The sequence below is a fragment of the Mucilaginibacter phenanthrenivorans genome (assembly GCF_024721155.1).
In the GTDB taxonomy this organism is placed as follows: Bacteria; Bacteroidota; Bacteroidia; order Sphingobacteriales; family Sphingobacteriaceae; genus Mucilaginibacter; species Mucilaginibacter phenanthrenivorans.
This window is the reverse complement of record NZ_JAHVAP010000006.1, coordinates 171,333-286,675: the sequence shown is the minus strand read 5'-3', so window position 1 is coordinate 286,675 and position 115,343 is coordinate 171,333. Positions and strand designations below refer to the sequence as shown.

General features: G+C 42.9%; 111 protein-coding genes and 1 pseudogene (1 of these 112 only partly in view). 49 read left to right on the top strand and 63 right to left on the bottom strand.

Translation table 11 applies throughout. The features are described from left to right. Positions 1 to 91: the end of a hypothetical protein gene (locus tag KXD93_RS16755; RefSeq protein WP_258138433.1), read on the top strand. Its footprint begins 638 nt before the window's first position; the window shows 91 of its 729 coding nt (coding positions 639–729); its start codon lies off the left edge, out of view; it ends in the stop codon at positions 89 to 91. Between the two features lie 238 nt (positions 92 to 329). Here KXD93_RS16755 and KXD93_RS16750 read toward each other — a convergent pair whose 3' ends face one another. From KXD93_RS16750 to KXD93_RS16740, 3 genes are all read right to left on the bottom strand, one after another. Next, positions 330 to 1,193, bottom strand: a complete 864-nt coding sequence (locus KXD93_RS16750; protein WP_258138432.1) for a coiled-coil domain-containing protein — start codon at positions 1,191 to 1,193, stop codon at positions 330 to 332. Positions 1,194 to 1,954: 761 nt separating this feature from the next. Beyond that, entirely contained in the window at positions 1,955 to 2,254 is a 300-nt protein-coding gene (locus tag KXD93_RS16745; protein WP_258138431.1) for a hypothetical protein, read from the bottom strand. A gap of 73 nt (positions 2,255 to 2,327) precedes the next feature. Next, positions 2,328 to 2,759, bottom strand: a complete 432-nt coding sequence (locus KXD93_RS16740) for a hypothetical protein (RefSeq protein WP_258138429.1) — start codon at positions 2,757 to 2,759, stop codon at positions 2,328 to 2,330. A gap of 86 nt (positions 2,760 to 2,845) precedes the next feature. Between KXD93_RS16740 and KXD93_RS16735 the strand changes: the two genes are divergently transcribed. After that, entirely contained in the window at positions 2,846 to 4,204 is a 1,359-nt protein-coding gene (locus KXD93_RS16735) for a hypothetical protein (protein WP_258138428.1), read from the top strand. Between the two features lie 166 nt (positions 4,205 to 4,370). Here KXD93_RS16735 and KXD93_RS16730 read toward each other — a convergent pair whose 3' ends face one another. The 4 genes from KXD93_RS16730 to KXD93_RS16715 all read right to left on the bottom strand — a co-directional run bounded on the left by KXD93_RS16730 (position 4,371) and on the right by KXD93_RS16715 (position 7,761). Then, positions 4,371 to 4,943: a helix-turn-helix domain-containing protein gene (locus KXD93_RS16730; RefSeq protein ID WP_258138426.1), complete on the bottom strand. Its 573-nt coding sequence runs from the start codon at positions 4,941 to 4,943 to the stop codon at positions 4,371 to 4,373. Beyond that, positions 4,918 to 5,100 (bottom strand): tweety family protein, encoded by a 183-nt coding sequence (locus KXD93_RS16725; protein ID WP_258138424.1) that lies wholly within the window; start codon positions 5,098 to 5,100, stop codon positions 4,918 to 4,920. Before KXD93_RS16725 ends, KXD93_RS16730 begins: the two co-directional genes overlap by 26 nt. Before the next feature lie 476 nt (positions 5,101 to 5,576). Further along, positions 5,577 to 6,125 (bottom strand): helix-turn-helix domain-containing protein, encoded by a 549-nt coding sequence (locus tag KXD93_RS16720; RefSeq protein ID WP_258138423.1) that lies wholly within the window; start codon positions 6,123 to 6,125, stop codon positions 5,577 to 5,579. Further along, complete coding sequence (locus KXD93_RS16715) at positions 6,100 to 7,761, bottom strand: recombinase family protein (RefSeq protein WP_258138422.1); 1,662 nt, start codon at positions 7,759 to 7,761, stop codon at positions 6,100 to 6,102. Before KXD93_RS16715 ends, KXD93_RS16720 begins: the two co-directional genes overlap by 26 nt. Positions 7,762 to 8,073: 312 nt before the next feature. Here KXD93_RS16715 and KXD93_RS16710 point away from each other — a divergent pair, with 312 nt between their 5' ends. Next, entirely contained in the window at positions 8,074 to 9,261 is a 1,188-nt protein-coding gene (locus KXD93_RS16710; RefSeq protein ID WP_258138421.1) for a type IV secretory system conjugative DNA transfer family protein, read from the top strand. Positions 9,262 to 9,686: 425 nt separating this feature from the next. After that, positions 9,687 to 9,818, top strand: coding sequence for a hypothetical protein (locus tag KXD93_RS16705; RefSeq protein ID WP_258138420.1), 132 nt, complete (start codon positions 9,687 to 9,689; stop codon positions 9,816 to 9,818). Here the strand turns inward: KXD93_RS16705 and KXD93_RS16700 are convergent. From KXD93_RS16700 to KXD93_RS16660, 10 genes are all read right to left on the bottom strand, one after another. Further along, complete coding sequence (locus KXD93_RS16700; RefSeq protein WP_258138419.1) at positions 9,784 to 10,341, bottom strand: hypothetical protein; 558 nt, start codon at positions 10,339 to 10,341, stop codon at positions 9,784 to 9,786. The genes KXD93_RS16705 and KXD93_RS16700 overlap by 35 nt on opposite strands. A gap of 2 nt (positions 10,342 to 10,343) precedes the next feature. Then, positions 10,344 to 11,390 (bottom strand): hypothetical protein, encoded by a 1,047-nt coding sequence (locus KXD93_RS16695; RefSeq protein WP_258138418.1) that lies wholly within the window; start codon positions 11,388 to 11,390, stop codon positions 10,344 to 10,346. A 4-nt stretch (positions 11,391 to 11,394) separates the two neighbouring features. Beyond that, positions 11,395 to 11,613 (bottom strand): hypothetical protein, encoded by a 219-nt coding sequence (locus KXD93_RS16690; RefSeq protein ID WP_258138416.1) that lies wholly within the window; start codon positions 11,611 to 11,613, stop codon positions 11,395 to 11,397. 293 nt (positions 11,614 to 11,906) lie between these two features. Then, complete coding sequence (locus KXD93_RS16685; RefSeq protein ID WP_258138415.1) at positions 11,907 to 13,799, bottom strand: hypothetical protein; 1,893 nt, start codon at positions 13,797 to 13,799, stop codon at positions 11,907 to 11,909. After that, on the bottom strand, positions 13,769 to 14,437 hold the full coding sequence (locus KXD93_RS16680) for a hypothetical protein (RefSeq protein ID WP_258138414.1): 669 nt from the start codon (positions 14,435 to 14,437) through the stop codon (positions 13,769 to 13,771). The genes KXD93_RS16685 and KXD93_RS16680 overlap by 31 nt, the downstream gene beginning before the upstream one ends. 531 nt (positions 14,438 to 14,968) lie before the next feature. Beyond that, positions 14,969 to 15,214 carry a hypothetical protein gene (locus KXD93_RS16675; protein WP_258138413.1) on the bottom strand — a complete coding sequence of 82 codons (246 nt, stop codon included), beginning with the start codon at positions 15,212 to 15,214 and terminating at the stop codon, positions 14,969 to 14,971. Positions 15,215 to 15,331: 117 nt separating this feature from the next. Continuing rightward, on the bottom strand, positions 15,332 to 15,979 hold the full coding sequence (locus KXD93_RS16670) for a DNA/RNA non-specific endonuclease (protein WP_258138412.1): 648 nt from the start codon (positions 15,977 to 15,979) through the stop codon (positions 15,332 to 15,334). Positions 15,980 to 16,053: 74 nt separating this feature from the next. Then, on the bottom strand, positions 16,054 to 16,602 hold the full coding sequence (locus KXD93_RS16665; protein ID WP_258138410.1) for a hypothetical protein: 549 nt from the start codon (positions 16,600 to 16,602) through the stop codon (positions 16,054 to 16,056). Positions 16,603 to 16,944: 342 nt separating this feature from the next. Continuing rightward, positions 16,945 to 17,220 carry a DUF3892 domain-containing protein gene (locus tag KXD93_RS30635; protein WP_373417362.1) on the bottom strand — a complete coding sequence of 92 codons (276 nt, stop codon included), beginning with the start codon at positions 17,218 to 17,220 and terminating at the stop codon, positions 16,945 to 16,947. A gap of 255 nt (positions 17,221 to 17,475) precedes the next feature. Then, complete coding sequence (locus KXD93_RS16660; protein ID WP_258138409.1) at positions 17,476 to 17,865, bottom strand: hypothetical protein; 390 nt, start codon at positions 17,863 to 17,865, stop codon at positions 17,476 to 17,478. A gap of 537 nt (positions 17,866 to 18,402) precedes the next feature. On the opposite strand from KXD93_RS16660, the gene KXD93_RS16655 reads away from it, so the two are divergent. Both KXD93_RS16655 and KXD93_RS16650 read left to right on the top strand, forming a co-directional pair. Continuing rightward, positions 18,403 to 18,846, top strand: coding sequence for a hypothetical protein (locus KXD93_RS16655; protein WP_258138408.1), 444 nt, complete (start codon positions 18,403 to 18,405; stop codon positions 18,844 to 18,846). Next, entirely contained in the window at positions 18,846 to 21,770 is a 2,925-nt protein-coding gene (locus KXD93_RS16650; protein WP_258138407.1) for a type IV secretory system conjugative DNA transfer family protein, read from the top strand. The genes KXD93_RS16655 and KXD93_RS16650 overlap by 1 nt, the downstream gene beginning before the upstream one ends. Before the next feature lie 261 nt (positions 21,771 to 22,031). Here KXD93_RS16650 and KXD93_RS16645 read toward each other — a convergent pair whose 3' ends face one another. Further along, complete coding sequence (locus tag KXD93_RS16645; RefSeq protein WP_258138406.1) at positions 22,032 to 23,018, bottom strand: SDH family Clp fold serine proteinase; 987 nt, start codon at positions 23,016 to 23,018, stop codon at positions 22,032 to 22,034. Then, positions 22,984 to 23,196, bottom strand: a complete 213-nt coding sequence (locus tag KXD93_RS16640) for a hypothetical protein (protein ID WP_258138405.1) — start codon at positions 23,194 to 23,196, stop codon at positions 22,984 to 22,986. Before KXD93_RS16640 ends, KXD93_RS16645 begins: the two co-directional genes overlap by 35 nt. 326 nt (positions 23,197 to 23,522) lie before the next feature. On the opposite strand from KXD93_RS16640, the gene KXD93_RS16635 reads away from it, so the two are divergent. Continuing rightward, positions 23,523 to 23,747 (top strand): helix-turn-helix domain-containing protein, encoded by a 225-nt coding sequence (locus KXD93_RS16635; RefSeq protein ID WP_258138403.1) that lies wholly within the window; start codon positions 23,523 to 23,525, stop codon positions 23,745 to 23,747. 231 nt (positions 23,748 to 23,978) lie between these two features. Next, positions 23,979 to 24,719 carry an N-6 DNA methylase gene (locus KXD93_RS16630; protein WP_258138402.1) on the top strand — a complete coding sequence of 247 codons (741 nt, stop codon included), beginning with the start codon at positions 23,979 to 23,981 and terminating at the stop codon, positions 24,717 to 24,719. A 48-nt stretch (positions 24,720 to 24,767) separates the two neighbouring features. Here KXD93_RS16630 and KXD93_RS16625 read toward each other — a convergent pair whose 3' ends face one another. Continuing rightward, positions 24,768 to 25,007, bottom strand: coding sequence for a helix-turn-helix domain-containing protein (locus KXD93_RS16625; RefSeq protein WP_258138401.1), 240 nt, complete (start codon positions 25,005 to 25,007; stop codon positions 24,768 to 24,770). Positions 25,008 to 25,122: 115 nt separating this feature from the next. Here KXD93_RS16625 and KXD93_RS16620 point away from each other — a divergent pair, with 115 nt between their 5' ends. Together KXD93_RS16620 and KXD93_RS16615 are read left to right on the top strand one after the other, a co-directional pair. Further along, on the top strand, positions 25,123 to 25,611 hold the full coding sequence (locus tag KXD93_RS16620; RefSeq protein WP_258138400.1) for a lipocalin family protein: 489 nt from the start codon (positions 25,123 to 25,125) through the stop codon (positions 25,609 to 25,611). 41 nt (positions 25,612 to 25,652) lie between these two features. After that, positions 25,653 to 26,048 carry a fibronectin type III domain-containing protein gene (locus KXD93_RS16615; RefSeq protein ID WP_258138399.1) on the top strand — a complete coding sequence of 132 codons (396 nt, stop codon included), beginning with the start codon at positions 25,653 to 25,655 and terminating at the stop codon, positions 26,046 to 26,048. Between the two features lie 105 nt (positions 26,049 to 26,153). Here the strand turns inward: KXD93_RS16615 and KXD93_RS16610 are convergent, their stop codons facing one another. The 3 genes from KXD93_RS16610 to KXD93_RS16600 form a co-directional block, all read right to left on the bottom strand. Continuing rightward, positions 26,154 to 27,701, bottom strand: a complete 1,548-nt coding sequence (locus KXD93_RS16610; protein ID WP_258138398.1) for an IS630 family transposase — start codon at positions 27,699 to 27,701, stop codon at positions 26,154 to 26,156. 186 nt (positions 27,702 to 27,887) lie between these two features. Continuing rightward, complete coding sequence (locus KXD93_RS16605) at positions 27,888 to 28,391, bottom strand: hypothetical protein (RefSeq protein ID WP_258138397.1); 504 nt, start codon at positions 28,389 to 28,391, stop codon at positions 27,888 to 27,890. After that, positions 28,369 to 28,854: a helix-turn-helix domain-containing protein gene (locus KXD93_RS16600; RefSeq protein WP_373417364.1), complete on the bottom strand. Its 486-nt coding sequence runs from the start codon at positions 28,852 to 28,854 to the stop codon at positions 28,369 to 28,371. Before KXD93_RS16600 ends, KXD93_RS16605 begins: the two co-directional genes overlap by 23 nt. Between KXD93_RS16600 and KXD93_RS16595 the strand changes: the two are divergent. From KXD93_RS16595 to KXD93_RS16575, 5 genes and pseudogenes are all read left to right on the top strand, one after another. Further along, positions 28,854 to 29,342: pseudogene (locus KXD93_RS16595) on the top strand (magnesium chelatase subunit ChlI family protein); the annotation flags it as partial. The gene KXD93_RS16600 and the pseudogene KXD93_RS16595 sit on opposite strands and share 1 nt — an antisense overlap. A 17-nt stretch (positions 29,343 to 29,359) precedes the next feature. After that, entirely contained in the window at positions 29,360 to 30,565 is a 1,206-nt protein-coding gene (locus KXD93_RS16590; RefSeq protein ID WP_258138394.1) for a glycosyltransferase family 87 protein, read from the top strand. A 256-nt stretch (positions 30,566 to 30,821) separates the two neighbouring features. Beyond that, positions 30,822 to 31,235 (top strand): response regulator, encoded by a 414-nt coding sequence (locus KXD93_RS16585; protein ID WP_258138393.1) that lies wholly within the window; start codon positions 30,822 to 30,824, stop codon positions 31,233 to 31,235. A gap of 99 nt (positions 31,236 to 31,334) precedes the next feature. Next, entirely contained in the window at positions 31,335 to 31,742 is a 408-nt protein-coding gene (locus KXD93_RS16580) for a protease inhibitor I42 family protein (RefSeq protein WP_258138392.1), read from the top strand. A 241-nt stretch (positions 31,743 to 31,983) separates the two neighbouring features. Beyond that, on the top strand, positions 31,984 to 32,361 hold the full coding sequence (locus KXD93_RS16575; protein WP_258138391.1) for a response regulator: 378 nt from the start codon (positions 31,984 to 31,986) through the stop codon (positions 32,359 to 32,361). Positions 32,362 to 32,431: 70 nt separating this feature from the next. On the opposite strand, the gene KXD93_RS16570 is transcribed toward KXD93_RS16575, so the two are convergent. Together KXD93_RS16570 and KXD93_RS16565 are read right to left on the bottom strand one after the other, a co-directional pair. Then, entirely contained in the window at positions 32,432 to 35,377 is a 2,946-nt protein-coding gene (locus KXD93_RS16570; protein ID WP_258138389.1) for an outer membrane beta-barrel protein, read from the bottom strand. 176 nt (positions 35,378 to 35,553) lie between these two features. Beyond that, on the bottom strand, positions 35,554 to 36,504 hold the full coding sequence (locus KXD93_RS16565) for a hypothetical protein (RefSeq protein ID WP_258138388.1): 951 nt from the start codon (positions 36,502 to 36,504) through the stop codon (positions 35,554 to 35,556). A 215-nt stretch (positions 36,505 to 36,719) separates the two neighbouring features. Between KXD93_RS16565 and KXD93_RS16560 the strand changes: the two genes are divergently transcribed. Next, positions 36,720 to 36,986, top strand: a complete 267-nt coding sequence (locus tag KXD93_RS16560; protein WP_258138387.1) for a hypothetical protein — start codon at positions 36,720 to 36,722, stop codon at positions 36,984 to 36,986. A 183-nt stretch (positions 36,987 to 37,169) separates the two neighbouring features. Here the strand turns inward: KXD93_RS16560 and KXD93_RS16555 are convergent, their stop codons facing one another. Together KXD93_RS16555 and KXD93_RS16550 are read right to left on the bottom strand one after the other, a co-directional pair. Beyond that, positions 37,170 to 39,776 (bottom strand): zinc-dependent metalloprotease, encoded by a 2,607-nt coding sequence (locus tag KXD93_RS16555; protein WP_258138386.1) that lies wholly within the window; start codon positions 39,774 to 39,776, stop codon positions 37,170 to 37,172. 166 nt (positions 39,777 to 39,942) lie between these two features. Then, entirely contained in the window at positions 39,943 to 41,133 is a 1,191-nt protein-coding gene (locus tag KXD93_RS16550; RefSeq protein ID WP_258138384.1) for an aspartyl protease family protein, read from the bottom strand. A gap of 124 nt (positions 41,134 to 41,257) precedes the next feature. On the opposite strand from KXD93_RS16550, the gene KXD93_RS16545 reads away from it, so the two are divergent. After that, complete coding sequence (locus KXD93_RS16545; RefSeq protein WP_258138382.1) at positions 41,258 to 42,583, top strand: D-alanyl-D-alanine carboxypeptidase; 1,326 nt, start codon at positions 41,258 to 41,260, stop codon at positions 42,581 to 42,583. Between the two features lie 105 nt (positions 42,584 to 42,688). On the opposite strand, the gene KXD93_RS16540 is transcribed toward KXD93_RS16545, so the two are convergent. The 7 genes from KXD93_RS16540 to porX form a co-directional block, all read right to left on the bottom strand. Next, positions 42,689 to 43,693 (bottom strand): YihY/virulence factor BrkB family protein, encoded by a 1,005-nt coding sequence (locus tag KXD93_RS16540; protein WP_258138380.1) that lies wholly within the window; start codon positions 43,691 to 43,693, stop codon positions 42,689 to 42,691. Positions 43,694 to 43,786: 93 nt separating this feature from the next. Then, positions 43,787 to 44,473, bottom strand: a complete 687-nt coding sequence (locus KXD93_RS16535) for a M15 family metallopeptidase (RefSeq protein ID WP_258138377.1) — start codon at positions 44,471 to 44,473, stop codon at positions 43,787 to 43,789. Beyond that, positions 44,470 to 48,225 carry a transglutaminase domain-containing protein gene (locus tag KXD93_RS16530; protein WP_258138376.1) on the bottom strand — a complete coding sequence of 1,252 codons (3,756 nt, stop codon included), beginning with the start codon at positions 48,223 to 48,225 and terminating at the stop codon, positions 44,470 to 44,472. The genes KXD93_RS16535 and KXD93_RS16530 overlap by 4 nt, the downstream gene beginning before the upstream one ends. Positions 48,226 to 48,233: 8 nt before the next feature. Further along, positions 48,234 to 49,460 (bottom strand): alanine dehydrogenase, encoded by a 1,227-nt coding sequence (locus KXD93_RS16525; protein ID WP_258138375.1) that lies wholly within the window; start codon positions 49,458 to 49,460, stop codon positions 48,234 to 48,236. A 53-nt stretch (positions 49,461 to 49,513) separates the two neighbouring features. Next, a complete protein-coding gene (gene tsaE, locus KXD93_RS16520; RefSeq protein WP_258138373.1) occupies positions 49,514 to 49,930 on the bottom strand; it encodes a tRNA (adenosine(37)-N6)-threonylcarbamoyltransferase complex ATPase subunit type 1 TsaE in 417 nt (138 codons plus the stop codon). A gap of 50 nt (positions 49,931 to 49,980) precedes the next feature. Beyond that, positions 49,981 to 50,208: a hypothetical protein gene (locus tag KXD93_RS16515; RefSeq protein WP_258138371.1), complete on the bottom strand. Its 228-nt coding sequence runs from the start codon at positions 50,206 to 50,208 to the stop codon at positions 49,981 to 49,983. A gap of 148 nt (positions 50,209 to 50,356) precedes the next feature. Next, positions 50,357 to 51,910, bottom strand: coding sequence for a T9SS response regulator signal transducer PorX (gene porX, locus KXD93_RS16510; protein WP_258138369.1), 1,554 nt, complete (start codon positions 51,908 to 51,910; stop codon positions 50,357 to 50,359). A 208-nt stretch (positions 51,911 to 52,118) separates the two neighbouring features. Here porX and KXD93_RS16505 point away from each other — a divergent pair, with 208 nt between their 5' ends. The 5 genes from KXD93_RS16505 (at position 52,119) to KXD93_RS16485 (ending at position 57,593) form a co-directional block, all read left to right on the top strand. Beyond that, positions 52,119 to 53,348: an HD domain-containing protein gene (locus KXD93_RS16505; protein WP_258138367.1), complete on the top strand. Its 1,230-nt coding sequence runs from the start codon at positions 52,119 to 52,121 to the stop codon at positions 53,346 to 53,348. Positions 53,349 to 53,454: 106 nt separating this feature from the next. Beyond that, a complete protein-coding gene (gene lpxD, locus KXD93_RS16500; protein WP_258138366.1) occupies positions 53,455 to 54,498 on the top strand; it encodes a UDP-3-O-(3-hydroxymyristoyl)glucosamine N-acyltransferase in 1,044 nt (347 codons plus the stop codon). Positions 54,499 to 54,657: 159 nt separating this feature from the next. After that, positions 54,658 to 56,067, top strand: a complete 1,410-nt coding sequence (locus tag KXD93_RS16495) for a bifunctional UDP-3-O-[3-hydroxymyristoyl] N-acetylglucosamine deacetylase/3-hydroxyacyl-ACP dehydratase (RefSeq protein ID WP_258138364.1) — start codon at positions 54,658 to 54,660, stop codon at positions 56,065 to 56,067. Further along, complete coding sequence (gene lpxA / locus KXD93_RS16490; RefSeq protein ID WP_258138363.1) at positions 56,064 to 56,849, top strand: acyl-ACP--UDP-N-acetylglucosamine O-acyltransferase; 786 nt, start codon at positions 56,064 to 56,066, stop codon at positions 56,847 to 56,849. The genes KXD93_RS16495 and lpxA overlap by 4 nt, the downstream gene beginning before the upstream one ends. Before the next feature lie 111 nt (positions 56,850 to 56,960). Then, the gene (locus KXD93_RS16485) at positions 56,961 to 57,593 is read left to right on the top strand and encodes an ABC transporter ATP-binding protein (protein WP_258138362.1); all 633 of its coding nucleotides are present in this window, start codon (positions 56,961 to 56,963) and stop codon (positions 57,591 to 57,593) included. 74 nt (positions 57,594 to 57,667) lie between these two features. Here the strand turns inward: KXD93_RS16485 and KXD93_RS16480 are convergent, their stop codons facing one another. The 3 genes from KXD93_RS16480 to KXD93_RS16470 form a co-directional block, all read right to left on the bottom strand. Further along, entirely contained in the window at positions 57,668 to 58,402 is a 735-nt protein-coding gene (locus KXD93_RS16480) for an acyl-CoA desaturase (RefSeq protein WP_258138361.1), read from the bottom strand. Between the two features lie 434 nt (positions 58,403 to 58,836). Beyond that, the gene (locus KXD93_RS16475) at positions 58,837 to 59,295 is read right to left on the bottom strand and encodes a PA2169 family four-helix-bundle protein (RefSeq protein WP_258138359.1); all 459 of its coding nucleotides are present in this window, start codon (positions 59,293 to 59,295) and stop codon (positions 58,837 to 58,839) included. A gap of 124 nt (positions 59,296 to 59,419) precedes the next feature. After that, on the bottom strand, positions 59,420 to 60,436 hold the full coding sequence (locus tag KXD93_RS16470) for an LLM class flavin-dependent oxidoreductase (protein WP_258138357.1): 1,017 nt from the start codon (positions 60,434 to 60,436) through the stop codon (positions 59,420 to 59,422). A gap of 116 nt (positions 60,437 to 60,552) precedes the next feature. On the opposite strand from KXD93_RS16470, the gene KXD93_RS16465 reads away from it, so the two are divergent. After that, on the top strand, positions 60,553 to 60,813 hold the full coding sequence (locus KXD93_RS16465) for a hypothetical protein (protein WP_258138355.1): 261 nt from the start codon (positions 60,553 to 60,555) through the stop codon (positions 60,811 to 60,813). Then, positions 60,810 to 61,100 (top strand): type II toxin-antitoxin system RelE/ParE family toxin, encoded by a 291-nt coding sequence (locus tag KXD93_RS16460; RefSeq protein WP_258138354.1) that lies wholly within the window; start codon positions 60,810 to 60,812, stop codon positions 61,098 to 61,100. The genes KXD93_RS16465 and KXD93_RS16460 overlap by 4 nt, the downstream gene beginning before the upstream one ends. 24 nt (positions 61,101 to 61,124) lie before the next feature. Here the strand turns inward: KXD93_RS16460 and KXD93_RS16455 are convergent, their stop codons facing one another. The 6 genes from KXD93_RS16455 to KXD93_RS16430 form a co-directional block, all read right to left on the bottom strand. Then, positions 61,125 to 63,002 carry a M1 family metallopeptidase gene (locus KXD93_RS16455; protein ID WP_258138351.1) on the bottom strand — a complete coding sequence of 626 codons (1,878 nt, stop codon included), beginning with the start codon at positions 63,000 to 63,002 and terminating at the stop codon, positions 61,125 to 61,127. A 163-nt stretch (positions 63,003 to 63,165) separates the two neighbouring features. Next, positions 63,166 to 63,627 (bottom strand): MaoC family dehydratase, encoded by a 462-nt coding sequence (locus KXD93_RS16450; RefSeq protein ID WP_258138348.1) that lies wholly within the window; start codon positions 63,625 to 63,627, stop codon positions 63,166 to 63,168. Positions 63,628 to 63,726: 99 nt separating this feature from the next. After that, complete coding sequence (locus KXD93_RS16445; protein WP_258138347.1) at positions 63,727 to 64,233, bottom strand: hypothetical protein; 507 nt, start codon at positions 64,231 to 64,233, stop codon at positions 63,727 to 63,729. Positions 64,234 to 64,282: 49 nt separating this feature from the next. Then, positions 64,283 to 65,356, bottom strand: coding sequence for an acyltransferase (locus KXD93_RS16440; protein ID WP_258138345.1), 1,074 nt, complete (start codon positions 65,354 to 65,356; stop codon positions 64,283 to 64,285). Positions 65,357 to 65,461: 105 nt separating this feature from the next. Continuing rightward, a complete protein-coding gene (locus KXD93_RS16435; RefSeq protein ID WP_258138344.1) occupies positions 65,462 to 66,043 on the bottom strand; it encodes a TetR/AcrR family transcriptional regulator in 582 nt (193 codons plus the stop codon). Between the two features lie 149 nt (positions 66,044 to 66,192). Further along, the gene (locus tag KXD93_RS16430; protein ID WP_258138342.1) at positions 66,193 to 66,942 is read right to left on the bottom strand and encodes an SDR family NAD(P)-dependent oxidoreductase; all 750 of its coding nucleotides are present in this window, start codon (positions 66,940 to 66,942) and stop codon (positions 66,193 to 66,195) included. 163 nt (positions 66,943 to 67,105) lie between these two features. Between KXD93_RS16430 and KXD93_RS16425 the strand changes: the two genes are divergently transcribed. Then, a complete protein-coding gene (locus tag KXD93_RS16425) occupies positions 67,106 to 67,549 on the top strand; it encodes a hypothetical protein (RefSeq protein WP_258138340.1) in 444 nt (147 codons plus the stop codon). Between the two features lie 5 nt (positions 67,550 to 67,554). Here the strand turns inward: KXD93_RS16425 and KXD93_RS16420 are convergent, their stop codons facing one another. The 4 genes from KXD93_RS16420 to KXD93_RS16405 form a co-directional block, all read right to left on the bottom strand. Further along, positions 67,555 to 68,739, bottom strand: a complete 1,185-nt coding sequence (locus KXD93_RS16420) for a TlpA family protein disulfide reductase (protein ID WP_258138338.1) — start codon at positions 68,737 to 68,739, stop codon at positions 67,555 to 67,557. 194 nt (positions 68,740 to 68,933) lie between these two features. After that, positions 68,934 to 69,386: a protein-disulfide reductase DsbD N-terminal domain-containing protein gene (locus KXD93_RS16415; protein ID WP_258138337.1), complete on the bottom strand. Its 453-nt coding sequence runs from the start codon at positions 69,384 to 69,386 to the stop codon at positions 68,934 to 68,936. 18 nt (positions 69,387 to 69,404) lie between these two features. Beyond that, the gene (locus KXD93_RS16410) at positions 69,405 to 70,931 is read right to left on the bottom strand and encodes a redoxin domain-containing protein (RefSeq protein WP_258138336.1); all 1,527 of its coding nucleotides are present in this window, start codon (positions 70,929 to 70,931) and stop codon (positions 69,405 to 69,407) included. 527 nt (positions 70,932 to 71,458) lie between these two features. Next, entirely contained in the window at positions 71,459 to 72,481 is a 1,023-nt protein-coding gene (locus KXD93_RS16405) for an LLM class flavin-dependent oxidoreductase (RefSeq protein WP_308726291.1), read from the bottom strand. Between the two features lie 180 nt (positions 72,482 to 72,661). Between KXD93_RS16405 and KXD93_RS16400 the strand changes: the two genes are divergently transcribed. Continuing rightward, on the top strand, positions 72,662 to 75,031 hold the full coding sequence (locus KXD93_RS16400; RefSeq protein WP_258138334.1) for an outer membrane beta-barrel family protein: 2,370 nt from the start codon (positions 72,662 to 72,664) through the stop codon (positions 75,029 to 75,031). 553 nt (positions 75,032 to 75,584) lie between these two features. After that, the gene (locus KXD93_RS16395; RefSeq protein ID WP_258138332.1) at positions 75,585 to 76,487 is read left to right on the top strand and encodes a DUF2971 domain-containing protein; all 903 of its coding nucleotides are present in this window, start codon (positions 75,585 to 75,587) and stop codon (positions 76,485 to 76,487) included. A gap of 214 nt (positions 76,488 to 76,701) precedes the next feature. Here the strand turns inward: KXD93_RS16395 and KXD93_RS16390 are convergent, their stop codons facing one another. Further along, positions 76,702 to 77,844 carry an SIR2 family protein gene (locus tag KXD93_RS16390; protein ID WP_258138330.1) on the bottom strand — a complete coding sequence of 381 codons (1,143 nt, stop codon included), beginning with the start codon at positions 77,842 to 77,844 and terminating at the stop codon, positions 76,702 to 76,704. Positions 77,845 to 78,053: 209 nt separating this feature from the next. On the opposite strand from KXD93_RS16390, the gene KXD93_RS16385 reads away from it, so the two are divergent. Then, positions 78,054 to 78,590 carry a hypothetical protein gene (locus tag KXD93_RS16385; RefSeq protein ID WP_258138329.1) on the top strand — a complete coding sequence of 179 codons (537 nt, stop codon included), beginning with the start codon at positions 78,054 to 78,056 and terminating at the stop codon, positions 78,588 to 78,590. Between the two features lie 86 nt (positions 78,591 to 78,676). Beyond that, the gene (locus tag KXD93_RS16380; RefSeq protein WP_258138328.1) at positions 78,677 to 79,222 is read left to right on the top strand and encodes a hypothetical protein; all 546 of its coding nucleotides are present in this window, start codon (positions 78,677 to 78,679) and stop codon (positions 79,220 to 79,222) included. Between the two features lie 126 nt (positions 79,223 to 79,348). Here KXD93_RS16380 and KXD93_RS16375 read toward each other — a convergent pair whose 3' ends face one another. Continuing rightward, on the bottom strand, positions 79,349 to 79,978 hold the full coding sequence (locus tag KXD93_RS16375) for a porin family protein (protein ID WP_258138326.1): 630 nt from the start codon (positions 79,976 to 79,978) through the stop codon (positions 79,349 to 79,351). A gap of 632 nt (positions 79,979 to 80,610) precedes the next feature. Between KXD93_RS16375 and KXD93_RS16370 the strand changes: the two genes are divergently transcribed. The 11 genes from KXD93_RS16370 (at position 80,611) to pyrH (ending at position 91,524) form a co-directional block, all read left to right on the top strand. Next, positions 80,611 to 83,013, top strand: coding sequence for an ABC transporter permease (locus tag KXD93_RS16370; protein WP_258138325.1), 2,403 nt, complete (start codon positions 80,611 to 80,613; stop codon positions 83,011 to 83,013). A gap of 549 nt (positions 83,014 to 83,562) precedes the next feature. Next, positions 83,563 to 84,417, top strand: a complete 855-nt coding sequence (locus KXD93_RS16365; protein WP_258138324.1) for a helix-turn-helix transcriptional regulator — start codon at positions 83,563 to 83,565, stop codon at positions 84,415 to 84,417. Between the two features lie 191 nt (positions 84,418 to 84,608). Continuing rightward, positions 84,609 to 85,199, top strand: a complete 591-nt coding sequence (locus KXD93_RS16360; protein WP_258138323.1) for a cysteine hydrolase family protein — start codon at positions 84,609 to 84,611, stop codon at positions 85,197 to 85,199. Positions 85,200 to 85,387: 188 nt separating this feature from the next. Next, the gene (locus KXD93_RS16355; protein WP_258138321.1) at positions 85,388 to 85,918 is read left to right on the top strand and encodes a hypothetical protein; all 531 of its coding nucleotides are present in this window, start codon (positions 85,388 to 85,390) and stop codon (positions 85,916 to 85,918) included. 4 nt (positions 85,919 to 85,922) lie between these two features. Continuing rightward, on the top strand, positions 85,923 to 86,108 hold the full coding sequence (locus KXD93_RS16350) for a hypothetical protein (protein ID WP_258138320.1): 186 nt from the start codon (positions 85,923 to 85,925) through the stop codon (positions 86,106 to 86,108). A 548-nt stretch (positions 86,109 to 86,656) separates the two neighbouring features. Next, entirely contained in the window at positions 86,657 to 87,094 is a 438-nt protein-coding gene (gene rplM / locus KXD93_RS16345) for a 50S ribosomal protein L13 (RefSeq protein ID WP_073406959.1), read from the top strand. Between the two features lie 25 nt (positions 87,095 to 87,119). Next, positions 87,120 to 87,509, top strand: coding sequence for a 30S ribosomal protein S9 (gene rpsI / locus KXD93_RS16340; RefSeq protein ID WP_073406958.1), 390 nt, complete (start codon positions 87,120 to 87,122; stop codon positions 87,507 to 87,509). Between the two features lie 18 nt (positions 87,510 to 87,527). After that, a complete protein-coding gene (gene rpsB / locus KXD93_RS16335) occupies positions 87,528 to 88,397 on the top strand; it encodes a 30S ribosomal protein S2 (RefSeq protein WP_258138318.1) in 870 nt (289 codons plus the stop codon). Positions 88,398 to 88,497: 100 nt separating this feature from the next. Then, positions 88,498 to 89,349 carry a translation elongation factor Ts gene (gene tsf, locus KXD93_RS16330; protein ID WP_258138316.1) on the top strand — a complete coding sequence of 284 codons (852 nt, stop codon included), beginning with the start codon at positions 88,498 to 88,500 and terminating at the stop codon, positions 89,347 to 89,349. A gap of 200 nt (positions 89,350 to 89,549) precedes the next feature. Then, on the top strand, positions 89,550 to 90,686 hold the full coding sequence (gene nagA, locus KXD93_RS16325) for an N-acetylglucosamine-6-phosphate deacetylase (RefSeq protein WP_258138315.1): 1,137 nt from the start codon (positions 89,550 to 89,552) through the stop codon (positions 90,684 to 90,686). A 133-nt stretch (positions 90,687 to 90,819) separates the two neighbouring features. Next, positions 90,820 to 91,524 carry a UMP kinase gene (gene pyrH, locus KXD93_RS16320; RefSeq protein WP_258138313.1) on the top strand — a complete coding sequence of 235 codons (705 nt, stop codon included), beginning with the start codon at positions 90,820 to 90,822 and terminating at the stop codon, positions 91,522 to 91,524. Between the two features lie 408 nt (positions 91,525 to 91,932). Here pyrH and KXD93_RS16315 read toward each other — a convergent pair whose 3' ends face one another. From KXD93_RS16315 to KXD93_RS16295, 5 genes are all read right to left on the bottom strand, one after another. Continuing rightward, entirely contained in the window at positions 91,933 to 92,832 is a 900-nt protein-coding gene (locus tag KXD93_RS16315) for a hypothetical protein (protein WP_258138311.1), read from the bottom strand. Positions 92,833 to 92,936: 104 nt separating this feature from the next. Continuing rightward, positions 92,937 to 94,163 carry a family 16 glycosylhydrolase gene (locus tag KXD93_RS16310; RefSeq protein ID WP_258138309.1) on the bottom strand — a complete coding sequence of 409 codons (1,227 nt, stop codon included), beginning with the start codon at positions 94,161 to 94,163 and terminating at the stop codon, positions 92,937 to 92,939. A 132-nt stretch (positions 94,164 to 94,295) separates the two neighbouring features. Continuing rightward, positions 94,296 to 96,188 carry a glycoside hydrolase family 30 beta sandwich domain-containing protein gene (locus tag KXD93_RS16305; protein ID WP_258138307.1) on the bottom strand — a complete coding sequence of 631 codons (1,893 nt, stop codon included), beginning with the start codon at positions 96,186 to 96,188 and terminating at the stop codon, positions 94,296 to 94,298. Between the two features lie 457 nt (positions 96,189 to 96,645). Next, entirely contained in the window at positions 96,646 to 98,550 is a 1,905-nt protein-coding gene (locus KXD93_RS16300; RefSeq protein ID WP_258138305.1) for a 7TM diverse intracellular signaling domain-containing protein, read from the bottom strand. A 224-nt stretch (positions 98,551 to 98,774) separates the two neighbouring features. Further along, positions 98,775 to 100,007 carry a glycoside hydrolase family 5 protein gene (locus tag KXD93_RS16295; protein ID WP_258138304.1) on the bottom strand — a complete coding sequence of 411 codons (1,233 nt, stop codon included), beginning with the start codon at positions 100,005 to 100,007 and terminating at the stop codon, positions 98,775 to 98,777. Between the two features lie 209 nt (positions 100,008 to 100,216). Here KXD93_RS16295 and modA point away from each other — a divergent pair, with 209 nt between their 5' ends. From modA to KXD93_RS16280, 3 genes are all read left to right on the top strand, one after another. Further along, a complete protein-coding gene (gene modA / locus KXD93_RS16290) occupies positions 100,217 to 100,963 on the top strand; it encodes a molybdate ABC transporter substrate-binding protein (protein WP_258138303.1) in 747 nt (248 codons plus the stop codon). A 176-nt stretch (positions 100,964 to 101,139) separates the two neighbouring features. Beyond that, positions 101,140 to 101,811, top strand: a complete 672-nt coding sequence (modB, locus tag KXD93_RS16285; RefSeq protein WP_258138301.1) for a molybdate ABC transporter permease subunit — start codon at positions 101,140 to 101,142, stop codon at positions 101,809 to 101,811. Next, complete coding sequence (locus KXD93_RS16280; RefSeq protein ID WP_258138300.1) at positions 101,808 to 102,425, top strand: ATP-binding cassette domain-containing protein; 618 nt, start codon at positions 101,808 to 101,810, stop codon at positions 102,423 to 102,425. Before modB ends, KXD93_RS16280 begins: the two co-directional genes overlap by 4 nt. Positions 102,426 to 102,542: 117 nt before the next feature. Here the strand turns inward: KXD93_RS16280 and KXD93_RS16275 are convergent, their stop codons facing one another. From KXD93_RS16275 to KXD93_RS16260, 4 genes are all read right to left on the bottom strand, one after another. Then, on the bottom strand, positions 102,543 to 103,121 hold the full coding sequence (locus tag KXD93_RS16275; protein ID WP_258138298.1) for a peroxiredoxin-like family protein: 579 nt from the start codon (positions 103,119 to 103,121) through the stop codon (positions 102,543 to 102,545). A gap of 77 nt (positions 103,122 to 103,198) precedes the next feature. Continuing rightward, positions 103,199 to 103,456 carry a hypothetical protein gene (locus tag KXD93_RS16270; protein ID WP_258138297.1) on the bottom strand — a complete coding sequence of 86 codons (258 nt, stop codon included), beginning with the start codon at positions 103,454 to 103,456 and terminating at the stop codon, positions 103,199 to 103,201. 97 nt (positions 103,457 to 103,553) lie between these two features. Next, positions 103,554 to 103,829 carry a hypothetical protein gene (locus KXD93_RS16265; protein ID WP_258138296.1) on the bottom strand — a complete coding sequence of 92 codons (276 nt, stop codon included), beginning with the start codon at positions 103,827 to 103,829 and terminating at the stop codon, positions 103,554 to 103,556. An 11-nt stretch (positions 103,830 to 103,840) separates the two neighbouring features. Further along, positions 103,841 to 104,401: a sigma-70 family RNA polymerase sigma factor gene (locus KXD93_RS16260; RefSeq protein WP_258138295.1), complete on the bottom strand. Its 561-nt coding sequence runs from the start codon at positions 104,399 to 104,401 to the stop codon at positions 103,841 to 103,843. A 373-nt stretch (positions 104,402 to 104,774) separates the two neighbouring features. On the opposite strand from KXD93_RS16260, the gene KXD93_RS16255 reads away from it, so the two are divergent. From KXD93_RS16255 to KXD93_RS16240, 4 genes are all read left to right on the top strand, one after another. Beyond that, complete coding sequence (locus KXD93_RS16255; RefSeq protein ID WP_258138294.1) at positions 104,775 to 105,578, top strand: DUF1223 domain-containing protein; 804 nt, start codon at positions 104,775 to 104,777, stop codon at positions 105,576 to 105,578. Between the two features lie 44 nt (positions 105,579 to 105,622). Beyond that, the gene (locus tag KXD93_RS16250; protein WP_258138292.1) at positions 105,623 to 106,297 is read left to right on the top strand and encodes a cytochrome b/b6 domain-containing protein; all 675 of its coding nucleotides are present in this window, start codon (positions 105,623 to 105,625) and stop codon (positions 106,295 to 106,297) included. Then, entirely contained in the window at positions 106,294 to 107,085 is a 792-nt protein-coding gene (locus KXD93_RS16245) for a molybdopterin-dependent oxidoreductase (protein WP_258138291.1), read from the top strand. The genes KXD93_RS16250 and KXD93_RS16245 overlap by 4 nt, the downstream gene beginning before the upstream one ends. 163 nt (positions 107,086 to 107,248) lie before the next feature. Further along, positions 107,249 to 108,616, top strand: coding sequence for an MFS transporter (locus tag KXD93_RS16240; protein ID WP_258138289.1), 1,368 nt, complete (start codon positions 107,249 to 107,251; stop codon positions 108,614 to 108,616). 59 nt (positions 108,617 to 108,675) lie between these two features. On the opposite strand, the gene KXD93_RS16235 is transcribed toward KXD93_RS16240, so the two are convergent. Together KXD93_RS16235 and KXD93_RS16230 are read right to left on the bottom strand one after the other, a co-directional pair. Beyond that, positions 108,676 to 109,914, bottom strand: coding sequence for an SAM-dependent methyltransferase (locus tag KXD93_RS16235; protein WP_258138288.1), 1,239 nt, complete (start codon positions 109,912 to 109,914; stop codon positions 108,676 to 108,678). 85 nt (positions 109,915 to 109,999) lie between these two features. Beyond that, positions 110,000 to 110,794, bottom strand: coding sequence for a DUF1365 domain-containing protein (locus KXD93_RS16230; protein ID WP_258138286.1), 795 nt, complete (start codon positions 110,792 to 110,794; stop codon positions 110,000 to 110,002). Positions 110,795 to 110,900: 106 nt separating this feature from the next. Between KXD93_RS16230 and KXD93_RS16225 the strand changes: the two genes are divergently transcribed. Then, the gene (locus KXD93_RS16225) at positions 110,901 to 111,260 is read left to right on the top strand and encodes a type II toxin-antitoxin system RelE/ParE family toxin (protein ID WP_258138285.1); all 360 of its coding nucleotides are present in this window, start codon (positions 110,901 to 110,903) and stop codon (positions 111,258 to 111,260) included. Next, on the top strand, positions 111,257 to 111,565 hold the full coding sequence (locus tag KXD93_RS16220; RefSeq protein WP_258138284.1) for a helix-turn-helix domain-containing protein: 309 nt from the start codon (positions 111,257 to 111,259) through the stop codon (positions 111,563 to 111,565). Before KXD93_RS16225 ends, KXD93_RS16220 begins: the two co-directional genes overlap by 4 nt. A 14-nt stretch (positions 111,566 to 111,579) precedes the next feature. Here the strand turns inward: KXD93_RS16220 and KXD93_RS16215 are convergent, their stop codons facing one another. From KXD93_RS16215 to KXD93_RS16205, 3 genes are read right to left on the bottom strand one after another with little or no spacing between them, the layout of a single operon-like run. Beyond that, positions 111,580 to 112,881, bottom strand: coding sequence for an NAD(P)/FAD-dependent oxidoreductase (locus tag KXD93_RS16215; protein WP_258138283.1), 1,302 nt, complete (start codon positions 112,879 to 112,881; stop codon positions 111,580 to 111,582). Between the two features lie 30 nt (positions 112,882 to 112,911). Further along, positions 112,912 to 114,054, bottom strand: coding sequence for an alpha/beta hydrolase (locus KXD93_RS16210; protein WP_258138282.1), 1,143 nt, complete (start codon positions 114,052 to 114,054; stop codon positions 112,912 to 112,914). 59 nt (positions 114,055 to 114,113) lie between these two features. Next, entirely contained in the window at positions 114,114 to 115,148 is a 1,035-nt protein-coding gene (locus KXD93_RS16205; RefSeq protein ID WP_258138281.1) for an SAM-dependent methyltransferase, read from the bottom strand. Positions 115,149 to 115,343 lie beyond the last annotated feature (195 nt).

Sequence of the window (115,343 nt, the reverse complement as noted above, 5' to 3'; positions counted from 1 at the left end):
GTATAAGTATCAAGGTCAGAAATATGACCTGCAATCATTCCTAAAAAAGTTTTACCCTACGCTTGAATGGGATTGGAATAAAGATGATTAACTAATTAAAATCAGTAATTTGCTTCTCCTAACCGTAATAATATTAGTAAGAAAGCCCAGTACTTCATATTTGAGATTCCTTTCAAATTCTCCGAAAAGTTCGACTTTCGCTCGTTGCAAAAGCCTTAAACAAAACGCTGAGAACCCTTGTGTTTAGACAAAGCTTAGACTAATAAAGGACAGAAGCGATGATGGTTTAAGTCTGAAATAATAATATGTAATAAAGGCTCATTTTCTTATTAGTCCCAATTTCTCAGCCGATCTTCACCATCATAAATCCAGCTTTTTAATTTATCAATATAACTTTCTATATCACTAATTTTCTCCTTGCACTCATCCAGCCATCCGTCACATCTTTCCCTAAAGCTATCCGAATAGGCGCTTTCGAGTTTTTCCTCCAAATCATCTCGATGGAGTTCTTGTTTTGCTAGTGCATGTTCGGCCTTTTCAAGCTTTTCCCTGTTGTTCTCTATATTTTCAATTAAACTGTTTTTTGCCCTTTCCTTTCGCTCTTGTCGTTCTTCGTAGTCCTTTCTTCGATCCTCCTTGGCCTCATGTAGCTCTTGCGACCGATCTTTAAAATTAGTCCAAAACTCGTCGTGACTTTCCCTTATTTCCTTTATTTTGTTAAAAACTGTAGACTTGTCATCTCCCGTCATTTCGTGTTTGACTGATGAAAAGTACTTTCCCGCCTCATTTAATTTTTTCCCATTTTCAATCACTTCCGCCTTGATTACGTTTAATTCGGTGAAAAACATTTGTCGTAAGCCTTCCCTCAACTGCCAATATTCCAATCCTCCAAGCATATCAAATAGCATATCCTTGTGATTCCCTGACACGTGCTCAAATCTTTGATTTTTTTTGAGAAAAATTTCTTGTCTCAATTCAAAAAACTCTTGCCAGGCACTGTCCCGGTCTTGCCTTGTCGGGTAGCGGACTGACTTGAAATCTTCTTGAATTTCTTTCATCAAATCACCTATTGTTTCCCAAGAATTGACGATATGAGAGGTCAGAAGTGTGTACTTCAGACCGTTTACCTCCTCCCGTAGTTCGGAAATTTTATCGTTTAGTTTCTCATAGCCTTCTCGAAAAAAAGTGCTCATGTTTTAAAGTTTAAGGTTCAAATTATCGTCAAAAAAACCCGACATTGAAGTCGGGTATGTTTCCTATGTCCTCTACTGTTTGAAACATTAAGCAATAGAGGGCATTTCTGTTTCCCGTATCCAGCGACCGAAAGCATCGTCTTGCTGGGGGTAAATATTCATTTGTTCACATAATGATAGCAAACAATCAAGACTTTGTCAAGCATTAAAATTAAATATAAGACGCTAACGGTCATTCAGTACCGCTTATGTTTTTCTTGATATACAGAGGTTTAGCCGAAATAAGTTCATTGTATTTCTAGAATTCCTGATGCATTTTAATATGGAGCAGTAGGAGTGACAAATATTTTAGACTTCGGCCACTCCTTGTACTTTGATGGGCAGAGGTTTCCGGCATTTTGCTTTAAAATGTTCAGCAACAATGAATGACTTAGGGTTACCGAATTTTTATTCCTGTTCCTAAACTGCAATATAAATGTATAGATATCCGCCAATTGCAAAAAGCGGCTTAGATGGAATGAGTGAAATGAACGGATTCAAATAAGTTTTTTATGGTCCGTCCAAACCCAAACCAAACTCGGTGCCGGTGTCACGATACTTTGAAAGGTCAGTTGAAAACCTCTCTGACACTTTGTCGCTCTCGCGGTCGCCTATCAAAATGCCGATGGATTTATGTCCTCGAACAAAGTCGTTTACCTTTTCACAAAGAAACATAAAGGCAATATCGGCGGCGTTTTTCCCCGCAGCGAGCGAGTCGCAATTTATCTGAATGTCGATAGTCCGACCTCTTTCTTCGGTAGGATTTCAACGAACTTTGCCAAGATAGCTACCTTTTCGGCAGGATTAGTCATTCCTCTAAAGACTTTCTTACCATGGTAGATGTCTACTGCGTGGAACTCAGTGGCCGAAGATAGTTGGCTGTCGTCAAAAACTTCTAAGGCAATAGTGGTGATTTCTTTCTCAATGGCAAATGCGGTCGCTTCGTCTAAGCAAATTGCACCGATATGATAATACGGATTATCAGGCTGGCATTTGGACTCGTCAAAAAAGCCAAGTATCATAAATTATCACAATTGTCTTCTAAATTTAGCTACATAACACGGAGCAGAGTGAAAATCCTCAATAACATTTATACTATTTTTTACTAACCGGCGCTTTTGGCGTTGAGTCTGGCTTAGTTTTTTGATTTATGGCGTCAATAAGACTCTCCTGACGCTCTTTCTCTCTGTCTAGGAATTGGGTAATCTTTTTTTCAAAAACGACCATACACGGTTTAATCACTGGGTCAACAATTTGCTTAGTTTCGTTGTCGGGAAGACTTAAAATTCTTTCAAGTTCACTATTACTAAAACGCTCCACTAACTGTTCGGCTTTACACTGACAATTGTCTTCGTATAGTACTTTAAGACTGTCCATAGGGGTTATAAAACGTATTCTTGCAAAATCTCTGTCGATTTTTTCATTAACTGACAGTAAGCAGCCCCCTTTATATTCCTTGATTCTATCCTGTTTGGATGGTTGGCAACTAACGAGTATTACTATTACAAAAAGATACTTCTTTTTCATATCAACGAAAGGCATTTAGGAATCTAAATTTATTTAGATTTATTCGTATTTCCTTAACTATTTTATCATAATAAAAAAAGCGTTGCATGAACGAGTTTACAAATCGAGTCCAAATCAAGTTTGTTTTTATTTTATCGCTATTACTATGCTGTATTTCAGCAAATTCCATGAAACCGAAACCTGTATACTCAGATAGTCTCATACGGGTAACTCCTATAAAATTAGCTAAGCGTGGTGTAGATTCAAATTATGTTTTTTTGGGTATTAAAGATAGCACTTTAACCTTAGATCCAGTTAAGTCGTTGCATGCAATTATTCGTACAGATAATAATTATTCGTCTGTACCACACAGTATCGAAATAGGGGGAAGTCTCATAAAAGAAATTCAAATGAATAATTTTGAGATGCCGAGATTTATTCTAACTCTTAGTAGACTAAAAAGTATCAATTTCTTTCACGTCAGGGGCTATAATTTTGACTTAATGAAAGATACTGTTGAGTCGCACGATATGCATGAAATGATAATTCGTGACTACAACTTGTCCGAGTCTTCATTTAAGACTTTTACAGCAAGTTATAACCAAATAGCAAAGCTTCGAGTTGATTATAGCCATTTTTTAAATGAACTTGAATTTGATCATAGCCTTTTTCGAAAAGTATCGATAGCAAACTCAATTGTTGGCAAAATACAGTTCAGTGAAATCACAGTAACAGATGCCATGTCAATGAGCGATTGCAGTATACAAAAGGACAGTTATATTTCAGGAAACTTGGGAGCCAGTTTGTCGCTAGTAAATTTAACTTTCGACAATAATGTTACGTTGGATTTGAGAAATTGTCGTAAAATTAAAGGAAAAGTGAATTTATACGTGCTAAATGTTCCGATTGAAAATCTGCAAATCGATTGGAGAAATTTTAAACTTGATTCTACAACGAGGGCTGATTATACATCTTGCAAAGTTATTTACAAAAGGCTGTTGGAGAATTTCAGCAAACATTATCAAATCGAAAGTTATGAACTGGTGGATAAAGAGTATCAAAACTATCGATATCTTCATTTCAGTTTTTTGAAACTAGGGTGGGTCTTCGACAAGTTCATCTGGTTGTGGTGGGATTACGGTTATGGCGGCTGGCAGGTTATTTTATGGATGGTTTTATTACCCCTTTTATGGGCATTGATTACCTATAGAAGCTACGACAGTCTACACAAGCATGTTTACAAAATAGACAATTTTACACCATTTACAATCAGTCCACATCCTCACAATCCCCAAAGAACGTTTGGGAATGCTTTAATATATGTTTCGGTTATTTTTTTTACAGTAGGGGTGAAGTTAGATAAACTTAAATACGAAAGACGCCCCCTGTTACTGCTTTTTCTAGCTATTTATTTAAATGGATTATGCTGTATCTATTTTTTAATCAATTACTTGTTAAAAAGTTAAAAACTGCTGCCTAATTTTTTCAACGAGAATTCTTTATTTCGAGCTCCTCTACTTTTGTTTAAAGATCTATTCATTTTGCACGAGTGCGGACGCTCACAATTGTTTTTCGGTATGCTCTAAAATTGTGTGGGTATTTTATGTGTTCTCGTATTGGTTGATAGAATTCTTAGAATGCACGATCAACTGTAAGTCCTCCAAAAAGTTCGACATTTCGCGCGTTCCGTCTACCAAGCGCGCGAATTCCAAAGAAAACTCTGGTATTCCGCGCTTCTCTCATGTCATCATGATTTTTTCCGGAATAATTCAAGAATTGATTTGCGGGTGTAAGTAGACTTTCATTAAAAGCAGCCTTTTGCGTGACAGCCGCTTTCTTCTGCTTAGCAAACCCTCCAACCACCTTGTCGACTGGTACCCCATACAGGAGGGATAAGGTGACCAAGTGCTGCGTTGCAGGCACCGCTTCCCCGTTTTCCCAGGCGGAAAGCCGACTGGCACTGGCATGTCTTAAGGTGACCAAGTGCTGCGTTGCAGGCACCGCTTCCCCGTTTTCCCAGGCGGAAAGCCGACTGGCACTGGCATGTCCCAGATGCCCGAGCACTTCCTGCTGAGTGAACTTTCGTTTGAGCCGGTAGTGGCGGAGGTTGTTTGGGTATTTTGTGGTATTCGTCATGCCGCCATGGTACCAGGTATAATGCAAATGGCCAGTGGCAGTTTTATCGAAAGAACAGGTCAGCTTCATCGTCTTGCGTTATAGGTTCTTCGGGTGTGAGGATCTGCTGAAGCTCCAAAAGCTCGGAAACTATGGTGTCCCAGTATTCCTTTGAGCCTGCCAATTCATTCTTTTGTTGAAAAGGGTGGGTCGAGAGGGTGTTTTTTCCTAGGTACCTAGGGGGCACTATAGTAAAAAGGTGGGACAACCCCCTCTTTTACCTCACTTTCCCTTATACCATAAGGGTGAAAGGGTTATTGTGAACTTCCTGTTTGCAGGAAGTCAGCTTCCTGGTTTTCTGATAATGCAATACAAAAAAACCCTCTAAATGAGGGATTTTTTGTTGACAACCATAAAAATGTTGATATATATTCCTTATATGCATTTTTTGAACCTTTAAATTGCGTATTTATTACATATGAGAAAAAATAAAAGGCCTTTATAGAAAGACCTTTTACGGAAAACAATGGTGCGGCAGTATCATTGCTACAAACAGTAAGTGAAGCCGGGCACGGCTTTGTGAATGTTAACCCTTGAGGCTGATCCCCTCAGGGGTTTTTTGTAGATACGAAAACCAGTGTATTCGGATTTGTGAATATAAAGAATAATCTCTTAGCACTATATATCATATTAGTGTATCCAACAATACTCCCATGATTCTTGTTAATCCTTTGGACTTTTTTCCCTAAAATAAGCCGCCACGATGAACTCCGCATAGATGTCCAGCAGTTCTTCCATTGCCATGTCGTCGTGATTATTTCCGAAATAATGCAAGAACTGGCTTTCGAGCTTGGGCGAGCTTTCACCGGCAGAAACGGATTCTTTGATAGCGGCTTTCTGTCGCTGCTGTTTGGCAAATCCTCCCACCAACTTGTCGACCGGTACCCCATCCAGGAGGGATAAGGTGACCAAGTGCTGCGTTGCAGGCACCGCTTCCCCGTTTTCCCAGGCGGAAAGCCGACTGGCACTGGCATGTCTTAAGGTGACCAAGTGCTGCGTTGCAGGCACCGCTTCCCCGTTTTCCCAGGCGGAAAGCCGACTGGCACTGGCATGTCCCAGATGCCGCAATACTTCCTGCTGGGTGAACTTTCGTTTGAGCCGGTAGTGGCGGAGGTTGTTTGGGTATTTTGTGGTATTCATCATGCCGCCATGGTACCAGGTATAGTGCAAATGGCCAGTGGCAGTTTTATCGAAAGAACAGGTCAGCTTCATCGTCTTGCGTTATAGGTTCGGGCGCGAGGATCTGCTGAAGCTCCAAAAGCTCGGAAACTATTCCGTCCCAGTATTCCTTTGAGCCTGCCAATTCATTCTTTTGTTGAAAAGGGTGGGTCGAGACGGTGTTTTTTCCTAGATACCTAGAGGGCACTAACTGGGACAAAGTAGGCTCAAAATCATCTTTTAGCTTAAAAATCCTACATATTTTAGGTGTTCGAAAATTTAATCCATCAAAGACTAATCCATCAGGAAAGTCGAACACCTGCAATTTTTTCCTTATTTTAAAAGGGCTTTTTAACCATAGCTTTTGCGGCTCAGGCAGCACTTCGGCAGCGAATGCCAGCAATTCTGAAATGTTAAACATTACTTCCTTGCGATTTTTTAACAGGTCCTTTAAGTACTCAATTTCAGTTTGAAACTTTTGAGTTCTATGAGTGAGCATGTCCAAACTTATCCCCCCATTTGCCTGCAAGTCGATTAGTTTGTCTATTTGGTGGTTTATTTCCTCAATGCGGTTTTCAATTGTATGGCGTTCACTATGCTGATTTTTAATATTTTTTTCAAAATGCATTTCTAAATAATGCTTGATGATATTTAAGTGCTGAAAATCGAAAGTATACCGTCCCAAAAAAATCATAAACTTTTGCTCGAGTACTTCCTTGCGGACCGTTGATCCCGGACTTTGGAATGAATAATAGGGATACTTCAGCCGCTTTCCCTTTGACCAGTAGCCGGTTAGCTGCTTGCCGTCTTCGTTCACAACGAACCGGCGCAAGGGGAAATCAGGGTTTTCATGCTGATAGTATTTGACCTTTTTTGTCTTGCCTTTTAAGATATTTTGAACCTCGTCGAACAGTTCTTCGGAAACTATCGGGTCAAACGTGCCCTTAGAAGTAATTCCAAATTTTCTTATTAAACCTTTATACAGTGGGTTGCGAATTATATTAAAAAACTTAGACCTAGCGATGGGATTGCCCTTTCTTCCCACCAGGCCCTCCTTTATCAGAATCTGCCTGATTTCTTCAGAGGAATTGGTTCTATCGACAATCATTTCAAAGGCTTTTCTGACTAACGGCGCCAGGTCGTTTTGCACTATAGTCGACTTGCTGTTTACTTTCGCGTTGCTGTAGCCAACAGGAGCCATCCACACATACCGTCCCTCTTGCGCCGCCTCTTTCATTCCGCCGACGCTTCGTTCCGTTCTGACATCGTTGTCGAATTGACCAACATTGGCGATGATGTTTTCCATAAACCGGCCAGCCGGCGTGTCCTCAAAGAATTCCGTGGCTGATTTTATTTCTACGTTGAACCTTTTCAGTTTTACCCGAATGTAGCTGTAGTCGGCTAGGTTTCTAGAAATGCGGTCAACTTTATAGGCAATTACGGCGTCGACATTCCCCTTTTTCGTCGTGCAAAATGCCAGCAGCCGCTGCAATTCCTTTCTGTTTTGAGTTTTTGCGCTTTCGCCTTTTTCAATGAAGACCTCAACTACTTCATAACCATCTTTAGTGGCATATTCGCGGCAAATACGCTCTTGCGATACAAGGCTATTTCCCTCGTCAACCTGTTCTTTTGTCGACACTCGGCAGTAGATGACTGCCTTTTTAACTTTTGTCTCCGCCTCTTTTGTCATGAAAATACGCCTCAACGATTAATGCCGCCAGTGTGTCCAGTAAGATGTCTATTGGCGGTTCTTGGTTTCCAAAACCCAAAGCGGAGCCACGCGTAACGTCAGTGCTGCTAGGCAAAAGACTGCGTGGCTCCGCTTTGGATACGTTACTGATTCTTTTGCCTAGCGATTCCATCATATCATTACTCATATTACTTGTATAGAACTAGTATGAGGAATTTACTGGCATGGCATAAGTACCGCACAAGGCCGGGCTCACCCATCCTTTTACTCTAATTATTATTTCTTTAATAATTTCATACGATAGAGTGGTACATGCAACCCTATGACCACTCAAAACCATTCACCCCCATCGGCTATACAAACTGGAGAAACACCAACCGGCTCTTTGGCGTCAAACTCCAAGACCGATTTTCGCATATATACGCTATTGGAAAGACAGGTGTGGGAAAAACGACCCTGCTGTTAAATATGGCAATTGATGACATTTATAAGGGTTATGGAGTGTGCCTGGTTGAACCGCACGGAGACGCCAGCCTGAAGCTATTGGACGCCATTCCCGAACACCGGAAAAAAGACGTCATATACTTCGATCCTACTAGTGACGCCCACCGCACCGGCTTTAACCCGCTGTTAAACGTGCCGGAAGAATCGAGGCACTTGGTAGCGTCCGAGATCGTGCTTTCATTCAAGAAGATATGGGGCGATTCCTGGGGGCCGCGCCTAGAATATATTTTACGCTTTTCTATATTGACTCTTTTAGACTACCCCACCGCGACGCTCCTGGACATCCAGCCGCTGCTGCTGGACCAGGCGTTTAGGAACATGGTGTTACTATACACCGACAACGCAGTCATCCTGTCCTTTTGGCACAACGAGTACGACAAATACACCAACAGCTTCAGAACCGAGGCCATTATGCCGATTCTCAACAAGGCAGGCATATTCACCGCCAACAGGATCCTAAAGGATGTTGTCGGCCAGCAGGAGAGCATTTCCCTAGAAGAGATCATGGGCAAAGGTAAGATTCTGGTCTGCAACCTATCGAAAGGCAGTATTGGCGAGGATGTGTCACAAATCTTAGGAAGCCTTTTGACAAGCTGCATCCAAACCGCAGGCATGAGGAGAGCCATCATTACAGAGGAAGAACGAAAGCCCTTTATGGTTTTTATTGACGAATGCCATTCCTTTATCACAACCTCCTTTGCCACCATGATGAGCGAGGTTCGCAAGTATAATGTCGGCCTTTTCCTCACGCACCAATACCTGGAACAGTTGCCGGAAGAGGTTCGAAGCGGGATATTTGGAAACGTGGGAAGCATTATTTGCTTTCGCCTAGGAACGCAAGACGCAAAGCTTATGGCCGAGGAGTTTTATCCGACATTCACAGTTGACGACTTCATCAATCTGCCGAGGTTTAGCATTTACTTGAAGCTGCTGATCGACGGAGCGGGATGCAAGCCATTTAGTGCTATTGTAAAACAAGCCTATGCTTTAAAATAAGGCTCAATATATGAAAGTCTGAATTGTGGCTCTATATCGATTACGAGATCAAATCTTATGGGGTTTTGTTTGTATTATTCTTATTTTTGATTGCGTAGATTTCTAACCTGTCAGACGAGACTCAAAGAACTCTACCAAATGATTAGCAATCATTGCTCTAAACCTTAAACATATCTATAAACAGCGATGGCAAATACAATATATGACGAGGCGGGCTCCGCAACAAGTGTAAATAACAATAGAGACGAGGCTGAAAGGGTTAAAGCGGTCAAAAGCATTATTTTAATCGCTTTTGTTTTTGCTGCAATTAAATTCCTTTTCCTTGTTTACATACTATTGTTTTCACCCTGGGGCAGCTCTAAATGTCTATTGTATTAAAGTTGCCGTTATTGTTTTAATCTTATATTTGTTAATATAATTTCATTATGCCAGATAAAGAACCTGCCAAAATAGTGGCGGAAAAACAAAAAGAGTTGCCGCCATCAGCTGTTAAAACCCAGCAGATTACCGACAAGGTTCAGGTTAAAAACAATTCACACATAAAAGGTGTAAGGTAATAGCTAGGATCGGAGATAAGAATAGTCCCCACATGGTAATCTTGATGGCCTTAAGGTTTCTGCCGGACCTTGTTTTGTTGGAAAGATTGTTTTGACCTATTCGATATTTATAGTCACTGCATACTTGTAGCAATATGGGCAAATACTGATCATCGCCCTTAGTTTCATTGCTTATAAAGTTGTCGTTGATATAAGTTTCCGCAAGATTTCCTGGGATTCTGATCGTGTAAGGCCTTATGTTTAAAAATACGAATACCAATGCTGCTACTAGAAACAGGAATAAAATGGCGGCAGTCAGATAGAGCGAGCCTTTGGGCTTATCGACTAATGTAACCAGGTATGTCAACAACGCAAAAATGGCAGGGGTAAGCAAGGACAGGAGCTTATCCGCCCGGTCCTGGATGCTCTGGGCGGTTTTTACCGTCTCGGCAAGCTCCGTTTCAGTCTGATGGAGGGCGAGTTCTGCCGTTTTCGGTTCGATCTTATTCCACCACGTTACGTTTTTCGGCCATTCTTCTTCCATGATTACTTAAAAATATGCCTTATTTGATCAATAGACGGCAGCAGGTTCAGGAAGAAAAGCGCGATTATCCCGAAGACCAGCATTGTTATAAAACTTGACCAAAATGACTTCTCGTTTAGCTTTGATTGGGCATTCGCCTGAAAGGGGTTGGCGCAAATGGCGATTAGCAGTAAGCCGCTAATTAGCGAAAATAGGATGCCAAGCAGTTTATAACCCAGGCTTATTTTCAGGTACCAGGGAAATATAATCAGGAATAACAGCCCCAATAGCCCGATTGCTGAAATAAGGCTGAAAATGGCCTTTTTCTTTTTGTCGTTGTCTACCACTTGGATGTTGTACCGCAGGTTGAGGTTGATTATCCTGCTAAAGGGAATGATGAAGCAGTCTCCCGGTATGTCTTTGAACCTTTTCTCCGTTTCGGAATATTTCTGTGCGCCAGTCAAGTGTATGGTCTCAAGTTCTCCGGTCTTGGGGGAAATATTGTACTGGGTCAGAAAGCCCGAAACGAGCTTGTTCTTTTCAGTGGCGTCGTCAATGAGCATGTCCACCATGGTGGACAGCACCTTTCCCTTCTTCGAACCCTTGAAATCCCTCGTCGCCAGAATGTCCCCCCGGAAATAATAGTCCCATTGATTGGAAAACCTCAGCACGTTGAAATGCACGTCTATTTTGAAAAGCCGAACGATTTTGTGTAGGACCATTCCCGAAAACGCAGCCATGACTATAAACGAGACCAGATAGCCTAGAATATAAATCAGGTATTCATACAGAACGCTGGGCATCAAATCCTTTTTCAGGTCGGTATAGGCACCGTCAACGTACTTTTTTATGCTTAGGATTGTAAAACCGAATAGGTGGCTGTAGATCAGAAAGGTGATTATCTGCACGAAGACACCCCAAAATATACTCGTGATAAGCCGGTCAGCAAAAAGGCCAGCTCCAAATTGCTTTGTGAACTGGCCCTGATAATAAAACCGTTTGAAGATAACCCCGGGAACGATAAGCCACACAATAAATATGATGCTACTTATCGTAAACTGTGTTTCCAAGTTATTACGATACTAACGTGATCTTTTCATTGGTCGAAAGCGTAATAGTCTCCTCCTTGTCGCGAGTGTACTTCAGTCTTTCCACCGCCTCTACGTATTTCTTTTTGTCTTCCTCGTTAGAGAATATCTTTTTTGCTTCGGGGCTCATTACATCCATATCCGAATTGAAGTACGAGCCTAAGACATTTCCTAACGCCTGGCCTATGAGCTTAATTACTTCCATGATATATAGATTTAAAGAAAAATATAATGAATTATAAATAACAGTTGATTAGCAAAAATAGTACCATATACGGCCTTATTTCCTGCAATGTTGCATCAGTTAGTTTTTTAGTCAAACAAATATAGACATCTTTTTATGAAGCTGGCAACGGAATGCCTCAATAAATTTAAGTTAACTGAACTCTCAGCTATCCCGTTAACTGTAAACTGAAATAAATACCCAATCCCGCGCTTACTTTATCAGGAATTGTATTTTCTGAGTATTCTCGTTTTTGGTTTAGCAATGTGTGGATGTTATTTTGCAAAGTAGAAGCTCGTCCTCAATCCATATTCAGAAAAATTAGATAGCTCGTAGCCATTAGGATAAACACTGTAAAATACATCGAATGAAAATGGAAAATATTTTGCATCAGACGGAAAAATTCTTAGCAGTCCGCCGAACCCAAAACGTAGGTGGTAACCTCCCGGTGTAATTGGCTCGTTGGAATTAGGGGCTGGAAAATGATACGTTTCTCTACATAAATTTGAAAAATCAAAAGAAAACTGCAGAGCATTTTCGAAATTGAGCATGTTTACGTTCGCGTCCAACTTATAGTAAGGTTTTACTGGGGAGCTAAACGATTTAGTGGTTGCACTTCCAAAGGAACCTTCTACAGAGATGCCTTTAACGATTAGATAATCGACTCCGATTCCTATTAAATTAATGGAAGTGCCTTTGTCGCCGTTAAAATTTATCCCTGAGTAGTTCAAAAATGGACTTATTCTATTTTTTCTCCGGAATTGCAAATCAAAATTATAATCTGCACTATTATTGTTGTCGTACGTCTTTAAAACAAAGTGCGTTGTTGACGGGATAGGTATATTGTCCAAGGCATCTAGTTTGCCGAAAAGACTGAATTTATTATAAAATTCAGGGTGTGGCCCCACGTAAGTATGGGTTGAGTCATTTCGAAAAATGAACACCGTAGACGGTATCTGCTGCTGAAAAAAATCAAAACGACCAATAATCGGAATCTGTATCTCCCCAATACTATACCGCATATTGGTTGTGTCATAATGCGTTACTGAAAAATTTAAATGTGATAGTGAACTAACAACCTGGATATTGTTAACCAGATTAACCCAATTTTTATCGACATCGATTGTTGTATGTCTTGATATAGGTAAAAAAATATTAAAAAAATGAGAGTCGTCATTTGGAACGAACTTTTTTTGATATGTATAAAGTCGAATCCTCGACTTGGAGAAATCGTTACCAAGTTGTAAAAATAAATCCAATTGTGGCCTTTCTGATGCAATTATTAAACAAGTTGTATCTGCAGTATCCTGACCATCAGTTACAGTCAACTTAACGTGATACCTGTGCAATTCTTCTACATTAAAATTAACCGTTTGTGCAAATGCAGTAACGTCATTATTGGGACACTCTTCGCAAAGTAAATGCCATTGTAACTTTAAACTACCAGGAGAGGTATCTGGGGCATCTGCAGCACCCGCAAGTTCTATGTTTCCAATTGGAACATAAATTGAATCTTTAATAGGTTTATTATGGTATAAAATATAGGGCTTGGGTGGGGTATTCGCCTCAAAAATCACCTGATGTAAATTCATCCGAATGATTGACTGATAGTCATCGTTCTTGGGATCGATGGAAAACGAGATTGCTCTATGCTTGAGTGGATTGAGTTTTTTGAAATCAAAGACACCACTATCAAACATTTGATAAAGCGTAAACTCAATCCCTAAACTGCCGTTGTTTAGCGAATTGATTTTTACTAGCAAAAAATATTGAACATTCTTTATCTGCTCAAGTACCGAATTGTAGATAGCTAGAGACTGTTTTGATGGTTGTATCTTTTCGTCAGAATGGTCATTTTTATCGAACAGTTCGCCTTTTACCACAATTCGTTCACTTTCACTATATCCGGCTAATAAAAAATTTAAGCCCACTACAGTATGGAACATTTTGGCATTTGGGTTGCCCGCAACATTAAGACCTAATAAATCACGCTCTATAGCTGAAGCGAGATATTCATAATTTTCATTATCAATATCAAAAAGAATATTTTTTCCAGATGCAATCTTAATGTTCTTTGAATCGTCATTTTTACCTTGACCGAAAGTCGTACTGATTAAATACGTTGCAAAAAATATATTTAGCGATATGAAGAGTATTGATTTAGGCATTCTTTCAGTTTTTTACATATATATCCGATCTCGCCAATGACAAGGGAGTCTATATTTCTTCTTACTTGAGCTTTTACCACGTCTTCACGCAATTCAGGAACCCACGGCAAATGGCATTTTTCTATAATTATTTGGCCGCAACTACTATACACCGTTAATTTACCAGGTAAATATTCTGCTGATCCATTGGACTCGTTAGAAGCACCTGGCGGATAGGTAAACATCAACTTTACCGTATCTTTCGTGTTGTTCTTTAGGATCGCATTCAGATTTTTCGAAATCACTGAATTTAATTCTGAATAATTTGTTATAACTCTCAAAGGTATCTGTGAAATTACTGGGACATTTAATCTCCTTTTAGCGTCAGTATCTCTATTATTTATATTAACAGTTCCATTGTAGATATTTTGGACATTGTTAGAGTGATCGTCTTTTACTTTTGAAATTTTAGAAGTACTCGATTGTATATTCTGATCAGGTGTTTTTTTACAGGAAAGTTTATCCAAAGCCAGACCGCCAACAATAGTTATAAATAAACCAGTGCCGATTTGTCCAAGTAGCTTTAAACGAGCATTAGTAAAAAAACTTCTTTTAGAAGTTTTTTTGGATTTTGCTGTAGTATTTGATTGTTCTTCCAATGTTGTATAGACAGTAAATAGTACTGATTATCAGCCACAACATAAATCTACATGTAAAAGACTTATTTTGCAATAAAAGATATACATTTTGGATGATTGCCGTTGCATTAACAATAAATGCTGTATACGTTAGGCTAAGGAGCATTTTTTTCGCTAGTTTTTCCATAATACGTCTGAATTGTGACGATTACGGATTATCCTAGATTATTTTAAAAATACCCCCCAATCATCACAACTCACACATATTTGTAAATTTTTACCATTATACACTAGTGGTATAATTTGTCAAATACTAAAGTTCCATCTCAAAAAATCATAAAAAACTTTTCGTATAAATCATTCATAGCTTGTTAAAGTCTCTTTGTTTTTAGGGTTTTATCTTTTTGGGGTTCTCGGTTAAACTATACTTTTATTGTGAATCTAAGGGCAGGAAATAAGGCATTCTTCTCTCCCAAGCTTCACAAAAAGTATCGCCAGGTTTTCATCTGTATTTATATAAGCTTTCCAAGCACATATAAATACAGATCAGCTCTAATCCGCTCCGCGGGCTGAACCTGTCATTCCTTTTGTCGAAGCAAGGTCGCTCATCATAAAAGCTTCCCTTGTCTTTTGCAGCGCCTCGCGTTCGCTTCTGCACTGCAAAAGACAATCGCTTTTCTTGCATGGCTCGCCTGCTCTGTCGCAACAAGCTTCACTACCTAAAGCGCGTGCCATATGCCCGAGCGCTATCCACCGCCTTACATGCCACACTGCTATCGGTAGTTCGTGTCCAGACATTCCAGTCAGTCGCGCTGCTCCCTCTGTCTGGACTTGCTGCTCCGCTCGCGACAACACTCCGCGTTGTCTTCGGCGGCTCGCTGAACCTTTCGCTTGATGAATTTAATCCACCCGATGTCATATTCCGTTTAACTTCAAGTGTGTGGCCGTCCTGATGTCGGACACCCGCGCCTGGTAGAAGTCATAGTGATTGTGATCGACATCGTGAGTATTGGGGAACATGTACGCTTCAATGGTGTGATTGTATCTGATGATCTTCCAGCACGAATCAGGCACGGCAACCGGGCCCATCGTATCCTTGTGCCCGAAGCTTCCGCACCACACTTCCACCGTTCCGTAGAGCTCGACCATGTGCCGAGTGTGGTCTTCGAGATCGCCCCAGGTGTGTTCATTCAATTCCAAGGTCTGGGGCGTGATGTTGGAGAAGTAGTGGCACTCCTTCATTTGCTGCAAATTGCAGCTGTTGTCGGCAGCGTCCATGTTGTGACCCCGCTGGTAGCCTCCGGCATTATTTTCGTAAATGTTGCGCAGCCTGGTATAGTCGGCCAGGAGCGGGTCCGACCTAAAATAAGAATCAGAACGTTCCACCCGGCGCGGGGTATGCGGTTTGCACACGTCATTTGAGGTCACGATCCAATGCACTAATACGGGATAATGGAGGTTCTTGTCAAAGGTAGTGGTAAAGCGGGTGTGATGAATGCTAACAGTGTCTTGGGCGTGTGCAGTCCCGAGTAACAGCAGCATTCCTATGAGAATTCTTTTCATGATAAGTGCGGTTTGCTAAATATACGCACTTATTTACCTTATATACAATAGTTTATGATTTTTTATGCTGGTTTTTACAGTAACTTCCACAAAAAGGTATCAAGGAACTCCCGGCGGAACGTGTCGATGTCTATGGTGTCGTCATCTAAAGCGTGATAGACAGCGGCACGATCACCCCAATTGGTATCGGTGGCGGTGCCATCGCCGTGCTGCGGGATGTACAACTCATACATCGTCTGCATCAAGTTCTCGAAGCATTGGAGGACAACGGTGCGTTTTTTCTTGGATAGTCGTGGAACGTTTGCCGTGAAGTCGGTTAGGATTTGTTCGGTATACCCTTTAAAGCCGGATGAATTGTCAGTGCGCACATTTTCCCCCTCGTAGCGAAACAATGACATGGCATCGTCAGTTGGCCGAAATAACTTGTAATACGATCCTAAAATGGATTTCGTCGCCTCTACTATTACAAGGTTCTTTTCTATTCTTGATAATCCAACGCCCATGGGAACAAAAGTACAATTCTTATTGTACAGACTTTGGATGTCAAGAGCGGCAATAGCGTTAAACTGCAAAACGCCAAGTGATCGGCTTGGCGTTTTGTACAAGATGTGTGAATAAGCCAATTCAAGTAACTAATTAGCATACTCTTGAATCAGATGTTCTCATCAAAAGACTATTTCTTAAAATTTTTGTGAGTAGAAATGTGATGAGCTGCTCGTACTAATGTAAAACGTGGATGTGCTCCACAATGATTGCACGGGGGAAAGTGCTCACCGATAACGGCCGTTACCTCGTGTTCTTCTTTGTGAACAGTGTCATGAATTACTTTGTAAATACCTGATAACGGTACTTCATCTCCTGGTTTATATACTTCATTTGCCATAACGTAAAATTATTTTTGTAATTATTAATGTGTTAAATATCAAAAACCCCCTTGACAATAAACGTTGTCAAGGGGAATTGGCCTAGAATCTGTCCAGGCTTAGTAGGTTGTCAGTAGTGGTACTGTCCGGTTTCGTCCGTATGTACTCTTTCCCAGAACTGCTTTTCTGATGGATTACAGTAATGGTATAGCCCCGAATAGACACGTAATACTTCATGTCCATTTTTAAATATGAGACTACCTGAGCCACGGTTTCTGTGAATGAACCTCCACTGTCGCCGACCCCTTTCACATCGGTAATATGTTCTTCTGCATAGCCACCCGATGATAGCCGTACATGCGTTATCTTGTATCCCATTTTCTATGAAATTTTGATTGTTAGCCATCTTGGTGATGTCCGGAATGAATGGCAATTCCTCGGGTGAGTATAGGTCGTTAATGCAATCTTAATTCAATTTGCGAATTAAAGTAACTTTAATAACTTTGTGTAATTCTAAGAAATCAAAAACTGCTTTGGTTGTATAGCCGGCAGGAAAATTACTCTCACTAAGTAATTTATTGAATAGGCTGTTATTGGTAGTAACAGTCTATTCTTATTTATACTCCTCCTCCTTTATAAAATATCATCACTTTTCTCCTTACGCTTTATCTCGCGTTTCTTTGTAAATACATATAAGTCTTTACCCTCATATTCATCCTTTGTTATGTCGAACATTATTGTAAAGGTCTTATAGTCATATTTCATTACTTCAAACGCATCTGCTACATTTAAGTAGTAGTAGTTTCCTGCCTTTGCAACTTTTGCCGCTTTCTTATCATTGTCCGTCTCTAGTAGGTAGAACACGTCACTCTTTTCTTCATCAGTTGCTAATAGATACGAACTCTTGTTCTCTAACTTCATAAACTCAATAGCCTCCATATTAAATCCCAACTTCCCTGTAACATGGATCGTTGCCTTCGGTTTGCTCTTATTAGTGTCTATTTCTAAGAATTTTAACTTCATCCAACAAAGTTTAAAATAATTACTTGTATTTCCAAATATTATTTTCGTATTTGATTAATACACATACTTTATTCAAATATTAAACCCATTGCAAACTTTATTCGCTTTTGAAAGTGTACAATAAAGTGTATATACATCTATATGTATATGTGTTAATTCTATTATTAATTAATAATAAATTATATTTTATTTGTTTATTCATTTGTGTTTTAATTTGTGAGTGTTTTTTGAACAAGAAGATAAATTCATCAAAGATACCCGGCTCACACAGCCCGCCCTAAACGCCCCACAAGAAATTCCGGCATAAACCCGCTTGGCCAAAACCCACGCAGCCATTTAATCCGTTGCTTCTTGCGGTGCGTTCCCGCGCCGGGTGTAAAGATTTCTTTTTTCTCTTTTTGTTTTTTTGGAAATGATAGATTGGATTGCGTGTTTGGCGGGGGTGAAAAAACGGTGCACAATGGGTTAAAACACCCTTGAAACTTACCCTGACGCTTCCGACATTTATGGTAAAAAACACCTTAACCAATTATCGCCATGAGTAAACCCGCCGTATTCGTGCACAGTTTCCACCATTTCCGAGACGTGCAGCTTTCCGCCCAGGACTTCTACCGCGAACTTCAAGACGCCATCCAAAAAGCCGAGTTTCCCCAAGTCGACCACGGTCTCACGTACTTTTCCGACCGGGGCTGGTTTTCAACCAAACGCGACTACCTTGAAATCCGGTACCACCGGTACCGGTACTACGTCTGCGCTGCGCCCTTTGGCAGAAATTTCTTCATCAGTTGGTGGCTGAAAGAGGAGAAGTCCGAATGGGAGAGGTTCGTCGCCTGGATCACCGGCGGCGACCGCCAGAGCTTCTACCAAATAGATTCTGCCGAGATATTTTCAAGCAGCATCGTGTCGCTCATAAAGACCAGGATCCGGCAGATTGAGAGCGAGCAGGGGCTGCGGGAACTGGATAGTGCAGCAACGGCGTAATGCAGGTCCCGTCAGACATCCTCACCACCCAGTTCTACGACTGGGAGCGACAGGGCCGTGGCTGGGCGATTGCGGATTTTCCCTGCGAGCTTGAGCCGCCGTTTCGGCCGTTTCGCGGCCACTATATCCGGCCGCTTGCCATCATCGATGATGGTAAGCGGGAGCCTTGGTGGCAGAGGCTGGCAAGCCTGGTGATGCCGCCACCGGACGTGGCGCAGCCTCCAAAAGTGCCGCAACGCATTGCGCGTCCATACCAGGGTTCAGACGAGCTCTCCATCCTGTCCCTTTCGATACCCGTAACGTTCAAGCAGCATGCCGCCCGCATGGAGCAACTGCTTGTGATGCTTTCCTGCCGGGGACGTCCGATAAGCTTCGAACTGATCGGCACCGCAGACGAGATGGCAATACAGTTGACGGTGCGGGAGTCGGACGAGGAATACTGCCGCACCCAGCTTTCCGCGTTCTTTCCGGAACTCTCTGTACAAAACGCCCCGGTTGACATGGTGCAGTACGCGCTGCGCGTTGCGGGCGCGTTTGCCGTGACGGATTTTGGGCTTGACGAGGAATTCATGCGACCCATTGCAATGTCCTTGCCCGAACCGGACTGCTACACGCCGCTCATTGCGCTCATCGACCGGCTGACGGGAGATGAAGCTATTGCCGTGCAGGTATTGTTCACTGGCGCGCGTTCGCCCTGGGGCGCACACATGGTCGCGTCCGTCACCGGCGCAACGGGAAAGGGGTCTTTTTTTCTCGACGCCCCCGAAATGCCCGGGCTTGCAACCGCGAAAGCGGCAAAGCCGCTGTGCGCAGTGTCGGTGCGGGCACTTGGCCTGGGCCGCACCATTGACGAAGCGTTTAACGTGTTGAAAGACGGGGCGCTTGCAGTGTCTTACGCCAGCCATTCGCCTTTTAACAGCCTGGGCATTCTTCAGGATGAGACGTATACACTTGACGACCGTATGCAAGACATCTTGTTTCGTCAGAGTCATCGGGTCGGCATGCTGCTGAACGTTGCCGAACTTGCAGCCATTGCGCATATTCCAGTGGTGCGGTCTGAAAAACTGCATCCTGAAAGGCGTGCAACCGCACCCGCGCCTGCCACGCTCACGGGGCACCCGTACATCCTGGGAACGAATGCCCACCAGGGCAGTGAGCACGCGGTATCGATTTCAACCGACCAACGGTTGCGCCATGTCCATATGATAGGAGCAACCGGCACCGGGAAATCAACCCTACTCAAAAACCTCATCGTGCAGGACATTTATGGGGATACTGGCCTGATGTGCCTGGATCCGCATGGCGACCTGATCGAGGATATCCTGCACAGCATTCCGGCGCACCGCATCAAGGACGTGGTGCTGATTGATCCGAGTGATTCACAGTTTCCGGTCGCGCTTAACATCCTCACCGCGCATTCTGACCTTGAAAAGGAACTGCTGGCGTCCGACTTGGCGGCGCTCTTTCGGCGCTTCAGTACCTCATGGGGAGACCAGATGAACAGCGTGCTTGCAAACGCCATACTGGCATTCGTGTACAACAGCAGGCAATTTCATTTGGGAGACCTGCGGCGCTTCCTGATTGAACAGTCCTATCGCACCAGTATTCTCTCGACAGTCACCGATCCCGACATTGCATACTATTGGACTCGTGAGTTTCCCCTGCTCAAGGGCACGTCCATCGGCTCGATACTTACCCGCCTTGACGCATTCCTGCGCCCGAGAATCATCCGCAATATGGTATGCCAAACAACCTGCGTTGACTTTGCGCACCTAATGGATACGGGAAAAATAGTGCTCGTGAAGCTTTCGCAGGGACTCCTGGGCGCGGAAAACAGCTATCTATTGGGCGCGTTCATCGTCTCGAAGCTGCAGCAGATTGCGATGGCACGGCAGGCGCAGGAACGGGAGGCACGCGTGCCGTTTTTCTGCTACATCGACGAATTCCATCACTTCGCCACGCCCTCGATGGCGGAAATCCTTTCGGGAACGCGAAAATACGGGCTGGGGCTAGTACTGTCGCACCAGGACATGCAGCAGGTGTCAACGCAGGACACCGAAATAGCGGGCAGCGTGCTTTCAAACGCGGGCACGCGCATCTGCTTCAGGCTCGGTGACACCGACGCGAAGCGGCTGGGAGAGGGCTTCGCCCGCTTCACCGCAGCCGACCTGCAAAACCTTGCGGTGGGCGAGGCTATCACGCGGGTCAATGCCGCTAGCAGCGATTTTAATTTGGATATTCAAGCAGACCAAACTTCGCTTGGTCATTCCCACCGCGAGGCAATCGTGGCGCATTCCCGGTCACTGTATAGCGCTCCCGTTATAGCTGAACAGGAGAGCGCGCCAATTGTGCAGCCGGAGCCGAGGCAAGAGCCAAAGGAGGCTCCCCCAATCGAACAGCCAGTGCCCGAATCGGCACAAATGGAATCCGAACCACCCACTACGGTGGTTCGGGAGCACCGCTATTTACAGGCATTTGTAAAGGCCCTTGCCGAGGGGCATGGATACAGGGCGCAGCTTGAGGTGCCAACACCCGACGGCGCAGGGATGGTGGACGTGCTGCTGGAAAAGGACGATACTGCAATTGCCGTTGAGATTTCGGTATCAAACAGCGCCGAGTATGAAGTACGCAACATTCAAAAATGCCTGCGGGCTGGCTATGGAAAAGTGGTGCTGTGTTCAAACAATGCCAAGAAGCTAGTAAGGGTTGAAACTTTACTGGAGGAGATACTTTCGAAAGAGGAACAGGTTAAAGTCCATTACGTATCCCCGGACGGATTGAGTACGGTGCTCGATGCCCAGCCGAAGCAGGAAACCCACATGGTGATGAAAGGCTATCGGGTAAAGGTGCAGTATGACAAGGACGGCCCAAGCAAGAGTGATATTTTGCAGAGCATCGCCAAAGCCGTGCAGCGGAAGCAGTAACGGTCAGCAATCCGGCTGGCAATCATGTTTCATTTAATTGGGTCATATAGCAATCTGGATATATCAGCTAATATAGAATATACCTAATGACCGGAAGCAGTTTGAAAAACTTTCGAATAAAAAGTTGGGCCAACGAGAATTACCATTTACCAATTATTAGTTAATTGAAGCTAAACGACCAAAAAGTGAAGCACGAAAGTGCTTCTTTTGGCAACTTGTTAGCAGTCGCAGCAAGATCTGGTAAACGGAAACAAATAAGATTTAAATTTCTGCCTGTGGTGTTGTGGGTGTTGTCGCCGATCCTTGTTGTTGAGGTATGTTAAACTGTCTTCCAAAAGATATTCCATGAGTATTCTCATAAAGTTTGGAAAAAGGCATCATAGATAAACTTCCGTTAATAGTAATATTAGATTCCCATAAGAGGTCGCTTAATTCAGAATCGCTTTGTGAAATGGCTAATCCAAAGCCACTTATTTTTTCGAAAAGTAACGGCCTTGAATGTATTTTGTGCTCATCATAATTAGAAAAATACTCAACCGCGTGCTCAATAGTGGACGGCTCACCAGTTCCATTAAACATATACTCATTAAGCCATGTTCTTACTAACTCCTTAGACAATGCAGCTGCGTCATTGCACTGTTCCAGTTGTGCTAAAGTGTACTTTTCAATTAATGGTATATACGCAGGTAACGCTTCTGGGCCTTCCCGTTTTATAGCTTCTTTTACATTTTCAAAGCCCCTAATAATTGATCTCGCCGGTATACCATTTAACTGAGGATCAATTGGGCCTAATGTTGCACTGGGGTGCAATGTAATTGAATCTCCAGAAAGTGCCAACATAGTCGCGGCAGAATATGCTGAATGAGGGATTAAAAAGTGAACTTTATCGAATTTATTTCGCAAAACCGAAACTATACGCTCTGTTGCGTCTGGACTACCTCCGGGGCTATGAATAATAATATCTATTTCACGTACCGACGAATCTATATTCATTAGAACATCAGTAAAACCGTCTACGTCGTCCAAAAGAATAGAATTTCCGTTGCCAACAAACTGAGCTAAAGATGTGGTAAAATTACTGGCGTAAACAATAAGCGGTCTTTTCCTGTATTTCTCTATGTCTAAATAGCATTGTTGCCTAACAGTATACAAATCCGCACCAGTTTTAGGTCCTGAAGAAATAAAGTTGGACCAATCTAAGGCGGTTTTTAATTTAGCGCGTGCTGGCGTGGCTGGTTGTGATGACATTTGCGTTTATGGTTGAGGCTATAGTAGTAGTTTGAATTTTTATAGTCCTTCCCATCGCAACGTGTGTGCGTTTTATTAAATCATTAGCTCTGTCATAATAACTTAAAGCCGCGTTAGTGCTATTGTCGATTACTAAATCTGATTCAGTAATAACTCTTTCTGTTATTGAACTTGCCATTTTGATTTTGTTTAATTCGTGAAAGGTCGGTGTTATAAAATTGTTTATTAATAATTTACATTGTTATGCAATATTATAATTTAGTTTTTATAAAACCAACACATGATAGTAAAAAAATTTGCAAAAATAAAAAAATAATTCAGTTTAAAAAAAGGTGTTTATAAAATAGTTCCAAACAATTAAGGTCTGTATTTTAGACACAATTATTATAAGTGCTAGCACCAATTCTTTGTACGGGAAATACGCATTTATGGTTACGCCATGTTTTTGGTGTAAATATGTATACCAATGCCTGCTTTTTTATCCCAAAACAATAGCTTCGCCCGATGATTCCCAACAAAATATTATTGCACAAACTTGGATTGCGCATCGAAGAAGTTAGAAAAGAAAAGGCGCTAACGCAATTGCAGCTTGGAGAGGCCATTGGCAAACCTATTAAATATATTAAACGACTGGAAGATGGTAACTTTGACGTGCCCGCAGTGGATCTTATTGCGCTGTCGAAGGCGCTGGGCATGACATTCTCCGAACTAATGAACTTCGAGATATGATATGAATACGTGACATTGAGCATCTCTCTGTATGGACTTGCTAAGGTATAAACTAAGCGTTTTTGTAAAACAAAGCCCCCTTACACTCGCTGCTTGGGGGCTTTAACCTAAACCTTATCACAATGCACGCAAGAACGCGTGCTATGAATTGCAAAGATACTAAAAACGTCCCTTTAGATACAGTTTAGGTTTCTTTTAAGATTTCATGAGATACTGCTGCAAAAACAGCGCATGAATAGCAACACTAAACTCACCTCGCTCTTTGAACAGTTTGCCCACGGGCAGAACCACGCCTCCGCATTTTCAGACATGCTCGACTTCTTCCTTGTATCCTTTAAGTGGCACGACACGGAAGACGGACGGATAAAGGCGGTAAACCAACTGCGGAGCCATCCCAAGAAAGACAAGCTTCTCGAATTGTATGCCGAAATCGGCGAGCTATCGGAGGGTTTCCGTGATCCCATAGGAGCACTATACGAATCAGAAATTTCCAAGGGAAAGAACGGCCAGTTCTTCACGCCGTATCCCATTTGCGACCTTTTGGCAATAACAACAGGCGTCGGATCATTGGAGGCGGGCAAGGCCGCGTACGACCCGGCCTGCGGTTCAGGCAGAATGCTACTTGCGGCAGCAAAGATCAATCGACACCTCAAGTTCTATGGCGCGGACATTGACGAGGTCTGCTGCAAAATGACGGTGGTAAACATGCTCCTCAATTCTCTCACTGGGGAGGTCTGCCACATCGATACTCTGCGAAATTCGTTCTTCAAGGGATACCGATTATTTACCGTGTTACAGGACGGCTATCACCTACCATTCTATAGGGAATTTAGCGACTCTAACGAAAGCCACATTTGGCTGCGCCCGAAAGATCCCGAGGCGAAGCAAAACAGATTTAATACACCGTTTGAGCTAGTTAAATCACCGTTAATGAGCAATGGAGTGCAAGGTGACTTATTCAGTCAGGGGTAATTTACAACAACGCCAGAATACTGGCGTTTTTTTAATCAGGATCGCTTTTTAGGGAGTAGTAAAATCCAGCAGTTCCGCGAGGCTGATTCCCAAGCCAAGTGCGATCTTCTTCAGCATGAGCACGGTCGGGTTGGTATTGCCTGCCTCTATCCGCCGCATGTTCGTCTTCTCAATATCACACCGATAACTCAGTTCGACCTGGGTGATGTGCTTTTCTTTCCGTATCGAGGCGATGCGGTTCCCCAGAGCCTGCAAGAACATATCATCCGCTTTTTCCCTCACTTTCATGTGTGGGGAAATTTCCAATTATTTTATGCAGATGTAGTTATCATATATGATAACTTTTCATATATTCGTGTATTCGACTACTAATGTTATTTCAAACACTTAAAAACCGTATATTATGAAAAAACCTCTCCAACACCTGTTCCTGTACGCCGTTGCCGTATGCCTTGTCACCCTTGTTTATTCCTGTTCCAAAAGCACTACAACTCCCACTCCGAAGAAGAAAACCAACACAGAACTCCTGACCAGCGCCGCGTGGAAGATAAGCGCCTTTGAGCTCAAAGAGCAGGACGGCACGTGGGTTTCCGTTCCGCTCACCACGTTCCAAACCACAATCCGCACCACCTACAAGGCTGACCTGACCTATTCCTCCACATCAGCCAGTAATACGGGTGGCACAAGCACCGTGTCCGGCACCTGGAAGTTCACCAACGACGAAACCACCCTTGTTACCACCGATAGCGGCGGCACTGTTTCCTCAACCGATATAACCTCGCTCACTGACACCGAGTTCAAGGAAAAGGGTCATGACGGCTCATTCCCGTACCCCAACGCCTCCGGCGTCATCACCCAGTTCTACGGAAACCGCTTTAGCTGGTCGCACTAACCATAAAATGCTTTCACACTATTCACTTACAATTTAATATTATGAAAACAATGCTTACCAGCCATTTTCTCTCCGTACTATCATTAGCGTTATTCACCTTTATCGGCTGCAAGAAATCAGGCTCCGGTGATAGAGTAGAGGCCGTTCCGATCTTAAAGGTCGGCGGAGCATACGCCGTAAGTTCCACAAGTATTGAAGTATCGGGCGTGGTCACCAACAATGTCTCGTGGACTGAAACAGGAGTATATTATATGGTGGCAGCAAGCGGCGAGACCGAGCATTACATTCCCGTTACGACCGCGCCGCAGCAGGAAATCCACGGCACCATAACCGGCCTCACGCCCAATACGGTCTATTTTGTAGGGGTGTACGCGAAGAACAGTGGCGGAAAGGGGGAGGCAGGATACTCAAACTCAGTGCAAACGCCGAGCAAGTAGGCTTGGCGGCAACGTCCATAAAAATACCGCCCTTTTGGGCGGTATTGAAATCAAATCTACCCTGCATCTTTAACACCCGCCTACCAATCCACTCATTCACAAAACTTATAGTTTCGCACCCGACATGGCAGCCCGGTTTCTACAATTTTGATTTTCACTAAATTTTGCCCGTACAATTTCCTTACCCCATATCTTACGTCCTGCGCGTTTAGGGTTGGTTTTGAAGTGCTGATTTCGCGCCTCAAAATGACGACTGATAGCGTGCTTGCACTCGTCAACGGACGCATAGTCGCTGTTGTGAATAACTGCCCTTGCCAAGCCCGCAAAGACTGATTCAATCACATTGAGGAATTGCGTGCACGCGGGCAGCGGCGCCAGTTTGATTTCCGGTTTCTTTATCTTATTATGATCCTCAATGTAATTCTTCAGTATCCTGGAATTGTGCCAGCTTACCGCGTCCCAGCAGAGGTATAGCGTTTCCTGATCGGCGTATTGATCTAGCAGAACATCTATCAGTTTAATCATCTCAAAGGTGTTCTTCTTGGCAGAAAAGAAATGCGTGACCTGGTTGGTCGATAGCTCTAGTGCAGCGGTGCATATGAGGAACCCTTTGGCTTTCTGTTTTTCCGGAACTACATCCGGACTCTCGTTCTCATGCTTTAGGGTTCGGCCTCCCTTAATTTTTATGGATACGCCGCCATATTCGTCGATGGAGAAAAACTTCTCGTTCGGCTTAAGCGTTTGCAGAATCGACTGTATCTTTTTAATCTTTTCCCGAAACTTCGGATCGGGACTTGTCAGCATCTGGCGCGTCTTTTTATACCTATAGCCCATCTGAGTGACGCAACGGGAAATCTGCATGTAGCTCACGGCAGGCGCATAAAGCTTGTTGTACACAAGGGTCAGCGCGCGTACGCTCCAACTGGTACGGTTCAGGCCGTATAGCTTCGGTGTTTCGTGAATCAGCTTGAACAGCCTTTCCTTTCGTTCCTTAATGATGGGGATATAGTCCTTTCGTTTGACGTGAGGTGCGGTTTCAAACGCTTTCATGCCTTTGGCCTTGTATCCTGCCATCCATTGGTTGAGTGTTTTGTATATCGTTTCAACTTTGTCAATAATTTCCTTTCGCGAGGCACCCTGCAGCGCCATTTCAAGGGACTTGGCGATCTGCCAGTGCCGGTGGTCGTTTGAACTGCGCCACTTCTTGAGCACGGCAGCATCCTCCGGGGAAATATGATCCAGTAATTTCCGGGGCGTCGGAGTGACATGATCCCTGACCCACTGTACAAAGATGCCCTTAAAAGAACGCCAGGTATAGCGATCCGAACTGAGCAACAGGTATTTTTTAAAAATAGCACTTGTTTCTAACGTCGGGGTATGTTCATCGGCGAGCAATGCGGGCAGGATTAAGGCGAGTTGCCGGTACTTTGGCGTATCCCAATGGGGACGCGGCGGTTCGCCCGGATAAAACCCAAAGTCATTCAGGCGGTCCGGATACTCAGCCCGTATGCGCTCAAATTCACGCTTGTAGCGCCAGGTCGTAATGGTGGATACGCGAAGCTCCTTGGCAAGCAGGTACGAGTGGTATTCGCCATCAATAAATCGCTGGCGCAAAATGTTGGCCTTGTCAATGGAAAGCTGGTACCGGTGCATATGCATGATAGTTACACCTCAACTAACAGCGCGACTTATGAAAATGTTTATTGTTACATAAAATGGTCGATTGAACATGCGGGTTGTTGTTGTATTTCTTTATTCAATATGTTCTGGGCTGCGGGGTGTGTTTAAATTCTACAGAAATAAAAATACCGCCAAAGTGGGCGGTATTGCGTTATCAACCTATGAAGCGACTGTCAGGGTTTTCTTAGCAGTCGGTGTTATGACTTTATAGGCAATCGTCTTCTCGACGTGGTATTTGTTGCGTTCCAGAACGTATTCATACATGTCGGAGCAGTTGCTGATGCACCAGTTGGTCATGACGCACCGCTCGATATTTAATTGTGTGGTTTCACAGTCGGTCGACTTGAACACCATGCGGATGAATGTGGAGGTGAACTCGCTGTAGTGGTCGGTCGGGCAGAACTGCTCGATGCCGAAATGGATTGCATAGATGCCGCTTACATAGTGTTCCAACCGCAGGTAGCACAACGGGTGCACCAGTTCATGGATGACCGTTTCTGATTTGCCGTCGTTCATGGGACGTTCAAGGTATGACCGCAGGGTATCGGTGTCGAGCGTTGCGATAAGCTGTTTGGTCTTTTTTAGCAGTTGCTTGTAGACCTTTTCCACCGTCTCGTTAAAAGAGATCGCGTCAGGTTGCTTAGATGGTTTTGTTGCTTTCATTATTTTGTTGTGTTTGGGTGAGTGCTGGTTCGAGGCTGTTCCAGCGAGCCGTTATAAGCAATTGTGTGGGCTTTGAGGGAGGATTGCGCTTCATCTCCCATGACCGTATTGTTGTGGAATGAACGAGAAACAGTTCCCCGCACGCTTCAAAGGATAGCCCCAGGCAATAACGCACCTGTTTGAGTTTTCCAGCGATACTTTTGGTTTCGTGATCAAAGGGATAGTATCCAAGGAAGCGGATGATATTCGGATAGTGCTGCACCTGGGGTGCGCTTCTCTCGTTCTCCCAATACGTCACCGAGTCCTCAGACACGCCGATTATGGCAGCCACATCTTTTTGCAAAATGTTCGCCTCGATCCGCCTTTTTTTGATATGTTCGCCAAGGGTTTGGGGATGTGGGTTGTACGCTTTTGTCTGTGGCTTTTTAACTATTTTCGAGTATGGAAGAATACTTCTCACCACCATGCCCCTGCGGCTATTTCAACCACCCCGAAAAAGAATGTATTTGCCCGCCAGGCGTAGTGCAAAAATATTTAAGCAAGATCTCGGGCCCGCTGCTGGATAGGATTGACCTGCACGTGGAGGTAACACCGGTAAATTTTGCCGAACTGGCCAGTGATCGGCTTGCCGAAAAAAGTGAACTCATTCGCGATAGGGTGATCAAGGCCCGCGATATCCAGGCTGAGCGTTTCGGCAATAAGCCTGATTTGCACGCCAATGCCCAGATGAGCCCGCAAATGGTGCGCAACATCTGTAAAATAAGCGAAGCAGGCCAGAATCTGTTAAAAAGGGCGATGGAAAAGCTGGGCTTATCGGCAAGGGCTTATGACCGTATACTAAAAGTATCACGCACCATTGCAGACCTGGCCGGAAGCGAGGAAATAGAGCTGGAGCATTTGGCTGAGGCAATTCATTTCAGGAGCCTGGACAGAGAAGGTTGGGCAGGTTAAAACGTAAAATAGAACATATGTTCAACATAAAAAAGAAGTTTCCCTGGTTTGATGGGTATCAATGGACCTGGATATTATACATTTTGGTAGCAATAGTTTGCTGGCGGCTAATGTACGTAAGGCAACTTGACAACAATTTCAAAATTTTCAGGGAATCATTCTATCATTTAAAAGATCAGTTGAATATGTATGCTGGTTATCCTAAAGCATACCATGACTATTATTATTACGGGCCCCTGTTCGGTGTGTTTGTTTTGCCGTTTGCGTTGCTGCCGGAGTCGGCAGGGCTTCTTTTATGGGAAATTGTCAATGCCCTTACGCTTTTAGTTGCTGTAAACCTTTTACCCATTAGCACCCGGCGTAAAATGCAGCTATTGCTGTTATGCGCTATCTGTTTTGCGAACTCGGAATTTTCTACCCAGTTTAACGCCATGATAGCTGCGATGATAATCATCAGCTTTTTGTTGGTTGAAGAGGGGAAGGATACTTGGGCTACATTGATTATTGTAGTAGGGGCGCTGGTGAAATTATACCCGGTGGTCGGGCTGGCATTTTTTCTATTTTCGCGCAATAAAGCAAAATTTGCAATTAGTACTATAATTTGGTTTGTGATATTCCTGGTCTTGCCCGTACCTTTTACAAGCAAGGGGTTTATCCTAACATCATATCATCAGTGGTTTGCGGCCCTGAGTTTTAAAACGCATTTGAACCATCAATTTATTGCCAGGTCGCAGGATATGTGCATCATGGGAGTAGTAAGAGATCTGGCCCATAACCCGAATATTCCCGATTTGCCTTTTTTGATTTTTGGCGCTATAATTTTTGCAGTACCTCTGCTGAGGTTCAGCCAATTCAAGTCGTATAAATTTAGGTTGCAGGTGCTGGCTAACGCGCTAATTATGGTAGTTATATTTAGTGCAGGTGCCGAAAGCCCAACATTCATAATAGCGGTAGCGGGTATATTTTTGTGGATGATGATACAGGAGCGCCCATTTACTACCCGAAATATTATCCTAATTATATTGCTGCTGGTATTTACCGGCCTTGGGGTTACTGATGCCATGCCTATGCCGTTCAGGCGCGACGTTGTTGGTAAATATGCAATTACAGCATGGCCCTGCATTGCAGCATGGGTAATTATTTCGTACGAGTTATTGTTTAAAGATTTTATGACCGGACAGGCCTTAACTGCAGAAAAGGCTGTAATCGCCGCAGGCAATTAGTTAGTAACGCCCTGCTAATATCGGGCACAAATTTTTTTGAGCTGCCTTAAATAGTATTGTTGTACTCTTTTCTAATCATTTTGTCCCCATTTGGGTATCATTATACTGTATCATTTTAACTTATTGTAAAATGGTTATACTTCCCATTGCCTTGTTTTTTGAGGTAAAATAGCTAATTATTTGATTTTTAGGCGATTGTTGGAATGTGTTTTGCGTGTTGTATATTCCCTACACCAATACCTAATATACTACAGATATGATTAGTTTCCTGATGATCGACGATAACCCCATTGAACATCTTATTATGCAACGGATGTTTGATAAGTTTCATTTATTTCCCGATGCCGGGCACAGTCTGGACGCAAGGTTAAGCATGGATCTTTTTGAAAGGTATTATTTAGTAGCAGACGTATTACCCGATGTTGTGTTCCTTGACCTCAACATGCCGGGTTTTAACGGCTGGGATTTCCTGGAAGGATTCAATAAAATATACAAGCAAATTAAAAAGCCGGTTGATATTTATATCCTTTCATCATCAATAGATCCGAAAGACAAATTACTTACAGACAAATATGAATTTGTTAAGGCGAATATATGTAAGCCGGCGAAATTAGAGACGCTTCTTAATCTTTATTCGCTATACCAATCTTCCAAGCGCGCAGCCAGTTAAGGCTTGTTGTCCGCCGGGATTTTTTATCCTACTCCTGTAGCGAATTTTACAAGTACCGCGTAATGACTAATAACCAAGCCAATTTTTATACTTTATATCATGAGATTAAAGCTTACCATCATCGCGGTTTTCATAGCTATATTTACACAATGCATTTTATCCTGTAAAAAGGGAAACACTAATGATATGCAAATGATCCAGGTTGATGCACAGCAAAACGGCAAAACAATTGCCGTTTCAAAGGGACAAACAATAAAGATAACGCTGGGGAATCCGGGCGATGGCGGCTATTCTTTTAATGCACCCCAATACAACTCTGCCGTATTAAGTATCGGTAGCCACACACGGATCCTATCCACCACAGGTGCTGTTGGCGATGCCGGAAAGGACTCCTGGGAATTTACGGCCCTCACACCAGGCCAATCCGATTTAACATTTACAGCAACGCGCGGCAATGATGCAAGCAGCGCGATAACTATATTTTCGGGTAAGATTACTGTGAAATAACGCGCAAACTCAAGTCCCCGCATAGCCGATAGAAACCTCTCCTCCCTTCTGTCTTATATTTCAAATTAGGTGAATATCAACCTTTAATTTATTTGCATTACACCAGCATCTATACGGAAGTTTTTGCTGGATAAAGGGGTTTTCGGCAAAAACGCATCTCTCAAGTGGAAAATTCTTATATTAATAGGAAAACATTTGTTTTTATTGAATGGAATGTATAGCTTCACACAGCTCTTAGCCAATGAAAAACCACAACAAGAAGATCATTATTTTTGATGATGATGAAGACATCCTTTCTATTTGCAGTTTTATTTTAGAAGAACAAGGTTGGAAGGTAACCGCCTTCACTGATTGCAATAATATAATTGATAAGGTTTTGGCTATTATGCCCGATGTGATTTTGATGGATAACTGGATCCCGGATGATGGCGGAATTATTGCATCGCAGAAGCTTAAACAAAACGAAGTTCTGAAAAGTATCCCTATTATATATTTTTCGGCAAATAGCGATATTGAGCTGCTTGCAAATCATGCCGGCGCCGAAACATATCTTGCAAAGCCATTTGATTTGGAAGAACTGGAAAGAGTTATCAACTCGGTACTTGAACCTACCAGGTAAATAAGCGTAATTATTAAAATCAAAAGTCCCCGCCATATGAACCAGCGGGGACTTTTGTATATGTAGTAGTTTATTGGAGATCGCTGCTCGGACCGCCCGGAGGACCTCCTGGATTACCACCACCATCCCGGCCACCACCTCCGCCGCCTCTTCTAAATCCACGCGATGAAGGATCGCCCTGTAACGGAGATTTACCCGCAAATTTTTGTAAACGAAACGTGAACGTGGCTAAATAATAACGTGAAAGCTTATTGGTTTGTGTTTGTGTAATAGCGCTGGCAGTTGTATTTGATGTAAACGAGGTGTTTTCATTAAACAAGTCGTATGCTGCTAAGCGGATGGTCCCGCGGTGATCCTTCAAAAACCTGCGCTCAACATACATGTTTAAAATGTTAGGATTGGTTACCTTAATGTTTGAGGCGTAGCCATAGTTAACAGCCCTGCTGAATTCATAGCTAACTGTCCAGTCGCCAAAGTAATTTTTGCCGGTCACGCCGCTATTCCAGGTCCTTACGTTCGAGGTTCCGTTTGTAAAGTTGTTTTGTACTGAATTACTTGTTCTGTTGATAACGTAGTTGGTAAGGATCTGCGCATCAATATGGTCTGTAATATCAACCCGAAACGCTATCGACGGTGTAAGCTGCAGGTTTTTAGCGATGTTCTTCTGCATAGTTTGTGCAAAGCTTGCAGAATCCACATCCGTTAAATAACCCACATTATTATTGTATGCCACGTTCCCTGCTAATGTTAATGTATATTTGCGGTTTTCCCATGGCTTTGAATAGGTTACACGGCCATTAACGGTGTAATAACCATTGGCGTTTAAATATTGGGTTAGTATAGTGTTTTGAAACCTTTTATCAAGTGGATAATTTGAAGGATAAGTAATGGTATTGGTTACTACCTGGTTTTGAATGGTTGAAGCGTTTAAGTTCACAAAAAATACGTCGCCTGTAGCAATGCTGAAATTATTATACCTGATGGAGAAGTTATTGGTGAATTGCGGCTTCAAATTTGGGTTACCCTCGGTAGGGTACAAGGCATTCGAAAAATCAACAACAGGCTGCAATTGGGTAAAAGTAGGCTGGCTGCTTGATCCGTTATAATTTACGCTGAAATTTTTAGTTCTTGAAAAATTGTAAACAAACCTGGCCGATGGAATTACGTTGAACGTTGACTCGTGTGTAGTTATCCCGGTTGCCGGCGAAATTCCATCCAACACGGCAGGCTGTACGCCTACACCTAAAGTATAATTGTATTTTTTCTCGATAAAGCGATAGTTTAAACCCACCTTGTTTGTAGTGAAATTATAATTGTATTGTGTACTCAATGCGCTATCGCGTCTGAATACGTAGTTTGCAGGATCGTATAGTGTATCAGCTTCTTTATTATTGTCGGTATTTGTACGGCTGAAGGCATAGTTTAATTCCAGGTATGAGCGCTTGCCAAGTGGCTCAAGGTATGAAAGGTTTATGCCATATGTTTTTGAATGACTTTCGGTGTTTATAACCTGGTTCGCGGGCGCAGTGGGCACACCTGCGGTAAAATCGTATATGGGGTTTTGATAGCTATTGGTTTGGGTTGAGCTGAAACTTGCATTTATGCTCAGATTGCGGCGGTGCCCGAGCCTGCGATTATATAATGCAATAAATCCGAAAGTTGGCGCCTGCGAATCACCGGTTGTAGTTGATGTATAGGCTGAAGTGGTTACATTATTTCTTAAAAAATTAGAGTTTTCAAATTCGTTGGTATTGGTACCCGCGTATGAAAATGTTGGCGTAATCTTTAAATAGTTAACGGTGTCCGGCTTATACTCCATGTTCCATGTAAAGCGGTGGTTAATGTTCTGGTCGGTCTCGTTTGTTTGCTGCTGTTGAAGCGTGGGCCTTACCGGTGATGTATTTTGTTGTAAATTGTTGGTAATGGTATTTGTAGTGTTATCACCAAAACTGTAGCTGCCATAAACAGATAGTGCTTTTCCCCATTGATCGCGAAAGTTGGCGCCAATAGAATGTGCGTTGGTTGTACCGGTTTGCGAGGTTGTAAGGCTTCCGGTGTTTCCGCCACCGCCACCACCACCGCCTCTGCCTGCGTTGCCACGCCCGCCGCCGCCGCCGAAACCGCCGCCCGCAGTGGAACCAAACGAAACGGTACTTACATTTGTATTATTAATACTGCCTACAACTGCGATACTCTGATCGCCGTTAAATTTAAAAATGTTTAACGCGCCGATATAACGGTTTTGATCAGGAATACCGCGATCCTTTGGTAACACATCTTCACCGTCGCCGGCTGTTGCCTGACCGAAATAACCATAGTTTTTATCCTTACGGATGGTGATATTCATGATTTTATCAGGCTCACCGGTTTTTACCCCGGTTAGATTGGCCTGATCGCCGTAATCGTCAATCATCTGGATATTCTCAATCAGGTCGGCTGGGATGTTCTTAGTAGCGCTCTGCACATCGCCCCCCATAAAATCCTTACCGTTTATGCGCACCTTGGTAACTTGCTTTCCCTGTGTGCTTACATTGCCGTTAACGTCAACATCTACGCCCGGGAGTTTCTTTATGAGGTCCTCGGCAGGTGCATTTTCACGTACTTTATACGCGCTTGCCTGGTACTGCACGGTATCCTCTTTTATCGTTACCGGAACAACGCCAACGATGGTAACTTGATTAAGCATAGTAGATTCGGCTTTTAATACTATGGTGCCCAAATCCGCGGCATTGGTAGTATTATCAAGTGTATAGTGGCGTTTAAGCGGCTGATAGCCTATGTAAGTGATAGTAATAGTCACCTTAGAGCCTTTTATATTCTGGAAAACAAACTTCCCGTTCATATCAGCAATTGATATGGTGCTGTCGCCTTTGTCAGATACTAACTTTATACTGGCCGAGGGAACAGATAATTTGGTAGTGTCAATAACGGTGCCGTGTACTTCGCGTCCCGTTTGTGCGTTTGAATAACCGATGGAGAGTAGAGTGATTGCTATAGCAAAGAGTAAAGATTTCATTTCGTTTTAATGTGCCTCAGGGGTTAATAATATCGTTAAGACACTATTTAAGTACAAATGTTCAACAAAAATCCCTAAATAATTAATAATCATATCATTGTTACATATAAGCAAAAAAAGCCACCTGTTGCCAGGCAGCTTTTATATTTATAGAATATGAAGTTAGTACTTGCGTATTAATTTGATAAATGCAATGCTTTTGCTACTTCACTAAAGTTCCTGATGTTAAGATTAGGATTTGTTGCGTTTAACACTGTTACAGAAGTTCCAGGAATTACAACCACTCTAAAGTCAATTCCTGCTGCTTGAGTAAAGTTGGCTTTAAGGTCGATATAACCAACACCGTAGTCGTTAAAGTCAATGGTGTGGCCTGCTTCAGCATAAGGGATGGCAAACCAGCCAGTACTTGAACCTGTGTTGCGTAAATAAACCAAAACAGTTCCATTATCCACTATGCTTTGGGTAATTGCAGGCACGCTAAATTTGGTAAGGCCAGCTACAAATACGCCTTTATTTAAAAGTACAAAATTTTCAACGTTTGCGTTTCCGGGATCACCCTTATCACCTTTTGGTCCTTGTGCACCAGTAGCGCCTGTAGCACCAGTAGCGCCTTGTGCACCAGTAGCGCCAGTAGCACCTTGAGGACCAGTTGCCCCAGTTGCGCCTGTTGCCCCGGTAGCTCCTTTAGGGCCTGTTGCCCCGGTTGCTCCAGCGGCTCCTGTGGCACCTGTTGCTCCTGTAGCACCAGCAGCTCCTGTATCGCCCTTTGGTCCCTGAGCACCTGTAGCTCCGGTTGCACCTGTAGCGCCTGTAGCGCCTGTAGCACCAGGAGTCCCTTGGGCGCCAGTAGCACCTGTCGCTCCGGTAGCGCCCGTAGCACCAGTTGCGCCCGTAGCACCAGTATCACCCTTTGGTCCCTGTGGACCTACCGGGCCTCCCGCCGGACCCGCCGGGCCTTGAGGACCTGTAGCGCCGGTAGCACCCGTTGCGCCGGTAGCTCCTGCAGCACCAGTTGCGCCTGTTGCGCCGGTAGCTCCTGCAGGACCTGCAGTTTTGTCTTTTTTACAAGCTGTTATGCTAAAAAGGCATATAAATAAAATTGGAAATAAAAGTCGAAGTTGTTTCATATTCAAGTAATGATAATTGATTGTTATTTGGACTTTCTACGGGAATAATTTCCAATAGGTTACAATTGTTGTTATATGAATAAATTTTGCTTGAGATTTTAGAAAATTAAGTAGCATGATTGTGCACCATGGGGGCTAACAATTGTTTAAAAGTTAAATAGCATTGGGGTAACAATATGGCATAGTTTTCGTTAGAGATTAAAAAACATTAACCTATGGCTAACATCAATTTATCATTGCACGCTAAAGTGCACAGCTGGATCGACTCGATCGGATTCCGGCTCAACGGGTCTCAACCCGGAAAAAATAATGAAACCATTAATCATTATTTCTTCGAAACTTTCAACTTTTTTGAAAAGGCTAAGAATAATGATCTGAAAAATTCGAAATTTTTGTGCTTCGATGCGTATGGCGAAACAGTAAATGTTAAATCGCTGCTCGATCTGCAAACCGCGTTTTTCGAGAATATTAGTCAACTGTAGAGATCAGAGGCTGGAGATTAGAGATTAATTGAAGTATTTACAGATATTAGCCATATCAATATAAAAAACAATACACGCTGTATGTAATTTAATACGGCAAAAAAAGTCCCGTCTGTTTTACAGTACGGGACTTTTTTTTGAGCGATTATATCTGTGTTTCAGATTATTACCATTAAATCGGGATCAATAGTTTTCCAGCTTGCTTTTTTCAGGGACATCTTCCGTTAAACCCCTGCCACCAGGAGTTGCCGGCAAGTTTACTATAGGCCTTGTCGGATTTAAGGCTTCCTTTATCCTGAGGTGCAAATCGGTATAATGAGCTGTAGTAATAGCGTCACCTCCTTTAGGCAGTTTTGCATCAATAGTTTTTAGTTCAACGCGTACCATTGGTCTGATGTCAGACAGTGCCATGTTTATAGGCGTTAAACCATAATTGGCTAAAGCAGTTGCAGATACGCCTGGAATCCCCTTATAGTCGTCGTTGAGCAAACTTTTTAAATCTTCTATATATCCGCGCTGCAGGTTACGTTTAAAGGCATCAGGCCGGCCGGCAGTAAAGATTCCTCCGCGCAGGTCGGTGAATAGTTCAGCAACAGTGTATGCCTTGCTGCCATTTCTGGCTTCGTTGTCATACATACGTGATAATCGTGAGGGTGAAAGTATGTTACCCAATGTAGCAACCTGGAGGCTTTTGATCCTGTTCAGCATAACACCGTTATCAAATTTGGCCAGTTCCTGGCTGTCGTACAACCATAATGGGGTTGTAAACAATTCCTTGTTAAAGAATGACACGGCATCTCGTTGCAGGCCTTTCGGCACAAAATCATAAACAGGGCCCGACTGGTCGTATGTTTTAAAGTTTTCGTTCATGCCCCCGATGTTTGTTGCAACGTGGCCCATGTAACGATAAAATTGATTTAATACTTCGCCGTAAATTTCCTGCAGGTCACTGTAGTCTTCGCCTGGTTGGTAAGTCCATTTCTCGATATTTGGTAAGATGCGCTTGAGGTTTGCAATACCGTAGGTACTTGCTTTCATGGCATTGTCGCCAAGGTCCTCATTTTGTAAGCGGGGATCAATGCTTGTACCCTGGCGGCCGTAGTAGTAAAGCGGATTGCCTGCTTTTGCCTTTGTCCAAACATCAAGTGTTTCTTTTTCCTGTTTAGGCGTTTTTTTGCCAGGGAACCAGGTATAACCCCATTTTATAGCCCAAAGGTCATACTCGCCAATTTGTGGGTATAGGTGGGTTACGCCATCGCCCGGCTGTGCAATGTAGTTAAAGCGGGCATAGTCCATAATTGATGGCGCCGTGCCATGCTTGTCGGTAAATGATTTTGACCGTAATGAGTCAACCGGGTAAGCATAGCTGGAACCGAAGTTATGCGGCAGGCCAAGCGTGTGCCCAATTTCATGTGATGATACAAAACGGATCAGTTCGCCCATTTGTTCGTCAGTAAACTTTGCCTTGCGTGCTTCGGGGTTCACTGCTCCGGTTTGTACAAAATACCAGTTGCGCAATAATTCCATCACATTATGATACCAACCCACATGACTTTCCAATATTTCGCCGGTGCGCGGATCGGAAAGGTGCGGCCCATAGGCGTTCTCAACATTCGAGGCAAAGTATCTTACCACACTGTAACGTGCGTCTTCCGTGCTAAATTCAGGGTCTTCCTTAGCTGTGGGTGCTGCCTTTCCAACAATTGCGTTTTTGAAGCCGGCTGCTTCAAAGGCTTTGTTCCAGTCGTTAATACCTGCTATCAAGTAAGGCACCCACTTTTTAGGTGTAGCCGGATCGATATAAAATACTATTTGCTTTTTAGGTTCAACAAGTTCGCCCTTTTCATAAGCAGCCTCGTCCTTAGGTTCCAGTTTCCAGCGATGGATATAAGAGGTAACTTCTGCCTTTTGCGCATCACTGCCGTAGTCAGTCTGGCTTTGCCCAAAAAAACCAACTCTGGCATCACTTAAACGGGCCTTCATGGGGGTTTTCGGTAACAATAGCATCGAGGTGTTTAATTCAAATGTTATTGCTGCGTTGGTGTTGTCGGTTGGTGATTCAGCCGAACGGTATGTTTTTAATGTGCGGGCCTCAATATTTATAGGGAAGCTTTTGATAGTATCAATGTACGATCTCGAATTATCCAAAGCCGAAATTTTATAAGCTTTTTTGAGATCGTCTGAAATGGTTATCGCAGCTATGTCTCCATTGTAAAAGTCGGTAACGTCAATCACAACACCGGTTGTATCCTTGTTGTAGGCTTTTATATCAAACGAAGCCAGCACAACATCAAGATTTGAGTTCTTTACCGATTGGTACATATCACTTGTGCTATCAGCCCTTACCGAAAAACTTGGCACGCGGATAAACACCTGCTTGTCATGGCGCTCCCATTTCCATACCTGGTCGTTTGCTTCCTCGCCGCCATATTGCTGGTTTGAAACTTTGATATTAGTTGGTGTTTTGGCAAGCCGGGTAATAACCTCCATTTCACGGTTCAGCAGTGAATCCGGAATCTCGAAGTAGTATTTACCATCTACCTTGTAGGTGTTGAAAAGTCCCTTGTCCACTTTGGTTTTGGCAGGTATAAGGTCGCCGAATTTCTTAATGCCTTCCTTTTTGCCGGCGCCTATTGTAGCAGTAGCGCTTGATCCTGTAGGGGTAGAAGTGGTTTTAAGCGTGACAGTTTGTGCTGCAGCCTCCTTTTTTGCCTTACATGAACCTGTAATTACTGCAATAATTAAGGCTGACAAGCACAGATAATAGTTAGTACGTAATGATTTCATCATATATTAATAGTTAAATAAATCAGGTAAAATGTAAACTTATGGAAAATACAAACTATTTCGAAATAGCAACATTTTTGTTACAACTTAAAGGTAGGGATTTGTAAGGGCGAAGTGTGCGGACCGGGCGCATTAGGGAGCAACCTTTGCATGTGATTGGCTAATTATGTTATATCCGCCGCTTCAGGGTGAGGATTACATCGTCCCTCCGATTGTCGTGGTAGATCTCCAACAGCAGACTGCGGTCATTTTGCGACTTGAAAATATTATCTATTTGTTCCAACGTCATTTTCATAACCGGTTTTAAATTTATCATCAGTATTTCATCATCCTTTTCCAATCCTATCATGTCTGCAGGTGAACCCGGTTCAACGCGGCTGATAATTACCCGGTTAAAGTCTGTACCGGAAGCGTAATATTCCAGTCCGCTCATATCATGCTCAAATGGCGTTTTAAAATTTATCCCCTGTTGTAAGTAAATAACGCTGTCGGGGTAGTCAATAATTACATTAAACCGTTTCAGAATTCCTATCCCAAGATTCCCGTCCCGTTTTACCGCCAGCGATTTGAACTGCTCTCCTTCGGGAAACGACGTTATCACATTCTTAAGTTTGAACTTACCAATATCCAGTTCCTTTACCCTGCTCAGGAAGCCATTTACCGGGCCGGTTAATCCTACTCCTAAATTAGCAGCAATGAACTTTTCAGGAAGGCCGTTTTTATTAATAACATTTTCAAGCGAAAGCGAATGACCGGCGCCAAGGTCCAGGATCAACTTATCCTCAGCTTTGCTACCATCAGGAAATACAATCCTGGTTTTTATGTAAGGCTTCCTGTCCTCAACTGTTATCGGGATTTTATTGCCCTTCCTGAAAATACGCATATCTATTGGCCTCGAAACAGATAAGGTGCTGTCTGAAAAGTTGATTTTAACGGCCAGATTGTTAAAAAACTCATAACCCAGTAGACCATGTATTGGAATACCTGCAAAATTCGAAAGCCCAAAATGATCGGTTTTTAATATAGCCGCAGCAACATCATAACTAACCAACCCGGGAATCTGTATGTTTAACGACGAAGTAACATAAGCTTCGTAGGCATCACCCTCGCCAATGCCAGATATTTTTAAGGTGCGCTTGTTAACAATGTTTATCGAATCGACCAACTTTGGATCAGTGATCAGCATGAGGCCTACACCGGTATCCAAAATGAAATTGAAGGGACCCTTGTTGTTTATGGTTAACTTTATAATGATCATATCCCTGATCATTTGGAACGGAATAGTAACATGTTTCCGGTTATCCTTCATGTCAAAGTATTGGCCGCTCACAGATAAATGGCTGCAACATAACAGCATCATCAGTATAACAACACGAAATAAAGTATACCCCTTAACGGGGCGTTTTATACTATGGGAGAGACTAATCAACAAACGTTTATATTTGGTTAATAAATATACGCATTAATCATATAAAATTAACATCGTGCAAGGAAAAGTATATATAATATTAGTTGTTGTTTTGAGTCTTTTTATAACTTTTCATGACGCAGATGCGGGCAAAATAAGAAAGCGGAAAATCAAAAAACAGTTCAAGCATTCGCAGGTAATGAACAATCATTTTACCGGGTTTGCGTTGTACGATCTCGACAATAAAAAAATGATTTATGAGCTTAATGCTGATAAATATTTTACGCCTGCATCAAATACCAAACTCTTTACTTTTTATACCTGCCTTAAAATGTTGGGCGACTCGGTACCCGCTTTGAAATATATTATCCGGAATGATTCACTTGTATTTTGGGGTACAGGCGATCCGTCGTTTTTACACAGCGATTTGCGCGGAACCAACGCATGTGATTTTTTAAAGCGCAGCGGAAAAAAGCTTTTCTTTTCCCCGGGAAACTATAACAGTACATTTTTTGGCGCAGGCTGGGCCTGGGACGATTACAATGATTATTACCAGGCCGAGATAACCGAACTTCCCATTGAGGATAATGTCGCAGTTGTTTATGCCGATAAGAATGATTCGCTTCAAATCAGCCCATCATATTTAAAGCGGTATTTAAAATGCGATACGCTTTTTCATCCGGCTAAGTTTACAGTAAGGCGCGATTTTGCAGGTAATACGTTCGTTTACCCGTTTATGCCTTTGCCCAAAACCTTTAAACAGGAAATTCCATGGAAAACCAGCGCCGAACTAACCGCAGCTTTACTACAGGACACCTTAAAACTGCCGGTTAACATTATCCATTTGGCAATGCCGGCTGGTGCCAAAACATTGTACAATACCAACGCAGATTCGGTTTATAAACGGATGCTGCAACCCAGTGATAACTTTATTGCAGAACAGTTGCTGCTGGCCTGCTCGTCAACCAGATTTAAAACCCTCAGTACCGATTCGGTGATAAATTATTCAAAAGCTCATTTTTTAAATGATCTGCCCGATTCAGTGCAATGGGTTGATGGCTCAGGGCTTTCACGCTATAACCTTTTTACGCCGAGGGACATCATCGGGCTTTTGTGTAAGATCCTGGATGAAGTGAAGAATGAAGACCTGGTTCATAGCCTGCTTCCTGCCGGTGGTGCGGCAGGGTCGATTAAAAGGATTTATAAAACCGAGAACGGGAAACCTTTTGTTTGGGCGAAAACAGGGTCGTTATCAAATAATTATAACCAAAGCGGCTACCTGGTCACCAAAAAAGGCAAGCGGCTGGCTTTTTCGTTTATGAATAACAATTCAATCCAGCAGGATACCGTGGTAAGAAATGAATTGGTAAGGATTGTGACGTTTATACATGATAGCTATTAGTTGATAGTTCATGGTTCATAGCCGGAACAAGAGCATCAGTTTATTTGGAAATTCAGTTCAGTACCGGGCACGGTGCCTTTTTTTCTATGAACTATGAACCATCAACTATGAACTTTCCTTCGCCTCCGGCTTTAAACTCCCCTTAAGTTCAGGGTTTTGTGCGGGGAGTACCTTAACATCTCTTATTACTTCCGTTTGCTGTACGCTCACTGCATATTCTGCCGGCTCGATATGGCTGCCAATGGCTTCGGCATATACCTGGGTAAATTCGGCACCTATATAAAGTATTGCTGCTGTATAATAGATCCAAACCAATATCACCAATATAGAACCGGCAGCGCCGTAAGCTGAGCTTTTTGCTGTGTATTGGATGTATACATTAATGGCGTATTGGCCCAACATGAAAAGTATTGCTGTAAAAAAGGCCCCGGTGCGTACATCCCGCCATTTTATCTTTACGTCCGGTAAAAACTTAAAGATTATTCCAAAAAGTATCGATATTATGATGAACGTAATCCCCAGGTTTATTCCCTTTATCAGAAGCGTAGTAATGGCGTGCAGAAAATGGCCTATCCAACTGCTTAAGGCGGTCATTATCACACTTAACACCAGCGATACCAGCATTAAAAAGCCAAGGCTGATAATTAGCGAAAACGATATGAAGCGATTTTGAATAAGCTTTACCCATCCCTTTTTTGGCTTAGCCTTCACCCGCCAGATAATATTCAACGAATCCTGGATCTCGATAAATATACTGCTGGCCCCAATTAACAGGGTTACAACGCCTATAACCACCGCAGTGCCCGACTTGCCCGACAATTGGAGCTTTTTTAAGATGTCCTGGATTTGCAAAGCCGCAGTTTGACCCACGTAATGTTGTATTTGAGGATAAAGCTTATCTGATGTAGCATCGGCTCCCCAAACCAAACCTGCTATTGAAATGATAAGGATGAGTAGCGGGGCAATGGAAAAAATGGTGTAATAAGCCAAGGATGCGCTTAGTTTTAATCCATTATCATTGATGAAACCCATAAAGGTTGCCACCAATATTTTCCAGATTTCTTTAAAGTATGCTTTGCTGAAGACCTTCATGCTTGAGTTAAATGCCATGGTAACGTATAATGCTGTATCACCTTAAATTTAATTAATCTATTATACAATATTTTACAGTCCGAAATGTTTGTATGAATTTTAAGAAGCTTATTAAATGGCAGCAAACGGTATATCGAGCAGGGGGTAATTGGGCCAGCCATTATAATCATAGTGCCACCATTCGGTCGATATAACTTTAAAGCCATGGGCTGCCATTACACTTTTTAGTAGCTCCCGGTTATCAATTTCCTGTTTGGGTAATTCGGCATAGTTTGCTCCGGCCTTCCTGCTAAAGCTATCAAAACCGGTGGGCATATCCGTGTCCTTACCTGTTTTTAAATCGATAAGGCCAAGATCGATAGCACAACCCCGGTTGTGTTTTGAGCCTTTCTTCGGATCAGCAACAAAGTTGGTGTCGGGCGTTTCCTTATAAAACTTTACCGTGACCGAATAGGGGCGATAGGCATCGTAAATTTTAAGGCCAAGCCCGCGGGTTTTCAGATCAGCCTCCACATCCTTTAGCGCCATAACTACCGGCAGCCGGGCAAATGCCCTCGCCTGCTGGTACATTTTGCGGTGCATAAAATTATTGGCGGTGGCATACCTGATGTCAAGGGTAATTTCGGGAATATACTTTTTTATCTCCACCAATTTTTTATTGGGATCAGCCTTTACCTCCTCCAAATACTGCGCCTGGTTTTCAACGTGCAAAATGCTGCTGTAGTCCTGTGCTTTTGCTGCTTTAAGGCCGCAAAGCAGAGGGATAACGAAAATCAGTTTAGAGTAGCTTTTTATCATTTCATTGCAAATTCCTTGTTATCCGAATCCACCATCTTTTTAAAGAAGGTATTAAACTCTGCTGCCCTTGCAGCCGGAACAACTTCCTTTAATAGCTTAACAGTACGTGTGATGGTTATTTTGTTGCCTATTTGTTTTGGAATAATGCTGTATTCAATAATGTCGTTCTTAAGCACCACCGGGGTAATGGCCTCCACCATTTTTTTGCCGGGAGCCAGGTTCACAGTTATTGTTTCAACTACATTATCGGCGTCGAATACCTGGCTTAAGTCGATGTTTGAGTACCTGGGCAAGGTGATCTGCAAATCTCCCGCCGATGCCTTGCCCGACCATGGCAACGTGAAAATGTAAATGCTGCCAATGGTTTTCACGTAATTTTTCAACTCGTAGCCCAGGTCCATGTAAACCGTATCGCCAACGTTTTTGCGCTCTATAAAGCGGTATTTCAACTTTGAAACCTCGTTATCGGCATCCATCGAGGCCAGGGCTTCCTTCATGTTTTTAATCTGATCCTTGGTTGACAAGTCGCCTAATGATTCGCGCATCGAACCTGCAATTGCTGCGGTTTTATACGTTTTCTCATCAATCAACATGTCCTTGTCCCTGAAGTTGACGGTTGTATTTCTTTTTACATTGTTGGCCTTGCGGGTTGTTGGATCAAGGTAAGTAGTGCCGGTAATATTCGCAGTGCCGATATCAAGCATGGTAGAGTTTAATGAACTGTTAAACAAACTGCCGAAAGGCAAGTACTGCGATGTAAGTTCGATATAATAATCACGGTTATTTAATACCACCTTTGCCATACAATGGTTAAAGTCGATACTCGGTAAAGGCATGGTAAGCACGCCGTTGTCGTGTGTTTTCACCAATACCAGTTGTGCAGGTATACCGGCTTCCTTGCACATGGTAACAAAAAGGGTTGAAACATCCTTACAATCCCCAATGCGGGTGTTGATCACATCAGCGGGGTTTTGCGGGATCAGCCCGCTTTGCCTGAATGACACTTCGCTGTAGGAAATGTTTTTGGTGATATAATTATAGATCTTTTCAACCTTTTGCAGCGCAGTAAGGTTTGGTTGCCCGCCAAAAAGATCGCGCACAACTTCCTTTACTTCGTAATTGGTACGGGCCTTGGCCGAAGCAAGGTCATTATACCATTCGGATATAAATTTCCAGTCGGGTATTGAGGTTAGGTACAGTATGTTAGCCACATCGTCAAGCGGCGGCATTTTATCCTCGTACTGTAAGCTTTCCTGCTTGTCCTTTTGCCAAACGTACATATCAAAATCATCAACCGAAGTTTTTACAGGTGTAATTGGAGCCTGCGAAAATTTATAGTTGAATTTTTGGTTTTTACTGATCAGCAGTGAATATTTTGATGTCACAAATGGCCTGCCGCTCGAAAAATAATACGAATCCCAGAAATAGCCCGAAAGCTTGCCCTGCGAATAGCTGCTGGTTTTGTAGCGGATGTTTATTACATCGCCAATTTCAAGATTGGTGAATACAAGGTTATTGTCATTTGTTTCAGCAGGCACCTTGCTGCCATTTGCCTTTATAACTTCAGCGGTTTCAACTACCAGGTCCTCCCACTTATCGTAATCAATGGCATATTCTTTCCAGCTGTCTATTCCCTTCTGGTTAAGCACCTTTATAGTAATAAATGTTTTTTGCTCCGATCCGCCCTGTGCGTATACAACCTTTTGTACCTCCTCGTTTAACGTTACCACGTTATCATCAGGGTAATCGGTAGCCTTTGGCGCGGCTTTAATTATTGCGTCAACGTCGGGCTCCTTAAAATAGCTAAAAACATCTTTTTTATCCTGAAGCTTACGCAGCGCCTTTATTGATTCATAATCATTTTGGTTAAGCTCAAGACATTTCTGATAGTACAGGATGGCCTTGTCCTTATGATTACTCATCTCGTTAATTTTTCCTAACGAAGAATAGTAGGTGCTGATAGTAGGGGCAATCCTGATGCAGTTTAAATAGCATTCTTCACTTTTATCGTATTGCTGCAAATTATAATACTGGTTGCCCAGGTTTGAGTATATGCCAGTGCCGTAAGGCTTATTTTTAATTTGATCTTGCAATACCTTTATCCCGGCGGGAGCATTGCCCGCAGCGAAATAGGCATCAGAAAGTTCCTTGGCCACGGCGTAGTTGTCATTGTTGTCGACGTAAGTTTGCAGGATATCAAGCGCCTTCGGATTTTTCCTTACCTGTTTTTCAATTGCATATTTTAATTCAGCAAAATCTTTATTGTCGGGAAATTTGGCGTAGGCTTCTTCGCCTAGCTTTATAACTTCGTCCTGGTTTTTATTTTTACCGGCCAGGTTTATTTTGCTCTCGTACAGAAACGCGCCTAATGTTGGCATTTGCGCTTCTATCTGTTTGATCATATCCGCTGCCTTGTCATAGTCCTTTTGGGTATTATACTCGGTATATTTCCAGATCAGAGCATCCGGAAGGGTAGGGTCGAGGTTCTTAATGGTTTCCTTAATGGTTTCAGAGCCGGTGCGGTTGTCTTCCTTGTTAAATACTTCATACAGCATCACGTTTACAAAGGAGCTGTTCGGATATTTCTTTTTTAACTCTTCAATCAGTAATCTCGCCTCATAGGTACGCTCGTTACGCAAGTATGCCTTTGCCAGGAGCACCTTCGGAAGCGCAGCATCGGGTGACTTTTTTATTTCGTCTTCAAAATAGGTAATTGCAAAGGGCTCCGTTTTCTTAGATTCAATTTTGGCAACCTTAACGTAGGGCTGTGCCTTTGCCTCGCTAATAAGGTTGGGAATAGGATGCCCGTTATTATCAGTTAGCCTCACCAAAAAGTTCGACCGACCAGCGTAACTCTCTCCAATCTGTACAAGGATGCGGTTATATCCTTTGTTTAATTTTACACTTTGAATGTAGCTATCCAGATCATTATTCCGTTCTTCGGGAACAGCCAGCAACAGGGCATCATTAACCCATACCTTCACCGAGCCGGAAACGCCTATGCGGAATTGCACTTCCTGCTCCTGTTCCGATTTTACAAAAGTTTGCGAATAAATTATGGAGTTGTCGGAATTGGTGTAATAAGTGAAGTCCACCCATTTGTCGTGCCGCAAATCGGTAACATCATGCCAGCCTATCTTGGCACCACGCTTGGTTGTAAACACGGCATCAGCTTCCGGATGATCTATAGGGTCATATTTGCGATCGAAGCCGCTGGTTGAAATATTTTCAAACTCACCTGCTATCTGCCATTTGTCAAGTGCGCCGGTCTTTGCATATTCAGCGTCTGCCTTATCAAACTGGTTGCCGGCCTCAAAATGTTTGCCTGTCATTGCGCTGGCCATGGCTGCCAACATACCGTCATAGTCCTTGTTTTCGGCTACTGATTTAAAAAAGGCCAGTTCCTCGGGTCTTTTTTTGCCCGATGTTGGGTTAACCGACTCGGTAGACCATAAGGCATAAATATATGGCTGCGGATATTTGCTTTTTGAACAGAACTTCTGAAAATTGTCAAATGATTCAGACGACGGCCTATCCATGTGTGCCAGCAGACTCAGCCCCAGGTAGCCCTCTGCTGCGGATGCATTATCCTGTTGCGTTGCCGTGGTAAATAATTTACGGGCATCGTCACGCTTGTTGTCAAAAAAAGCCTGCCAGGCATTTTGTAAGTTGGTTTGTGCATAAAGATTGCTGCACAATAGTGTTAAAATCAAAAAAACAAATGATTTTAAAAGGTTATAGGGTTTAATCATGTGATAAATTAGCGGTGCGAAACGATAAGCAGGTCAAGATCTTTACAGGAGATTGAAAAGCGCTCGCCAATGTGTTTGTTGGTTAATTGTCCTTTGTAAATATAAACGGAATCACGCATCCCTGACTTTGCCCAGATCAGGTCCTTAAGGCCGCCATGTTCACCAATATCCAGCAGTATGGGCGCAAAAATATTGGTTAACGCATACGTTGCAGTGCGCGCCACGCGCGAAGCGATATTAGGTACACAATAATGGATAACATCATACTTCCTGAACACAGGATGCGTGTGGTTAGTTATTTCCGAAGTTTCAAAACAGCCGCCCTGGTCAATGCTCACATCAATGATTACTGAGTTTGGCTTCATCTTGCTGACGGTGGCCTCCGAAACTATGCACGGACTGCGGCCATCTTCGGCACGCATTGCTCCAATGGCAACGTCGCAGGTGGTAATTGCTTTTTCAAGCACGATGGGTTGTACAACCGATGTAAACACCCGGCTGCCAATATTATTCTGTAGCCGGCGCAACTTATAAATGGATGGATCGAAAACCTTCACTTCTGCGCCTAGTGATATGGCAGTACGTGCGGCATATTCGCCTACGGTGCCTGCGCCTAAAATTACAATTTCCGTTGGTGGTACACCTGTAATCCCACCCAGCATCAGGCCCTTACCATCAAAAATGTTGCTTAAATATTCGGCTGCTATCAGTATGGATGTAGCGCCTACAATCTCGCTCATGGCCCGTACCACACTTAGGGAGTTTCCTTCATCGCGCAGGTGCTCAAAACAAAGCGCTGTGATCTTTTTGTTGATCATTGCATGGATCGTTTCAGCTTTAAGTGATGATAGTTGCAGTGCGGATATCAGCGTTTGGCCAGGTTTCATCATTTCTATCTCCTCCAATGTGGGTGGAGCGATTTTTATGATGATGTCGGCCTCGTATACCTTTTTAGTATCGTAAACAATTTGTGCTCCCTGTTCGCTGTAATCCTTGTCTGAGAATTTAGCGGCCTGCCCGGCGTTGCTTTCCAGCATTACTTCGTGCCCGTTATTAATTAACAAGGCTACCGATAAAGGTGTTAAGGGAATCCTGTTTTCCTGGAAGGAGATCTCTTTGGGGATGCCGATGTAAAGTTTGTGTTTTTTATTCTTTACCTCGAGCATTGATTCCTGTGGCTGCATCAAAGCCTGCCTGGCAATATCCGAAAACCCACTATATTTCCCTGAACTCATTGTGTGCTAATTTCTGGCTGATGAAGATAAGGAAAAAACAAATTATCTTTAAATTAAATTTGCGCTATAATTATCTGCCTTGAGTTATCGGGAAGTGTGGTAATTTTCACTTCAATATAATGATCGGGTAACAGATCCGGGATCTTCTCCGGCCACTCAATAAAACAATAGGCGTCTGAATAAAAATATTCTTCATAGCCCATATCAAGTGCTTCCGTTTGGTTTTTCAGGCGATAGAAATCAAAGTGATAAATCCTGTTTTTTGTGCCGATGTATTCATTAACGATAGAAAAGGTTGGGCTGGTTACCGGCTCGGTAGTCCCGAGGCATTCACACAACGATTTAATGAGCGTGGTTTTTCCGGCACCCATATCACCATAAAAAAGAAAAATACGATTAGCCTTTGCAAAGGAAATTATTTCGGATGCAAGGGATGGGAGTTGGGTAAGGGAGGTAGCAGTTAAAAGCATACGTATTAATTCAATTCATCACGAAGGTGTTTTTGGATAACTAAAGCGTTTTAATTACCTCTCAATTTGCCGTTGAATTTTTTAGCATCGAAACCATTTAGTTGTTCGTCATGGGTTAGGCTATTTGAAACTTCATCCCAATTCAAAAGTCGTTCAGGATTTTCTTTTATTTTTTCAAGTCTTGTTAATACCAAACTTTGATGCGTCACAGGAATTTCTGTTATTCCTATAAGTTTCGCTAATACTAAATTCTGATGTTCCTTGTTCGGCTTTTTCATGATAATCAATCTGAAGGGCTTATCAAACTCTGTCATTGCGAGCGATAGCGCGGCAACCTCGTTGTAAGCATGTCGGACATGAATAGTTACGAGGTTGCTTCGTCGTTCCTCCTCGCAATGACAGGAGAGGGTACAAATTTAATATTTTTTACTTAGGCCCGTAAACCGCGATCGGTATTAACACTTCCTCTAACGAAATGCCCCCATGCTGGAAGGTCTCATTATAGAAATTAACGAAGTGATTGTAATTGTTCGGATAAACAAAATAGCTGTCTTCCTTGGCGAATACAAAGCTGGAACTCACATGCAGCTTGGGCAGCATGGCATCGTGTGGGTTACGTACGTGGAATACTTCCTTCGGGTTAAAATTAAGATTTTTGCCTTGTTTGTACCGCAGGTTGGTATTGGTGTTCCTGTCGCCCACAATTTTACTTGGGTTTTTAACTCTGATGGTACCGTGGTCGGTAGTGATAACAACACGTACCTGTTTTGCAGCTAAGAATTTAAGCAGGTCGAATAATGGCGAATGCTCAAACCAGGATAGGGTTAATGAACGGTAAGCAGCATCATCACTCGCCAGTTCGCGGATCATTTGCATGTCGGTACGGGCATGCGACAGCATATCAACAAAGTTGTAAACCACCACATTCAGTTCATTTTGCATCAGGTTGCTAACCGACTCATTCAAGGCACGACCCTCATCAATGTTTAAGATCTTATGATAGGAGTGCTTAATATCCCTGCGTAGTACCCGTTTTAACTGGTCGGTTAAAAAGCTTCCTTCAAATAAGTTCTTTCCACCCTCGTCTTCGTCGTTTTGCCACATTTCAGGATAACGTTTCTCCATATCCAATGGCATCAAGCCCGAGAAGATGGAGTTACGCGCATATTGTGTAGCTGTAGGTAAAATACTATAATATGCATCTTCCTCTTCCAGCCTGAAATATTCGGTTAAAATAGGATTGATGATCTTAAACTGATCGTACCTTAAATTATCTATCAATATAAAAAATACCGGCCCTTTACCGTCAAGCAATGGGAATACTTTCTTTTTTAATAGCTGTGAGGAGTTGATAGGCGCGTTCTCAGGCTCCTTTAACCAGCGTAAATAATTGCGCTCAATAAACTTACAGAATTGAACATTGGCCTCGGCCTTTTGCAGGGTAAGGATCTCGTGCATTCCGGCATCTTCCAGTTGCTCCAGTTCCAGTTCCCAGTAAATTAATTTTTTATAAACATCAACCCATTCCTGGTAGCTCAGGTTATCATTCAGGGTCATGCCCAGGTTGCGAAAATCCTGCTGGTAGGCCATTGTGGTTTTTTCGGTAACCAGCCGTTTATTTTCAGTAAGCTTTTTGATGGTAAGCTGGATCTGTTTCGGGTTTACCGGCTTGATCAGGTAATCATCAATCTTGGAGCCAATGGCGTCTTCCATCAGGTATTCTTCCTCGTTCTTGGTGATCAGCACAATAGGGACATCGTTATTGATATTCTTAATCTGCGACAATGTTTCCAGCCCGGTTAAGCCCGGCATATTTTCATCTAAAAAAACAAGATCGAAATGGTTATTTTTGAACGCTTCAACGGCGTCATTGCCGTTGGTAACGGTAGTTAGCTTGTAGCCTTTTTCTGTTAGGAAAAGTACGTGGGGTTTTAAAAGGTCAATCTCGTCATCGGCCCATAATATAGTGGTATCCTGCATGGTATGTATTTTAAGTAGATTGTTCTAAATTAGGATTTTAGATTAACATAATCTAATAGTTGAAATCGAAAAACAACCTGTGAAATCATATTATTAAACCCCAAAGCACGGCTTTTGTTGTTATTTATTGAAGTGATTAACATAAATTAACAAATATAAGACACTGCTATTACCTTTATTTAACACTTTTGCACAGCTTATAATAACATTGAATAAAAAGAAAATAATTAACGATCCCGTTTACGGGTTTATCAGCATCCCAACAGAGCTGATCTTCGACCTGATTGAACACCCTTATTTTCAGCGGCTAAGGTATATTAAGCAAGTAGGTATGACTCACCTTGTATATCCAGGCGCTTTGCACACGCGGTTTCACCATGCGCTGGGCGCTATGCACCTGATGAGCATGTCTATCGAAACGCTACGTAACAAAGGCCATGAAATTAGCGATGAAGAGGAGGAAGCTGTTACCATCGCCATATTATTGCACGATATAGGCCATGGTCCGTTTTCGCACGCTTTGGAGGATAGCATAGTTGAGAATATCTCGCACGAGGATATCTCCACCATGATAATGCAAAGGCTCAACCTGCAATTTAATGGTAGGCTTAGCATGGCCATAAATATTTTTGAGGGCAATTATCCTCGGCAATTTCTACATCAGCTGGTATCAAGTCAGCTGGATATGGACCGCATGGATTACCTTAACCGCGACAGCTTTTTTACCGGTGTATCCGAAGGGGTGATCAGTTCAGACCGCATCATCAAAATGCTCAATGTTGTTGATGACCAGATAGTAGTTGAAGAAAAGGGAATTTACTCGATAGAGAAGTTTTTAATAGCCCGCAGGTTAATGTACTGGCAGGTGTATCTGCATAAAACCGTCATAGCAGCCGAGCAAACGCTGGTGAAGATCCTTAAACGCAGTCGTGAATTAGCTTTAAATGGGGTAGAAGTTTTTGCTACCCCGGCGTTGAGCAAGTTCCTGAAGAAGCCGGTAAGCCGGGATGCCTTTATGAACGAGGACCATTACCTGGAAACATTTGCCAGTTTGGATGATACCGATATTATGGCTGCTGTGAAGATCTGGGCAATGCACGATGATTTTGTATTATCAAAGCTTTGCACTGATCTTGTTCAGCGCGATTTGTATAAGGTAGATATAACAAACGAGCCGCCCGATAAGGCGTTTATTGCCAAATTACTAAAACGTGCTGTCGCGCAATACAATATCAGCGAGCACGAGGCTTCGTATTTCGTATTTGAGGATAGCATCCGAAATAAGGCCTACAAATCGGGCGACGGCAATATCCAGATCTTAATGAAGAATGGAGCAATAAAAGATATTACCGAAGCCAGCGACAATTCAAACCTGGCTGCACTGGCAAAAACCGTGGAAAAATATATACTTTGCTACAAGAAGGAATTGGTTGATTAAGTTGATTAGGTTGAATAAGTTAGTCTTTTTAGCCCAATCAATCGCCCACTTAATCAACCCAATCAACTAATTTTGTTACTATACTATTAACGATTAAATTTGCCCGATGCAATTTACCGCACAGCAATTAGCTTCGATGCTTAATGGAACAGTTGAAGGTGACCCCTCGGTGCAGGTAAGTCAGCTAGGCAAGATAGAAGAGGCCCAGGCCGGGTCGTTGTCTTTTTTGGCGAATCCCAAATATGAGCAATACCTATATACCACTGATGCATCAGCGGTAATTGTAAATAACGACCAGGTACTTGCAGAGCCCGTAAAGGCTACACTTATCAGGGTTGAAAATGCGTATACCGCCATTACCGTTTTGCTGGAGATGTATAACACCATCAAGCTTAACAAAAAAGGCATCGAACAGCCAAGCTTTATCCATCCGTCGGCCACTATTGGCGACGATGTTTATGTTGGCGCATTTGCCTATATTGGCCCAAATGTAAAGATTGGTAACAACTGCAAGATATACCCGCAAACATATATTGCTGACGATGTTACGCTTGCGGATAACGTTACTTTATATGCAGGTGTAAAAGTTTATTTCGATTGTAAGATCGGCAATAATGTAATTATCCATTCTGGCACAATTATAGGCGCCGATGGGTTTGGTTTTGCTCCGGTTGGCGATGGCACCTACAGCAAAATAGCCCAAATAGGGAATGTGGTGATTGAGGATGACGTGGAGATAGGGTCAAATACAACTATCGACAGGGCCACAATGGGTTCAACCATTATCCGCAAAGGAGTTAAGCTGGACAACCTGATCCAGGTGGCGCACAATGTGGAGATCATGTCGAATACGGTGGTTGCAGCACAAACCGGCATCTCAGGCAGCACGAAAATCGGCGAAAATTGTATAATTGGTGGCCAGGTTGGCATTGTTGGTCACATTACTGTAGCAAAGGGATCACAGGTACAGGCCCAGTCGGGCATAAGCCGTACATTGGCCGATGAAGGCAAGAAATGGATGGGATCGCCTGCGCAGCCGTACTCCAATCACATGCGTTCGCAGATTGTTATTAACCGCCTGCCCGATTTAGAGAAAAAAGTTAACGAACTTGAAAAAATAATTACAGAATTGAAGAAGGATGTTCATTAGCTCACTGGTTCATTAGTTCATTGGTTTTACCGAAGTGAGCTTTTGAATAATGAAGATAATGCAGAATTCTAAAAATGGTTGGGTTCTACAAGTTTATATCACTCTGTGAGAAGCAGAAACAAATAAACTAATGAACTAATGAACCAATGAACTATAAAGATGAATGTAAAACAAAGAACTATTAAGGCGCCGGTTTCGGTTTCGGGTACTGGTTTGCATACCGGGCAAAGTGTTACACTTACCTTTAATCCGGCTCCTGAAAACCACGGTTATAAATTCAGGCGTGTTGATATGGAAGGTTCGCCGGTAATTGATGCCGATTGCGACAATGTTACCGATACTTCACGCGGCACTACCATTACCCAAAACGGCGCCAGTGTTAGCACTATTGAACACGTATTGGCAGCGTTAGTTGGTTTAGAGGTTGATAATGTGCTGATTGATATGGATGGGCCGGAAACACCTATAATGGATGGCAGCTCGATCCAGTTTGTTGATGCTATTAAAGATACAGGCTTTATTGAGCAGGAAGCTGACCGCGAGTATTATCACATCCCATATAATATTCATTACTCCGAGCCCGACCGTAAGGTTGAAATGGTAGCAATGCCTTTGGACGATTACCGCTTTACCTGTATGGTTGATTACAACTCGCAGGTTTTAGGCAGCCAGCATGCCAGTATTTCTACCATATCCGAATTTAATAAGGAGATTGCCTCATGCCGTACTTTTTGTTTTTTGCATGAATTGGAGATGCTGCTAAAGCATGACCTGATAAAGGGCGGTGACCTTAACAACGCTATTGTTGTTGTGGATAAGGAAGTTGATGAAGAAGAATTGGCCCACCTTGCCAGGATCTTTAACCGCAAGGATATTAAAGTTGCGCCACAGGGAATCCTGAATAATATCGAGCTTCGCCATCAAAATGAGCCGGCAAGGCACAAACTGCTGGACATGATCGGCGACCTTGCGCTGGTAGGAGTGCCGTTACGCGGGCACATTATGGCGGCAAGGCCGGGACACGCTGCAAACGTGGCCTTTGCAAAGAAGATAAAATCGTTGATTAAAAAGGAACGTAGCCGCAAGCACATAAAAGTTTACGACCCGAACGCTAAACCGGTATATGATACCGTTGAGATAATGAAGATCCTGCCGCACAGGCAGCCAATGTTAATGATAGACAAGATTCTTGAATTGACAAAAAGCCATGTGGTAGGATTGAAAAATGTAACAATGAACGAGGAGATTTTCCGGGGCCATTTTCCGGGAACACCTTTGTTCCCCGGGGTGTTGCAAATTGAGGCGATGGCGCAGACAGGAGGAATATTAGTATTAAATACGGTGCCCGATCCTGAAAATTATATTACCTTGTTCCTTAAAATTGAAAATGCAAGGTTTAAACTACCGGTAGTACCCGGTGATACCATCATATTCCATTGCAGCCTGATAGCCCCTATAAGGCGCGGTATTGCACAAATGAAGGGTGTTGGAATGGTTGGCGACCGTGTAGTGGTTGAGGCCGAGCTAATGGCACAAATAGTAAAAAGAACAAACACTGAAGAAGCATGATCCAGCCTTTAGCATACATACATCCACAGGCCCGAATAGCCGATAACGTGGTAATTGAACCCTTTGTTACCATACATAAAGATGTGGAAATTGGCGAAGGTACCTGGATAGGTTCAAACAGCACCATTATGGATGGTGCCCGGATAGGTAAAAACTGCCGCGTTTTCCCTGGCGCTGTAATATCGGCTCCTCCGCAGGACCTGAAATATAAAGGCGAGCAAAGCACCGTCTCTATTGGGGATAACACAGTGATCCGCGAATGCGTAACGCTTAACCGCGGCACCGCGCTTGACAAAAATACAACTACCATCGGTAGCAATTGCCTGCTGATGGCCTATGTTCACGTAGCGCACGATTGTGTTATTGGCGACAATGTGATCATTGCAAACTCGGTGCAGCTTGCCGGCCACATTAATGTATATGATTATGCCTTTATCGGAGGTACATCAGCCGTACACCAGTTTGTTGAGATCGGGGCACATAGCATGATCTCGGGTGGCTCACTGGTGCGTAAGGATGTTCCCCCTTATACCAAAGCCGGTCGCGAGCCGGTATCGTACATCGGTATAAATTCGGTAGGCTTACGCCGCAGGGGGTTCTCTGCCGCCACCATAAACGAGATCCAGGAGATCTACAGGATCATATTCCTGAAGAAATATAACGTGACTAAAGCTCTTGATATCATCGAGGCTGAGTTTAACCCTACTGTTGAACGTGACGAGATCATTAACTTTGTTCAGAACTCGCAACGCGGCATCATGAAGGGATTTGGGAATTCTTAAGAGTTCATAGTTGATGGTTCATAGTTCATGGTAGCTTCGGTAGTGTAGAACTCCTGGGTTAGTAAGCTATAAGCCAAAAACGCTTCGGCTATGAACCATGAACCATTAACTATGAACTACACCATCTCCCTCCAAAACATTGGCCGCCGTTTTAACCGTGACTGGATCTTCCGGGGGATTAACCATACTTTTACTGATAATAAAACTTACGCCATACTGGGGCCGAATGGCTCCGGAAAATCGACCTTGCTGCAGGTTTTAAACGGCAGCCTTGCGCCATCCGCAGGAAAGCTCGAATACTTTTATAATGAAGCCCCGGTTGAGGTTAGTGAGGTATATCAGCATCTAAGCCTTGCGGCACCTTACCTGGAGTTGATTGAAGAATTTACTTTAAGCGAGGTAATCGATTTCCACTTCAAGTTTAAGAATTATAAGTATGGATTAGGTAAAGATGAAGTGATTGCTTTGCTAGCGATGGAGAACAATAAAAATAAAATGATCCGGTATTTTTCATCCGGCATGAAGCAGCGGCTAAAGCTGGCTCTTGCATTTTGCTCAGATACGCCGATGCTGATGCTGGACGAGCCTACCTCAAACCTGGATACCCAGGGGGTTGACTGGTATTTAAGCCTTGTTCAAAAATTTGCTGCAAACCGCCTCACCATTATCTGCTCAAACCAGGAGCATGAATACAGCTTTTGCGATGAACGGTTGAGTATTTCGGATTATAAGCAGAAAGGTTAAAGACTAAAGCAAAAAGCCAGCCTTTAACCTTTCCAACAATAAGTAGCTTTGAGCTTTACGCTTTTGGCTTTCAGCTATAAATACGCTTTCCTGAGTTTTATGATCCTCACCCAATGCATAACTTTCATTACCGGGTAAACTGGGTCGAACTCGAACCATTTGGCGGCAAAATTTGCATTGTTGGGGCGTTTGTGGTGGTTGTTCTGGAATAGTTCGCCTAACATAAGTAAATCAAACGGGGTTGAATTTTTTGATTTATCGCCGTTGTCAAAATTGGCATAACCATATTTATGTCCGCACCAGTTTACTATTGCGCCATGGATAGGGCCCATCATAAAGTGGATAGGCAGCAATAGGAACATCCACCAATGGGTGGCAAATGCTACATAAAATGCTACATAAAATACTCCGAAAAGAATTCTTGAAGCATAGGTTGATCCCCAATAGTCAAGCAAACGCCATTCAGGATAATTCCCTTTAAACTGAGCATCGGGCTCCTTTAAACGTTTTTCGTAAAGCTTATAGCTTTGTGCGGTGCGCCACATCATTTGAAAAACATCCCTGAAAAAGTACGGAGAATGCGGATCTTTTTCTGTGTCGCTGTAAGCATGGTGCTCACGGTGCATTATAGCATATGCGCGCGGATTCAAATAAGATGAACCCTGGCAAACAAACGTTAATAAATGAAAAATGCGTTCGTTGATTTTATGCGTGCTAAACATTTTATGAGATGCATAGCGGTGTAAAAAAAAGGTCTGGAAAAACAGTGATAGAAACCAATGTGCCAGGAAGAATATGAGAATGATCACAAGGATATAATATAATTGGTAATAGAATTGTTTTTATTATCAGCAGCAAAGATACAATTAAAATAATTTGACTGGTATTTATATTCTATTGCTACCACGTTAACATACGGTACGGGCGATCAAAAAGATTTAATTTATTTAATAAAACACAATGCAAAATTGGCAAGATCGGGGTATTACTTAGCGGTATTTTCTCCTGAAAAATCAAATTTACTGATGTTATGTTGTTATATATCAGGTCAATTATCTTTAAATGGGTGTTTTTCTGCGATGGTGTTTGCCTTTTTAATCTGAAATGTGAAGGCATGAATTAAGTAAATGAACAACCCCACAATTCATTAAGAATTATTTTGTTAATTTTTAAAATGACCAAAGTCAAGTTAACTTGGGAGCGGGGATATTCTTAATTCATCAGCCACCTCTTCATTTAGCGCTTAATCTTCACTATCACGCAGCGCCTTTATTTGATTATGTGCCGCAATTATCCCCATCTGCTGGCGCTGTACAATTGCAGTAAATTCGGGTGAGAGCCCATTTTCAGGATCTAACGCAGCCTGGTAAGCCTTTTTTATGGCATCCTCACCACGTTCGCATTCTTCCAAAACCGTTTTACGATCGTGCCCGCTAAAAGCTGATTTAATATCAAGCCACATCCTGTGTATAGCGCCGCTGCCACTCATGCCCATTTCCACCTCGCCGCCACTTTTGTTTATAGCTGTACCGAGCTCGTGAACGTAGCTGCGGCTTTGGTCCCTAAATTCAAGGAATAACGTTCTTAGATCGAGATCCTTTTCTTCCAGTTCCTGTGCTGCATGAACGAACCCGGCTACACGGTCGTTATTTATTTCTATCAGGTCGTTAAATACCTCTATCGGTTTTTCGATGGTTTCCATAGTAATAACTTTTGTAATGAATTATTATTCAAACAACTATCCTGCCAGTGTTAGCGATTAGTGACTGGCGATCAGAGATTGGGCTTAAAAACGCGACAGTAACTAATCTCTAGTCTCTACTTAACTAATCATCTAACAAAAACTGCTCCGCTAATAACTTGTAGCTCGTCAGCCTGTCCTCAAAACTCTCCGTAATGGTAACTGCTATAATTTCATCAACCTTGTAATCTTCAGCGAGCCATTTCAGCTTTAATTTTATCTGGCCGGGCGTACCGGTTATTACGCGGGCCCTGTTGTACATAATGCGGTCCAACTCACCTTGCGAATACTCAACATCTTTAATATCCTCGTAATTTACCGGGGTTAGGCCACCGCCTTTTTCGAACTGGTTAAAGCGGTAATCCATCAAAGCCTGGTGCTGGCGGATTTTCTCCTCATCCTCCGAACAAAAAACAAATATGGCCACGTTTGCATGTTCGGTTGCCATATCGTCCGATGGTTTAAAACGATCCCTGTACAGGGCTACTGCTTCCGGGCCGCCAACCGGGTTTATGAAATGTGCAAAGGATAACCCCATGCCGAAATGTGCAGCAAACAGGCCGCTTTGTCCGCTTGAGCTTAACAGCCACATAGCGGGAACAGTTTGTACCTGGGGGATGGCACGGATCTTTAGCTGCGGCGTGCCGGGTTCGCCCCGGTCATGAAAATAGTTGTTAAGCTCGTAAAGCTGCTCAATAAAATCTTGCTCACGGAACTGGTTCGATGGGTTAAGCATGGAGGCTGTGATCCTGTCGGTGCCGGGCGCGCGGCCCATCCCCAAATCCACACGGCCCGGAGCCAACGCTTCCAGCATCCTGAAATTTTCGGCAACTTTTAACGCGCTGTGATTGGGCATCATTACGCCGCCCGAGCCAATGCGAATATTTTTCGTTTGCGATGCAATATAGGCCAGCAGTACCTCGGGCGTTGAGCCTGCCAGGCTGCCGGTATTATGATGTTCTGATACCCAAAAACGGGTGTAGCCTAATTGATCGGTATATCTTGCCAGCTCGATGGTTTCCTGTACGGCTTGCTCGGCTGTAACGCCTTTGCGAACGGGAGATTGATCCAATACGCTCAGGCGGATCTTGTTTGTGTTCATAGTATGTTAAAACACAAAAGTAGACAAGGGTTTGTAAAGTGAATGTAAATAGAAATATGCTGTCTGGGTATATTATTCTATATTTTTATAGCTAATTTTGTTTTAAAGATCTCATTATGACAACAGCAGCAATAAGAGAAAGATTATACGATTATATTAGGGTAGCTGATGATAAGAAAATTAAGGCTATTTATGCCTTGCTGGAAGACCAGGTAATCCCGGTTACAGATTGGTCGGAAGATGAAGAGTTTGTTGCTGAATTGAACGAACGGGTAAGGAGATGGGAGGAAGGCATCGACCCAAGTTATTCACTTGCTGAAGTTAAAGCAGAAATGGAACAACTTGACCAGGAATCGGCCAGGAAAAATAAAAAATGAGTTACACTGTCGACCTATCGTTTAGAGCACGAAGGGAACTCGTCGAAAGCCGGAATTGGTACGAGGAAAAACAGCCAGGCCTTGGAAGGCGTTTTGTCCATGAAGTTTTTGCCAAAGTACACCTGATAGAAAATAACCCTGAACACTACCCGCGAAAAAAAGGATTCCACGAAGCGAAAATAGATGTGTTTCCTTTTCTGATCGTTTATAAATCTTTTAAAAGCAGTAATATGATTATCATTATTTCGATCTTTCATATGAGCAGACACCCTAAAAAGAAATATTAATCGATTTGTCTTCAAAAAGCTTGTTTATCTCGCCACCCATTTATTATTGGTCACATCTGCATCCATAAAAATTCCGCCATCAATAACTATCGAGGTTATGATCTGTTTATTTTTTAAGTTAAGTGTTGCTTGTTTTTGATTGCTTTGCCAAATCGCGGGTGTTTGATGGATTATGCCTGTTGTGCCGTCGCTGTAGGTTAGTTTTACATCAAATGGTACATCAAATCCGCCAATATTGTCAATAACAATTTTGTAGCCCGCGCCAATTTTTGTTACGCTTTTGATACCAAGGTCGATGTAATAATTGGTGTAAAACCAGTTTTCAAAGAACCAGTTCAAATCCCTGCCAGCGCCTGAATTAATGGAGTTAAAATAATCCCATGGGATAGGGTGCTTGCCGTTCCAGTTACTCATGTAAGTGTGCAGTGCCTTTTTAAACAGGTCGTCGCCCAGCAGGTCTTTTAAAGCCATATAGCTTAATGATGCCTTGCCATAGGCATTGTGTGCATAGCCATCCTTTAGTTCGCTGGTTGGGGTAATTATAGGCAGGTCCTCGCTTCCTGACGGGTCATTGATCCATTGCGAAACCCTGAAGTTTTTATAGTTTTCTATAGCCTTCTGTTTACCCACCTCTGTTTCATTAACAAAAAACTCAAAGGTGGTTGCCCAGCCTTCGTCCATGTAACCAAATCGGGTTTCGTTAATGCCCATATAGAACGGGAAATAGGTGTGCGCCATTTCATGATCCTGCAGGAATTCTGCATCGGCAATGTCAGGATCGTGCGAGTCATTCACCATCATCGGGAACTCCATATCTGCGAATCCCTGGAACGCCGTCATTTTTGGGAATGGGTAAGGTACACCCGGCCACTGATTCGAAAACCAGTTCAATGCATGCACGCCGAATTTAACCGCCTGGTGAAAATCAGCCGAACCATCTGCATAGGCAGCCTGCATACTTGCCCGGCGCCCAGTGGCATTGTCGACAATTGTACTGGCGGCATCCCAATTATAATGGTTGCTGATGCCAACCGCCATGTCGCTGATATTGGCCGCCTTCCAAATCCAGGTGTTCATATCGTTTTGTGTGGTGATATTATTTTTGGCGAGATCAGATGGGGTCGCTATATGAACAACGGAATCTGTCGACATGGATGCCTTCAATCGTTTTAAATATTCAGGTTGAATAACCTGTTCCGGATTTTGTAATGTGCCGGTTGCCCAAACTATGAAGTTTTTAGGCACGTTTACGCTGAGGGTATAGTCGTTAAAATCGTTATAAAACTCCTGGCGATCGTTAAACTCCAGCTTGTCCCAGCCATTATAATCGTCATAAACAGAAACGCGCGGGTAAAAGTAGGCGATATAAAAAGTGGTTGGGTCGATAACGCCCTCGCGGCCTGCGCCGGTTGCCAGCTCATAATGCCAGGTAACGTTAAGCGTTACAGAATCATGGGGCAATAGCGGAGTTGAAAGATCCAAACCCTGGTTGGTTGCCCTGGCCTGTTTGTTATCCCATTTTTTTGGCTGACCGTTTACCGCTATTGAATCTACCTGCATCCCGTCAGTTATGTAATCAGGGTCAGTTGGCCTGAAACGGGTTGCGCCCGCATGGTGTACATTTAAGATCAGCTTCATATTTAGCGCTTTCAGCGTATCCGGGCTATTGTTAATATAGGTGATCTGCTCGTGTCCCTTTACTGTCTTATCGGGCGGCATAACAGTTATTGCAATGTTGTAGTGGGCGGTGTTTTGCCAGTATTTGCTGCCTGGCTTGCCGTCCATTGATCGGGTTTGATTTTTATACGCTTTTTTTACATCGCGCGGCATGTAAAGGCTTTGCGCATTCACCTGTAAAAAAATAAAGCACAGCGCAGCTGAAGCGAAGAGTGATTTTAGCATCGGGTAATTGTTGAGGCAGTTAATGGGATAAATATAGGAAAGAAGACAGGAATTATCTGTCTGAATCAGAATTTGCGGAATTTTAGAATTAGCAGAAATCTTCCGCCTGTTTTGGGGTGTATTCGTAGAGACACGATGCGTCGCGTCTCTACCGAATTTTTATCTACACATTAAAATGATACAGAAAAACCACCTCACCTGTATAAGCCGGTTTTTTCTCATTCTCAATTTCCATGGTTACGCCAATAGTGGCTTTGGTGATGCCTCTTAGGTTAACTATGGCCACCAATTTAGCATGAAGCCTTACCTGGCTGTCAACCTTAACAGGCTGGGCAAACCTTATATTTTCAATGCTGTAATTGATCTGCATCTTCAGGTTTTGAACATCGGCTATCTGGTGCCAGAAGTAGGGCAGCAGCGATACTGTTAAATAACCATGCGCTATAGTAGCCCCAAATGGCCCTTCAGTTTTGGCGCGTTCCGGGTCGGTGTGGATCCATTGGTAATCAATAGTAGCCTCAGCGAATTTGTTTATTTGTTCCTGGGTAATGGTATGCCAGCCTGATATGCCAATTTCCTTGCCAAGGTAGCTTTCAAATTCGGGGTGGTTTTGTATGGTTATCATGAGTATAAAGTCTTTGTTCGATTAATAAATGGGTCTGTAAAAATAGTAAACTGGCTGAAATTGCGAAATATGAGTTTGTAGACAAATGTCTTAACTGCCTCAATTAAAAATAAAATAGGACAAGTCGAACTTGACCCCATTTGTTTGCCATTGGGTTACTACTTTTTCAAATTCCTGGTTATGATCGTACGATTTGATCGCGAAGCGATTTTTATAGGTTTTGTTGTTTTTATCCGTAATCTCTACTCTGTTACCTAACAGGTTACCTGCCCTTTTCCTGTTCCAGACGCCAACTCTTAACTTGATGTTGCTTGCGTCATTTAGGGGGATTTTAGTTCCGTCAATGACTACGGTTTCTTCACCTAAGATCAATTCTCCATCTTTAATATATGTTCTTACCAAGCCTGTTGATACGATCACTAAAAATGCGACAGTAGTAAATGATCCAATTATCAGTAAAGCGTCGATAAGTGGCATAAGCGGCGTTTTAAACTGAATATTAAAAGTACATCCGGCGGCAATAACTATCAATGTTATGATCGTAATGCCTTCGGATATATAGAATAGTCGTGTCTTTTTGGTATACACGTCAAAGCTTACGTTCATAGTCAACTGTAAAAATATTTCATGGAATAGGGCATGTATGTAACATATCTTACCCCACCAGCCATTTGCTCTTCGGCAGAAAAGATAAAATCTTAACAACTATAAACGTAATGACAAAAGCACAAACCCCCATCACCGGAATTTTAATAGCGGCGCTTGAAAAGCGATGATCCAGCAACGAATGAACGGTATTTAAAATAAGGATATGCGCCAGGTAAATACCATAACTCTTACCTGCAATATCAAGCAGCAACCTTATAAATGGTGTATCCGGATTTTTTATTTTGATATTTTTGAACATCAGGAAAGCACCGGTGGTCATCATGGCAACGTTGATGGTTTCAAAACCCCAGGTGAGTGCAAGCTTATTAATGAACTTTTCGGTATCGAGGCGGTATAAGAAGCCATAGGTTGTAATAGCATAGCCAATAATCATAAGGGCAGCCCCTGCGAAATAGTTCCATCGGCGGGGCTCCATATGGTAGCGTTTAATATAGTTGGCCAGCACCACGTAACCTAAAAAGCCTGAGAAATAGTAAAGCATTGGCGTGCGGTTCCAAAAGGTTTCGCCCCACACTTCGGGAATGATCAAATGGATATAGGGGATGGTAAGTGTAACTACCCATAGTGCCAGGTATAATTCCATGCTTTTGCGATTGGCGGTCTGGATCCACGGCGAAAGGATAGGGGCAAACAGGTATATACCCAGCAGCATATAAACAAACCAAAGGTGACCTATCTGGGCGCCATAATTTATGGGGATATTGATAATATTGGTGAGGGTAGTATTTATGTCGGCATAGCCCCTTGCGTAATAATAGAGGGCATAAAACACACACCAGATAACAAAGGGAATCACTATCCTGCTAAACCGCTTCTTAAAAAACGCGGGCACATCAGTTATCGGGAACAGAAAAAGGCCCGAGATCATCACAAACAACGGGACCGATATAATGCAAATTGGATTATACCAGCCTACCCAATAAGCATCAACAGTATTGGTGATTTTGCCGCCGTTGCCAATAAAATAAAACTCACCGGCATGTGCCTGGATCACCATATAACAGGCAATCACCCTTAAAATATCGAAACCATAATTGCGTGGAGCCGCTGCTTTTGTCATCCTGCTTTATAAAATAATCGAACAAAAAGCTTTTATACGGATATGGGAAAGGGAATGTTAAGATGAATAAAATGCAAATGAAGGCAGGTTGATTTGATGACAATACTAATCAAGCGCAGCCAATGCCAATTTAATGATATCGTCGAACACCGTTTTGTCGCTGATCGACTTTGCGGTTACGCGGATGCCTTTTACCGTGTTGAAGGTAAAACGGGCCAGTGCCCGGGCGTCCTGTGTGTTGGCGATCTCTCCACTATCCTGTCCTTTTTTTATCACGTGGTAAAAGGCATCTTCAACCATCTGATCATTTTCACATACCAGCTTGGCTACTTCAGCATCGTGCGGGGCATTTTCAACCTCGGCGTTTACCATAAAACAGCCTTTTTGCATTTTGTCGCCAAGCAGGTCATTGACGGTGAACTCCAGCAGCTTTTTTAACGTTTCTTTCGCCGCACCGGGAGCGTTAGCCACAGCGCAAAGTTTATCCGAACCCTTGGCTTTATAGCTTTCCAGCGCTTTAATAAACAAGGTGTGCTTATCGCCATAGGTGTCGTACAGGCTTGAACGGCTGATACCCAATCCGTCAACAAGGTCCTGCATGGAGGTGCCGTTATAGCCTTTGTACCAAAAAATAGCTATGGCCTTGTTCAGTACCTCGTTTTCATCAAAATCTTTCGTTCTTGCCATAAAGCGGAATAGCTTTGCCTATAAGTAAGCAAAGCTATTCATTTTAAAAGTGTTATTGAAATAGAGTTAAAGTCTGAAGTCGAAAGTCAAAAAATTAATTAATTTAAAACAACTTCTTGACTCAAGACTCGGTACTCCCGACTTCCTTCTTATCTAACCCCGCCGCCTGCAAGCAAAGTTTCGCCTGTCAACCAGCGTGAATCTTCAGATGCAAGGAATACAGCTAATAAGCCAATATCTTCCGGCTGACCTATCCGTCCCAATGGTGCAGTGCGCTCTTGTTCGGTTTGAAAATCACTACCGATAAAGCCGGCGGCGTGAGTTCCTTCGGTTTCAACCATGCCTGGGTTGATGGAGTTTACCCTGATCTTCTTCGGGCCAAGCTCCTTGGATAATACGTGGGTAATGGCGTCAACCGCACCTTTTGTTGCGGTGTATATAGAGCTGCCAATAGGGGCAATAGCGCTCACTACTGATCCTATATTGATAATGCTGCCACCATTTTCATTAAAGGTTTTTACTGCGCCTTGTGTTGCCAGTAACAGGCCCAATACGTTGGTGTCAAATTGGGTATGGAATTCTTCTGCGGTAAGTTGTTCAATTCCGCCGAACTTATAAACGCCTGCATTATTTACCAGGATGTCAACCGGTCCAAATGCTTTGGTAGTTTCTGCGAATAAACGGGCGATATCAGCTAAATCTGATACGTTACCCTGAACCGCAATAGCTTTACCGCCATTGCTTTCTATCTCGGCAACCACCTTGTCGGCGCCTTCCTTTGACGATGAATAATTTACTACTACAGAAGCGCCCTCTGCTGCCAGGCTTTTTGCTATGCCTGCGCCGATCCCTTTTGATGCTCCTGTTATTACTGCTACTTTATTTGCTAATTTTTTCATGTTGTTGAATGATTAATTTTCTATATTTGGAATAATCGTTCCGCAAAGATATATCATAATCGGAACGATCGTTCCTATTTGTTAAAATAGGAGGCGGGGATGACAAAAGGGCTTTACCGGAAGCATTTTTCTTCTAAATTTGATCAACAGAACTATTTAAGCCATGAAACCAAAATACCTGATCCTGATCCTCCTGGTGCTTACTTTAAAAGCCCATTCCCAAAATGCCATACTTGATTACAAAGTAAAAACCACCGCCAACGCAAAGGAGCGCACCGAAATGCTGGATGCTTTGCGCGCTTACTTGTGCAAGGATTTGAAAATGACGCTGGAGTTTTATGTAGATCATCTTAAGGTAGCTAACAATTACGCCTGGTTCCAGGGCTCGGCTGATAGAAAGGACGGCAAAGCCTTAAAATTTCCGGATGACGGCGAATACGATTGCTGCCACGTAGAGGCCATGTTTCAAAAACATGGTGGTAAATGGGTGGTTGCCGAGGGCGGAGCTTTTAGCACGGACGTATGGTACGAAGCTATCGCAAAGAAATACCCGGCAGCGCCTAAAGGCATTTTTCCAAAGGGCTCGGCGGCGTTGTTGGCGCAGTGAGAGGCCTACTTATCCGCATCCTTTTCCCAAAGCTTAAGGGCTTTTTTATCTGCGGCAATGGCCTTTAGCTTATCTCCACCCAATCGGTACCAATCTGCCATGCTTTGGTATTGCTTGGCTAAATAAGCCGCATCCTCATCAGGCTCCGATTGGTCGATCTTGACCTGGTAACATTCGGCGCCTAACAGATAGACCTCCTTTGGCGTGGTAAGGTAGCGCAGCGAAAAGTTAATTTCTTCAATAACCATTCCATAGGCGTATTGCGCGTAAGGCGACGCCATCGCCTCCGTGGCATATTCGCAGGCCTTATGCGGATCGGTGATAAGCAGGGCGGCGAAGGTGTGCGATGCCATTTCGGGCGTGTATTTTATTTTTGGCTCCTTTTTAACCATGTCGTTGATCACCACCAGGATGGAATCGGTAAAACCCTGCAGGTTCTCGTTGCCCGACCGCAGCTGCAATCGTTTCGTTTTAGCGATCACTGAATTATCCAGCGTATCCAAATAATTCTGGCTGCTGTCTGAGTATTTTCTCCTCGCTGATTCCTGTTCAATGTCCCAGGTGTTGTTTACTATTTTCTGCAGTGCGGTATCCACATGTGCTGAGTTGCCGGTCCATGCCACTCGACCCTGCCCGTCAATTATAAAGCTAACGGGGATGTAATCCAGGTGAAAAGCATTCAACCAATCGCGCTGCGTAAAAGCTGTATCTTCCGACGCTACACTGAAATCCATTTTATCGCCCATACCGTCGACAAAAGCCTTGAGCTTTTCGGGGGTTGCGCCCCTGGTTCCGCGGTCTTCCCACACGCTAACGGCCGCAAAGGTTACCTTGCCTTTGTACTTGCGGGCCAGCTCCGAAAGATGGGGCATGCCTTTAATACACCACCCACACCAGGTTGCCCAAAAATCAATTACGTACACCTCGCCTTTTTCGAAATTTGTAATAGGCTTGCCCTTAATCCAATCCTTAACCCGCAATTGCGGAGCCGCATCACCCATATAACGCGTAACAAGAGGCTCCTCTTTTTTTACGCTATTTACTCTTGCCGTCGAATCCTTCTGAATCTCAGTAAATTTAAGCGAGGTATCGATCTGTGCAGTTTTAGCCTTAACCGACGTATCGTTTTGCGCACCGGCACCTAGCGCCATCATACAAAACAAGGTTAATAATTGAAATTTTGGTTTCATTTATGCTGATGCTGTTGTTATCGGTTTATTGGCGGGTGATGGATGCCCGGTTTATTGGATCAGGATTATAACTATAAAGTTAGGTAATTATTAATTGGAAGAGAAATTTTTTGGCAAAGCGTTCCATTTTTGCACATGGAACAGGTGGAACGCTATGAAACATGTTGATTATTAGTATTTTAAATTTTGCCCGTCTATTTAATCATAATCGAAAATGACACCGTTTCGGGCGGTAAGCATTTTTCATCGTTGCAGGTCATATATTCAAGGCTGCCGTTAACAGTTACGGGGCCGTTAACATTCAGTTTTATTTTCTGCTGAAATATTACGCTATTCTCAAAATAAGCTACCTCTATACCAAATACCTTCTCAAACCTTGTTAGCGGCTTAGGCTCAAGCGTTGTGCCAATAAGCGCATAGTTTTTTGATGGCGAAAAGGCAAAGGAGGTCCTTGTTGGTCCCCGGTCCGGCACTGTTTGCGAATAGAGGTGCCAGTCTTCATCAATGGTAGCCTTTATAAAAACCACGGCCTCTGTTTTACTCAATCTTTTTGCTGCATAACTCCACCTTACAGGCCTTAACACCTGTGCATGTAGAGTTGAAGAAACAGACAATAGCACAAAAAAAGCCAATATTATTCTTTTCATAATAGTTTGATTAAAGGATCAATTGCTTTGCTGTCCCTTTTTCAATAACGAGGAGATCATCAGCTCCAGTGTGCGGTGATTGCTGCCATCTATCCGAAAGTTGCTGAAGACAATCTTTCCATCCTTATCTATCAGGAAATTTTCGGGCTCGCCCTGCACGCCGTAGTTTTTAGCAGCGAACTCCGCATTGCCGCGTAGGGGGATAAATGAATATTTGTTATTTTTCATCAGTGGAAGCACAAACCCATCCTGGAGCGGCGATACATCGATGCCGACATATACCACATCATCGCCCTTAAATTTATTGAGCACCGCCTCGAAGTGCGGAAATTCCGCCCTGCAGGGGCTGCAATTAGGGAACCAGAATGTAAGCAATACCACCTTGCCCTTCAGATCCTTTAAACTTAGGTTGCCGGTACTGGTATAAAGGCCCAAATCGAATGGATAAGCAGCAACAGCCGTGCTGTTCCTGGTGGTTTCGATGTCTTTCGCAACCTGTTCTTTGTCCTTGCCAAGCTTACTTCCGTACAATGCAAGCGGGGCATAAAGCTCTTCGGTTGGGAGTTTTGCAAATCGTACAGCCAAACTGTCGTAGGCGGCTTTAACGTCGCCCGACTGTTCGCGCAACGCAGCTTTTTTTATTGCGATATAGTCCTTAATGAAATTGTACCGTGGCAGCTTTACCTGGTTCAGTTCAGTAAGGGCATCCTTATAGTTTTGGCCCTGCTCCAGTTTATTTACCCTGATCAATGCTTCGGCCACCTGTTTTCTTGCCGGCCAGGGTTTTTCCCCGCCCATTTCGTTGATCAACGCCAATGCCCTTCCGGGATCTGTTTGCAGGTAAATGTCCACTAACTCTATCATCCCGGAGGCCGACCAGTTAAATTTTTGCGGAGGGTAAAGTTTACGGAGCTCTTCGAAATAGGTGATCTTGTCCGCACGATTAGTGGCCTGTTCGCCAAGCTGGCATAAGGCATAGGCGCCGGCCTCATTTTGAGGGAAGCGCTTTACAAAATCAAAAACCTTTTGCTTGTAAGCAGCCGGATCGCCGCCCGAGAACGAAAACAGGTAAGACACTGCATAATCGGCATTTGACGGATCTGCCAGCGTTGCCTTCTTCTTATATTCAATTGCCAAATCCATTTGTCCCCTTGTGAATGCATCGCCCGACAGCATCGACCAGATCTTCGCGTTCCCGGGTTCCATTGCAGAGGCCCTGAGCAAAAACTCTCCGGCCTGCGGCATTTCAGCGTTATAATAAACGGTACCGATAGACAATGGGATGGTCTCATTTTCTGGGTATTTTTTCATCCATTCCCTGTACTGGTCCACAACTTGAGTTGTATTGATGCCCATGGCATAGATATACTTCTTATGCGCCGCCATGCTGTTCATGTTGGTATCAAGGGCAAGCCGGGCCTTTTTTATTTCTTCGGCAGGGGCGGGGCCGGTGCGTACGGGAATTTGGGCCAGAGCAGGGCCTGCGGAACACGCTATCAGTAATAAAATCAGGTAAACCGGGCGTTTTAAATTGCTTTTTATCATGGAGTTATTTCAAGAGATTACAAGTTGGTTTAATGCAAACTATAAATATAGTGATATAACTATAAAGATAGGTAATTATTGAATAAGGAGAGAAATTTTTTTGGCAAAGCGTTCCATTTTTACAGGTGGAACACCCGGAACGCTATGAAACATGCTGATTATCAGGTGTTTTATTTTTACTGATAATTGAATAAACCAGATTTGTAAAATTATCGGGAGTGCCTGAATTTAATTTGCCGGTTGTAGAGACGCAATATTTTGCGTCTCCGGCTATACAGAGCGAATTTGTAAATCGGATTTTTAGCGCGAATACGCACGCTGGATTTGCATACGGGAGACGCGATGCATCCCGTCTCTACTTAGAACGCCTATCTGCAACTTGACGGCATTGTTGCATGGTCAGAATAGAGTTCAATACCTGGCAGCGGCGTCACGAGTGCCCCACCTCTTATGCAGGCGCTACACACTCGCGCCAGGTTAAGAATGGGGCACGCGGTTCTTTCTAACCGTCCCGCTGTACATATTATTTATCGCCAACCCAATGCAGGGGCAACATGCTCCAAAATAGCAGACAGCACATGGATATTGTAATCAACGCCCAATGTGTTCGGTATGGTCAGCAACACCGTATCCGCTTCCCGGATCGCTTCGTCCTGTGCTAATTGTTTGATGAGCTCATCGGGTTCGGCTGCATAACTCCTGCCAAAAACTGCCCGCTGATTGGCCTCAATGTATCCAAAACTATCGGCCGCCTTTGCTTGCTGGCCAAAGTAATACCTGTCCTGCTCCGTTACCAGTGCAAAAATAGAGCGGCTTACCGAAACCCTCGGTTCGCGCTGATGCCCGGCTTTTTTCCAGGCTTCTTTGTAAAGCCTGATCTGTTCCGCTTGCTGGATATGGAAGGGTTTGCCGTTTTCGTCGAATTTTAAGGTGGAACTTTGCAGGTACATGCCATTTTCGGCCGCCCAAACTGCCGTTGCATTTGAGCCTGCTCCCCACCAGATGCGTTCCCGCAGTCCGTCCGAATGCGGCTCCAGGCGCAACAAGCCCGGCGGATTCGGAAACATCGGGTTAGGGTTAGGCTCGGCAAACCCATCGCCTTTTAATTTATCCAAAAACTCCAAAGCCTTTTGCCGTCCCATATCTGCATCGGTTTCCCCCTCAGCAGGTTCATAACCGAAATAGCGCCAACCTTCGATCACCTGCTCCGGCGAACCACGGCTGATGCCCAATTGTAAACGCCCACCCGAGATCAGGTCCGCAGCGCCGGCATCTTCCACCATATACAGGGGGTTTTCATAGCGCATATCAATTACGCCGGTCCCTATCTCTATTTTGCTGGTTTTGGCCCCGATAGCGGAAAGCAAGGGAAAAGGCGACGCCAATTGGCGCGCAAAATGATGAACCCGGAAGTACGCACCATCCAAACCAATTTCTTCCGCGGCAACAGCCAGGTCAATTGATTGCAGCAACGTATCGCCTGCGTTACGGGTTTGATACGAAGGATGGTCGGACCAGTGTCCGAATGATAAAAATCCTATTTTCTTCATCATTAGTTTAATTATTATCAGCAAATGTAAGCATCCGGCGCTCCGTGCAGGTCACCAATTGGTAATAATGGGTTTCGGGTACAACAGTTGTACCTGATGCTAATATTGAACGAATTAATTAGTTCGTTGTAACCTTTTTTTTTGGGTTGAGTATTCAATGCAAACGAATTAAAAATTTATATGAATCTATTTTTTTACAAAGTCAGCACATTAAGTTTTCTTTTGCTTTTAAGTTTAATTTATCAAAGTTCTGCACAGGCTGTTTCTGGTAGAGTAATAGAAACCGGGGGTAGGGGAATTGAAAGTGCAACTATAACAGTTTTAAATGCAGCAGACTCAGCCGTGGTAAAATATGGGGTAAGTAACAAAGAAGGCTATTTCGAGCTCACTAATTTAAATAACGGCGTATTTACCGTTAAGGTTTCGTGCATAGGCTACAACAGCCAGTTGTTAAATAATATTAGATTTAACGGCTCTTCAGTTAAATTAACTGATGTCGTTCTCAACAAGCAATTAAAAGAGCTCAAGGAAGTAGCCATTGCAAGTACACGTCCTGTTCTTGAACGAAAGGTTGACCGATGGATATTTAACCTGAACAACACTATAGCAGCGAATGGTTCTTCCCTCTTTGAGGCTTTGCAGGTGGCGCCTTTTTTAAAGGTATCCGACAATGGCGTTTCTATGGTGGGCAAGGGGAGTATGGGGGTTATGGTAAATGAGAAAATAGTTTATTTAAGCGGAACCGACCTGACTAATTATCTGAAAGCACTCAGATCTGAAAATGTAGAAAAAATCGAGATCATTACCACCCCGCCGGCAAAATATGAGGCCCAGGGAAATGCCGGCCTGATCAATATTGTTTTAAAGAAAAACCAATCATTGGGCTGGCGCGGGTCAGTAAGTTCAACATATTATCAGAGGCCCTACTCACCCTCATCCTTTAACAATAGCCTGGCCCTTTTTTTCCGGTCAAAAAAAGTTAGCAGCTCCTTTACATTTAACCAATCAATTTTTCACAGTAAGCTGAACGATTCGCTCAATATAATTGGGAACCCCGGTCAAATCCTTAGTAACGAGCAGCGGATATCAACTACACCAGGTTTGCAGGCCGGTTTAAGTATAGATTATGAGTTAAACAAGCACAATAACATCGGGTTTATTTATAATATTTCACACAGCAAAGAGAAGGATATCTTTGTTAATAATTATAGCTATGGTACGAGCAGTACTGTCGATTCGGTTTTGAACACTAAAGGCGAAATGGCAAGGCCATTATTTGCACAGACCTTAAATCTATACCACGATTTAAAGATTGATTCGGCCGGAAAGAAATTAAGCAGTTCTGTTAATTTTTTCAGGAACAGGCCTGAAGTAAGAAATAGTTTTGTTTCTGAATCTGCAAACACCTATGCTGCAGTTCAAAATAATAACATGTCAAAATACGATATCTGGTCTGTTCAATCAGATTTAACATTGCCTTATAAATGGGCTAAAATAGAAACTGGTGCTAAGTTTGCTACCTATAATAACAATGCCAGCGTAGCATATTATAATAATATCCACGATAATCTCTTGTTAGACCAAACGCGCAGTAATGATTTCGACTATACCGAAAAAAACCTGGCCGCGTATTACAGTATGGAATCTGAACTATCGAAAAAATGGACAGCCAAAGCAGGATTGCGTTATGAGTATACCCTGATGGATGGCTATTCGCCTACTTTAAACCAGCGTAATAAGCGTAATTATGGCGCCCTATTCCCTACGGCCTATATCGTTTACAAAGCTGACGCCGATAACACTTTTTCTTTAAATTATTCGAGGCGGATCAACCGCCCGGGCCTCGCTTCCTTAAATCCCTTTGCCTATTACACAAACATTTATACTTATTCTACCGGGAATCCACTGCTCTTACCTTCATACAGTAACAATTTCGAACTTAATTACCTATATAAAAGTATGTTTTCTTTTACTGTATTTACGCAACATACCAGTGATGTAAATTCATTACTTACAACGATTGAGGGGCCATTAGTGGTTTCAAGCAGAGGAAACTTTTTAACACGGGATAACGTGGGGGCCTATGTTTCCTTTAATCGGGCATTTTTTAATTGGTGGGAAAACAGCAGCTCCGCATCTTTTTTTTATTCATCCTCAGCATCCAAAATAGAAGCTATTCCCATCCAAAACGGAACCTCTGCATCGTTTAGTGTCAATAATAATTTCAAGGCAACTAAACTGTTAAATTTCTATCTGAACTACAGCCAAAGCCTTCCCTCAACCAGTGGAAATACTTACACATACAGTCAACGTGATTTCAGGGTGGGGGCCAGGTTAAAGTTGCTTAACAATAATTTGATCATCAACCCAACTTACTATCTGGGTACGGTAAACAAATATGATGCACGTTTTAGCGAATTTGTGCAGACAGAAAGAACGGACTATCATTATAGAATCTTCAGTCTTGGTCTTACCTACTTATTCGGAAGATCAAAGGTTTCCGGAAACAACAAGAACATATCTTTTGATGAGAAAAGAAGAGCTCAATAGTAACATGATTTAAAATATGGTAAATAGCAATTTGTACATTTATGATTGCTAAACGCTAAGAATCACCTCCCTGGCGCGGGAATGCAGCCACGGCCCAGAGAGGTGGAGTTCTCGTGACACCGCGTTTAGGCAGCCAACATGCTATGCCGCAATATCTTTATCAGATCCAAAATTGCTATCGCGCCTGGCTGAAAGTTAAATGGTTACTTGTCTATTAGCAACTTGTCTTCGGACCACAAGCGAAACGCTTGCGGTAGCGGTGTGTATTTGACATATAGAAAACAGGCATATTGAATAAAGCCTTGTTATGCCCCTCTCCTGGCGTGAGAATGCAGCACTGCCCAAAAGAGCCAGCTTACTTGTTCCCGGCATTTATGTAGCCCTCTTCATTAACAAAGCAGTTATTTTAATACAAAATTTATACTTTTAAGATTATGTTGATTAGTTACCTGTAGCGACCCACAAGGCTAAAGTCTTGCGGCAGCGAGTGCATCCATAACATTATTGCATTCAAGATTTAACGAATATGCCTTACGACAGCAGAAATTACTAAATGGAAGATAACTGGAAAGAACAATATTGGAAATACATGGTTGCTGAAAATTTCGAAGAAGCAATACCCCTTAAATATGAAAATTTTCCAACCTCATTTTTTAAATATAGAGGATTAACCGAACTCACAATTGAAGCAATCGAGCAGGATTATATCTGGTTAGCTGAAATTTCATCTTTAAATGACCCATTTGAATGTTCAATTCAGTTTGACAACGATGAATGTCTACGAGAATTTTACGGCTCTGAAAAATTCCAGCAATTCTTCACATTTCATACAGGAGGTAAATTAAATAGTAGTGAAATCAAAATGTTAACTACTGCGGAAAAACCGTTTTTAGAATACAAAAAAATTTGCGACAAGAGAGCAATTCCATTTATGCAATCATCCGGAGAACAAATTGGTAAAGTTCAAAAACGCTGGACAGAGATTGTTGAAGAAACAAATAAGAACCTAAGGATTTGCAGTTTTAGTTTATATAATAGTTCCTTATTATTATGGAGCCACTATGCTTCAGAGCACAAAGGAATTGCTGTAGAATATGACTTCATTGACACTGACCAGCTAAGAACTTTTATGCAACCGGTAATCTATCGCGACAAAGTACATAAAGTTGGAATTTTTGAAGAGTATACAGTTATGCAAATGATTGCTTCTAGCCTTATAAAATCTAAAGATTGGGAATATGAACAAGAATGGCGGTTAACAATATTTAGGCAAAATGATTCATTCCCCCAAAAAATGACTGTACCATATCCGAAAGCCATTTATTTAGGAACGAGATTCAATTCAAACGGAAAAGAACTTAGAGACAAATTATTCAAAATTGCTAAGCAGAAAAAAATACCTGTTTTTCAAATGGTTAAGCATCCGAATGAATTTAAACTCATACACTCGCTGTAATACTTCCGCTAAAAGGGTGTTCGCAATATGACAGCTTAACATTAGCAGGGCCCCTCGCTGCCCAAGCGTGTGATATGAAAAAAAATGTAACACATCTGTTGAAAGTAAATGGCTGTCTATTGGCAACTTGTCTCCTGGCAGAAGCGACATGTTGTGACAACAGTGGAGCGGCTCACCACGTCAAGCTTTGCAGTAATTTTATATCTTTTTTGAGTCATGAAGTTTTTAATGTGCGAATTTGATTTAATATAGAGGGAACTTCAGACCATGCATCAACCCAGAGAGTGCTCACACCAAAGGACTCCGTATCTCTCTCTTCAAATTTTTCAACAATCTCAATTAAAAATTTTACAGTCTTATCAAATTCGAGGTTTGCTAGAGACTTTTCATCCAAAAGCTGTTTGTTCTCATTTAACAAACTATTTAGGCGCTGTTTTACGTCCGCTTCTTTGTGACGCATTTTAAAAATAAAATGAGAATTTGGAGACTTCCCTTTTTGTCTTCTTGCAATATCCAATAGTCGTCTGATGTTAGGATCAGTAAGTGATGTTCCTATAAATATGCAATTACAGTCTCTGAATTTATTGATTTGTACAATATTATTCCAACTATAAATATCAATATATTGTTTATGATAAATGGATTCGCCGAAAGTTATTTGGTTATCAACGGATAAAGCGCCCTTATGCGGCAAAAAACCGTGGACATGATAAATTGGCAATTGTCCATGTGCGTTCATTTCAGTGCCAAAAATTGATTTAAAGGGAACGTCTATGCCAATGCTGTCGATGCGTTGTTCTAGAATGTCATCAAAATTATAGGTTATTATACTATCAAGACTATGTCTTTTTCCGGGAGCGACACAAAAGTTAACGATTTCATCCATGAGCTCGGATTGTTTGTTCATATCTAAGCTCGAGTAGAGGATTTTCTGTACCGCTTCTTCAAATAGCATTTGTTTATCTTCATAGTATTTTTGAAGAAATCGTCCAGCAATTAATGGGCTTGGTTGAAAAATATTGGTGAATAATTTCGACAATACAGTGGATACGCTTTGTTCTTTTTCAATTGTGGTAATCATTAATTTTTGAAGCAAGGCATCCCAGTTTGGTAAACCAAAACCCATCGAAACCCCTGCACCCAACACTAAAACTAATCGGTCGTCTTGATAATTTCGCTGAAAGTTTGCGATTATATCTTTTTTAGGTGTTTTTTTTACAGACGGGATTTTATTTATAAAAGCTTGTTTACTTTTAAATGTAGTAATGTACTGAAGAGCTCTTTCCAGTGTTTCTTCACTTATTTCGTTAGATATTGAAATTGACATTATAATTAGTTTAGGATAACGTTCAAACATAGTAATAATTTAAATATTCGTCGTGATGCTTACTGTTTTCTCTTCTGACGTGGGAATACAGCCACAGCCTTCAGAGGTGGAGTTCTCGTGCCCCACGTTTAGGTAGCCAGCATGCTGCGTTGCAAAATCTTTCATATCCTTAATTATTATCAAATCTGCCTGAAAATAAAATGGTTATTCGCCGTGATTTTTGAATAATAGTATATTTGATGATGCTGAAAATCCTAAAAGCCATTTTTAACGCCGGCCCGCCTAATCAGCCAATATCGGCGGACGTTAAAAACCGGCTGCGATTCGATAGTATTCATTCTGATAAACAACCTAATTCATTAAAGGATATTTACGGAAGACTTATTGGCAATGATGAATCGCTTTCGGACGAAGAAATCATTGAGCGCTACCAGAAATTTTCAAACGGCATTCAAACCAACTCATTTTCTGCTGCAGAACTCGAGTTAGTATCAATTTCCACCTTGTGTTATTTTCGACCACAATTAACAAGCCTTTTGATTCGCGCCAGCTTATTATCTATAATTTATTCCATCGGAGATAATATCACATTCGAAGACGTTATAGCTTTTTTACAACAAAGAGTCCTTGCCGAAACTGTTGAACCGTATGGAGGGCGGCCTCATGACCAAGGACTCACATGGCTGCTTGATATTCTTCCTGCTAGTAAGAACGAAATCACCCCGATACTCATTGACGTTATCAAAATAAATAAAGAAGAATTGGATGCCATATAGACTCCCTGATATCGTCCCTTCGATGCCGCAAGCGAATGAAATTAGGGATGTAAGTTATATTTAACCGTAAGTATAAGCCATATCAAATGAACAATATAGATTCAATTTTTTTCCATGAGGACGATTATTGTCAGATAGAATTACTTCCGTTAGTCAATTTATTAGCTAATCTAAATGAGGTTGATAATCCAATATACCTTGCACAAGAAAACCATACAAGTTTTGGCTTTTCGGGTCTTTACAATAAAGACGCAACAGTAATTTCTCTATCGGTTCTCAATATTTTTTTAGACGACTTTGAAAAAATATTAAGAAAAAACGCTTTGTTCTGTTTTAAAAAGGTGTACACTGGCTATTCTTCTGAAAGGATACTAAAAGATAATATAGGCGCATTTGGGTTTGAGAATTACGTCATTTATTATAAACATGAAAACGGTATCATCCTCACAATATGGTTAGGATTTAGCCCACTTCTCGACACTTTAAAAGTGTATCCTCAAAAGTTGATTAATAGTCTTAATGAATTGGGGTTAGCATACAACTTAATTTTAACCGACTGGATTGAAAATATAACCGTAAACCTAAAAAGCACACATATTATTTCAAATTATTTTAAAGAAGTTTTGTTATAAATCCTCATAATTCTCATCCTGGCGCGCGAATGCAGCCAAGGCCCCAAGAGGTGGACTTCTCATAACACCGCGTTTAGATAGCCAGCATGCTACGTTGCAATCGGATACTTAAAAAAGCCATTAATTTTATCTGAACATATAACCCAATGAAATGCTGAATACACTGTTGTGTATGGTAGAGTTGTATGATGCAATATTTGAAAGGCCGTAACCATAACCTGCATCTATAATAAATTTATTTTTTATTTCCACCCCGGCAACAAGGTTTACTCCAAAATCCGGATTCTTATAAGTGAATTTACCATGGGCAGATCTTGTGGCTGAATTGAAATCGGGATATGTTACGGTTTCTGAAGTGCCGTAGCCAATATAAGGTCCTCCACCCAAATCAAACTTTATTCCAGGTGCAACTTTCCATTTGTACAGAAAATTGACAGGTATTTCAATGTAATTCAAAACGATTTTCGACGAAAGGTATTTGGTATTTAAGCCGTCACTGCCAACAAATTCCATTTTGTCCTTTTCGCCTTTGGTGCTATAAAAAACACCTGGCTGAATTGAAAAATTTTGAAATCCTATATCCACTATGCCACCCACTCTAAATCCTGCCAATATTGAACTGCCATAACCATTAGGGTCGCTGTGTGTGAGTTCAGATAAATTTAATCCTGCTTTTACGCCAAAATTGATAGTTTGCGCGTTTGAAAATTTAACTATGCTGATTAATAAAAAAGCGAAAAGAAGTTTTCTCATCATAATGTTTAAGTTCTTAAATATAGATTAATTAAAGGGAACTCCATATAGGTCACCTTCCTTACAAATCGGGTATCATCCTGTTATGTAAATCGTGTTAACCCCTGTTTTTCTCAATTAATTGATTAACAGGTACCCTCTCAAAGCGCCATCCCTAAATCCTTTAATCAAAAGAATCATGGTTCAGACAAAAACGCCAATCAGCCGGACGCAAGGTCACCCATCAGCATAAGGGTTCCTGATTGTCCTTAGCAGAGGTTGCTTCGTTCCTACTCATGACAAGTTATATTCAACTAGGCGGTGGGGTGTCACCCTGAGGCACTCGAAGGGCGACGTGCGCAGAGGCCAATCCGCGTGCTAAGCAGGGTGCAGAGGCCTTTGCCCACATGCTTCACTTCGAGAACCTCAGTACAGGCTTGTGCCTCAGCATGACATCCCATTCTTGTCATTTCACCTTCGCAATCCAGCGGATTTCGTTCCTCGCAATGATGCGCGGAGGAGCTTCGCAGCACTCACCTTCACGTCATTGCCTGGTTGCTGTTTTCCTATAGTTCAATCAGGAGAAAAAATCACTTTACCCTGTTAAATGCTCTCACTTTTGCATATCTTAGTAGCAGTGGCCTAATACCTGTAAAATGATCAGAAACTACATCAAAATTGCCTGGCGAAATTTATTGAAACATAGGGGTTTTTCCTTAATTAATATTCTTGGTTTATCTGTGGGCATTGTTTTTACGTTGCTGATCGGCGCCTATGTTTGGGATGAGCTCCAGGTGAATCGCAACCTTAAAAATGCCGGGGATCAATATATTATCCTGAGCAAATGGAAAAACCCTAACATGGGTCTCGAAGTCACGTCTGTTGCCCAACTATCCCAGGCATTAAAAGACGAGTATCCAGGTCTGGTGGTTAATTGCTATAATTCAACGCCGGCATTTACCAATGTTTCAAACGGCAACAATCATTTCCGTGAGGGTTTACAGATCGGCGACAGCACGTTGCTGAGTATGTATGGTTTTAAACTGCTGCATGGCGATCCGCGGACTGCCTTTCGCGAGCCTTCAACCGTAGTGGTTACCTGCCAGGCGGCTAAAAAATATTTTGGTAAAACGGATGTAATAGGTTTGTCGCTCTCCTTCGAGGATTTCAAGGGGCACAAAAAAGATTTTATGATCACAGGCGTTCTGGATGAGCTGCCTGAAAATACCGTAACCAAAGTAGAATACCACGATGTTGATTTTTTCTTTAACGTATTTGCATCAAACTATTTTAATCGTCACATTAACGGCTGGAACAACAGGAGCGTTGTTGATTATATCCAATTAAAAAAAGGCGCAGACCCTGCCAGGGTAGAAGCCGTAATGCGCGACCTGCTAAAACAGAATTCATCTGCCGAGATCTATAATAACCTTACCCCTTATTTAATGCCGCTGAAAAGCTATCACCTGCAGGCGAATAATGGGTTAGTAAATAAAATGTTATGGACGTTGTCGTGTATCGCATTTTTCGTATTGTCAATGGCGATCATCAATTTCGTTAATATCTACATCGGCCGGTCAGCAAGCCGGATGAAGGAAATTGGGGTCCGCAAGGTAATGGGCGGGATGCGGAAGCAGCTCGTTTACCAGTTTTTAACAGAGTCGGTTTTTATGGTAGTGCTGGCTACTGCGGTGTCGCTTATCATCTATTTATGGGTAAGCCCTTACTTTGGCGACCTGATCGGTAAGAAGATCACTGCGCTTTTTTCGTTTCCCGTTTACTTTATTATCATACCTGTTTTGTTTTCGCTGTTAATTGGGCTAATCGCAGGAATCTATCCTGCGCTCATTCTATCAGCATATAAATCAATCGATTCGCTAAAGGCAAATTCAAAAGGAGTTGCGCGAAATGTGTTTTCGCGGAAGGTGCTGGTTGCGTTTCAATTTACAACGGCGGCTGTGGTGTTTATCAGCGTTATCATTATCTCGCAGCAAATAAATTTATTTTTCAATAGTAATTTGGGCTACAACAAAGACTTTGTTATTTACGCACAGGTGCCAAGAGATTGGTCGGCAAAAGGTGTGGAAAAAATGGAGGCGATAGGTCGCCAATTTGAGCGGATGCCCCAAATAGGCAACACCTCATTATCATGGGAGATCCCCGCAAATATCGATTGGGAAAACGAGGGGCCTGTTTACCGCCAGGGCGATAGTCCGATGGGGTCTGTAGCTTCCAAACACCTGACAGACGATAATCAATTTGCTGCAACCTACGGCATATATGTTAGGGCGGGGTCGTTTTTTAAACCTATAGTAACAGAGAACGATTCGAGCCAGGCTGTAATTAACGAAACTGAAGCGAAGGCGCTGGGCTGGAAAAACCCGGAAAATGCAGTTGGTCAAAAGATTGTGTTTATGGAAGACGTATTTACGATAACCGGGGTAGTGGCTGATTTTCACTTTGGATCGATGCAGGAACGGATCCAGCCCCTGGTTTTCACAAATGTTAACTATTCTAACAGCTACCGGTACCTGTCCTTTAAACTTAAGGGTGGTGACCTTACAAAAAGCATAGGCGCCTTACAAGCCAAATGGAATGAATTGATGCCCGGTGAGCCCTTTGCCTGGAGTTTTATGGATGATGCGCTGAAGAAGGTTTATGCCGGCGAGATCAGGTTAAAACAGGCGGCTACCGTGGCTGCGGTTCTGGCTTTTGTGATCGTGTTGCTTGGAATCCTGGGGCTGGTGTCGCTGAGTATTCAAAAACGTACCAAGGAAATAGGGATCCGGAAAGTATTGGGGTCGCCGGTTGCGACTATCATATCATTATTTTTAAAGGAATTTTTAAGTATCGTTACTGTTGCCTGCCTGGTTGCCTGTCCGCTCGCCTACATGATAATGGACAGATGGCTGAACGGCTATGCTTACCGGGTCAGCATTTCTATCCTCCCGTTCATAACCTCGACGGTAGTAATCATATTTATAACTACTATTTTAATAATAGTGCAGACTGCAAAGGCAGCGAACGTTAGTCCTATTAAAAGTTTGAAGAGTGAATGAGGGTAAGGGGTAAGTAGCCTTATTTTTTAAATTGAAATTGTGTTCAGCGGGATCGCGAGTGCCTCATCTCTGTTGACCGGCGCTGCACACTTGCACCAGGAGAGGAAATGACAAAAAAGGGTGTCATGCTGAGGCACTCGAAGCATGTGGGCAAAGGCCTCTGCGCCCCGCTTAGCACGCGGACAGGCTACTGCGCACGTCGCCCTTCGAGTGCCTCAGGGTGACACCCCACCCCAGGTGAAAATAACTTGTCATGGGTGGCTGGTTGTCCGCAATCGGCTTCGAAGCAATCTCTACGTCATCCATGCACAGGAGTAAAAAGGCCATGTGGTAACTAAGCAAGCCGCTATATTGTCTCTAAACGCATAAAGGTTCTTGATTGTCCTGTGCAGAGTTTGCTTCGTTCCTCGCAATGACGTGATGGAGAGGTTATTGTAAGTCAACCCAACCCGCGCCGCAAAGGCTTTTATCATCCATTTGTTACAATTACCAAAACATTAAAAAGATAGCATTACAAAATGTAGTTTAGTGCAACTTATTCTTTTTAAGATGATACAAATTCCTAAGGACCTGGTAGATCACCACGCACACATCAGGTTGCGATTGTCAGACATGTACGGCTTCGTGATTGATAAAAAGCGACCTTTCAGGTGTGATGATACCCTGCAAACTGCACATTGCCTCGAGGTAATATTAACAGGCTCGATAGATGTGAGGCATGGAAGCTATGTGCAGCACCTTATGGCCGGCGACATCCAGTTCAGACGGCGGGGTAATTACCAGTTGTTTCCGTCGGACGATTATACCAGCGTGCTCATTTTTATGGAGAACGAGTTTGTAAACTACTTTTTAGAAAGCCATGTTCCAGAGTTCAGGCAGGAAAAACTCAATGCCGACCTGCCCCCGTTCACCTTTAAAACAACTGAGTTTATAAAAGCTAACATAGCACAGGCTATTCAGCATATTTTACACCCGCAGGAGTATTCCAGGTGTATTGTGAAATTTGTGGCCCACCAAATACTATTGCAGATCCTGTCGGGCGACAAGTCAAAAACTTTCGTGTCGTTTTTAAAGGACCTGGTTAGCGATAAAAAGGTGGACCTTGCCTACTTTATGGAAGAAAACTTTAACAGGCAGCTTTCAATCCCCGATATGGCCAAGCTTACCGGGCGAAGTGTAAGCGCCTTTAAAAAGGAATTCACCGATCGTTTTAACACAACGCCTGTAAAATGGCAAATAAACCGCCGGCTTGAATATGCCGAATACCAGCTAAAAACGTCGAACGACCCGGTATCGTCAGTGGCTTACAGCAGCGGGTTCGAAAACATCTCGCATTTTTCAAAGGTTTATAAGCAAAAGTTTGGTGCGTCGCCTAAAAGCGCAAGGAGCGAGGTGGTGGTGTAAGATATGGTATCGGTATAAATTAGTTTCAAGTCGGGAGTCTTAAGTCGGAAGTCCCGAGTCAAGATTTGGGCGGACAATAATCAAGGTATAAGTATCAGCTTCATCAGTTTAATCCATTAACATCTGCGATTAACAAACAAATATGGCCTCACAGCAAAATTTCGGCCCCTGTAAAGCTGCAATTTTGAGGTATGAAAACAATAGAAAATACCAACCCTGCGCTGATACTAGTTGATATACAGCAGGGTTTTGATAACATCCCGTACTGGGGCGGTGAACGCAATAATCCCGATGCAGAAGTAAACGCCCGCAAACTGCTCGATCACTGGCGGGCAAACAACCTGCCGCTGTTTCATATTCAGCACTGTTCAACCAACCCCAACTCCATGCTGGCCGAAGGTAACCCGGGCAATGCCCATAAGGAAATTGTGAAGCCCCTGCCGGGAGAGCCGGTGATCAAAAAATCAGTAAATAGCTCCTTTATCGGCACCGATCTGCAACAACGACTTGATGCTGCCAACATCGATACTCTGGTTATAGTGGGCCTTACAACGGAACATTGCGTATCAACCACAGCCAGGATGGCCGGCAATTTTGGATACAACACCTATGTAGTAGCCGATGCTACCGCGGCCTTTGCAAAAACGGGCATCAACGGCGAGCATTACGATGCCGAAACCATCCATTTAACTGCTTTGGCAATGCTAAACGACGAATTTGCAACTGTTTTAAATACCGATGAGGTGATTAACGCTTTAAAAAAAAACGATGATTTTCTTTAGCAACTTAATGAAGAAGCTTCTTGCGCCCTATCTGCCGGTTTCGCAGGTGCTTTCTGTAATGAGGTGATTGAATAGTTGGCAGTTTTGAGTAGGCAGTGGGGAGTTTTTGCATAGTTTGAGAAATCGTTCCTTCACTTAAACCCGATTAAATCATTTTATGATGGTAACTTTAAAATTCGTAAATTAGAATGATGAAAAAGCAACCCATCAATTATCTTGATATTGAGATTGATAAGTTGACACGGTCTATTGAAAATGCGGTTACAGGTGATAGCTTTGCCACCGAAGTGTTGTATTTTACAAAAAATGATGCGAAACAGGTTGCTAAAAAGAATGGTTGGGATTTTGCCTGGGGAAAGGAATTGGCTGAAACAGACAGGGAGGTTTACAAGTTAACAATAACCAATAATTCAAACGTGATACAAGGGTTAATGAGTTTAAGAATAGAGGACGATCATATTTATATGCCCCTGATTGAAAGCGCGCCATTTAATAAAGGAAAGTCCAAAATGTATTTGGGCGTGCCCGGTAATCTTATTGCGTTTGCTTGCCGGCTTGCATTTCAAAAAGGATTTGACGGCTTTGTTTCATTTCATTCGAAAACAAAGTTGATCGGGCACTATGAAAAAACACTTGGCGCTTACCATTTTGGCGGACACCTGATGATTATAAATACTAATGCTGCAAAAGTATTGGTTGAAAAATATTTTAAATCATGATATTATGGGACTGATTAGAGAGCCTTTAGACGTAGATTTTACTGTAGAGCCACATGTGCTGACAGAAGAAGAAAAAATTGCTATAAGTAAATACATCCGCGAATATAAATTGAAGGAAACCGGAAGCAAACAATCGTCGTCGATTAATGGTAAAACCTCCGCAAGAAAAAGGGAAAAGGTAAAGTCTTAGTTCCAACCTTAATTAGTTAGCAGTTTTTCACTACCAGATCAAAGCGGCATCCTGCAATCCCTTAATCCTAAAAATCATGGTTCAGACAATTTGCGTTAGGGATTGCAGAGGATACCGGCCCGCGCCTAAGGCCTGAAGGCGTATGAGCGGAAAGCCCGGCCGCTCCTATCAGCGGGAACGCCCTTTTGAAAAAGTTGGCAGTTTTGAGTTGACAGTAGGCAGTGAAGGATCTCCTTAACCTTTCTCGCAGGAGACGCAAAACATTGCGTCTCTACAAAACCCTACCCCAGAAAAGTCCAACATTCCAACCTTCCAACAAAAAATCAGTGTGATCCTATTTCCCAACCGATGAAATCACAAATCACCCAACCTTAAAACCTTCCAACATTACAACCTTTCAACGGCTCCCCAACCACTCACTTAATCAACCTAATCCAACTCAATCAACTAAACTTAAAATCTATTTGCAATTAAAACAATTAAGCGTATCTTTGCAGTCCCGAAAATGCGGGGTATAATAAACGTTTAATTAATTTAATTTAAAGCAAGTGAATACGTTAAGTTACAAAACTGTCTCAGCCAACAAAAAAACCGTTAACAAACAATGGGTTGTTGTTGACGCACAAGGCGAGATTTTGGGGCGCTTGTCTACGAAGATCGCAATGATCATCCGTGGAAAAACCAAGCCTGATTTCACCCCGAACGTAGACTGCGGCGATAATGTTATAGTTATCAATGCAGACAAGGTAAAACTGACCGGAAACAAATTCAGCGACAAACGCTATGTTTCTTACACTGGTTACCCAGGTGGTCAGCGTTTCATTTCTCCTAAGGAGTTAATGGCAAAGCATCCAACACGCGTAATTGAAAAAGCGGTGCGTGGTATGTTACCTAAAAATCGTTTGGGCAAAGCATTGTTTGGCAATTTGCATGTATATGCAGGTGCTGAGCATCCTCATGAAGCACAAAACCCAACAACCATTTAACTTTTAATTTAGGAGAAAAGAAAAAATGCCAACAACAACAAACACTTCGGGCAGAAGAAAAACAGCTGTTGCGCGCATCTACTTAACAGATGGTAGCGGCGCAATTATCGTAAACGGTAAAGATTACAAAGAATACTTCCCAACATTACCACTACAATACATCGTTACTCAGAGCACTGAGGTTTCGGGTTCAACCGGAAAATTTGATGTTAAGGTTAATGTTGCTGGTGGTGGTGTTAAAGGACAGGCTGAGGCCGTTCGTTTAGCTATTGCGAAAGCTATTGTTGAACTTGATCCTGAAAAGAAACCTTCACTGCGCGCTAAAGGTATCATGACACGTGATGACCGTATGGTTGAACGTAAAAAACCAGGACGCAAGAAAGCACGTAAGAGATTCCAATTCAGTAAACGCTAATCAAGAGGAGACAACAAAATGGCAAGAACAACATATCAGGACTTACTGGATGCAGGTGTACACTTTGGTCACCTTACCCGCAAATGGGATCCGAAAATGTCACAGTACATTTTCATGGAGCGCAACGGTATCCACATTATCGATTTAAATAAAACCTTAACTAAGGTTGAAGAAGCTGCTGCAGCTATAAAACAAATTGTAAAATCAGGCCGCAAGGTATTATTCGTAGCTACAAAGAAACAAGCGAAAGATATTGTTGCTGAATATGCAAAAGGCGTAAACATGCCGTTCATCACTGAAAGGTGGTTAGGTGGTATGTTAACCAACTTTGCGACTGTACGTAAGTCGATCAAAAAGATGTCAAACATCGATAAATTGACTAAAGACGGTACTTACAGCAACCTTTCTAAAAAAGAAAGACTGATGATACAGCGTGAGCGTATTAAATTAGAAACTTTGTTAGGTGGTATTGCGGACTTAAACCGTTTACCTGCTGCATTGTTCCTGATTGACGTTAAGAAAGAGCACATCGCTGTTTCTGAAGCATTAAAGTTGAACATCCCTACATTTGCTATGGTTGATACCAACTCTGATCCTTCAAACATCGATTTCCCTATCCCTGCGAATGATGACGCTACCAAATCAATCTCATTAATTACCGGTATTATTATACAGGCAATTGTTGAAGGTTTGGACGAACGCAAACGCGAGAAAGAAGACGAAGCTGAAAAAGAAGCAGCCGTTGCTAAAGCGAAAGCTGACGCTCCGGAAGCTGCACCGGTTGACCGCGCTCCTGCTGCCGAAGGCAAAAGAACCCGCAAGGTAGCTGTTGAAGCTGATGCTGCTGTTGAAGATACTACTCCAACTGCTGAGTCGACAGAAGAATAATATTACGTTGTAGAGGTTGTAAGGGTTGTAATGGTTAAAAGGCCGCTACAACGTTTACAACCTTTACAACATCTACAACATTTTAAACATAAAACAAGAAATGTCTACATTACAAATATCTGCAGCCGACGTAAACAAACTGCGCCAGCAAACTGGTGCCGGTATGATGGATTGCAAAAAGGCTTTAACTGAAACCAATGGCGATTTTGAAGCTGCTATTGATTTTTTAAGAAAAAAAGGCGCTAAAGTGGCTGCAAGCCGCCAGGATCGTGAAAGCAATGAAGGTGTAGTTATTGCACGTTCATCTGCTGATGGCAAGTTCGGTGTAATTATCGAACTTAACTGCGAAACTGACTTCGTTGCTAAAAATGCTGAGTTTATTGCTTTCGGTAACCAGATTGCAAATGCAGCTGTTGAAGCCAAACCGGCTTCTATCGAAGCACTTTACGACCTTACTATTGACGTTGAAAGCACTACTGCTAAAATTGGTGATGTGATCATCGACAAAACAGGTAAGATCGGCGAAAAGATCGGCGTATCTAAATACGCTGTTGTTGAAGGCGAGAAGGTTGTTGCCTACATCCACGGTAACTTCCGTTTAGGCGTATTGGTTGGCTTAAGTGCTGCCGTTGCAGGTGCTGACGAAGCAGGTAAGGACGTTGCAATGCAGATTGCTGCAATGAACCCTGTTGCTATTGATAAGGACGGTGTTGACGCTACTACAATTGAGCGTGAGCTTGAAATTGCAAAGGAGCAGATCCGTGCAGAAGGCAAACCTGAAGAAATGATCGAAAAGATCGCTGCAGGCAAGCTGAACAAATTCTACAAAGACTCAACCCTGTTAAACCAGGAGTTCGTAAAGGATTCTTCGAAGACAGTCGCCCAGTTCCTGGGTACGGTTGAAAAGGGCCTTACAGTTACCGCCTTTAAGCGGGTTGCTTTAGGAGCTTAAATATTTAATCCCCTTCGTGAAAACGAAGGGGATTTTTTTTGCGATAATAAATAACTTCTTCTCCCTGTCATTGCGAGCGCAGCGCGGCAATCTCGTAACTATACAGGGCGAATAGAACAGTGTACAACCTGCTTGGTTGCTATGCGTTCGACGAGGTTGCCGCGCTATCGCTCGCAATGACATGAAGTTTAATAAATATCATGATAACAGCCCTCCACAATCTCCAGCTCATCTCTGACGGCCACATTACCGGTGGCAAGGTAATTTTAATTACCGGCGAACAAATTATTGCCATTACGGATGAAAGTGCGATGCCCGATGGCGTTGAAAAGATAGACCTTAACGGTGCATTTGTTGCCCCGGGTTTAATCGACCTTCAGATCTACGGCAGCGGCGGCAAGCTATTTGCAGGAACACCCGTAGTTGAAGCGCTGGAACGCATGGAAAACGACCTGCTGAGCCAGGGAACCATCGGATTCTTCGCCACCATCGGCACAAACACAAACGAGATTGTTGAAGAGGGGATTGAATCGGCTAAGAGTTATCGCGAAAAAAGTAAAGGCAACTTTTGGGGACTGCACCTGGAGGGACCTTATCTTAATCCAATTAAACGTGGGGCACATCCCGAAAAATTTATAAAAAAGGCCACCCTTGCAGAAGTAAAGGGCTGGATTGAAAAGGCGGATGGCGTAATCAAAATGATGACCATTGCACCCGAGCTGCAGGATCAGGAAGTGATAGATTACCTGCACGACCATGGTGTGATCCTTTCCAGCGGGCACAGCAATGCAACCTATCAGCAGGGCAAGTCATTTTTAAATAATCCAATCCCGGCGGTAACGCATTTATTTAATGCCATGCCGCAAATGCATCACCGCGAGCCGGGCTATATCCCTGCGATATTTGAGGAGCGGCCTTACACCAGCATTGTTGCCGATGGGATTCATGTTGATTTTGCAATGATCCGTTTAGCTAAACGTGAGCTGGGTGATAAACTTTATTTAATTACTGATGCAGTAACCGCAGCCACAGAGGGAGCGTACCAGCACCAGTTTACCGGCGACCGATATGTAATGCCGGATGGTACCTTATCAGGCTCATGCCTTACCATGTTAAAGGCAGTACAAAACTGCGTGGAACATGTGGGGATCGGATTGGCGGAGGCTATTAATATGGCTTCGTTATACCCGGCGCAATTAGCATCTCTTCCTAAGAAAGGACGCGTTGCCGCAGGCTGCGATGCGGACCTGATTGTGTTTAATGCCGACTTTGAAGTGCTGGGAACGGTGTTCAAAGGCAATTTAACAGGCACGAAGGGCGCGAATTTCACGAATTGATTTTGAATGAGTATAGATGAGACCTTTTCCTAATTCATGCAATTCGAACAAATTAGTGTGAATTACTGCCTATTTATTCACAAAATTTTAACACTGATTATATTTCTATATTTTTGGCAAACATAACTACCTCATGGCATATAAAAGGATCCTACTAAAACTTAGCGGCGAATCGCTGATGGGCGATAAACAATACGGAATTGATAATAAGCAGGTTTTACAATACGCACAAGACATAAAGGCAGTAAAGGACAAGGGCATGGAGATTGCCGTTGTGGTTGGTGGCGGCAACATTTTTCGCGGCTTAAGCGCCGAAAAATCGGGCATGGACCGCGCCCAGGCAGACTACATGGGTATGCTGGCCACCGTTATCAATTGCATGGCCCTGCAAAACGCACTAGAAACTATTGGGGTTGAAACCCGCCTGCAATCAGCCATAAAAATGGAGCAGATCTGCGAGCCTTATATCCGCCGCCGTGCCATGCATCATTTAGAGGTTGGCCACATCGTGATCTTTGGCGCCGGTACCGGAAACCCATATTTTACTACAGATACAGCCGCATCCCTGCGCGCTATAGAAATAAAAGCAGACGTTGTGCTGAAGGGAACCCGTGTTGACGGCATCTACACCGCCGACCCGGAGAAAGACCCGACTGCAACCCGCTACGACGAAATTAGCTTCCAGGAAGTTTACGACAAAGGCCTTAACGTTATGGACATGACCGCCATTACCCTTTGCCAGGAAAACAACCTGCCGATCATCGTATTCGACATGAATAAGGAAGGTAATTTTATGAAGATTGCTAATGGGGAGAAGATCGGTACGCTCGTAAAATAGGTTTTTAGTCCGAAAGTCAGTAAAGTCCGGAAGTCCGAAAGAAAGAGTTTGAGAATTAATTAGATACGGTAGGTTTTTCAGCCAACAAGTTTGTCATTCTGAGCGATATAAACTCTACCGGAATTTGAAAGCGAAAAGATAAAAGAGGGCTGTCATGCTGAGGCACTCGAAGCATGTGGGCAAAGGCCTCTGCACCACGCTTAGCACGCGGACGGGCCTCTGCGCACGTCGTACTTCGAGTGCCTCAGTATGACATCCCACCGCCGGCTGAATACAATTACCACGGATAGCAGAACTAAAAAGGCTTCAGCGAAAGCTATTAAACATAGTGCAAATATAGCGCAAGCCTGTCTGCCTCTGGTAATTCTTCATTGTGCTCAGAATAATAAATGCAAATTATTAGCTTTTTCACAGCGACAACTCAACACCTCCACCAAACCACCCCCCTTTCCGATAAACCCCATTTAACTGCGTTTTATCAACCTGCCCGGTTGCTAAATACAGTTGGTCGTTACCGTTGCCGGTTTGCCAGTTGAAATAATTATAGCCAATGTTTAGGCCGATGTTGGGGGTGATGTTGTAAACCAGCTTCAAACCGGCATCAACACCATAACCGTTTGCTGCATGGCGGTAGCTTACCGGGTGCTGAAACTCGTTGATCAAATTCCAATTGCCTTGCGAGGTATATTTTACCTGGTTGTAGGTAACATCCGCTGCCAGTTTTAATGCCCGCCAGATCTTTAGCGATGATCTTACTTTAAAAAAGGGGCCTTTCCATTCGGTATTATAATCGCTGTTTAAATCGGGAAATTGCCCGGTTTCATCAACAATAAAAAGCGCCTGTTTATTGACGCCATAGGCAACGTACGGAACAAGGCTGAACAAGCTATTGTTAAAAATAGTATATCCGGCCCCGGCATACCAGCCGGATGTTGAACCCTTGTTATCACTGAAGTTTTGGTTGTAGGTAGGCTGGGTACGGTTATCGGCAGCATAATCGATATCACTCACGCTGCCCGATTTTACATTCACCCGGTTATAGCTCCCGAAAATCCAGACCTTTTGCCACACGTTCCATTGCAGCGTTGCGGAATAATCCTGACCGTTCACATTCTTCCATTTCAATTCTGAAAATACATTAGGGCTTTGCCCATTGCTATTCCCGGCTATAGACCAGTTGAAGTCTTCCTTTTGGTGCCCGGTTGACAGAGATAGCTGTAATTGCTTTTCAATGTTTTGCCCGCGTGCGCACAGATAGCCGCAAATAATAATTAATGATAGGAAGTGAATTTTTATGAGCCTGGTCAATTGGAATGTTTATCAATATTAACAAAATTCCAGGCACCGATTGTACCGGCACCTGGATAAACTAAAACAGCTTTTTTCAAATATTAGCGATAATGCTAAGGTCTTTATTGATTCACTTTAAACGCTTCCCACCCCGATGCCGATGTGCGGTTACATGTCATAGCCTGGGTGCCGTTTTCTGATGAAACAAAATCGCCATTGTTGCCTTGCAGCGTAATAGTGCCATCGGCATTGGTGCCCCAGGTAAACGTTTCCCACGCCCCAACGCTGGTGCGGTTACAGGTGATAGGCATGGTGCCATTTTCGCTGGACACATATTTACCCATGCTTTGCAGGGCAACCTTGCCACCACCTTCGTCAATCACTGTAAATTGTTCCCATGCGCTGGCGGTGGTGCGGTTACAGTTCATGGCCTGAGTGCCGTTTTCACTGCTCACGTAGTCGTTATTAAAGCCTTTCAGGGTGATGGTTTGTCCAATCGGAGGACCGCTTGTAGTGGTTGCTGTATAAACCCGTACATAATCAACCAGCATACTCGAAGGCAAGGCGCCTGTGTTCACGGTCTGACCGGGTAGATCTCCGCCTACAGCAAGGTTAAGGATAATGTAAAAGGGGTTATGGAAAGCCCCGGTATTGTTGATGTTGTTCAGGATGTTGCCTGTTTGATACAAGGTGTTGTCCACATACCAGCGGATGCTGCTGGTGTCCCACTCTACGGCATAAACGTGGTAGTCGGTAGCTGTAGCCGTTGTGCTGCTGCCGTACTGTACGTGGCCGCTGCCGCCGTTCCAGTGCATGGTACCCAATATGGTGTTGTTGGTATTTACCTGCTCCATAATGTCAATTTCACCGCAGGATGGCCAGCCAACGGTATTTATATTATTACCCAGCATCCAGAATGCAGGCCAGCTGCCCTGGAAAGCAGGAAGTTTGATCCGGGCTTCTATCCTGCCATAAGTGGTAGAAAACTTGCCGGCAGTTTCAAGTTTGGCCGATGTGTACGGCTGACCGCCTACGCTTTGATTTTTAGCAGTAATTACCAGGTTACCGCCTGTTACGGTTGCATTTGCCGATTGGTAATATTCCTTTTCGTTATTAACATTCGGATTGCCGTTGTCAATGTTCCATTTTGATCCGTCAACGCTTGTTCCGTTAAACTCATCCGACCATACCAATTGATAGGTAACCGCACGTGCAGCAGTTGTTTTTGAGGGGTTATCAGCAGCGTTTTTTGATTGATTGTTGTAATCCTTTTTACAGGAAACGATCATGCTCACCAGCGCCAATGCCAGGCCGGCGCGGGTTAAAAAGGTTAAGATTTGTTTTTTCATAATGGTTTTATTTAGTTGGTAATTGGTTTGTTAGCTTCGGAAATTGAGAGTCAAGAACCAAGAGTCAAGAATCAAGATGGATTGCTTTTCTCTTTTCTTGCTTCTTGATTCTCGCTGTCTTGAGTCTTTTCTCTACTGGTTTACTTTAAATGATTCCCAACCCGAAGCCGAGGTGCGGGTACAGGTCATGGCCTGGGTGCCGTTCTCGCTCGAGATATAATCGTTGTTATTTCCTTTCAGGGTGATGGTGCCATCAGTGTTTACGCCCCAGGTAAATTCTTCCCATGCGCCGAACGTGGTACGGTTACAGGTAATGGCCATGGTGCCGTTTTCGCTTGATACATATTTGCCCATGCTTTGCAGTGCAATTTTACCACCGCCGGCATCAACTACCAGGAATTGCTCCCAGGTACCGGCTGTGGTGCGGGTACACGTCATGGCGGTTGTGCCATTTTCGCCGCTCACGTAATCGTTATTAAAGCCCTTTAGGGTGATGGTTTGGCCGATAGGAGCACTGCTGCCTGTACCGCCTGATTGGGTGCCTGCCCATTTAAAGGTGGCTGCAGCGCCTGCAGGCAAAGTATAGGTGAATGATTCGCTGCCCCATTTTATTTTGAATGTCTGGCTTGATGAAGCGGTGTTAAGGGCAACCACAACCTTTGTTCCATCCGGATTTTTAAAGGCTACGTTTTGAATACTTGCTGAAAAGGTATTTGACGAAATGCGCACCGCACCAGCCTTTACAAATTCCGAGGCGTGGGCCACGGTGTAGTAAGCCGTATTGCGGGTATAGCTATTCCCAGATATGGTTACCGCCCCCTGGCAGTTTGAGCAGCCACCGGAGGTATGCGGATTGTAATTTGGATCGGCAGCCAGGTTCCATTCCAGTACCACACGGCTCCAGTTGCGTGGCGCGCCGATAATCAGGTTATTCATGTGCCATGACAGGTCGCCACCGAAGTTGCCGGGGCCGCCTATGAATTGCTCAGTGAAGTAAATATTTTTTGCAGGATAGGCATTATGTACCGTTGTTAAAGCGCTGATATCACCTGCGTAAAGGTGGAACGCTGAACCATCTACATAAGGATTGGCGCCCGCATCTGCAAAAACAGCTTCGGGGTATCCGGGCTGATCACAGTTGTGATCGTAGGCGATAATCTTCGTGGTGATGCCGTTCGCTGCAAACTGGGGGCCCAGGTTGTTTTTTATAAAGTTAGCCTCCTCGTTCGACTGCATGGTCATCGCAGGATTGTTATATGGATTCAGCGGCTCGTTTTGCGGGGTAACGGCATAAATGGTAATGCCCTGTGCCGCCATTGCCTGGATATATTTTACAAAATAGCGGGCATAGGCATCATAATAAGCAGTATTTAAACTGCCACCGGTGAAGCCGCCATTGCCGGTAGTTCCGGTTTTCATCCATACGGGGGCCGTCCATGGTGTAGCCAGTATTTTGATGGATGGATTTATGGCGATGATCTTCTTTAGCACAGGCACCAGGTCGGTCATTTCCTGGCTGATGCTGAAATGTGTTAAGCTGTTGTCGGTTTGTCCTGATGGCATATCGTCATAAGTAAAATCGGATGAACTTAGATCCGATGCCCCGATAGTAATCCTGACGAATGCCGAACCTACATGCCCGGAGGTAGTTGAAAACATCTCGGTTAAAAATGTGCTTTGATTTGCACCAAGCCCGTTTATTAAGGATGCGCTGCCCCCGGTTAAGGCATAGCCAAAACCATCGATGGTTTGGTAGGTGGTATTTTCGTCCACAGTGATGGTTGTGGCATTTGTGCCGGCGTCTGCCGCAAAATTAACGCTGGTTTGCTGTGCCAGCAGCTTGCTTTGGTCTGATGTGGTTTCCCAGATGCTGACAGTTTCGTTAGCGGCTCTTGCAACGGTAGTACTGGTGGTGTTTGACAGGCCGGGAACAGGTTTTGAAGCATCCTTTTTACAGGAGTAGAACAGGAGCGCCGGCAAGAAAATTAGCACAGCCAGCAGCCTTAAAAAGTAAATAGATCTCATAATGGTTATAGTTTGTTGATTGGTTTCAAAACATATCCAATTAACCATCGCCACAGCAAAAGCAAACAGCCGTCATTAACCTATGCTTAAAAAAAGCAGTCGATCAATCAACCCGGAAAAATGCGGGATAATTAGGTGTTTTCAGCAATTAGGTAGATGTATAGTTTATATTGGTATCACAAATCTATGTTAATTAATATTTAATATCCAAATATATTTTAACATAAATAACTGATTTATAGTAAGTTATAAATATGTTAATACGCTTGAAACACAAAGTGTATTTTGTACAAAAAGGGGCTTTAAAAAGCAGCAGGGCAGGTTTTTATATTTCGGCGGGATAATGTTGATACGCTTGCTTCACAGTTAATTTGGGTGGAGAGACCAGAGATTAGTTAAGAAAAAAGTTAAAAGGTAAGTTATCTGTATAAAACAACTAATCTCCAATCTCTGGTCTCTAATCACTATCGATCACCAACTTACTCCAGCCTTTATCGCCGGCGTTTTTGATCTCTTTCTTTTTGCTTTCCATCACCTTTTTAATGCGCGAGCTGTAGGCCCAGCAGGTGCTTTGTCGGATGGACAGGATCTCGGATAGTTTATGTGAAGAGATCTTCCCCTTGGTTGAGTACATCAGGAAGATCATATAGAAAGCTTTATTAATGGGGATACGTGTATTTTGCAGGATGGTATAGGCAATTACCGATTCCTCATAACCACATTTGGAGCACCTGCGGCTGTAAGGCAAATGCCCGTGTCCATAATGGGTATTGCTGCATTTGCGGCAGGCATAGCTGTTCGCCCATTTTAGATCGGAAAGGAATTTGAAGCAGGTTTCCCTGTCGGGATAGATCTTGCTGAACTCCTCAAAATCCACCTCGGCCGACATCACCCTGTTATGTGTTATCTTTTCAATATCGTGGTGCAGGGTAAGGTTATCGTTCTCGAGCAGCACGTTCATTCTCGAGATCTCTTCGGCTTGTTGCTTTAACAAAACATTAACCTCTTTTAGCTCGTTGTTTTGTTCCTCGATTAGGTTGGATTTTTCAACCAGTTCCCTGGTTCGTTCCTGTACCTGCGCCTCCAGGTTTTTATTTAAAGTATCCTTTAACTCCTCATTCAATTTAAGTTGCCTGATGATACGCAATTGAGCCTGTTCCTGTTGTTTCTTCAACAGGCGCACTTTATCGCCTATGGCAAATGAGATGAAAACCATCTCCATAATAAAGCAAATGCTCAGGCTGTAATAGGCGGTGGCTGTTACCGGTGGCCACCATAGGTTTAAGGCGATCATGGCTTTGATGACGAAGCCGGTGAGCAAAAAGGAATAGCCGATCACAAAAAAACGTGCTGCGCGGTAGCCCTTTACTAAAACGTAGCATCCGGCAAAGCAAGCCAGTGTAAGCGGCACAACCTCAATTATTTTATAACTGAACCAGTTTGGGTTTACAAAAAAGCACAACAGGAAATACACGCAGCGCAAGCCGATTATCCACCCCACAAGCTTATTTAATCGCGGTGCGGTAACCTTTAAGTTTAGCAGGCTTTGTGTAAACAACACGGAAAATATACTGGCTGAGAACAGGGCCACGCCGTAGGCATTATGGTTCCACATGGGTGAGCCGGGCCAAACATACTGGTAGGCAATGCCATCGGCGCACATTTCATAAAGGCCGATGCTGAGGTTGTAGGCAACATAATATAAATACTGTCGCTGCCGCATGGCAATAAACATCATCAGGTTATACAAACCAAATACCAGGATCATCCCATAAAAGATCCCGAAGAAAAAATATTCATCCAGCGCATAGGTGATAAACCAGTTTACCGAACGCAGCACCATAATAACGTTTACCGACTGGTGTGATTTTATCCGGATATAATAAACCTGGCTACCGCTTAAGTTGTTATTTATATTGAGACTGAAGTTTTTATGCTGGTAAAGGCGGGCGGAGAACGGCCTGCTGCTGCCTAATAAAGTAGCCGCATAATTATGGTTTTTATCGGGCGAATAAACGGCAATACTATCAATAGTCTGGTCAAAAAATTCAAGGATCCAGTTGTTTCTTGATTCGGGATTGGGGTTTACTTTTACACGGTACCAGTAAGCCGTGCCGGGGTCGGTGGTTACTGGGGTAGCTTGTTTACTGGCCTTGAATTTACCGGCAAATTCATCACTTTTAATTTTGTCGAATGTAAGCCGGCCATTTACATCCTCCAGGTAGTCAACTTCGCCGAACCTGAAAATATGTTGCTTTTCCTTATCGCGAATGTTAACGGCAACCTGGGCATTGGCTGCAGCAGTAACACCGGCCAAAAACAAACAAACAGGTATAAAAAATCCTAATAAAAATTTACTCATACGCACAGGTAGCTAATTTAAGCCTATTGCTTTATCCGTATTATATATTAGTTAACAATTGGTTTTTAACGGATTTGGTCCAGGTGAGCAATTATAATATTTTTCTTTTTTAAATCCTATTAAGTGTAGTTTGTACAATTAGGTATTTAAGCTTAAAGGCTAAAGCGAAAAGCCCACTTACGCGATATTCGCTTTCAGCTTTAGTCTTTTAGCTTTCTGCTCTTCTAAGGCGTTTTCAATCCAAGCGCTTCGATATAGCCCTTATTGGGCTTGCAGTTTTCAAATTTGCAGTTGTTTAAAAAGCCATAAAGAGCTTTTACCAGTTCCTCCCGATTTTCGGGGGCTGCCTTGCGGATGGCGGCAAAATCGGAGCGGGGCTGCTCGGTGTAGTCAATAACTTTTTCGTAATTGGCAGGCACGTCAAAAGTGATGATTCCGGCAGTATTATCCAGTTTTTTATACGGCCAGTAATGCCAGCCGATGTTGTTTTTCTCCAGTAAGATCCTGAAATCCTTTACCCACGGATCCTTGTTCTCACCGGTCTCGCCGCAATAAATAGGCACGTTGTATTTATCCCGGAAATCAACATAATCCTGGATCACATTTTGGGTTGGCTCTGTCCAGTACTTATGAAACTGGTAAACCAGCTTCGAATCAAACGGCGGGCCGAAGGGCTTAAAGTTGCTGTCCCACTGTGCACCGCCTAAAATGATGATATGGTTCTTATCAACCATACGGATTGATTTGGTGATATCTTTATAAAGCGGCTCAAGGTAAGGGTTAAAATCTTCAGCCTTAAAATAAGTGGCGATAGGTTCGTTAAGCAAATCATAACCCATAACCGTGGTTTCGTTGGCATAATGGGCAGCGATGCGGTGCCAAACACTAATAGCCAATTGCTGGCTTGCCTTGCTTTTAAACAGGAATGGATAACCAACACCATCATCAATATTATCGCCGGTTTGGCCTCCGGGAGCACAATGCATATCTAAAATAACATACAGGCCCTCCTTTTTGCACCAGCCGATGACCCTATCCAATAATTCAAACCCGCGGTTAGGGTTATTTTCGCCCATGTATGTTTCTGAGGTAAACAGGCGATAGTTGAAAGGGATCCGGATGGAGTTCATGCCCGATGCCTTTAGAAAGTGAATATCAGCGGCGGTGATGTAGGTGTCCTGGTATTGCTTCCAGAATGCTTTGATATCTTCGGGGCCTAATAATTCGGAAAGCGCCTGGTTGATGAGCTTGGGCGAGTTAACGCTTTTAAATTTAAACATATAACCCTCCGGTACCAGCCAGTTGCCGAGGTTCGTGCCCCGCATTAAGAAGGGTTTATTGTTTGGGCCGATGATCTCCTTACCCTTAACGGTAATGAACTTACCGGTTTGGGCCTTTAAGAATACAGGAGCTATAACCAGCAATAAAAAAGCGAATGTTTTACTTAATTTAGTCATGATAAACTGGAAATTGTAGTGATGTATATTGGTTTTACAAGCTAATATAGTGCTATTAACCATTAACATTTATATACATTTGAGCGAAGATTTTTGGGCAAAAAGTAATGCCGGAAATTTTGATACGCTTTAATAACAAGGTATCTTAATGCACTGTTAGCTATTTGCATAAAAATGGATAAAACGAAATACATCTAAATACCAATGCTATGAAACAAATAAAAATTTTATTTGTCGCCTGTTTTATAATGATTTCGCCTGTTTTTGGTCAGAATTTAAAGGTGGCGGTGGCTGCCAACCTGCAGGCGGTGATCAAAGTGCTGCAAAGTGATTTTAAGAGCAAAACGGGTATCACGATCGAACCGATCATCGGCTCATCAGGCAACCTTTCAACCCAGGTAAAAAATGGCGCACCTTATGATGTGTTTTTATCTGCCGATATGACCTTTCCTGAAATGCTGTTCAAGGATGGCTTTAGTGCAAAAAAGCCGGTTGTTTACGCACAGGGCAGCCTGATCATCTGCAGCAGCCAAAACATTGGCTTTGACAATTGGGAAAGGGTATTGCTTACCGAAAGGATTAAGAAAATAGCCATTGCAAATCCGGCTATTGCTCCATACGGCAAGGCGGCTGATGAAGCACTAAAGGCCAAGGGGATTCTTGATGATATTAAAAATAAAGTTGTAACCGGTGAAAGTATTACACAGATAAATACTTACATCACTACAGGTGTAGTTGAAGTTGGTTTTACAACCCAGGCTCTGGTTAAGGATCCTGCCGCTAAAACCATATTATACTGGAAGGTGATTAACCCTAAATTATACGCGCCGATAGAGCAGGGGATGGTGCTGCTAAAAAAAGGCGCTAATAACCCCGACGCGGAGAAGTTTTATCAATACATTTTAAGCCCTGCTGCAAAAGCTATTTTTGAAAAGTTTGGCTATAAGATTAATTAAAAGGTGGGTTTAAATAAGACGTCATTTATTTCGCAGGCCTTCGACTTCGACCTGCGCTATTTTGTATCGCCCCTTCAGGGCTTTGTGTTTTTGCCTGGAACCTGCTACGCCAGCCCTGAGAGGGCGAAATACCACAGCGCGGGTCGAAGGCCTGCGGTATATAAAATGGGTTTCAAATGGATCTAACCCCAATCTTTCTCACCCTCAAGCTATCAGCCATGACAACCTTATTGCTGCTGGTTGTCGGCTTGCCGTTAGCGTGGTGGTTGTCACGGGGGCGGTCACTTTTTAAGATGGTGCTGGAGGCAATTATTACCATGCCGCTGGTTTTGCCGCCATCGGTATTGGGGTTTTATTTGCTGCTGGCTTTTAGTCCGCAGCATGGTATTGGTAAATGGCTGCAGGATGTTTTTAATGTACAGTTCGTGTTTTCGTTTAAGGGCCTGGTGCTGGCATCTATTATTTACAGCATGCCCTTTATGATCGGGCCAATAAAATCAGCCTTGCAGCAATTGCCTGTTTCGCTTTCACAGGCGTCTTATAGTTTGGGTAAAACAAGGTGGCAAACGTTTATAAAAGTGCTTTTGCCGAATATAAAGCCTCCATTATTTACGGCCATTGTGCTAACGTTTGCACATACATTGGGCGAGTTCGGCGTAGTGCTGATGATCGGCGGTAATATTCCGGGTGTCACACGCGTTGCATCAATTGCCGTTTATGATTCTGTAGAGCAAATGGATTATCATACGGCCAATATTTACTCACTTATTCTTTTTGCCATAACTTTTGTGTTGGTTATCGGCGTGTTTGTGTTTAATAAGTACCGTTTAAAAAGCCCGTTGGAATGATCAGCATCGATATAGAAAAAAAACTAAAGGCCTACAAAGGGCAGCAGGTTTTGCGGGTAAGGCAGCAATTTCCAACGGGAAGCATTACCAAAATCTACGGGCCGTCAGGTGCCGGGAAAACCACGCTTTTAAAAACTATCGCCGGGTTTAATAATCCTGAAAAAGGCAAAATAGTGGTGAACAGTATTACCTGGTTTGATGCCGATGCTAAAATAAATCTGCCGCCGCAAAAACGGATGTGCGGGTTTGTATTCCAGGATTATGCGCTATTCCCCAATATGAATGTGCTGCAGCATTTGGAGTATGCAACACAGGATAGGCTATGGATAAACAGGCTAATGGTCATTGGCAAACTGGAGCCATTTGCAGATCACAAACCGGAGTACCTTTCGGGGGGGCAGCAACAGCGGCTGGCTATTTTAAGAGCGTTAGCGACAAAGCCGAAAATATTGCTGATGGATGAACCTTTTTCGGCTCTTGATCCGGAAATTAAATCGACCCTGATTGCTGAATTGAGGGAGATTTTTGAGGAGTTGAAAACGACTGTTTTAATAGTAACCCACAATCCGCAGGAGCTGGATGGGATAACTGATCGGGAACTTAAAATAAAATAAGTGACACTAATTATCATGAATTAGTGTCGAATTTCATGAATTGTTAAAACATTTAATTCACGTCAATTTGTGAGATCCATGTTTCTTCAATTCGTGAAATTCGTGTCAATTCTGGTTTTATAGTACGGCAGCTATTGAACTGATAGACGCCCGCTTTGTATAATCCTTATCAAACTGTACAAATACAATTTTTCCGGAACTATTGATCACATAAGTAGCAGGTACCGGCAACACATGATCAGTATTACCATTGTTTTTTTCCAGGTCGACACCATAGCCCTTTAATTTAGAATAAAGGTTTGCATCAACTGTGTATTTAACATCATAAGCTTTCATAATCTTATAACCAGCGTCCTGTACTATAGAGAAGGAAGCATGTGTTTTTTCAACGGTTTTGTTGATATTATCGCCGGTCTCGGGCGTTACGCCAATCACGTAGGCATCTTTTGAGGTAAGTAACTGCAATGAATCCTGAAGTTGCTGAATATGTTTATTGCAATACGGACACCATTGTCCGCGATAAAAGAAAAGCACTACCGATTTGTGCTGTTTAAGCAATGCCTTCAAATCAAGAACTTTTCCGGAATTGTCTTTAGCGGTAAATTCCGGGGCCTGCACTCCTGTTTTTAGCCCGGTTTGCGCCATGATTTGTAAGCTGAAAAGTAGTGATGCGGCTATTAGTATATATATTTTCATAATTGAATTACCAGGTGATTAAACAATAAAAAAGGGGCGGGCAGGAGAAGCTCCACCCACCCCAATAAAACAAACACTTACATTTTGCCAGAAGAGTCCTTCTTCATTTTATCCATCTTCTTGTCCATTTTCATCTTGTCCTTCGACATTTTGTCCATTTTCTTTTTCTCCATCTTGTCCATCTTCTTGTCCATTTTCATTTTGTTCATTTTGCCGGTATCGCTAAGGGCAATGGTGTTTGCTGAAGAATGATTAATTGTCTTTGCCTGGCTGCTTAAAGAAAGACATGCTACAATGGCAGTTGCTAAAACTGCGCCCGAAATAAATGATTTCATAATTTGTTTTTTAGTTTTTACTGTTATTTCCCCTTTAGTCGGGAGGCGACAGTTAACCTTACAAACTATTTTAAATAAATCGAATGATTTCGTTCTCCTAATTTTTATTCAGTTCTTCCTCAATCCTGTCCTGCAATTCCTTTTTAAACCCATCATCAAGTTTTGCATTACGCTGCATCGAGCTGCGAAATAACTCCTGCACCATTTCATTGATTACCCGGCTTTGTTTTTTGTAGATGCGGCAAAATGAGCAGCCATACAAATGGATCCTCAATTCAATGGCTTCCCTAAATGAGATTTTACCCATCGATTTCTTTTCTATCAGGAATGTAGCCTGTTTACAGTTATATATAACTCTTTTCAAATAGCTCATAACTTTAAAATTTAAATCCAATTTTTTTGAAGACAGGCCCTAAGATTTAACTTGGCGCGATGAATGATCACCCAAAAGTTAGCCTGTGTTACCCTTAACTCTGTACAAATCGTCTCGGTAGGTTCCTCGTCAATGTGCTTCATTGTAAATACCGACATCCACAAGGCAGGCAGCTTCTGTAAACATCGCTGCATGATACGCTCAAACTCCTTGCTCACCAGGGCATCCTTATCCTCGATACCAAATTCCTTTGGACAGTTATTTATCCAATGCCCGTCGTCAGCATTAAAAAAATCGCTTTGCTCATCTTCCGCTTCCCTTATGTCGCTGGTTCTTAGTCCCGACGACTTTTTGCGGTAGGTATCAATTATTTTATTTTTAAGGATAGCCGTAAGCCACGTGCGCTCTGAGCTTTTACCAGCAAAGCCTTCCACTTTTTGGAGGGCTGCTAAAAAAGTTTCCTGCACAAGGTCCTTCGCCAGCTCATCGTCGTTGATTCGCGTTATGGCAAAGTTGTAAAGATAGTCGGCGTGCGCCGTGACCCATTTATGCGGGTGTAGTTGGTGATCCATATTGATTTGACACTAATGTTCACGAATTAATTCGAAGTACACGAATTTAAATCTGCTTGTTTGCTTAGTCGCTGACAAATAGAAAACCTTACATTAAAAATAAAAATCGGCACGAATTGCTGCGAATTAAATCGAATTTCACGAATTGATATTACACTAATTTATTCTAATTCACACGAATTTCACTAATTTTTGACGGCAGGGAGAATTCGCGCCAATTAGTCTCATTCGTGAAATTCGAGTCTTTCTTGTACAAGTTAGTACAAGTTGATTCATTGGTGATTATAAAAATAAAAAAATCTAGATTTATTGTAAGGAATCAAAAAGTCATCCGACTAACCCAGAAAATCGTAAATACTAAAACAACATAAAAATGAAAACAGTAAAGATCTTTAGCCTTGTAGCCGTGCTTTTCGCAGTGGCTTTGGCATCGGCAGCTTTTATTAATAATCGTAACATAAGGAAACCAATCGCTGATAATAAAGGCTTCGCAGTGATTGAGCTGTTCACGTCTGAGGGATGTTCCAGTTGCCCGCCCGCAGATGCGTTAGTTGCCAAAATTCAACAGGAAAGCAAAGATAAGCCGGTTTACATTTTAGCGTATCATGTTGACTATTGGGACCGGCTGGGCTGGAAGGATCAATTCAGCAGTGCTGATTTTTCAAAAAGGCAATATGAATATACAACGTATTTAAAAACGCAGGGCCCCTATACACCACAGATAGTCGTAAACGGCAAAACAGAATTTGTTGGCTCGCAGGAAGGTACATTGCGTGATGCAATTGGTAAGGCGCTGAAAAAAAATTCAGACACCCAGATCAGCCTTAATGTTGCTGCCACCAATTCAAAGCAGGCCGAGCTTAAATATACCTTGAGCGGTGGGGATAAAAACACTGTATTGGAAGTAGCAGTAGTAGAGAAGGCTGCCACCTCAAAAGTGGCCAGCGGCGAAAATGGGGGCCGAACTTTGTCGCACGTTCAAATTGTTCGTTCATTGCAGCAGGTGGCTTTGTCAGATGCAGCAGGTTCGGCTACAATTTCGCTACCTGCGGGCTTTGATGCCAAAAGTTGGGAGATCATCGGTTTTTTACAAAACAGGAAGAGCGGAGCAATAACCGGGGCAACCAAGGCTACCCTGCCTGCCGGTACGAATCCAACCGCCGCCGTGAAAAATTAGAAATAGATTTTATTTAGCTAACTTCACGGTATTTGCGTAGCACTATGAAAACCATCAAAGAAAAACATTCTTTCGTTATGCGGTGGACACATTGGGTTAACTTCCCGATCCTCGCCATCATGATCTGGAGCGGTATGCTCATCTATTGGGCGAATGACGAATATAAGATCACCATTTTTGGGCATACATTTTTTCGTTTTTTTCCTGACTGGTTTTATCATGCTCTGAAAATCCCATATCATTTATCGGAAGGAATGCAGTTTCATTTCCTGTTCATGTGGTTCTTTACACTAAATGGCATCCTCTACATTTTGTATACGATCATCTCTGGTGATTGGCGTGAGCTGGTACCCAAAAAGAACTCGTTTAAGGAGGCATGGTTTGTATTACTGCATGATCTGCATATCCGGAAAATGGCGCCGCCGCAAAAAAAATATAATGCTGCACAACGAATAGCTTACACTGCCATCATATTTATGGGCCTTGGTTCGGTAGTAACGGGACTGGCCATTTATAAGCCGGTTCAATTTTATTATCTAACGTGGATTTGCGGTGGGTATCATTTTGCACGTGTGCTGCATTTTGCCTTAACGATTGGCTATGTTCTGTTTTTCGTGATCCATATCGTACAGGTTGTTATAGCCGGATGGAATAATTTCCGGTCCGTTATATCTGGATTTGAAGTAGTGAATGAGACCCCTAAAACTGTTAAGAAATGAGCGCACCGGAGAAGAAATCAAAAAAAGAGCTCACTATTGAGCAAAAGATAAACAGGCGCAATTTTATCTCGTTTGCCAGTTTTACCGTGCTGGCAGCAGGTGCATTTGAGGGCTGGCGCTGGCTTTATAAGTCGCCGGAGGAGGCCGCCGGAGGGATAACAGCAGGGGCACGCGTACCGTTGAGGAGGGCACTTAATCAAACGGAATTGATTTTCAGGCGGGTTTTTAGTCCCAACCATTTGGTTAAAACGTACCCAAAATCAATGGCCGCCAAACACGTAAGGGTTAACAGCGATATTGGCGTTGAAGCCGCCAAAAAGTTTGATCCGGCGACGTGGACCTTAAAGGTGATTAAAAAGGGCGGTGAGGTTTTACAAATCACCTTGCAGGAATTAATGGCGCTGCCTAAAACCGAGATAGTTTATGATTTTAAATGTGTTGAAGGCTGGGACCAGATCTCGCACTGGGGCGGCGTAAAGTTCAGCGATTTTATTAAACATTTTCAGCTGGATGAATATACTAAGATGGAATATGTTGGGATGGAAACACCCGATAAAACCTATTATTTAGGCTTAGATATGCCCAGCGCCATGCACCCGCAAACCATGCTGGCCTACGAAATGAATGATAAGCTATTGCCTTTGGAACACGGTGCCCCTTTGCGCCTCATCATTCCGGTTAAGTATGGCATAAAAAACATAAAACGGATAGGCACCATATCGTTCAGCAATAACCGACCAAAGGACTACTGGGCCGAACGTGGGTATGATTATTATTCGGGGCTATAAGGGAAGGCTGAAATCTGAAAAGGCGAAAGGCAGGAAAGTATACTCCAGGGGTGAAAGACGCTAAATAATCTCGTTCTTAAACAGTTTGGCAGATATTTTCACCGAATACACAAATCAAATTCGTTAAAACCGTAATAATTTGTGTAATTCGTGTTAAATAGATATGCCGGTTGCCAAACTGCCCTTTAATAAACAAATAGCTTATGCCTGCGGGATGATAGGGTGGAGCATCATGACCAATATTATTATTGTGATGCTGCCTTATTTCTACCTGCCACCGTCAAATTCAGGTCTTATGCCGTTTGTTCCGCAGTTGCTTTTGTTTGGCGTGTTGAATATTATGTCGGTTATTGCTGCATCGGGTCGGTTGGTTGATGCCGTGTTTGATCCGTTTATCGCTTCATTAAGTGACAAGAGTAATAATAAGAAAGGCCGTCGCATTCCATTTATGAAATGGGCCATTTTACCTGCAATTATTTTTTGCGGATTAACCTTTTGCCCGCTTGTAAAAGCTGAAAGTATCCACAACGCCATATGGCTTGCGTTTACGCTTATTTTCTTTTTTATGAGCGTAACAACCTATATCATTCCGTATAACGCCCTGCTGCCCGAACTTACCAGCACGGCTGCCGAAAAAGTTAAGCTTTCGTCATTCCAGCAGGTAGGCTTTGTAATCGGTATTATAATTGGTGCATTGGTAAATAACTTTGCCGACCTGGTACAAAGCAGTTTTCACATAACTAATCGCGACACGGCAGTTCAGTACACCATTTGGGGGCTTTGCGTTTTTGCGGGTTTAATTATGCTGATTCCGGTGTTTGCTATCGACGAGAAAAAGTATTCTGAGAGCAAGCCATCACACTTGCCAATTTTACCCGCCATTCGTAAAACGTTCAGTCAGCCTAATTTTAAGTATTACCTGATCTCCGATTTTTCGTTTTATATGGCGCTGAGCATTATATCCAGCGGGCTGTTATTTTTTATCACCGTACTGCTGCACTTGCCAGAATCCATGGGCGGACTATTGATGGGGGTAATGGTGCTGGTTTCACTTTGGTTTTATCCGCTTATTAATTACCTGTCGAAAAGGAACGGGAAAAAGCCAATTGTGCTGTTCTCCTTTGGGTTATTGAGCCTGATATTTGCGATGATATTCTTTTTGGGCAAGCTCCCGTTACCGCCAAAGGTACAGGTGTATGCTTTGGTGATCTGTGCATCATTCCCGTTAGCTTCACTGGGGATCTTGCCTAATGCCATTCTTGCTGAAATTGCTGAAACAGATGCCATCGAAACGGGTGAAAACCGGGAGGGAATGTTCTTTGCCGTAAAGTACCTGTTTGTAAAGCTCGGTCAAACTTTGGGGATTGCCTTATTTGCATTCTTAACGGTTTATGGAAAGGACCCCGGGCATGATTTCGGCTTAAGGCTTAACGGCATTTGCGGATTTGCACTTTGCCTGGTTGCCTTTATTTTCTTTACACGTTTCAGAGAGAAGAAGCCGGGGTTGGGAAAAGTTGGCAATAGACAGTGAGCAGTTGGCAGTCAGTCGACTTTGAACTTCTGCAAACTGTAAACCGGTAACTGCAAACTTTAACGGCTAGTATTGTTCGGCCTTGAGTAAACCAAATGCATCACATTGATATTTCTCATCATAAAGGCGGCCTCACAATAGCACAGGTAATAATTCCATTTGCGAATGAAGGTATCATCAAAACCCAATGATCTTACTTTTGACAGGTTTGCATTAAATGCGTCATGCCACAGCTTTAGGGTTTTGCCATAATCAAGGCCGATATCCTTTAAATCAACCATAGTCAAATCGCCGGTGCGGTTTACTGATTTGTTGATAGCGCCTACCGATGGCAGTAACGAACCGGGGAAAATATGCTTTTGGATCCAGTCCACTCCCTTCCTCAAACTATCGAACCTGGAATCAGGCGAGGTGATCACCTGGATGGCGAGAATACCGTTCCTTTTCAATAAGTCATGGCATTTTTTAAAGTAAACATCCATAAACTTATAACCTACAGCCTCCAGCATTTCAACAGATACGATCTTATCAAATGAGCCTTCCATCAATCGATAGTCCTTTAATTCGATGTTTACTTTATGGCTAAGCCCGGCTGCTTCAACACGCTCAACAGCCATTTTGTACTGCTCTTCTGATATGGTTAATGAGGTTACCTTACAACCGTAATTCTTAGCCATGTAAATGGCATTGCCTCCCCAGCCGGTACCTATTTCCAATACGTGGTCTGACGGCCGCAGGTGTAATTGTCGGCATAACCGGTCGTACTTGGCAAGTTGTGCTTCTTCTAAACTTAAGCCATCCCTGAAAAAGTAGGCACTGGAATAGGTCATGGTAGGATCGAGGAAGCTGGCGAAGAAATCGTTATTCAGATCGTAATGTGCGGAAATATTTTTGCGCGATCCTTCAACTGTATTTGCTCTCTTAAAATGGGTTACCTTATTGTATAATTTAAGGAGGTTGAGCGACAATGCCTGCACTTTACTGCCCGAAATACCGGGTGCGTTATCAATATTGTGCAATACCCAGTTAATAACGTTGGTAATGTTATCGGTGTCCCATAAGCCATCTACATAAGCTTCGCCAAAACCAATATCGCCGTATAAAATGATGCGTTTGTAAAACTCAGCATCGTTAATAAAAATGTTTGCCGTGATATTGCCTTCGCCATCGCCGATAACAATTTCTTCGCCAGTAGGCAGGGTAAGAAACAAGGTGCCCTTGTTCATTTTACTCAATACTTTAATAACCAGTTCCTGGTAAAAGCTGCCTTTTTTAGCGAGTGTAATTGTGTTAGCCATGGCTCAAACTGTATGCAAATTTTGGTATAGTTATATGTACGTAAAATAATTGGTCGAAAGTTTTATCAATATACGAAGTTTGTAATTAATTGTAGGGTCGGTAAACTTCTTTTTGCAGTTGCATATTGTCGCCTTTTTTATGATAGTGGATTTTCTTCAACCACAACTTCAACGCCTGCCAGTGTATCAGCACTATCACCTTTAGCGTAATAAGCGGAAAACTGAAAAAGTAGAGCAGTAGATTTGAATCTGTCAGGGGCTTTCTTTCGCCGCTTAATGTGCTGATGAAAAAACGCTTGCCCTCCTTGTCATAGTCGTCTATTTTTAGTTGTAGCTTTTCGCCTGGAATTTGGAGGTCGAAATCGAAATTGGTATCCATATCAATGAACGGAGACACATAAAAGTATTTTTCCGTATTTAATTTGAAGCTGTTATCCTGCTTTGTAGCGGCTCCTAAAAAATAGGGCTTCATTTCCAGGAAGGTATTACAAACTTCAACAATTGAGCAAGCAGGTTGGTTTTGCTCATCATAACAAAAGTAAAACGACACCGGGTTAAACTGGTAGCCAAAGGTGCAAAGATTGGTTAGTACCATTATCCTGCCGTTACCAATTTGAACGCCGTTTGTATGCAAATAATCAGTAATGTGTTTGCGGATTTTTTTTGATTGATCCGGATTTTCTCTTGGCAACTGCAAATGGTCCTTATCCCGAAAGTTGAAAAGGTTGAACCGGTTGCGGCTCATGAATTTTAGTTTTTTGTCCAGCGTATCAATCTCATCCAGGTCCAGGTAAAACATAAACACGTCGTAATGAAACCGGTGAACCTTCGGCGCCAAACGGTTGTGCATTACGCGGGCTTTGTATAGGCAGGAATTCATAATGTAAGTTACGAAAATTAATAAGGGAGGGATGTAAAAGATAATTATAGAACGCAATGTTTCGTTAAAGGGAAACTTTTATTATCTTTGTTAGAGAGTTTTCTAAATGAACAAACTTTTTGATATTATATTTTTAGATGATGTTTTTGAGTTTCTAAAGAATCTTGATAAGAAGCATTCAGAGAAGATACTTTACAATATCCGTAAAGCGCAAATAGAACAAGATCATGATCTGTTCAAAAAACTTGATAATGATATTTGGGAGTTTAGAACCCTTTTTCAGGGATTACAATATCGCTTGCTTGCATTTTGGGATAAAACTGACGCAAAAAGCACTTTGGTTGTTTCCACTCATGGTTTTATAAAAAAGCGGAGTAAAGTCCCGGACAACGAAATTCAGAAAGCTAAACAATTACGGAATAAATATCTAAAGGATAAACAGTCAATTAATAAGAAAGAGAAATGAAAACATATACTTTAGACCAGGTTCAAGACGAAGTTATCGGGAAAATTGGCACACAAACCCGGGATAAGTTTGAGTATGAATTGCAAATGGATCTTATTGGAAAGGCGATTAAACAAACACGTATAGAGCAAAAGTTGACCCAAGAGGAACTTGGTAAGCTGATTGGCGTTCAAAAAGCTCAAATTTCAAGAATTGAGAGTAATGCAAGCAATGTTACCATCGGCACTTTAATGCGTGTGTTTACCGCTTTAAAAGCCAAAATTACTTTTCAAGTAGAGTTGCAACACTTGAATATTAATATATAAGTATTCAGGAAAGATCATTTATAAATCTCCTTCTCCAATAATTTCGAACACAACTGCACCGCACTTGCAAAGGCATCTTCATGAAAGCCATACTTAAAATAACTACCACAGAAGTACACGGGGCCGGTTTCATTTAGCTTGTGTAATTCTACCTGGGCGTTTATGGCAGGTACGTCAAACAGCGGGTGATCATAATCAAGCTCTTTAATGATCTTGCTTTCATCCAGTCCGTCATGCGGATTTATGGAAACGAAGTAGTCCTTTTTGTCTGATACGCCCTGCAGCTTATTCATCCAGTAGATGGTAGTAGGTGTAAGTTTGCCATCCTGCATTTTTATGCTGTAGTTCCAGCTGCTCCAGGCTAGTTTGGCTTTTGGCATAATGCTACTGTCGGTATGCAACACAGCTTTGTTGTATTGATATTTAAAGTTTGATAACAGCCTTTGCTCTTCGCCGGTTGGATTATCCAGCATGGCTAAAGCCTGGTCGCCGTGAGATGCGATGATCACCCGATCAAAAACTTCCTGTGAGCCATCCGATGCGTGAACGGTTACCGTCCCATTTTCACGGCTTATTTTTACAGCTTTGCGGTTCACGTGGATCTTATCCTTAAAAGGTTTGATCAAAATTTCGCGGTAGGCCTGGCTCCCTTTTTCAAGGGTATACCATTGGTGCTGGGTATCCAATCCTAAAAATCCATGGTTCAGGAAAAAACGGATCAGCGTTACCGCCGGGAAATCGAGCATCTGCTCCATCGGGGTCGACCATACCGCCGAGCTCATTGGCACCAAATACTTCCACAACATTTCCTCCCCAAAACCAAACTCTTTTATGTATTGCCCGATGGAATAATTGGCATATTGAAGATCGTCAACGATCTTCACACTTTCTTTATTAAACCTGCCGATCTGCTGCAGCATTTTAATGTATTTCAGGTTGAAGATGTTTTTCCGCTGGGCAAACAAATGGTTAACGCTCGACCCGCTGTATTCCAGTCCGCTGGGTTTGTGCTGCACACTGAAAGACATGTCGGTTTTCTTGATCGGCGCTTTTATCTCATCAAACAGCTTGCAAAGGTTGGGGTAGGTTTGAAAATTAAATACCATAAACCCGGTATCGACATACACGGGCTTGCCTTCTTCATCAACGGTTACCGTATTGGTATGGCCGCCCACGTAATCGTTCTGCTCGTAAATGGTAAGGTCGGTTTGTTTGTGCAAAAAATGCGCACAGCCCATCCCGGCAATTCCAGTCCCTATAATCGCTGTTTTGCCCCCTTGCCCCCTAAAGGGGGAATCAATTTCGAGTTTATTCATCAGTATTTATCTTTTCTTTATACTCCCCCTTTAGGGGGCTGGGGGGCTTGTTACAATCTTTAAAAAAGTTTCAACCGCATAAGTTGATAATTCACCGCCCGGGCCGTTTAAATTATAATCGAACCCGTGGGTTGCCCAGGGTAATTTTAACCAGTAATGCTTAATGTCGTTTTGCTGCAGTTTTAAATTCAGGCGGCGGCTGTGCTCTGGTGCTACCAGCACATCGTTGGTTCCATGGATCAACAATGTAGGTACGGATCGCTTGTTTACAAATTCCAAAGGTGAGCACGCAATATATTTCCCGGGCACTTTACTGTACGACCCGCCGATGTAATCCTCCATCACCTTTCGTGAATCCATTATCAGCGGATTTGACGGGATAGAATATCCCCAAACCATATCGGCAGGGCCGTAAAAATCAACTACGCCTTTCAAGCCGGGTTCATGAATCGTATATGCTGCAAGCAAGGCTATCTGCGCACCGGCAGAGCGGCCCAGCAAAACAAAATTAGTTGTGTCGATTTTCAATTCGGCGGCATGTTGTTTCAAGTAATTAATACATGCCTGAACGTCTTCCACCGGTGCAGGCGTTTGATATTTTGGAGCCATGCGATAATTGATGGCAGCAACGTTGTACCCCTTGGCAGCAAGATCGCTGTTAAGCTCCGGCAGTTGCTTACTGTCGCCGCCTGCCCATGAACCGCCATGAACAACTATAATACATGGCCGGGTTTTACCGGCGATCTGCGCCGGGTAGAAGTCAAGTGCTAAAGACGTGTCGTTATACTTTACATAGGTTAAAGTGTGATAAGCAATATCTTTAGTGCTTTTAAAAAGATTTAAAAAACTGAAGGGTGGCCTGCTCGCCGGGAAGGCAGTTTCTGAACCCGGGAAGGCGTGTGTCATATCTTCTTTAACATCCTTAGCAACCCAATATGCCCTTACAATTGGCGAAAGGAAAATGGCCATAGTGACAATCCCTAATATGGTACCTGCCAGCTGATATTTTTGAACCCAAAAGCCCGTGGCGGTTATAAATAATGTTATCCCGGCAAACAACAACGGAAATTCCGTTACACCTATAGCCAGCAGCCACAAATAATAGGCAGGTGCCTTTAAAAAGCTTAGCAGGGAAATAAGGAAAAAAATTACAATAAGATAAAAGCGGATCATTTTTAAACTGTTATGTAAACACAATTTTTGCGTTTACTACGAATGATGTGCGTGTTTTGTTATGGCTTTGTTTTATGAAATAAATAATGACTTACAATCCATTCGTTACCGTCGTTATAGTTCCACAACTCGGCGCAGGCCATATAAAATAAACGCCAGTAAACCCACCATTTTGTTGCCTGGTCTTTACCGTAAGTTTCTTCAAAAAGCGGGATGATCTCAGCTTTGCGGCTGTCCATATTTTTAAGCCAGGCCTCGGATGTTTTGCCATAATGGGTGCCGTTAACGTGCCAGTGTTTTTCAACAACCAGGTCATCGTTAAAATAAAACATCAGGTCGTCGCTTGGCATTATACCGCCGGTAAAAAAGTATTTGCTCATCCAGTCGGTTTCATCAATCACCTCAAACAGGTAGGCATATTCCTTATGGGTAAAAATATGGATGAACAATTTGCCACCTGGCTTCAGGAACCCTGCCACCTTTTTCATCAGCAGTGTATAGTTGCGCATGTGCTCAAACATCTCCACCGATACCACCCTGTCAAACTTGTCTTCAATTTTAAAGGTGTTCATATCGGCGGTTATCACCGTTAAATTGGTAATGCCGCGCTGTTTGGCTTGTTCGTCGATGTGTATTTTTTGGGTAGATGAGTTTGATACTGCCTTAAAAGTGCTGCCCGGAAATTTTGCAGCCATATACAGGGATAATGATCCCCAGCCACAACCCAGCTCCAACACCTGCTGCCCGTTTTGCAGATCTGCCCGTTGGCACGTTAGCTCCAGCATGTCGTCTTCGGCCTGGTCAAGCTCCGTTACGCCAGGTTTGTAATAACAACTGGAATATTTAAGATTTTTGCCCAGGCAGTACTGGTAAAATTGGGTCGGTACCTCGTAGTGTTGCTGGTTAGCATCGGCTGTATTTACCGCGATTGGCGAGGCTTTTAACTTATCTATCAAAGCCATCAGGTGGGCCTGTTGTGCTTCTACGCCGCCTTTATTCTCGTCATCAAGCCTTTGCTTTAATAATTTACGGATGCCCTGCCTCAATAAAAAATCAGGGACCTTGTTTTGTTCTATTAGTTTATCGTACCACATTTAGTAAGCCCGGACTTTAGTTTTTATTGTGATTATTATGTTTTAGTGAGTTTACGTTTTTTAGACGATGATGGATTGTGAAAAGTGAAATTTTTAGAGCCGTGAGGAGTAAGAGCCAGGAAGCAAGAACCAAGAGTCAAGAAAAAATGGCCATCTCCATTTCTTAATATTCCATATTCTATCTTGATTCTTGAC

Bases quoted from the DNA above. Each gene is read 5' to 3' on its own strand.
- pyrH (WP_258138313.1), top strand. From the start codon at position 90,820: ATGGCATATAAAAGGATCCTACTAAAACTTAGCGGCGAATCGCTGATG.
- KXD93_RS16575 (WP_258138391.1), top strand. From the start codon at position 31,984: ATGAAAAACCACAACAAGAAGATCATTATTTTTGATGATGATGAAGAC.
- KXD93_RS16230 (WP_258138286.1), bottom strand. From the start codon at position 110,794: ATGAATTCCTGCCTATACAAAGCCCGCGTAATGCACAACCGTTTGGCG.
- KXD93_RS16540 (WP_258138380.1), bottom strand. From the start codon at position 43,693: ATGGCATTTAACTCAAGCATGAAGGTCTTCAGCAAAGCATACTTTAAA.
- KXD93_RS16275 (WP_258138298.1), bottom strand. From the start codon at position 103,121: ATGAAAATATATATACTAATAGCCGCATCACTACTTTTCAGCTTACAA.
- KXD93_RS16310 (WP_258138309.1), bottom strand. From the start codon at position 94,163: ATGAAAAAACAAATCTTAACCTTTTTAACCCGCGCCGGCCTGGCATTG.
- KXD93_RS16560 (WP_258138387.1), top strand. From the start codon at position 36,720: ATGGCTAACATCAATTTATCATTGCACGCTAAAGTGCACAGCTGGATC.
- KXD93_RS16750 (WP_258138432.1), bottom strand. From the start codon at position 1,193: ATGAGCACTTTTTTTCGAGAAGGCTATGAGAAACTAAACGATAAAATT.
- KXD93_RS16635 (WP_258138403.1), top strand. From the start codon at position 23,523: ATGATTCCCAACAAAATATTATTGCACAAACTTGGATTGCGCATCGAA.
- KXD93_RS16405 (WP_308726291.1), bottom strand. From the start codon at position 72,481: ATGAAGAAAATAGGATTTTTATCATTCGGACACTGGTCCGACCATCCT.
- KXD93_RS16690 (WP_258138416.1), bottom strand. From the start codon at position 11,613: ATGGAAGTAATTAAGCTCATAGGCCAGGCGTTAGGAAATGTCTTAGGC.
- KXD93_RS16615 (WP_258138399.1), top strand. From the start codon at position 25,653: ATGAAAACAATGCTTACCAGCCATTTTCTCTCCGTACTATCATTAGCG.
- KXD93_RS16365 (WP_258138324.1), top strand. From the start codon at position 83,563: ATGATACAAATTCCTAAGGACCTGGTAGATCACCACGCACACATCAGG.
- KXD93_RS16360 (WP_258138323.1), top strand. From the start codon at position 84,609: ATGAAAACAATAGAAAATACCAACCCTGCGCTGATACTAGTTGATATA.
- KXD93_RS16645 (WP_258138406.1), bottom strand. From the start codon at position 23,018: ATGTCATCACAACCAGCCACGCCAGCACGCGCTAAATTAAAAACCGCC.
- KXD93_RS16350 (WP_258138320.1), top strand. From the start codon at position 85,923: ATGGGACTGATTAGAGAGCCTTTAGACGTAGATTTTACTGTAGAGCCA.
- KXD93_RS16250 (WP_258138292.1), top strand. From the start codon at position 105,623: ATGAAAACCATCAAAGAAAAACATTCTTTCGTTATGCGGTGGACACAT.
- KXD93_RS16700 (WP_258138419.1), bottom strand. From the start codon at position 10,341: ATGGAAGAAGAATGGCCGAAAAACGTAACGTGGTGGAATAAGATCGAA.
- lpxD (WP_258138366.1), top strand. From the start codon at position 53,455: ATGCAATTTACCGCACAGCAATTAGCTTCGATGCTTAATGGAACAGTT.
- KXD93_RS16495 (WP_258138364.1), top strand. From the start codon at position 54,658: ATGAATGTAAAACAAAGAACTATTAAGGCGCCGGTTTCGGTTTCGGGT.
- KXD93_RS16355 (WP_258138321.1), top strand. From the start codon at position 85,388: ATGATGAAAAAGCAACCCATCAATTATCTTGATATTGAGATTGATAAG.
- rpsB (WP_258138318.1), top strand. From the start codon at position 87,528: ATGGCAAGAACAACATATCAGGACTTACTGGATGCAGGTGTACACTTT.
- KXD93_RS16720 (WP_258138423.1), bottom strand. From the start codon at position 6,125: ATGAAGCTGACCTGTTCTTTCGATAAAACTGCCACTGGCCATTTGCAC.
- KXD93_RS16420 (WP_258138338.1), bottom strand. From the start codon at position 68,739: ATGAAACCAAAATTTCAATTATTAACCTTGTTTTGTATGATGGCGCTA.
- KXD93_RS16515 (WP_258138371.1), bottom strand. From the start codon at position 50,208: ATGAAAAAGCCGAACAAGGAACATCAGAATTTAGTATTAGCGAAACTT.
- KXD93_RS16730 (WP_258138426.1), bottom strand. From the start codon at position 4,943: ATGAAGCTGACCTGTTCTTTCGATAAAACTGCCACTGGCCATTTGCAT.
- KXD93_RS16425 (WP_258138340.1), top strand. From the start codon at position 67,106: ATGAAACCAAAATACCTGATCCTGATCCTCCTGGTGCTTACTTTAAAA.
- KXD93_RS16585 (WP_258138393.1), top strand. From the start codon at position 30,822: ATGATTAGTTTCCTGATGATCGACGATAACCCCATTGAACATCTTATT.
- rpsI (WP_073406958.1), top strand. From the start codon at position 87,120: ATGCCAACAACAACAAACACTTCGGGCAGAAGAAAAACAGCTGTTGCG.
- KXD93_RS16445 (WP_258138347.1), bottom strand. From the start codon at position 64,233: ATGAACGTAAGCTTTGACGTGTATACCAAAAAGACACGACTATTCTAT.
- KXD93_RS16745 (WP_258138431.1), bottom strand. From the start codon at position 2,254: ATGATACTTGGCTTTTTTGACGAGTCCAAATGCCAGCCTGATAATCCG.
- KXD93_RS16235 (WP_258138288.1), bottom strand. From the start codon at position 109,914: ATGGCTAACACAATTACACTCGCTAAAAAAGGCAGCTTTTACCAGGAA.
- KXD93_RS16535 (WP_258138377.1), bottom strand. From the start codon at position 44,473: ATGATAAAAAGCTACTCTAAACTGATTTTCGTTATCCCTCTGCTTTGC.
- KXD93_RS16240 (WP_258138289.1), top strand. From the start codon at position 107,249: ATGCCGGTTGCCAAACTGCCCTTTAATAAACAAATAGCTTATGCCTGC.
- KXD93_RS16305 (WP_258138307.1), bottom strand. From the start codon at position 96,188: ATGAGATCTATTTACTTTTTAAGGCTGCTGGCTGTGCTAATTTTCTTG.
- KXD93_RS16470 (WP_258138357.1), bottom strand. From the start codon at position 60,436: ATGAACACAAACAAGATCCGCCTGAGCGTATTGGATCAATCTCCCGTT.
- KXD93_RS16660 (WP_258138409.1), bottom strand. From the start codon at position 17,865: ATGAAGTTAAAATTCTTAGAAATAGACACTAATAAGAGCAAACCGAAG.
- KXD93_RS16430 (WP_258138342.1), bottom strand. From the start codon at position 66,942: ATGAAAAAATTAGCAAATAAAGTAGCAGTAATAACAGGAGCATCAAAA.
- KXD93_RS16570 (WP_258138389.1), bottom strand. From the start codon at position 35,377: ATGAAATCTTTACTCTTTGCTATAGCAATCACTCTACTCTCCATCGGT.
- KXD93_RS16705 (WP_258138420.1), top strand. From the start codon at position 9,687: ATGCCAGATAAAGAACCTGCCAAAATAGTGGCGGAAAAACAAAAAGAG.
- KXD93_RS16210 (WP_258138282.1), bottom strand. From the start codon at position 114,054: ATGATCCGCTTTTATCTTATTGTAATTTTTTTCCTTATTTCCCTGCTA.
- KXD93_RS16245 (WP_258138291.1), top strand. From the start codon at position 106,294: ATGAGCGCACCGGAGAAGAAATCAAAAAAAGAGCTCACTATTGAGCAA.
- KXD93_RS16255 (WP_258138294.1), top strand. From the start codon at position 104,775: ATGAAAACAGTAAAGATCTTTAGCCTTGTAGCCGTGCTTTTCGCAGTG.
- KXD93_RS16225 (WP_258138285.1), top strand. From the start codon at position 110,901: ATGAACAAACTTTTTGATATTATATTTTTAGATGATGTTTTTGAGTTT.
- KXD93_RS16475 (WP_258138359.1), bottom strand. From the start codon at position 59,295: ATGGAAACCATCGAAAAACCGATAGAGGTATTTAACGACCTGATAGAA.
- KXD93_RS16220 (WP_258138284.1), top strand. From the start codon at position 111,257: ATGAAAACATATACTTTAGACCAGGTTCAAGACGAAGTTATCGGGAAA.
- KXD93_RS16295 (WP_258138304.1), bottom strand. From the start codon at position 100,007: ATGACTAAATTAAGTAAAACATTCGCTTTTTTATTGCTGGTTATAGCT.
- KXD93_RS16440 (WP_258138345.1), bottom strand. From the start codon at position 65,356: ATGACAAAAGCAGCGGCTCCACGCAATTATGGTTTCGATATTTTAAGG.
- KXD93_RS16375 (WP_258138326.1), bottom strand. From the start codon at position 79,978: ATGATGAGAAAACTTCTTTTCGCTTTTTTATTAATCAGCATAGTTAAA.
- KXD93_RS16525 (WP_258138375.1), bottom strand. From the start codon at position 49,460: ATGAGTTCAGGGAAATATAGTGGGTTTTCGGATATTGCCAGGCAGGCT.
- KXD93_RS16300 (WP_258138305.1), bottom strand. From the start codon at position 98,550: ATGAGTAAATTTTTATTAGGATTTTTTATACCTGTTTGTTTGTTTTTG.
- porX (WP_258138369.1), bottom strand. From the start codon at position 51,910: ATGCAGGATACCACTATATTATGGGCCGATGACGAGATTGACCTTTTA.
- KXD93_RS16625 (WP_258138401.1), bottom strand. From the start codon at position 25,007: ATGAAAGTGAGGGAAAAAGCGGATGATATGTTCTTGCAGGCTCTGGGG.
- KXD93_RS16215 (WP_258138283.1), bottom strand. From the start codon at position 112,881: ATGAATAAACTCGAAATTGATTCCCCCTTTAGGGGGCAAGGGGGCAAA.
- KXD93_RS16465 (WP_258138355.1), top strand. From the start codon at position 60,553: ATGACAACAGCAGCAATAAGAGAAAGATTATACGATTATATTAGGGTA.
- KXD93_RS30635 (WP_373417362.1), bottom strand. From the start codon at position 17,220: ATGGGATACAAGATAACGCATGTACGGCTATCATCGGGTGGCTATGCA.
- KXD93_RS16735 (WP_258138428.1), top strand. From the start codon at position 2,846: ATGAACGAGTTTACAAATCGAGTCCAAATCAAGTTTGTTTTTATTTTA.
- KXD93_RS16385 (WP_258138329.1), top strand. From the start codon at position 78,054: ATGATGCTGAAAATCCTAAAAGCCATTTTTAACGCCGGCCCGCCTAAT.
- lpxA (WP_258138363.1), top strand. From the start codon at position 56,064: ATGATCCAGCCTTTAGCATACATACATCCACAGGCCCGAATAGCCGAT.
- KXD93_RS16555 (WP_258138386.1), bottom strand. From the start codon at position 39,776: ATGATGAAATCATTACGTACTAACTATTATCTGTGCTTGTCAGCCTTA.
- KXD93_RS16395 (WP_258138332.1), top strand. From the start codon at position 75,585: ATGGAAGATAACTGGAAAGAACAATATTGGAAATACATGGTTGCTGAA.
- KXD93_RS16590 (WP_258138394.1), top strand. From the start codon at position 29,360: ATGTTCAACATAAAAAAGAAGTTTCCCTGGTTTGATGGGTATCAATGG.
- KXD93_RS16675 (WP_258138413.1), bottom strand. From the start codon at position 15,214: ATGTCTGGACACGAACTACCGATAGCAGTGTGGCATGTAAGGCGGTGG.
- modA (WP_258138303.1), top strand. From the start codon at position 100,217: ATGAAACAAATAAAAATTTTATTTGTCGCCTGTTTTATAATGATTTCG.
- KXD93_RS16270 (WP_258138297.1), bottom strand. From the start codon at position 103,456: ATGAAATCATTTATTTCGGGCGCAGTTTTAGCAACTGCCATTGTAGCA.
- KXD93_RS16265 (WP_258138296.1), bottom strand. From the start codon at position 103,829: ATGAGCTATTTGAAAAGAGTTATATATAACTGTAAACAGGCTACATTC.
- KXD93_RS16610 (WP_258138398.1), bottom strand. From the start codon at position 27,701: ATGCACCGGTACCAGCTTTCCATTGACAAGGCCAACATTTTGCGCCAG.
- KXD93_RS16530 (WP_258138376.1), bottom strand. From the start codon at position 48,225: ATGATTAAACCCTATAACCTTTTAAAATCATTTGTTTTTTTGATTTTA.
- KXD93_RS16260 (WP_258138295.1), bottom strand. From the start codon at position 104,401: ATGGATCACCAACTACACCCGCATAAATGGGTCACGGCGCACGCCGAC.
- KXD93_RS16715 (WP_258138422.1), bottom strand. From the start codon at position 7,761: ATGACAAAAGAGGCGGAGACAAAAGTTAAAAAGGCAGTCATCTACTGC.
- KXD93_RS16460 (WP_258138354.1), top strand. From the start codon at position 60,810: ATGAGTTACACTGTCGACCTATCGTTTAGAGCACGAAGGGAACTCGTC.
- KXD93_RS16710 (WP_258138421.1), top strand. From the start codon at position 8,074: ATGCAACCCTATGACCACTCAAAACCATTCACCCCCATCGGCTATACA.
- tsf (WP_258138316.1), top strand. From the start codon at position 88,498: ATGTCTACATTACAAATATCTGCAGCCGACGTAAACAAACTGCGCCAG.
- KXD93_RS16370 (WP_258138325.1), top strand. From the start codon at position 80,611: ATGATCAGAAACTACATCAAAATTGCCTGGCGAAATTTATTGAAACAT.
- KXD93_RS16640 (WP_258138405.1), bottom strand. From the start codon at position 23,196: ATGGCAAGTTCAATAACAGAAAGAGTTATTACTGAATCAGATTTAGTA.
- KXD93_RS16630 (WP_258138402.1), top strand. From the start codon at position 23,979: ATGAATAGCAACACTAAACTCACCTCGCTCTTTGAACAGTTTGCCCAC.
- KXD93_RS16655 (WP_258138408.1), top strand. From the start codon at position 18,403: ATGAGTAAACCCGCCGTATTCGTGCACAGTTTCCACCATTTCCGAGAC.
- KXD93_RS16565 (WP_258138388.1), bottom strand. From the start codon at position 36,504: ATGAAACAACTTCGACTTTTATTTCCAATTTTATTTATATGCCTTTTT.
- KXD93_RS16485 (WP_258138362.1), top strand. From the start codon at position 56,961: ATGAACTACACCATCTCCCTCCAAAACATTGGCCGCCGTTTTAACCGT.
- KXD93_RS16605 (WP_258138397.1), bottom strand. From the start codon at position 28,391: ATGAAAGCAACAAAACCATCTAAGCAACCTGACGCGATCTCTTTTAAC.
- KXD93_RS16450 (WP_258138348.1), bottom strand. From the start codon at position 63,627: ATGATAACCATACAAAACCACCCCGAATTTGAAAGCTACCTTGGCAAG.
- KXD93_RS16580 (WP_258138392.1), top strand. From the start codon at position 31,335: ATGAGATTAAAGCTTACCATCATCGCGGTTTTCATAGCTATATTTACA.
- KXD93_RS16670 (WP_258138412.1), bottom strand. From the start codon at position 15,979: ATGAAAAGAATTCTCATAGGAATGCTGCTGTTACTCGGGACTGCACAC.
- nagA (WP_258138315.1), top strand. From the start codon at position 89,550: ATGATAACAGCCCTCCACAATCTCCAGCTCATCTCTGACGGCCACATT.
- KXD93_RS16205 (WP_258138281.1), bottom strand. From the start codon at position 115,148: ATGTGGTACGATAAACTAATAGAACAAAACAAGGTCCCTGATTTTTTA.
- KXD93_RS16380 (WP_258138328.1), top strand. From the start codon at position 78,677: ATGAACAATATAGATTCAATTTTTTTCCATGAGGACGATTATTGTCAG.
- KXD93_RS16455 (WP_258138351.1), bottom strand. From the start codon at position 63,002: ATGCTAAAATCACTCTTCGCTTCAGCTGCGCTGTGCTTTATTTTTTTA.
- KXD93_RS16650 (WP_258138407.1), top strand. From the start codon at position 18,846: ATGCAGGTCCCGTCAGACATCCTCACCACCCAGTTCTACGACTGGGAG.
- tsaE (WP_258138373.1), bottom strand. From the start codon at position 49,930: ATGCTTTTAACTGCTACCTCCCTTACCCAACTCCCATCCCTTGCATCC.
- KXD93_RS16390 (WP_258138330.1), bottom strand. From the start codon at position 77,844: ATGTTTGAACGTTATCCTAAACTAATTATAATGTCAATTTCAATATCT.
- KXD93_RS16410 (WP_258138336.1), bottom strand. From the start codon at position 70,931: ATGATAAAAAGCAATTTAAAACGCCCGGTTTACCTGATTTTATTACTG.
- KXD93_RS16740 (WP_258138429.1), bottom strand. From the start codon at position 2,759: ATGAAAAAGAAGTATCTTTTTGTAATAGTAATACTCGTTAGTTGCCAA.
- KXD93_RS16620 (WP_258138400.1), top strand. From the start codon at position 25,123: ATGAAAAAACCTCTCCAACACCTGTTCCTGTACGCCGTTGCCGTATGC.
- modB (WP_258138301.1), top strand. From the start codon at position 101,140: ATGGATCTAACCCCAATCTTTCTCACCCTCAAGCTATCAGCCATGACA.
- KXD93_RS16685 (WP_258138415.1), bottom strand. From the start codon at position 13,799: ATGCCTAAATCAATACTCTTCATATCGCTAAATATATTTTTTGCAACG.
- KXD93_RS16435 (WP_258138344.1), bottom strand. From the start codon at position 66,043: ATGGCAAGAACGAAAGATTTTGATGAAAACGAGGTACTGAACAAGGCC.
- KXD93_RS16550 (WP_258138384.1), bottom strand. From the start codon at position 41,133: ATGATGCTGTTATGTTGCAGCCATTTATCTGTGAGCGGCCAATACTTT.
- KXD93_RS16280 (WP_258138300.1), top strand. From the start codon at position 101,808: ATGATCAGCATCGATATAGAAAAAAAACTAAAGGCCTACAAAGGGCAG.
- KXD93_RS16415 (WP_258138337.1), bottom strand. From the start codon at position 69,386: ATGAAAAGAATAATATTGGCTTTTTTTGTGCTATTGTCTGTTTCTTCA.
- KXD93_RS16400 (WP_258138334.1), top strand. From the start codon at position 72,662: ATGAATCTATTTTTTTACAAAGTCAGCACATTAAGTTTTCTTTTGCTT.